A 115,343-nucleotide genomic window follows, 5' to 3' on the forward strand; every position below is an offset into this window, starting at 1 on the left:
ATACGCTTTGAAGTCACCAAAATACTTGGTGATAGCAGCCGTCAACGTCGTCTTACCATGGTCAACGTGACCAATCGTGCCGATGTTTACGTGGGGTTTTGAGCGATCAAACTTTTCCTTAGCCATATCTGAGGCGCCTTGTCTGTTAGGGGGCACTTCGGCCCGGTGATCTTCTGTGCGCGCACATATTGGGTTGTGTATGAAAAATCAAGCAATTCAGGACGTCATATCGCCCCGAACCACCAAATTTTCTATCCTTGGTCAAATGAGACTCTCAGGTAGGCGCTTCTCTAACTTTCAACGGCCTCAATTGGCGCGACTTCCGCAGCATTTGCACCCGAACCATCCAGTGGCTCCAATGGGGTAACCTCGATCTCGCTCCCCTCGAGTGCGTTCCCTTCGGTGGGCTGCTCGACCAAAGTCGCCGCCCCCGCCTCTGGCCCGCCGAACCATTCATTTTCAAAGTTCTGCTGCGCCAGCCAAACCTCAAGCAGCTTGGCTCCATTGCGACTAAGGTTTTCCATCTGCTCTTCTGCGCTTTGAGTCAGGCCAGAACCGAACAGCACCTTCTCATCATGAGTTTCCAGAACCGTAATCTGGTGCGGCGTATCATTCAGCTTCTTCTTGGCCTCATCATCCCAGACCGTCACCTTGAAGATCAGAACAGATTTGGGCGAGGCTACAATCGGCACGCCGGGCACGGCCAGTACGTAGCCTTCGATGCTGATGCCAAGGTGGTAAAGCTTGCTGCCGTCGTAGCGTCGGAAACGTTCGTCAACCGCGCCCTTGAACGAGGCGATCCATTCGTCGGTGTCGGCCTCTCGAGATCCCGGGCCCTTGGTGATATTTGGTGCAACCACAACATTATGTCCCAGATGGAAGTTGCCCAAGTTACCCGGCTTGTCGTCCAGATCGTTGGGATTGGTACAGGCAACCACAAGCGAAGTGGCAAAAAACAGGCACAATAGTCGTAGCATGGACATGGGCATCAGATCTCCTTGCACCAGCGATAGCGCAGGATGGAATCAGGTGCAATCATTTGCCCCACGACCGGTTGGCTTCTATATCTGGTCAAAGCAACTGCAAGGCGATGTATGAGCAGCAATCAAAATCCAGTATCTGTCCCGCTTGTATCCGAGCCAATGGGCATTTTGGCCAGTCTGGCAGCGGCGCGGCGCAATATTTTATCAATAATTCCCAATATTGCTGTGACCCAACCCATGGTATCCGGACGCACGGGCAAACGTTGGCACATGGTGATGGATCCGGCGTCAATCCGCCGGATGCTGCTAGAAAATCTCGAGAACTATCCTAAGTCGCTTGTCACGAAAAACCTTCTCAAACCTGCTATCGGGGATTCACTCTTTATTGCCGAGGGTGCTCATTGGCGGTGGCAGCGGCGCGCGGCAGCCCCAGCATTTACCCATCGAAACATGCTCAATCTGGCACCATTCATGACCGCAGCAGCTGAGCGCAGTTCAGAACGGATTGCCCAAGCCCACCCGCAACCCGTGGACGTGGCGCAGGATATGGTACGCGCCACCTTTGATGTCATCTCGGATGTGACCTTCTCCGGGGATGGGTCGTTTGACGGTGATGCGGTGCATCGCGGGATTGATGCCTATATTGCGGAAGCTGGCAAAATCTCATTGTTCGACATTCTGGGTTTTCCTGACTGGATGCCGCGTCCGGGGCGTATGTTTTCTGGTCAATCGTTGAAGCAGATGAAACATATTGCGGATGATGCTGTGGACGCGCGGCGCAATCGTGGGCCCAAAGACGTGCCTGACCTGCTGGATTTGCTGCTGGAAGGAGAAGATTCTGAAACCAAGCGTCGGATGAACACCGCTGAGTTAAGGGACAATTTGCTGACTTTTATCGTCGCGGGACATGAAACCACGGCGCTGACACTCGCGTGGTCGCTTTATTTGTGTGGCTTTGATCAAGACGTGCAGGATCGCGCCCGGGCCGAGGCTCAAAGCGTGTTGCAGGGCCGTGCCGCCGAAGGCGCGGATGTGGAGAACCTGCCGTTTATCCGGATGATCGCCGACGAAGCTTTGCGGCTCTATCCGCCTGCAGGGATGATTTCGCGCACCGCGATGGCCGCTGACACGTTATGTGGACGCGAGGTGCGCAAGGGTGACACCGTGATCATCCCGATCTATGCGCTGCACCGTAATCAGGTGCTATGGGAGGATGCGGATGCCTTTCGCCCGGACCGCTTTGCCGACCGCAGGGCGATTGAGCGCTATGCCTATCTGCCGTTTGGCGGCGGGCCGCGGATTTGCATCGGGGCGAGTTTTGCCTTGCAAGAGGCCGTGATCATTCTGGCCACTCTGCTGTCGCGCTTTCGGTTTACATCCGTGCCCGGTGCCGAACCCAAGCCGGTGATGATCCTTACCCTGCGGCCCGAAGGGGGCGTGTGGCTGAAGGCCGAGCCGGTTTAAGGGGGAATGATCTGCTCATGGTGCCGTAACCATTATCAAATTTGAGATTTGTGCTATGACTACCTCCTGTCAGCATTGGGATACAGATCATGGAGCATTTTAACCTTGGCCCCTATACACGGGATGTCACGACCACTTCGGCAGAGGCCCAGCAATGGTTTAACCGGGGTTTGATCTGGACATACGGGTATAATCATGAGCTGGCTATTGAGTGTTTTCAAAAGGCACTGGAGCAGGATCCCGACTGCGCGATGGCGCATTGGGGGGTCGCCTATGCCTCTGGCCCAAATTACAATTTCGAATGGTGGATGATGGACCGGGGCACCAAGGCCAAGGCACTTGGCCGGGCCTATGACCATACGCATGCGGCTTTGGCTTTGGTGGGAAATGTCACCGCACCTGAGCGTGCCCTGATAGAGGCGCTGCAAGCGCGGTATCCGCAGCGGGAGCCAATCAAGAACCAATCGCCTTGGAATGATGATTTTGCGACGGTGATGAAGCAGGTTTACGAGGCCTTTCCAGACGATATTGAGGTGGCCACGATCTATGCCGAAAGCATCCTAAACCAGACTCCATGGAAAATGTGGGACATTCACAAGAATGCCGCCGCCGAAGGCGCGAACCCGCTGGCGGCGCAGGCCGTTTTGGAGAAGTATCTGGACACACCACAGGGGCAATCACACCCCGGCATTCTGCACCTTTATATTCATCTGATGGAAATGTCGCCGACACCGGAAAAGGCACTGATGGCTTGCGATCATCTGCGGGAGCTGGTGCCGGATGCAGGGCACCTGATTCACATGCCAACGCATATCGATGTGCAATGTGGGCATTACCGCGACGTTGTGCATTGGAACCAGAAGGGGATTGAGGCCGACCTGCGGGTGGTCGAACATCAGGGGCGGTTTAATTTCTACACCGGATACCGGGCGCATAACTATCGATTTGCCGTCTATGGCGCGATGTTTCTGGGCCAGTATGAGCCAGCGATAACAGCAGCCGAAGAGATCATCCGCGAGACGCCTGAAGAGCTGTTGCGGCAGGAAAGCCCGCCGATGGCAGATTTCATGGAAAGCAATATTTCGATGAAGACCCATGTGCAGATCCGCTTTGGCCGTTGGCGTGAACTGATAGCTGAACCGCTGCCTGAGGATCAGGCGCTATATTGCTACACAACGGCGATCCTGCTCTATGCCAAAGGCGTAGCACATTCCGCATTGGGAGAGGTTGCCGAGGCCGAAGCTGCACGAGAGCGTTTCATGGAAGCGCGTGCCAAAGTGCCCGACAGCCGACATCAGCACAATAACCGTTGTATCGACTTGTTAGAGGTGGCGGAGCTGATGCTGGATGGCGAGCTGGAGTATCGCAAAGAAAACTACGACGTGGCCTTTGCCCATCTGCGCAATGCGATCGCTTTGGAAGACTCCCTGCCCTATGACGAGCCTTGGGGCTGGATGCAGCCGGTACGCCATGCGCTTGGGGCGTTGTCACTTGAACAGGGGCGAATTGAAGAGGCAGAACAAGCCTATCGCGAGGACCTTGGCCTTGCTGGCGACCTGCCCCGCGCCTGTATCCACCCGGATAATATCTGGAGCCTGAAGGGGCTGGATGAATGCCTGAAACGGCGCGGTGCGGGTGACACGGCGGAGGGAAAGCTGATCAGTCAGCGGCTTAAGTTAGCGGCAGCGCGCTCCGACCTGCCCGTGGGTGCATCGTGCCATTGCGCGCAGGCGGCCATGCAAGCAACGGCTGCAGAGTAGAGGTCGTAATGCAGTGCCATCGCTCGCACATGTTGAAGCTTTTCAACACTACAAGGATTTGGTGCCCAGACTCGATCCGGCAAACTTCTCACTATGCGCAACGACAATCGGGGATATAAAATCGATGAATGCGCGCAGTCTCGGGGATTGTTTTTTATCGGGATGATACAAGAGCCATAGTCCAAGATCCTGATGAGACACGGGTGTCGGATAAATGCGTTTTAATGCAGGATCACAGTCCGCCCAATAGCATGGCAAAACGGCCATGCCCATACCGGTGCGAACCAACGCATTCATCGACAAGAAACTATCCGTGTAATGTTTCACGGGCCGTGACTTCAAATGTTTGGGAATATTTGCATTAAACCAGCGCCCGTCGGGCCAATCAATCCAGTCCAATACGTCTGCGTCGCCACGGTCCGCCGCACCATAAATGCCAAGTCCAAAATCGCAAAGTCGGCGACCCACAAGGTTTTCATCTGGGCCCTGACTGACTCTCAAGGCGACATCAGCCTTGCCGCGCATCAGATCAACGGTCTCTAATCCGGCTAAAACCGATAGGTTCAAATTCGGATTCTCAGCCTGGAATTCGGCAAGGTGTGGCGCCAGAAACCGATCAATCAACATATCAACACAGGCGATCACAAGCGGCCCGGATAGTGTAAGTTCTGTTTCTGCTATTTCCCTAAGCAAGAACTGCAGTTCGGATTCTGTGCTCTCTGCCAACGCGCAAAGCTTCAAACCCGCTTCTGATAGAATGGCCCCTTCGGGCCGTCGTTCCAAAAGTTTGACGTTCAGCTGCTTTTCTCTCTTCACAATGCGGCGTGATACGGTGGACTGATTGATGCCAAGCGTATTAGCCGCGTGAGAGAGTGATCCTGCACGCTTGATCGCGAGGAGATATCGAAGATCATCCCAATGCATGCTATGCATTTAGACATATGCGCCATGCCAAATTCAATATTTATATGCATCAACGCATTTCATAGACTGAAATGACTTCGCATTTTTGAGGAGCGCACAGATGCCAGCTTATGTGATCGCCCAAATTGATATTCATGACCCGGAAGAATACCAAATATACCTACAAGGCTTCATGCCTATTTTTGAGCGCTACGATGGCAAGCTGCTTGTCACTTCCGCGAAAGAGCCAATACTGCTGGAGGGCAATTGGGATTTGCAACGCGTCGTGGTCATGGAATTCCCCGATACTAATCGCGCGCAAAAATGGTTGAACGACCCCGACTATACGAAACTTGCCCGACACCGGCACCGCTCCGCCAATACCAATCTTATACTGGTGGAAGGCATCAATTGAACAGCACACAAAGGCCTGCCGGATTAGGCACGTTAAAGCAGTAAGCCGGGCTTAAGCCCGGCTTTTGAATTGATCTCAGGTGAACCGATTGTTTCTGGGAAATCCACGAGGGGCCATGCGACCGGCGCTGGCGCGTTTGCCCTGCCATTCGGCCAGATTGGTTTCCGTGCGGGTGCGCCCAGCCGGATCAAGCCAACTGAGGCCCTGTTCTAGCGCGAAGGTGGTGGCATCTGAGAGGCCGCCATCTTTGTACTTTTGCAAACGCACGCCCTTGCCCCGGCCCATTTCGGGCAATTCATCCAACGGGAAGACCAACACCTTGCGGTTTTCACCGACGCAGGCGACGTGATCGCCATTCACCGGTTGGCAAACCTTGGCGCGCACATCATCCTTGACGTTCAGGACCTGCTTACCGGTGCGGGTCTGGGCAATGATGTCATCTTCGGCCACAACAAAACCATCACCGGCGCTAGAGGCGACCAGGAGTTTGCGTTCGGGTTGGTGGATGAAGAGATCGACAATTTCGGCTTCATTCGGCAGGTCGACCATAAGGCGCAGGGGTTCACCCATGCCGCGCCCACCCGGTAGGTTCGCGGCGGACATCGTATAAAAGCGCCCGTTCGTACCGAAGACCAACAATCTGTCGGTTGTTTCAGCGTGGAACATGAAGCGCGGGCCGTCGCCATCTTTGAACTTGAGCTCGCGGGTTAGATCAATGTGCCCGGTCATCGCGCGGACCCAGCCCATTTCCGAGCAGACCACGGTGATCGGCTCTTTGTCGATCATCGCTTCAAGCGGCACTTCCTCGATTTCGGTTGCTTCCGAGAAATGCGTCAGGCGTGCGCCACGCTCGTAGTCTTTGCCAAAGGTTTTCTTGACCTCTTTGAGTTGGTCCGAGATGGCTGCCCATTGCAGGTCATCGCTTTCCAGCAGGTCCTCCAGCCCAGCGCGTTCTTCCATCAGCGCGTCACGTTCCTTGGTCAATTCGATCTCTTCCAGACGGCGCAAAGACCGCAGGCGCATGTTGAGGATCGCTTCAGCCTGCACATCGGTCAGGCCATCCTCGCCATCGGCGCGGGGTGGCACATAATCCGCCTCGGAGGTCGCCCGGACAAAATCCTGCCCCCAGTCCTCGCGCATCAGCGCATCTTTGGGCACGTCGTCATAGCGGATGATGTCGATCACGCGATCAAGGTTGAGGAAGGCCACGATCAGACCTTCGAGCACCTCAAGTCGGTGGTCGATCTTTTCCATCCGGTGTTTGGAGCGGCGGATCAGGACCTCTTGCCGGAAATCGAGGAAGGCACGCAGTACCTCCTTGAGCGAGCAGACCTTGGGTGTGACGCCATCGATCAGCACGTTCATGTTCAGGCTGAACCGCACCTCGAGATCCGAGTTGCGATAGAGCATGTTCATCAGCACCTCGGGGTCGACGTTCTTGGAACGCGGTTCCAAAATCAGGCGCACGTCTTCGGCGCTTTCGTCTCGCACATCACCCAGGATCGGGATTTTCTTGGTTTGGATCGCCTCGGCGATCTTTTCGATCAGTTTGGATTTCTGAACCTGATAGGGGATTTCAGTGACAACGATCTGCCATTGGCCACGGCCCAGATCCTCAACCTCGTATTTGCAACGCAAGCGGAAGGAGCCGCGTCCGGTACGATAAGCCTGCGCAATGTTTTCGCGCGGTTCGACAATCACGCCGCCGGTCGGGAAATCCGGGCCGGGGATGTAGTTGAGCAAAGTGTCATCCCGCGCATCCGGCACCTTGATCAGATGCAGACAGGCATCAACCGTTTCCACAATATTGTGCGGCGGAATGTTGGTGGCCATACCGACCGCGATCCCAGAGGAGCCATTGGCCAGTAGATTCGGAAAGGACGCGGGCAGCACGACCGGTTCGGTCAGGGTTCCATCATAATTGTCCCGAAAATCAACCGCGTTTTCATTGAGCCCTTCAAGCAACGCCTCGGCGACGCTAGTCATGCGCGCCTCAGTATATCGACTGGCCGCCGGGTTATCACCGTCGATGTTGCCGAAGTTTCCCTGCCCGTCCACAAGCGGATAGCGCACGGCAAAGTCCTGCGCGAGGCGCGCCATGGCGTCATAAATCGCGGCATCACCATGCGGGTGATAGTTGCCCATCACGTCGCCGCTGATCTTGGCGGATTTGCGGAACCCCCCGTTTGAGGCCAGCTTCAGCTCGCGCATGGCGTAAAGGATTCGCCGGTGAACCGGCTTCAGCCCATCGCGCGCATCCGGCAGAGCCCGGTGCATGATCGTGCTGAGCGCATAGGTTAGGTATCGCTCGCCAATGGCGCGGCGCAGCGGTTCAGCAACAAATTCAGAGCCCATATTGGGGTCATCAAGTAAGTCAGTCATAGATGATGTGTATCCCCCCAAAAGAGCCGGGTAAAGCTGGTGGGGGAAAGATTTATCGAATTCCCCTGCACCGACCCCATAGAATCATGCGACTTTGGTGTGTGACGTAATTTGTGCTATCGTATAGGTATTGGAGGTCCACGCTATGTGGCGTTTTATTTTAGTATCATTCGCTTTTCTCGGATGGCTTTTTTACGAACTCAGCGGTGGCGCAAATTACGAACCGCGCACTCAGTCGATTCAAGCCCGTGAAAAATTCGCAGATGTTCGCCCGGTCAGGCGGCCGGTGCAGGTCAAAATTGTACGTGTGTCCGCGCAGGATGACGTAGAGCACGAGCCCGTGACCCGTTCATTAACCTCACTGGCAAGTCTCGCGATCAACGAAGGTGACAGGTTTGAAATCACGCTGGCCAGCGCTAGCGGCGGCTCAGACCTTGTGGCACAGCAAGCCGCAGTTGCCGGGGTTGAGATCGTTCAGGTCCCGACCGTTGCGGTCGACCTTTCAAAAATCAGTACTGTTGCTGAACCTGTCACCGAAGAACCCGTCATCGAAGACCTTGCAGATGTCCGCAAAGTCACAGGGTCCGTCGTGAATATGCGTAGCGGTCCAGGCACAAGATATAATCGGATCGGCAATTTGACCAAAGGTTCCGAAGTCACGGTTCTGCGTTCACACGATAACGGTTGGGTCAAGTTACGCGCTCATGACACAGGCCGGGTTGGTTGGATGTCCGCGCGTTTGCTAACAACAGCAAGCAACTGAGCCAGAAGAAGCGACGGATTGGGGGGAATCCCCCAAATCCCTCATGGTATTTCGGGAACTATAAAGGTTTGCCAATTGCATTGTGATCTGTTGCGGGTCATAGCTTTGGCATGACTCTGAAATCCATTCTTATCACTGGCTGTTCTTCAGGAATTGGTTATGACGCGGCACATGGATTGCGCGCGCGCGGTTGGCGCGTTTTTGCTTCTTGCCGAAAAGCAGCTGACTGCGAACGCCTGAGAAGTGAGGGATTTGAAAGCCCCTTGATTGATTATCAGGATGAAGCAACCATCACCTCGGGACTGAAGGAGGTTTTAGAGTCGACCGGTGGGACTTTGGATGCGTTGTTCAACAACGGAGCCTTTGGCAACCCAGGCGCGGTAGAAGACCTACCAACAGAAGCCTTGCGCCAAATTTTTCAGGCGAATTTCTTTGGGTGGCACGAGCTGTCCAGACAGGTCATCCCGGTGATGCGCGGGCAGGGACATGGACGCATCGTGCAGTGTTCCTCAATCTTGGGTTTTGTCACCATTCGCTGGCGCGGGGCGTACAATGCCACCAAGTTTGCGCTGGAAGGGTTGACAGACACATTGCGGATCGAGATGCGAGACACCAACATAAAGGTTGCCCTGATTGAACCCGGGCCGGTGACGTCGAATATCCGGAAAAATTCGATTCCACATTTCGAGCGTTGGATTGATTGGGAAAATTCACCTCGTAGGCTCCAATATGAGACCCAATTGCGCAATCGGCTGTATGGCCCAGACAGCAAAGATACGTTTGAATTGCCTGCCTCCGCCGTAACGAAGAAGCTGGTTCACGCCATTGAATCGCCTCGCCCTCGTGCACGGTACTACGTAACGACACCCACCTACATCATGGGTACTTTGCGTCGGTTCTTGCCAACGCGCGCTTTGGATTGGGTCTTGTCCAAAAGCTAAGTGATAAAATATCGGGTGGCCATTGAGAAGAGTTCGGCCTGCGATGATATCCCAAGCTTCGCATAGGCATGGTGACGGTGCACCTTAACCGTACCCTCAGAAATTCCAAGATAGGCTGCGGCAGATGGGGTCGAGTGACCCTGCAGTACGAGACGAATGATCTCGCCCTCACGCGGGCTGAGCAGATCTGCCCCGAAGGTTTCCAGCCGATCTTCGAGCTGACCCATTTCTTCGAAATCTCCTTCATCTTTTTCAATATGCCAATGCCTAAGGATGGCCGCTGACAAGATTGGAAAAATCAGCTGCAACCGACCGATTTCTCTTGCAGAAAAGCGGGCTTGCCTCGCAACACGCGCCAGTGAGACGATGATCCATTCATCGGCGGATGCCTCGATCAGCAATCCCGCCTCATCGCTGATTCGAATATTGCGATAAAAGGTGCGGTAGTATTCTGAGCGAAAGAAGGCTTCGGGCGCAAGATCGAGGGTCCGAAAGACACCCGGGCCTTTCCCCGACTTACAAGCCAGATAAAGCGGATCGAGCAGATAGGGACCGGTGGCGTAGAACCGCACAGAAATGGCTGCCTGAATGTCGTCAAGATCCTGGTAAAGCGACAGTGGCGGGGCGTTGATCGGGTAGCGGGTGATTATCATAGAATCGAAAGTCGCAAACAGGCCGATAAAATGCCTGAACGCTGCGGGGAAGCGGTCCTGTCCAACGGCTTGGAGCAAGCCAGCGATCGCATCAGCGCGTCCTGCGTCAAGATCTATCACCCCGAGGGCATTCGGATCGTCTACTACCATCTGAACTATCCTATATCTAAAGATATATATCTCTTAACAAATTTACCGGCATAGGGCCTTTCGTTCAATCTTTTTGGCATAGCGTTTCCCAAGGAGAGCAAGCGATGGCGAAAGATTCAAACGTTAACCCAAGCACCGGCGATCAGGCCTTTACCCGTAATACGGATCGCGGAACGGTGGCCGAGGCCACCTATGCCGGCGCCCTGAGTTTTATGCGCCGCCGCTATACTCGGGATCTCACTGGGGCGGACGTGGCGATCATGGGTGTACCGTTTGATCTGGCCGTCTCCAGCCGTTCTGGTACGCGTCATGGGCCGCGCGCGGTACGCGCCGCCTCGAGCCAGATTGCATGGTCGGCGCCCTGGCCATGGAAAGACGATCCGTTCGAGCAACTCTCGGTGATTGATTACGGCGATTGTCAGTTTGATTCCGGGTACCCGGCGAACGTACCCAATGAGATTGCAGATGAGGCGCGCGCCGTCTTGGCCTCAGATACCGCGCTGCTTTCGATTGGGGGCGATCACTTCATCACCTATCCGCTGCTGAAGGCCCATGCCGAAAAGCACGGCCCGCTGAGCCTGATCCAGTTCGATGCCCACACGGATACTTGGGCGGACGATGAAGGACGGATCGATCATGGCACCATGCTATGGCACGCGGCGCGCGAAGGCTTGGTTGATCCAAAGCGCTCGGTCCAGATCGGCATCCGTACCCACAACCCGGAACCGCTGGGGTTCAACATCATTGACGCCATCGAGGTGCATCAGACCGGACCGCAGGCGGTGGCAGAGAAGGTCAAACAGATCGTGGGCGACACAAAAACCTATCTGACGTTTGACATCGACGCATTGGAACCGGCCTCAGCCCCCGGCACGGGCACCCCGGTGATCGGAGGGTTGAGCCCCTATCAGGCGCAGGAAGCATTGCGCAATCTGGTGGGCATAAACGTGGTCGGTATGGATGTGGTCGAGGTCGCCCCGGCCTATGACGTGGGCGAAATCACCGCCCTCGCTGCCGCCACCATCGCAAATGATCTGCTGTGCCTGCATGCGGCAGCACGCGCACAACACGGTTAAAGCCAATCGGAAGGAGAAATGAATGTCTAATTTGATGACAAAATACACGTTGGCAGCCCTAGCCATCGGGACCGCAGGGGCGGGACCGGCTTTCGCCGGAGAGCTCGCAATCTACAATTGGGCGGACTATTTTGGCGAAACGTCAATTTCTGACTTCGAAGAGACAACAGGCACCAAAGTCACATTGGATTACTTTGATTCCAACGAGGTTTTGGAGACCAAAATGCTGACCGGTGGGTCAGGGTATGACGTGATCTTCCCTGCCGCATCGAACGCGGAACGCCAGTTTCAAGCTGGAGCGCTATTGCCCATCGATGCGACGCGTCTGGAGAATTATGGCAATCTGAACCCCGACATTCTGGGGGCGCTGGACAAAGTTTCCGGCGGGCGGGAGTTGGGTGTGCCATATACTTGGGGCACGATTGGCATTGCCTATAATCCAGCCTTGGTCGAGGAGCGTCTGGGAGATGTTGATGTTTCAACCTGGGACACACTGTTTGACCCAGCTATCGCAGGCAAGCTATCTGATTGTGGCATTGCAGTCCTGGATTCGCCGATCGAGATGGCCTCGGTCACGCTGAACTATCTTGGCAAAGATCCCTACTCCAACGACAAAGCTGATCTTGAAGAGACCAAGTCAGCGATGGAAATTGCGTCCGAATCCATTCGCTATTTCAGCAATCAAAAAGCCACCAACGATCTGGCCAAGGGCGATATCTGCGTGGCGGTGATGTACAGCGGAGACGCCGGCATCGCGCAGGCCCGCGCCATGGAAGCCGACAACGGCACCGAGATCTTCTATACCATCCCCAAAGAAGGCACTCTGATGTGGATCGACCTGATGGCCATTCCTGCAGATGCAGAAAATGTAGATGAGGCCTATGCCTTCATTGATCATATGTTGCAGCCAGAAGTAATTGCCGAAGTGTCAAACACCGTATATTTCGCCAATGCCAACAGCGCGGCAGATGCACATGTCGACCCGATAATCCTGTCTGATCCAAGCCTCTATCCAAATGCGGAAACACTGGACCGCCTCTTCCCGGACAAAAGCGTCGGAGCCAAGACAATGCGCAACAGAACGCGGCTTTGGACCGCTGTGAAATCTGGAATTTAGAATAATATATAAATGGATAAACCGGGCCACCTTGGCCCGGCCCGAACGCTCTTACAATTTTATTGAAACCAAAATTCAATTGACCTTTTGGGTTAAAGGTCGCTTGAGTCTTGCTTAAAAGTTAACGCAGGGCTTTTATCGCCAATCAAATTCTGGGAAACCTTTGGTTCGGAGCCGGTCTGTGGCGAAATGCATCGATAAGATTAAGTATCAACAAATACGCGACGCGGGGTTTACCGACAGAGAAATCGCCTTTTTCGATCTGGTGAGCAAATCCGAAGATGAGATTTGCACTTTCTTACCAAAACATTTTTTTAACACCTACTTTATCGAAGCCTTGAATGGTGCATAGGATAGCGCACAAAGAGAAATTATTATTGATAAATACTCAACACAGCTTTTCATAAACAAGATAGGTATTGATGGTCCGCAACTAATCGGTCTTTGGCACCCTGTAAACGGCGTGACAAATGATGGTCGTCCGATGACAACCGCTCAGCAGTTCGCGGCTGAATTGCAAGCTTTACTAAAACATACCAATCAAATTGACCTATTCTTCAAGCCACGTTCCGGAGGACGCGGTCAGGGCATTTTTTGCGTTACATTCATTAAGTCACCTACTGGAGAAGTTGCGGCCTTAATCGACGACAATCTTCAATCAGTTGAGGTGTTTCTCAAAAACTTGCCTGAAACCCCGCATTCCTATCTAGGCGAAACAAATGACGGCTGGGTTATTCAAGGTAAAGTGAACCAGCATCCAGAATTGGCGCGTCTAAATCCAAGTTCCCTGAACACCATTCGTCTTAACACTTACGTCACCCCCCAAAAAAGGATTGCATCGATGAACAACAGGTGATGCTAGACTTCGCGTTTTTTCGAGCTGGGCGCGCGGGTCTGGATACAGACAATTGGGCAACCGGAGGGGTGATGATAGAAATCGACCGCGAAACTGGCTGCCTAAATCATGGCCGCTTTTCAATGACACACGGTGGTGCATTTGCAACATAACACCCTGATTCAAAAGTAAAGTTCGTTGGCCTAAAGATGCCTTTTTGGACCGAAACAGTCGCGATGTGTTTACAAGCGGCTAAGTCCTTCCCAAACGTTAGATCAATTGCGTGGGACGTCGCCGTTACCGAAGAAGGCCCCCTTATTGTTGAGGGCAATACCCAGTGGGATGTGCACGTCCCCCAGATGCTTCTTAAGGGCTATTTCACACCTGAGCGACGTGCGTACTATGAATCTTTAGGAGATCCAACAACCGCAACCAAGTTACCTCCAATAAGATCGTTGCCGGGGCAGACAAGACTTTCTTGGGCGCTATACACTCTGCGCAAAAAATTGACCTTCCGTCTTTGAGCGCTGTCAAAGCTCTAATAACATCGGAATGCACCGCTTTTTTCGGATGTGATAAAATCTGCAGAAAGGCGGAGCGTAGCCCGGAAATTCGCTAAGGACTTGAATTCTTCGAAGTCATGAGTACTCACACGCATGCAAAATAGCGGTCTGGGATAGAGATCATGGATTCGATAGATGATGCGCTAAAGTATCAACAAATACGCGACTATGGCTTCAACGATCGGGAAATACCGTTTTACGGCCTCATGAGCAAATCTGAAGAAGAGATTTGCACCTATCTTCCTGCTCACGTCTATAAGCACCATGTCCGCAACACCGTCAACAGCCAACAAAGACAGATTCTGTCCGACAAAATTGCGGCGCAACATCTGCTGAATGCGCTTGGCGTCAGGACACCCATATTGATTGGCATCTGGGATTCTGTGTTTGGTATGACGGCGGACGGTCGCCCCATGACGACTGTGGCGCAGTTGAGTTATGAGATCGGGAACCTGCTGGAAAATACAGAAGCAATTGATCTAATTTTCAAACCACGAGATGGAGGCGGTGGCCAGTACATTTTTGTAGCCACTTTCAGCAAAGCATCAAATGGCGAAATCGCAGTGTTCATGGACGGTAAATAACAGCCACTCGCCAGTTTCATCAACGCATTGCCAGATGACGCTCGCTCAATCATTTCTGGCTCTCAGTCTCAGGGATGGATAATTCAAATCAGATTGAAACAACACCCCGAGATGGCGCGCCTGAATCCAAGCTCGATTAATACTATCCGCATGATCACATTTCTAACGCACCCACACAGCATTAAAACCGATGTAGAACCTGTACTGTTGGATTTTGCCGGCGTACGCGCTGGTCGTGCTGGATCATGTTCAGACAATTTGTCTAATGGCGGTTTTATGATCGAAGTCGATCACGAAGCCGGTTACTTGAAACGCGGGCGATATGCACCAGAACATGGTGGCGCTTTTGTAGATGAACATCCCGACAGCAAATTTCCATTTGTCGGCTTCCAAATCCCCTATTGGGAAGAAGCGATCGAGCTGTGTTTTCGAACTGCAATGGCTCTTCCTAGTGTCCGATCCGTAGGGTGGGATGTAGCGATTACTGATGACGGTCCACTTATCATCGAGGGCAACTGTCCATGGGCACCCCGCCTGCCCCAAGGGTATGGCACGGGCTTTCTAAACCCCGAGCGCCGAGCGCGACTCGAAGACGCGGGTGCCACTTTGCCAGCTCCACACTTACCCCCATAAGAGCATTGCCCGGACAATCCAAACCATCTTGGGTGCTTTATAAGTTGAGAAAAAAATTGGGCCTTTAGCTTTTCTCACGATCCAGCCGCCGTTGGATTGTGTTTCGGTTTCAATACGGCAAAAAACAGCGCGCGCTACCCAAACGTGCATTCGCTATTGACCATATTAAGGTTTTATTCGAAAACCTGACAATTCTCACCAAGCTAGCTGATTTGCCAAGGATAGAGTTTATGGATTCAATTGAGTATGCGCTTAAGCATCAGCAAATACGTGATGCTGGTTTCAACGACAAAGAAATATCCTTTCTGGATCTTATGAGCAAATCAGAAGACGAAATCTGTACTTACTTACCGGCTTATTTTTTCAGATGTAATTTCCGTGAGACGCTGAACAGCAACCAAAGGCAAGTTCTTTCGGATAAGATGGTGGCACACCACTTTCTTAATGCAACAGGTATAGCCACGCCAAAACTGATTGGTGTTTGGCATCCGATTTTTGGCCTGACTGCGGATGGTCGCCCCATGAAAACCGTGGCGCAACTCGTATCTGAACTTTCGACCTTGATTCAGACATCCGATCAGATTGACCTGATATTCAAGCCACGAGCTGGCGGTGGCGGGCGAGACGTGGTTGGGGCAACATTTATCAAAGCAGAAGACGGCAACATAGCAGTCTTCGTTGAGAACAAGCCTCAACCTGTCGACACGTTCCTTGCCAGTTTACCCGAAGATCCGTTTTCGATTCATGGCGTGGCATCACAGGGATGGGTTATTCAGGTCAGAGTAAAACAGCATCCGGATTTAGCATCCTTCAATTCAAGCTCTCTCAATACGGTCCGGATCGGGACATATATCACGCGCCCACAGAACGGCGACGTTGATGATCTTGATGTGATACTGGACTATGCTTGCTTACGAGTTGGACGCGCGGGATCGCGTACTGATAATGGTACAACCGGTGGATTGCTGGTTGATATCGATCTCGAAACGGGTCAGCTCAATCGCGGTCGCTATACGCTTGAATACAGCGGTGACTTTGCCGAAGAGCACCCTGACAGCAAACAGCGCTTCACAGGACACAAGGTCCCATATTGGGAAGAGGCAATCGCCCTGTGCCTGCGTGTTGCGAAAACCCTGCCAAGTGTCAGGTCTGTAGGGTGGGATGTTGCCATTTCCGAAAACGGACCTCTCATCATTGAAGGGAACAGTGAATGGGCAGTGCTCACCCCTCAGGCGCATGGTCAGGGTTACTTTACACCGGAACGACGCGCTAAACTTGATGCCTCAGGCGATCCGACGCCTCCGACCACCTTGCCGCAAAAACGCGCATTACCGGGGCAATCAAAACTGTCATGGGCGCTTTATCAGTTGCGCAATAAATGAGTTGCGCAATAAATGGGCCTTTAGATTGTGACTAAGAGTTGTATTACTCTGAGAACCCGGTAACCCCCGGTCAATTGCCACCCCTGCCGAGGATATACGTTATGGACTCGATTGAAGACGCGCTTAAGTATCAGCAAATTCGTGACTTTGGCTTCAACGAAAAAGAAATATCCTTTTTGGACCTTATGAGTAAACCTGAGGAAGAGATTTGCACCTTTCTCCCGATATTTTACCAACGCTCCAATCTTTTGGAAACGGTTAACAGCGCACAAAGGCACATCTTGTCTGACAAGATCGCCGCGCAACATTTCTTGGATGCAACAGGCATTACGACGCCAACGCTGATTGGTGTATGGCATCCTATATTTGGCCTGACTGCGGATGGCCGCCCGATGACGACAACTGAGCAGCTCATTGAAGAATTTTCAGCCCAACTCAAAAATGTGGATCACATTGACCTGATTTTCAAACCTCGTGCCGGTGGGTGCGGACGAGACATTGTTGCTGCGACAATTGCCAAAGCCCCCTCGGAGGATATCACAGCCATTATTGACGATAAGCCTGAAGCGATTGACGTTCTGATCGAGAGCCTGCCAGAAGATCCGTTTTCGTTTCATGGAGAGACATCACAGGGCTGGGTGATTCAACACCGGGTGAAGCAACACCCAGACTTGGCATATTTCAATTCTAGCTCGCTCAATTCAATCCGAATCGGGACATTTATTACACGCCCACAAGGCGGTGATACTGGAGAGCCCGAGGTATTGATGGACTATGCATGTTTACGCGTTGGGCGCGCAGGCTCCAGTACTGATAACGGTACTACAGGTGGATTGCTGGTCGATATAGATATTGAAACCGGAACTCTCAATCGTGGTCGCTATATTCTGGAATTTAGCGGTGCCTACGCAGACGAGCATCCGGACAGCAAATTACCCTTTGCAGGCCACAAAGTCCCCTATTGGGAAGAGGCCATTGAACTCTGTTTGCGTGCTGCGAAAACTCTGCCAAGCGTCAGATCAGTAGGGTGGGACGTGGCGATAGCCGAAGACGGCCCTCTCATTCTCGAAGGCAATAGTGGGTGGGCAACACTTACCCCCCAAGCTCATGATCAAGGGTATCTGACGCCAGAACGGCGCGCGATGTATGAGTCCTCTGGCGATCCGATGCCATCGACCCAATTGCCTCCGAGACGAGCGCTGCCGGGACAATCAAAGCAATCCTGGGCTCTCTACAAGCTTCGCAAAAAAATGGGCGTTTAGATTTTGAGTATACGTCAAATGTCGCAGAAAATTAGATCCGCCCTGCTTTAGTGATGAACCTACCAAGGATAGAATTTATGGATTCGATCGAAGACGCGTTAAAACATCAACAGATACGCGACGCTGGTTTCACCGACACGGAAATTGCCATGTTCGGGCTCATGGACAAATCAGAAGACGAAATTTGTTCCTATTTATCGACACACGTTCTCTTTCGGAAAATCATCCCCGTACAATGTAGCGAACTGAGACGCATTCTTGCAGATAAAATTGCGTCGCAACACTATTTGAATTCGGTTGGAGCCAAAACTCCGACATTGGTTGGCGTATGGGATCCAGTATTTGGCATGACCGGTGATGGTCGCCCCATGACAACCGTAAAGCAATTCAAATCCGAAATACAAAGCGTGCTGAGTGATGAAGATAAGATTGATCTAATTTTCAAGCCACGAGACGGAGGAAGCGGGCAATACATTGTCGCGGGATCATTTGTTAAAACATCAGATGGCGATATCGCTGCACTGATCGGCGGCCAACCCCAATCAGTAGACGCCTTTATTGCCAAACTCCCAGAGGATCCTCATTCAATTCTCTCGGGTGAGGCATCCCTAGGGTGGGTTGTGCAGGTCAAAGTCGAACAGCATCCAGAGATCGCCAAATTTAATGCCAGTTCTCTGAACACCCTTCGGATAGGCACTTTCATTACCAAACCGCAAGGCAAAGGCGTCGAGAAATCCGAGGTGATATTGGATTACGCCTGCTTCCGTGTCGGGCGTGAGGGGGCAAACTCAGACAACATGTCGACAGGCGGTTTATCAATTGACGTTGATCTTGAGACTGGATGCTTGAAACGCGGTCGTTTTGCGCTGGAGTATGGTGCGGCATATGCAGATGAGCACCCTGATAGCAAACTGCACTTTGTCGGCCTCAAACTCCCATTGTGGGAAGAAGCCGCCACACTTTGTTTACGCATTGCGAAGACACTTCCAAGCGTCAGGACAGTGGGTTGGGATGTAGCTATTACAGAAGGCGGCCCTTTGATCATTGAGGGCAACTGCCCTTGGGGAACACGCGCACCTCAGTCATATGACGTTGGTTATCTAACCCCTGCTCGGCGGGCAATGTATGAGGCTTCAGGTGACCCACTGCCAGCGACCACTTTACCGCCTACAAGAGCGCTACCTGGGATGTCAAAGCAATCTTGGGCGCTTTATAAACTGCGCAAGAAGATAGGTATTTAGGCTTCAAACAAGAACCAAATGTCATTTCATTCTCGCTCAAATTATATCTTTGATAAAGGGTAGATTTCATGGATTCGATCAAAGACGCGTTAAAGTATCAGCAAATACGTGACGCGGGATTCGATGATAAGGAAATCACCTTTTTCGATTTGATGGGTAAACCCGAAGACGAGATTTGCAGCTACCTTCCAAGTTTTTTCTATCATTCGAATATCTTGCATACGGTCAATGGCGCGCAGCGTGAAATTCTGTGCGACAAAATCGCAACCCATCATTTTTTGAATGCAATTGATGTGGCAACCCCCACGATGGTCGGGGTCTGGCATCCTATCTTTGGGGTGACCGGAGATGGTCGGCCGATGACGACCGTGGCACAGTTCACATCTGAATTGGAGAATCTGCTGTCGGGCAGAGCTCAATTGGATCTCATCTTCAAGCCACGTGATGGCGGGGGCGGGAATGACATTTTTGCTGCGACTTTTGTGAAAACATCGGGAGGAAAAGTCGCAGCGCTCATCGACAATCAGCCGCAATCGATGGACCAGTTTTTTGCAGGTTTGCCCAAGGAGCCATATTCGATTGCCGGCAAGCCCTCACAAGGTTGGGTTGTTCAGGTTAAAGTCGAACAGCATCCGGATATGGGCCGGTTTAATGAAAGTTCTCTCAATACATTAAGGATCGGCACTTATATTACCAAACCGCAAAACGGCACCGGTAACGCACCCGAGGTTTTACTGGACTATGCCTGCCTGCGCGTCGGCCGGGCCGGGGCGAATTCTGACAATTGGTCCACTGGCGGGGTCATGATCCGGATCGACCTAGAGACTGGACGTCTTGGACGAGGACGATTTGCACCAGAATACGGCGGCGCGTTTCTTGAGGAGCATCCAGATAATAATCTGCATTTTTCTGGCCTTGTCCTGCCCTATTGGGACGAAGCGAAGCAGCTTTGCCTGCGTCTCGCAAAGGCACTGCCAAGCGTCAGATCCGTGGGCTGGGATGTTGCGATAACCAAAGAAGGCCCTCTCATCATTGAGGGAAACTGCCCCTGGGGGATCTTTAATCCTCAGGCGAATGATGTGGGTTATTTCACCCCGGAACGTCGAGCACGATATGCTGCGTCGGGCGACCCGATGCCTGCCCGTCAATTACCTAAAAAAAGAGCGTTGCCGGGGCAGTCGAAACGATCTTGGACGATGTACAAGCTACGCAACAAGCTTGGCCTGTAAAGGCAATTCATTTGCTGCATTGTGGCGAACTGCGTTGCAACGAGCGCGACAATGGTTATTGACCTGCGATCAAATACCTTTGAATGATCAATGGCTCTTGATTTAGTATCGAAGATGAAAAAGGTGAGCTGATGAACTCGACGGAAGACGCGATAAGACGTCAACAGATACGTGATGCGGGTTTCGATGATTATGAAATCGACTTTTATGGATTGATAGACAAAACCGAAGGTGAGATTTTCTCATACTTGTCGAATTATTTTTGTTTCACTCAATTCATCGACAAGCTCAACGGTTCGCAAAAGGAGATCCTGAAGGACAAAGTTGCCGCGCAGTATTTTTTGAACGGATCTGGCATCAACACGCCCCAGTTGATCGGCGTATGGCATCCTGTCTTTGGAATGACGGGTGATGGTCGCTCCATGACAACCATAGCGCAATTTTCTTCCGAATTGCTGAACTTTCTAAAAGATTCTGATCCTCTGGAAGTCATTTTCAAGCCCCGCGCAGGTGACTGTGGTGAGGGCGTTGTCGGCGGCACATTTTTAAAATCAGCCACCAACGATGTGGTCGCGATGATAGCGGGTGAACCTTACTCCGTTGAAAAATTCTTCGCTGGGCTACCCGATATCTCAGGTGACGCATCGCAGGGTTGGGTAGTGCAAGTCAAAGTACAACAACACCCGGATATGGCGCGGCTCAACCCAAGCTCACTTAACACCGTCCGTGCCCTGACATTTGTTCCACTATTGCAGGATGGCAGCGCTGAGGGGACGTCTGTAAAACTAGACCATGTTCGTTTACGTGTTGGGCGCTCAGACTCGATCATAGACAATTGGTCAAAGGGCGGTTTGCTGATCGAGATTGACCGCGACAGTGGCACACTCAAACAAGGACGTTTCGCGCTGGAATTCGGGGGCGGACTTGTCGAGGAACACCCTGACAGCAAGTTGAATTTTGTTGGCCTTGAGGTTCCATTTTGGGATGAAGTTGTAGCACTGTGCGTCAAGGCAGCTAAAGCCTTCCCAAGTGTGCGGGCCATCGGATGGGACGTCGCAATCACAAAAGATGGCCCGATGATCATCGAGGGAAATCCCAATTGGGGCACGCGTACGATACAAGCCTTTGGCAAAGGTTATTTGACACCGGAATTTCGGGCACGGTTTGAAAGTGAAGGCATTCAAATGCCTGCCGCAATGCTACCCCCCAAGAGAAAATTGCCAAAATAGCAAGGGGCGAAGTCAAAGTCTCGAAAACAGTTAGATACCTAACGTCTCCATCGCCGGTATTGCCGCCATTGAGCGTGTTCAAAATACTCAAAAATGTTAGAAGGTGTCTCTCAAACTTTCAAAACAATCGCACCTTTGGTTTCGCTCCAGTTCGTGTGCATTGACATCAAGAAGAAAAACCCCAATAGATTGCATTCAGAAAACTAAATTCACCAGGAACCCAAACGTGTGCAACTTATCAGTTGTGTTCTTCCAATCATTTAAACAGGTAACATGCAAAATTATTTAAAGAAATTTCGGGCAGATGAACTTGGCGCTGTCACAGTTGATTGGGTCGTGTTGACTGCTATCGTTGTCAGCCTTGCCGCTGCAGCTTTTTCGGGAGTCGAAGGCGGTGTGGGGGCATTAACCCAGAAATTGCTGACTTATCTACAAAGCCTTACGGTTGGCACCTAAATGTGTGTGAAGACAATGTGCAATTTTTGATACCTGACGCCGCGCACTAACCGTTTCCGTTTCAAAAGCTCATTTGTCGTTTTATTTGCTCAATGTGCGCGTGTCTCTTAGCTTGCAGGCAATTCTAAGCTGCATTTGCGAAGGTATTCATGCCACATTCTTATGGACCTTTTGTTTTGATTCATGGTGCTTGTCATGGCGGCTGGTGCTGGGATCAAGTCGCAGCGCACCTTCGCACGGTGGGTTGCAGAGTTTACACTCCAACCCTGCGTGGTCTCGGTGACAGAGCCCACCTCCTTACGGGCCATACAGACATTGCGGAGATGGGAGAGGACATTGTCCAGTTGATTGACAACGAAGATTTGCAGGACGCCATCCTTGTGGGGCACAGTTTTGGCGGATCGGTCGTGACCTACATCGCTGATCAAATTGGCGCGCGTCTGAACCGACTGATCTATCTGGATGCACTATGGATCGAAAGCGGCCAATCCATCTATGACACGATGGCCCCGGATTTGGTGGCCGCCCGGCGCGACTATGTGAGTAATTACGGTGGAGGTATCGCCTATCCTCCGCCCCCGCCAGAAGCTTTTGGTATAACGGAACCCGATCAAGTGTCTGAACTGAAGCAAAAATTAACACCGCATCCAATTGCAAGCTACGAAAACAGGCTTCACCTGAAAAATCCCGTTATGAACGGGATCCCAGCGGATTATATCATGTGCACCAACCCCATGTACGAGCCGCTGTCATCGGCGCGCACGCGGGTTCGGGAACTTGGGATCCCAATACACAAATTAGCTGCCCCGCATGATGCGATGATCACACACCCCAAGCTAACCGCCGATCTGCTCCTGTCGCTTTCGGCCAACTGAATCCGTGAACACGTTCTTTCCGAGCGCGGCAATCTTTCCAGTTCGCTTTTTGCGCCATGCCCGCTAGATGAGGGGCAACCGTGCTGCGAAAGGAAACATCATGCGCGACGATCCTTTATTCTTTCTGGTCATTGTGGCCTGCGGAGCTGTGGCCTGCATCTTGTTGTTTGGCATTGGCACCTTTGGTAAGGGCGGCGAGTTTAACCGCAAATACGCCAATAAGATCATGCGCTGGAGAATCATTGCACAATTCATCGCAGTCCTGTTGATACTGGCCTTTGTATTTTTGCGCCGGCAGGGAGGATAACCGCATGGTCGTTCTGAATAAGATTTACACCAAGACCGGCGATGCCGGGGAAACCGCACTAGGCAACGGTAGCCGTGTTGCCAAGCATTCGGCCCGGGTGAATGCCTATGGCACGGTGGATGAGGTCAATTCGACTGTGGGTCTGTCTCGTCTGCAGGCCGAAGGCGATGTAGATACGTCGTTGGCGCGCATTCAAAACGACCTTTTTGATCTTGGCGCAGATCTGTGCCGCCCGGATATGGAAAAGGATGCCGACGCGGAATATGCACCCTTGCGAATTAACGACACTCAGGTCGCTCGATTGGAATCTGAGATTGACGCAATGAACGTAAATCTCGAACCTCTACGTAGTTTTATCCTACCTGGCGGATCAGCTTTGGCGGCGCATCTGCACTTGTGTCGGACTGTCTCTCGGCGTGCTGAACGATTGGCGGTGGAACTGTCCACCATTGAAAGCGTAAACCCAGCTGCGGTGAAGTATCTTAACCGTTTAAGCGACTGGTTCTTCGTGGCGGGCCGCATGGCCAACAACAACGGTACCGAGGACGTTTTGTGGGTGCCCGGCGCCAACCGCTGAGCCAATTCCCTGTCCCGTGACGCGTCGTTATCAACGTTTACGACGCCATGAAGCGTAAACGTGACGATTTTACACTGTTGTCCGGCAAAACGAATCTATATCAACACGCCAGAGAGCTTTGAGGGGGAGTCGCATTGCGGCTTCCAATGCATATGAGGAGACCATGCAAATGAAGGTGCTCGTGCCTGTCAAACGCGTGATTGACTATAACGTGAAAGTACGCGTGAAAGCGGACGGAAGCGGTGTTGATCTTGCGAACGTTAAAATGTCGATGAACCCATTCGACGAGATTGCCGTCGAACAGGCCATCCGCCTGAAAGAGGCTGGAAAAGCTGAAGAGGTCATCGCGGTCTCGATCGGCGTGAAGCAAAACCAAGAAACGCTGCGCACCGCGCTGGCGATGGGTGCGGACCGCGCAATTCTGGTTATCGCCGCAGACGATGTTCACACTGACATCGAGCCTTTGGCCGTTGCCAAGATCCTGGCGAAAGTTGTTGAAGAAGAGCAGCCCGGCATCGTTTTGGCCGGCAAGCAAGCCATCGACAATGACATGAACGCAACGGGTCAGATGCTGTCAGCCCTGCTGGGTTGGTCGCAAGGCACCTTTGCCTCTGGTCTGGATATTGACGGCGACAACGCAATCGTTACCCGCGAAGTTGACGGCGGCCTGCAGACCATCAAGGTTAGCATGCCAACCATCATCTCGGTTGACCTGCGCTTGAACGAACCTCGCTATGCGTCGCTGCCAAACATCATGAAAGCGAAGAAAAAGCCGCTGGACGAAAAAACTGCCGCCGATTACGTCGTCGACGTCACACCGCGTTTGGAAGTCGTCAAAACCGACGAGCCAGAAGCGCGTAAAGCAGGCGAAATCGTTGGCTCGGTTGACGAGCTGGTCGCGAAACTCAAAGAAGCGGGGGCTGTATAATGGCTGTTCTTCTTCTCGCAGAAGTCACCGATGGTGAACTGGCATTGGATGCAACTGCAAAAGCTGTGACCGCAGCCAAGCAATTGGGTGACATCACCGTACTGGCTGCTGGCGCAACTGCTGCTGCAGCAGGCGAAGCTGCTGCAAAAATCGACGGCGTTTCCAAAGTGCTGGTTGCCGAAGACGCATCTCTGGGTCACCGCCTTGCGGAACCAACTGCGGCGCTGATCGTATCTCTGGCTGGCGATTACGAGCACATCGTAGCCCCTGCCACCACAGACGCGAAAAACGTGCTGCCACGTGTTGCGGCCCTGTTGGATGTGATGGTCATCTCGGACGCGTCAGGCGTTGTCGATGCCAACACATTTGAGCGCCCAATCTACGCGGGCAATGCGATCCAAACTGTCAAATCCTCAGACGGAAAAAAAGTTGTGTCCTTCCGGACCGCAACCTTTGACGCCGCTGGCGAAGGCGGCTCGGCTGCTGTTGAAGCCATCTCGGCTGTTGCCAACCCTGGCCTGTCCGAATGGGTTGAAGACAAAGTTGCTGCATCTGATCGTCCAGAGCTGACGTCGGCTGGTGTTGTTGTTTCTGGTGGCCGTGGTGTTGGCTCCGAGGACGACTTCAAACTGATCGAAGGTCTGGCAGACAAGCTGGGCGCGGCTGTTGGCGCGTCTCGTGCGGCGGTTGACTCGGGCTATGCCCCGAACGACTGGCAGGTTGGTCAAACCGGTAAGGTTGTTGCGCCTGATCTGTACGTTGCAATCGGTATCTCCGGTGCGATCCAGCACTTGGCCGGTATGAAAGACTCCAAGGTCATCGTTGCAATCAACAAAGACGAAGAAGCTCCAATCTTCCAGGTTTCTGACTACGGTCTGGTCGCTGACCTGTTTGCTGCCGTTCCAGAGCTGACAGACAAGCTGTAATATGTTCGGTGGGGTGTAACCCCATCCTACACAGATAGTGAAAAGCCCGCCAATTTGGCGGGCTTTTTATTTAGACGGCGCTGAACCCATTGTGGATGATCTCCACCTTGTTTCCCTCAGGGTCTCGTAAGAAGGCGGTGAAGACAGGCATAGGATAGGCTTCACGCGGGCCGGGAGACCCTTCATCACTGCCACCTGCTGCCAGACCAGCTACATGGGCCTGTCGTACCAGTTCTTTGGAAGCGGCAGCAAAGGCCACATGTGTGCCGTTGCCACCAGTTGCAGCTTGCCCATCGAAGGGTGGCAGGATCAGAAACTCAACGCGATCCTTTCCGTAGGCTGCGAAGCCATCGCCTTCTGCAAGGGCAGATACGCCCAGGGTTCCCAAGACCGCATCATAAAATGTTCTGGCCTGTGCTATATCGCTGGCACCAAGGCTGAGGTGATCGACCACTGTCATTGTCTGTCTCCAAGAATAGGTGGCGTTCCGAAACAGGCAGTTGGGGGACAGACCTGCGTGTTTCGAAACGCCTGATATGTAACAACTACCAGAAGGGGTGTACGGCAGTTGCTACGTATATTTACCGATCAGTACACCTTAGTCAACCTCATGCGATCTCTACGGGCCTCACGATTATTTGATCAGGTCAACGATGGCCGGCGCAAGCAACTGCGCCACCTCGACGTGGGCTGTGGGGCCCATCAACTCGGCAGCGGCTGGCGCCTCGATCTGGGAAAACACCATCCCCGCCTGCCCCGCTTTGCGGGCCGTTTCGCTAGGCTGAAACTCAATCAAATCCGCCACCTCAGATCGCAGATCTTCGATCATGTCCCGGCTGACAAAGCCCGGATCATGCGTGATCCGCAGGCTTGTTTCATCCTCTTCTGGCCGGCGCAAAGAAAACCAAAGCAGCAATACCGGAGCGTCGATCTGGCTGAGTAGCAGACGCAAACGTGGCGGCCAGGCCTCGGACAGTTCTTCAATCACATCTTCAAACCGTTCGGATGAGAGTGCTTGCAGGTGCCGCAGCATATGTCGGACAAAGTGGAACTCTGTAAAATCGACTTCGGGGTACAACTTTCGCAGCTTTTTTGAAGCCCGCACAAAGCGGTCATTGCGGCGGGGGTGCACGCGATAAAACCGGTTCGACATGTTCTGCGCGCAAGGGAGTTGGAGCACAGTGAGTTGCGCGTTTGAGGCATGCTGCAACACACCCGGCTCCTTGAGGTAAACATCTGCCCCGGCATTCGGCCAGCCAAAGTTTACACATCGCAAACCCGTATCGCGCTCAATCAGGCCGGCAAAGGGCTGCGCAATGAACTTGCCATAGGTGTCTGTTCCACCAAGAAAGGCAATGTAGTCGCCTTCCAAACTGCGCCGTGGCCCGCGAAACAAAAGTTTGGCACCGGGATATCGGCATGGATCGTAATTCAGGGTCTCCAACCCCAGTTTTTCATAACTCATCTTCCCACCACAACTTGTTACCCGGTGAAGAGAATCAATCCATTGGGTTTCAAAACCGCTAATGCGACAATTTTAGACGAATGAGCCTGCTTGCAGCCGCTGCCCAACGGGGCCTATGGTGGCGGCAATTGAACAAGAGGTCAGGGTCATGGAAATTCGCACGGTCGGTGTTGTGGGCGCGGGTCAGATGGGCAACGGGATTGCCCATGTCATGGCGCTGGCGGGCTATGATGTCATGCTCAACGACATCAGTCAGGACATGCTGGAAAAGGGGTTGGCCAAGATCCACTCCAATCTGGAACGGCAGGTCAGCCGCGACAAGATCTCCGCTGATGACATGAAGGCGGCGATGGCGCGGATCAAGCCCACGGTGCAATTGCCGGATCTGGGGCAGGTCGATCTGGTGATTGAATCCGCGACCGAGCGCGAAGCCGTGAAACAATCAATCTTTGAACAGTTGGTTCCACATCTGGAACCGCATACGATTCTCACCTCCAACACCTCATCGATCTCGATCACCCGCCTGGCCAGCGGAACGGACCGGCCGGAAAAGTTCATGGGCTTTCACTTCATGAACCCGGTGCCGATCATGCAACTGGTCGAACTGATCCGGGGCATTGCCACCGATCAGGAGACCTTTCAGGCTTGCAGTGCCGTTGTCGAAAAACTGGGTAAAACCTCTGCCACATCCGAGGACTTTCCGGCTTTTATAGTTAACCGCATCCTGATGCCGATGATCAACGAGGCAGTTTATACGCTGTATGAAGGGGTTGGAAATGTGACCTCGATCGATGTGTCGATGAAACTGGGCACCAACCACCCTATGGGACCGCTGGAGCTGGCCGATTTCATCGGGCTGGACACCTGTCTGGCGATCATGAACGTGCTGCACGACGGGCTGGCGGATACCAAATACCGCCCCTGCCCTTTGCTGACCAAATATGTCGAAGCCGGCTGGTTGGGCCGCAAAACCGGGCGCGGATTCTATGACTATCGTGGAGAGACGCCGGTGCCGACGCGATAAGTGGCGGGGATGAGAGCTGATGGCTAATAGCTGCGATGCGGACGAATCTGCCGTTCGCGTCTATGCCTGCAGTGTCGGGTCTTGCCGTTCTCGTGATCTATGGCGCGAGCCACTTAAACGGTTCGGCTGGCACAAACTGATCCGATACATCGCCGGTAAGAATAGGATGATCGCGAAGTTCAAGCTTCAGAGGCGCGTCAATGGCTGAGAAATCAAGTGCGTTCAGGTCGACCCAATAGACATTCGGGCTGATTGCAGACTCGAAGTAGTACAGCTTGTTCTCGTGATCCATGACCGTCCGCCAGACGGTTGTTGCAATATTCGGCGCGTCCGGATCAGCAATGCCCAAGGGCACGGAAGCATTTCGGATGATAGAAAACGCAGCAGAAGTCGCCATTCGAACATCTTCAAATTCAGGTACTGCACCCAGATAAAACGAAGCACGAATAAACCGGTCCGCAGCTCGGTTTGTTCCGGGTAACATGGACAGCCCGCCGACTTGCTCCCAATACGCTGTAAGTGCCAGTTGTTCATCGAACGGAGGTGAGTTGGTCATTACTGTGAATTCAGGACCGTGATGAACAACAAGCTCTCCATCGAGATATTCGAAAATTGCGGAGTCACCCGTAGCGTCTGAAAGCGACAGATGCAGCCCAGCTGCATTTCCGTCAGGAAGAGGAGGCGCGATGAGCGCAAAAGGCTCAGACGACAGGCCCTCCACCGCTTCCGCCACAGTTGCATAGTTGTCGAGCGCAAACTGCGCCCAGGCACCAACAGAAAGAATGGCCTTGCCCTCGGCCTCTCCGTAGTCGGATTCAGAGAGGTAAAGCAGGTTTGCAACCAGCCCGACCTCATTCATGCCATCCACCGATCCGATGTCATAGCCCGACAGGATGACAGAGCCGTATTGTGATACCCACTCGATACTGCCGTCACCCAGACCGCCGTCGCGTTCCATCCCGCGGGGGAAAACCCAAAAATCTGAGTCGACGTCTTCAAACCAATCCAAACTGCGACCAGTAAAATATGTGTCTGACCCGCTCTTGTAGACAAATCTAGTGCAAGCCTGAGCTGAGGATACGATGGACAAGGCAGTGCAAACGCCGACCAAAAGCACAAACGGTTCAATCTTGGTCTTCATTGAAATTCCTTTCATCAAGCTGGGTACAAACTTGGCTTATTCAAATGTTTAGCGGCATTGAATCTTGCCACTATTTCTTCGTCAAACGGTATCATCAAACTAGAAGTTTAGAAAAGGTTACTCATGTTGGGTCGCGAAAAGCCGCCATTCGTTTAAAGCGCAGCATCAATCAATTTGCGCTCAAATCAGTCATTTGACCAAGTTTTCTAATTAAATAGTTGTTTAAGACGCGTTCTCTTCCCCAAGCGCCAGCGTGTGTTCACGTAGCCAGGCCATAAAGCCGCGGGGGTCGGTTTCCAGAAGCTTCATCTGTTCATCTGAAATCGGTGCGCCAACCACAGGCTTTTGTGGCTTATTGCAGCTCTTGACCACTTCGTGCAGCAAGAAGCTCTGGCGCAGGGTGGCCGAGATGCGGTTGGCCATCTGGTAGACGCGCGAATTCGAGCCGGGGAAATAGATCGGCACAACCTTGGCTTTGGAGCGGCGGATCATCTGCGCGGTGAAGACCGCCCATTCACGCTCAATCGCCGGGCCGAACAGCGTGTCGGACGAGGCCACGACACCCGACGGGAAGACGGTAACGACACCGCCCTCTTTCAGATGCGCCATCGCCTTGGCCCGCATCTCAACCGATTTGCGTTGCACATCAGGTTCATGCGGAAAGGGCACCGCAATCATGTAGGAAGTGGCAACCTCATCAATCCCAGTCAGCAAGGCGCGGGTCAGGATCTTGTAGTCGGTGCGGCGACGACCGATCAGATCAGCAAGAATCATACCATCGACCAACCCATGCGGATGGTTTGCCACCACCACAACCGGCCCGTCCAAAGGTATATTGTCGAGCTCATCTTCCGGTGTGAGCAGATCAATGCCCATGGTATCGAGAACTGCACGCCAAAACGCCTGCCCTGCCGGGGCACCGCGTTTCTCAAATTGCCGGATCATCCGGAAAATCGAAATTTTCCCGCTGAACCATTCAAGGGTGCGAATGACGAAGGCTGTCATCGGGCTATCGAAGGAATTCGCATAGGTCAGACTGCGGCGATTATATTGGGTAAAGGTCACATACTCAGCATCACCCGTCTGGGCACTGTCCAGCTGATCCTTTCCGTTTTCCGCCACTTGATCTGTCCCCAGCTTGTCGCGCCTGCGCGTCCCTACATCTCTTCGCCGAACCTGTCTGCGATCAGAGCCTGCACCGCATCCGCGAGCGGCCCCGCGTCCGGGCCCGAGATTTGCACGTCAATAGTCGTTCCTTTGGAGGCTGCCAACATCAAAAGCCCCATAATGCTGTCTCCGCCGGTGGATTGTCCATTCAAAGTCACAGTGGCGTAGGCATCAAACCCTTCGACCACTTCAACGAACTTGGCCGCCGCGCGGGCGTGCAGACCCTTTTCATTTACTATATCCATTTGTCGAGAAATCATTTCAGTTATCAAGGTCTAAACTTTCTGTCTTATTCGGCTGAAACATTATAGCTATTCATATACTTGCGTCCTGCTTCCAGCGCAGCGTTAACCGCCTCGGGCAGGGTCTTGTGGCGGGACTTTGCCAGTTTAATCAGCAAGGGCAGGCTGACGCCATAAACGACGCAGCGGTTCTTGGCCTGGCAGGCTGACAGTGACAGATTAGAGGGGGAGCCACCAAATATGTCGGTAGCGACCACGACACCATCCCCGGTATCAACTGAATCTGCCGCCTGACTAATTTCAGTCTGTTTGGCGGCTCGGTCGTGATCTTTCTCAATTGTGATGGCCTGAATACCGGGTTGTTGCCCAACCACATGCTCAATCGCGCGCAGATATTCGCCTGCCAACCCACCATGTGCAACGATCACGATTCCGATCACTGTTCTTTTGCTCCCAGAGTCCAATTCATTGGATCAGGTGGCCCTCTTCAGGTCATCCCATGACGTTCCAACTCGCGATGCCTAATTGACACCTGCCACCCCTCTTCTGCAAGGGTTTGCGCCAAAGTTTCTGCCATTGTGACACTCCGGTGTTGCCCTCCGGTACATCCAAAGCCAATCGAAAGGTAGGCTTTGCCTTCGGCCTCGTACGCTGGAAGCAGAAATTTGGCCATTTCCGAGACTCGAGTGCTGAAACTGTCAAAGCGTTCATCTTGCCCGATGTAGGTTTGAACATCCGGATCACAGCCATTTTTTTTGCGAAGCTGCGCATCCCAATAAGGATTTCGCAGAAACCTACAATCATACATCATATCGAGTCCACGCGGCAGGCCACGCTTGTAGGAAAACGAATGAATGGACACAGCTAGGCGGCGCCCTTCTGACCGGGGAGCAAACCACAAATCAAGCTCTGCCCGCAGCTCATGCGGGGACAGCTCGGACGTCTCGAGCAGCAGATCCGCCCGCGCCCGGATCGGGCCGAGCAGATCAAACTCCTTGGCGATCCCGGCTTCGGGGCGTTCTGCTGGGGCCAAAGGGTGACGACGACGGGTTTCAGAAAACCGGCGCAATAGAACCTCAGCCGTACAATCGAGATACAAAACCTGCATCGCCGCATTCGCCATGCGTCCGACGTGATCAATGGCCTCGATTATTGCACTGGTGGAAAAGTCGCGATTGCGGGTATCAATGCCCAGAACGATTGGCCGATCTGGTGCCGGGCCATCCAAAAGTCGCGGCAGCAAGGACAGCGGCACATTATCGATCGCTTCATACCCCATATCTTCGAGCGCACGAATAGCGGTGGAGCGACCAGCACCTGAAGGCCCGGTCACAAGCACCAGACGTGCCTTGGCCAGGCCCTCACCAGCTTGTGAAGCATCCGTCATGTCATAGCGCCCTCAGTCGACTCGCCCATGCTTAAGATAGAGCAAGATCGCAGAAGGAAAATGTATAAAATCAGCGCGATGTAAAAGTGGGAGCCGAATACCATGTAGATTATCATATCGTGTCTGAGGCAAACGCTTTGTTTCGGATTGATCTAGATCCACGATAAGGAATACCCGCGTCGGACCACGGTTAGGAGCAGCCAAAATCCCGACCCCGCGCGCTTCGATCTGGCCCCGAATGGTCTCCGGCACATCTGACATCAATGTGCTATCCTGTGCCCAAATTCTGGTACGGTCATCCGCAACCAATTCGGCACCGAGTGCCAAAAGCTGCAACGCCAGACCGGATTTGCCAGACCCGGAGCGCCCCCGGATCATTACCGCACGTCCCAGATGGGCCACCGTTGTGGCATGTATAATCTCTTCAGGGCTGGTATTCATTGTCTCGACCATTGAGTAACCCGTTGCACTCGGCAGGGCTCTCGTCAAGTTGGCAAGCCGACCACAAAACGTGCTCCCAAAGGATCAGATGTAACATCCGCATCTGTCGGGCGAATGTTCTCTGCCCATATCACGCCATCATGGGCCTCTACAATCTGTTTGGAAATCGACAGGCCAAGCCCAGAATTATTGCCAAAGTCATTCTCATTTCGTTGCGAATAGAAACGTTGGAAAATCTTCGTCAAAGCCTGTTCCGGGATACCAGGGCCAGTGTCTTCGACCACAACCACCACACGGTTTTCACGCTGACGCACCCAAAGACGAATAGCATCGCCGTCCTCGCAAAAACTGATCGCATTGGTGATTAGATTGACGAACACCTGCGCCAGCCGCCCCTCTAGCCCAGTCAGCTTGACGGGGTGTTGCGGGAAGTCGGTGATAAACTCGATCCCTTTTTGTCCGGCTTGCTCCCCGAGATAACTGCCCAAATTGGTTAACATCGCGACCAGGTCAAATTCTTCTTGTGTTTCCTTGACCAACTCACTGTCCAACCGCGAAGCATCAGAAATGTCACTGACTAAACGGTCGAGGCGGCGTACATCGTGTTCGATCACCTGCAGCAGCTTTTCGCGCTGGTCGTCGCGCTTTGCCACCCGCATTGTCCCCACAGCAGAGCGCAGGGATGCCAAGGGATTTTTGATTTCATGCGAAACATCAGCCGCAAACTGTTCATTTGCATCGATGCGATGGTAAAGTGCTGCGACCATACCACGCAATGCGCCGCTCAAACGTCCAATCTCATCCGGTCTGGCAGTGAGGTCCGGAATCCGGATTCGACCGCCTGATCTTTGGTTGCGATCACGTGCACCACCCAATTCCGCGGCAGAGGCCAGATCAGCCAGCGGATTCGCAATGGTTGAGGCCAGCAGCAGACTCAAACCAATGGAGACGATCGTGGCGACCAAAAACATCTGTAGAACCCGCTCGCGCTCAACCCGCACCAACCGGTCAATTTCTCCACTGGCGCTGGCCAGAGCAACAACCGCAATTGGTGCGCCATTGTGCATAATAGGCGTCGAAACTGAAAACACACCGATCTGCGAGGTTTGACCTGTCGAAATCTGCACGCCTTCAGCCACGGTCGAAGCAACCATCTTGCGCAGATGTTCCTCTACACTCACGTCAATATCTTTGTCTTCCTGCGCTGAGAACGGTGCAGATAGCGTATCCCAAACGTTGGTCAACATATCCGTAATCCAGGTCGGACTTCGGTTATCTGGTTTTGACAGGCCGGTCGTGGCCCCCGCCATTTGGCCTATCAGTTGCCCTTTGGTATCGAAGACATAAACTTCGATCCCTTCTTGGATGTCTAGACCGCTTAGAGTGGCGTGAACATTGATGCCATCGCCACTGGCAAGACTAACAGGAACACCAGCAGGCAGCTGTGCTTCGAACACATCTGCAATCAGTTCGACATCTCCGACCAAACCATTGGCACGCTGTAACGCCAGCCCATCACGCGAGGCGTTGAGGTATAAGATACCCGCAACAAGCACGTTCAATGCGATCAAATTGAAGGTGACAATTTTCCGCGTCAGCGGGGAGTTACGTAAAGATACGAAACCGCGCCGGGCGCGGTTCATGCGCAGTTCATCTTCCACCAAGTTGTCTGGAGCAACGAATTCATCGCCCAAAACGACATTATCGCTTTTCGATGTGTGGTTCTGCGAAGTCATTGGTTCGGCCAGCGCCATTATTCCTCGTTATACCGGTAACCGATCCCATAAAGCGTTTCGATTGCTGAAAAATCACCATCAACCATGCGCAGTTTCTTGCGGAGGCGTTTGATATGGCTATCGATGGTACGGTCATCAACATAAACCTGATCATCATAAGCGACATCCATCAACTGATCGCGGCTTTTAACAAAACCGGGACGTTGCGCAAGCGCCTGCAATAGCAGGAATTCGGTTACCGTCAAAGAGACATCTTTGTTCTTCCAAGTGACAGCATGACGGAGCGGGTCCATACGCAACTCGCCACGTTCAATCACCTTGGTCTCTTCGGTATCACCTACTAGATTGCCCTCAACCGCCTCTTGGCGGCGCAGCAGGGCGCGGATGCGTTCAACCAACAAGCGTTGCGAGAAGGGTTTTTTGACATAGTCGTCAGCCCCCATGCGCAAGCCGAGAACCTCGTCAATTTCGTCATCTTTGGATGTTAGGAAAATGACCGGCATCGATGATTTTTGCCTTAACCGTTGCAGAAGATCCATGCCATCCATACGTGGCATCTTGATATCCAGAACCGCCATATCCGGCAGTTTTTTGTTAAATGCATCAAAGGCCTGCTGGCCATCATTATAAGTTTCGACTTCGAAGCCCTCAGCCTCAAGGGTCATCGATACGGACGTCAGAATATTCCGGTCATCGTCCACCAGGGCGATTCTCGACATTGCAAAATCCCTTCCACTACTCTGCCTTATTTTTTTGCCTAGTATGCGCATCTTAGCCCACCGCAATCAACGGAAATTTGCGAATCGGTCAAGATCACGACCCATTTTTGACATAAATGTCTAAGAAATCTCCAAATGCGCCTGACCCAACACCTGCCCATACGTCAACCTTACTCCTTGTCGCGTTTGATTGCGCTAACTTGCACTTGGTTGCGCTAACGCCTCAAAAGCGTCCTGTTCTTTCACAGAAGCGTCATGTTATGAGCGCTCAACAACTGAATCTGCTTCGATCAATCGCGCCAGTTTTCGGGTGCCGCGATCGGGCAACCGCCGCAGATCGCGGCGATCGCGAACAGGAGCGCGCATATCATGGCATTCGGACGGGTCAACCCGCAGTTCCAGCTTGAAGATCAAGGAATCACAGGTCTGGGCAATGTCTACTATAACCTGATCGAACCAGCACTGGTCGAACAGGCTCTCAAAAACGGTGAAGGGACACTTGGGTTGGGCGGAGCATTCCTTGTCTCGACCGGCAAATTTACAGGCCGCTCCCCCAAGGACAAACATGTCGTTAGAACCGCAGATGTGGCCGACAATATCTGGTGGGAAAACAACGCAGAAATGTCGTCAGAAGGCTTTGACGCCCTTCACAACGACATGCTCGAACACATGAAGGGTCGTGACTACTATGTTCAGGACCTGACTGGGGGCGCCGACCCGGCCCATGCGATCAATGTCCGAATGGTCACCGAACTGGCCTGGCACGGCTTGTTCATTCGCCACATGCTGCGCCGTCCCGACCGGGCCGCGCTAGATAGCTTTTTCTCTGACTTCACGGTCATCAACTGCCCCAGCTTCAAGGCTTCACCAGAAAAGCATAGCTGCCGTTCGGAAACCGTCATTGCCACGAATTTCGAACGCAAGATGATCTTGATTGCCGGAACCGAATATGCCGGTGAAAACAAGAAATCCGTCTTCAGCTTGCTGAACTACCTGCTGCCTGAAAAGGGCATCATGCCGATGCACTGCTCGGCCAACCACGCAGATGGCAACCCGGTCGATACAGCTGTGTTCTTTGGGCTGTCTGGCACGGGCAAGACCACGCTGTCTGCCGATCCTGCACGCACACTGATCGGCGATGACGAACACGGCTGGTCAGATCAGGGCACCTTCAATTTTGAGGGCGGCTGCTATGCCAAGACCATCAATCTGAACCCTGAGGCTGAGCCAGAGATCTACGCGACCACCTCGAAGTTCGGCACTGTGGTCGAAAACATGGTGTTTGATGAGGAAACGCTGGAACTGGATTTCAACGACGACAGCCTGACAGCCAACATGCGTTGCGCCTATCCGCTGGAATACATCTCGAACGCATCTTCGACCGCCGTGGGTAGCCATCCGAAAAATGTGATCATGTTAACCTGCGATGCGTTTGGCATTTTACCCCCCATTGCGCGGCTGACCCCCGCGCAGGCGATGTATCACTTCTTGTCTGGGTTCACCTCCAAGGTGGCCGGAACCGAGCGCGGCGTGACCGAGCCCGAGCCAACTTTCTCTACCTGCTTTGGCGCACCCTTCATGCCCCGCCGCCCCGAGGCTTACGGCGACCTGCTGCGCGAGAAGATCGCCAAACACGGTGCAACCTGCTGGCTGGTCAACACCGGCTGGACCGGCGGTGGATATGGCACCGGATCACGCATGCCAATCAAAGCCACCCGCGCCCTGCTGACTGCCGCACTGGATGGCTCTCTGAACGAAGCCACCTTCCGCAAGGATGCCAACTTCGGCTTTGACGTTCCTGTCACTGTGCGTGGCGTGGATGCCGAATTGCTCGACCCACGCTCAACTTGGGAAGATCCGGCTGCATACGATGCGCAGGCCGCCAAACTGGTCAAAATGTTCGCCGACAATTTCGAGCAATACCTGCCCCACATCAACGAAGACGTCAAAGCAGTCACGCTTGGCTAGACATGCACCGAACGCAAGAAGAGCTCTGGTATTCCTTCGATACCAGAGCTCTTCCTCTTAGAGCATAGCATTCAAAGTCAACATTGCGGACTAAGCCGCCTGATGCATCCGCAGTGTATCCCGTCCCGCTGACGTTCAAGTGGGCCCATTTTTAGCTACCCTGGTGCAACGCTCCAGAAAACAACCACAAAGCTACCGTTCAGCGAAGCAAACCGTGACGGGCCATCTGCTGCGCCAAATATCAATAAGCCAGATACAGACCGAGCTGTAGATACCTCCCAACAGCGCGATCAACAAAGACCCGGGTGCCATGATTTGAACTTGGGCGCGCCTTAGTTCAACCAACAACGCAAAGCAATTTGAACAATGGTTTTCGTGCGCTTGACGCGTCCTAATTCATATCAAAGGGTGTCTTCGCTATGTCCGATGCATCGTGTTCTGGCTCTTTCGCTCGTATCCGCGATGGTCGAGGTCTTGTTGTTCTCTTTACGTTGACGATTTTTCTTTCGGCTTCACTCTTATTCTTTGTCCAGCCACTCTTTGCCAAACTTGTTCTTCCAGTGATCGGAGGCGCTCCAGCAGTTTGGACGACAGCGATGTTGTTTTTCCAAACTGTCCTGATTTGCGGTTATCTCTATGCTCACATTCTGGTCCGGTTCTGTCCGACTCGTTGGCAACTTGGCATTCACCTGGGGTTCTGGGCCGTAGCGCTGTTGTTTCTTCCCCTCGCTATTCCCGAGGGTTGGGCGTTCAATGCCAACGGCTCTGTCACTTTTCAAACGCTTGGGCTTTTTGCCTTAGGTGTCGGTGTGCCATTCGCTGTGCTGTCTGCCAACGCACCGTTGGTTCAGGCTTGGTACCGGAGTTCGGGCGCCCCATCCGGTGACGACCCCTACTTCCTGTATGGCGCTTCAAACCTCGGGTCGATGTTGGCACTGCTGGCATTTCCTCTGATCGCAGAACCGATTTTCGGCGCGACCGCGATCGGAAATGGATGGACAATCGGGTTCATTGCATTCGGCGTGTGTTTGATGACCGTTGCCTGGACTATTTTCACACGGCCTGCGGTCAAACCTAGCGAAAAGGCGGTACCGCAAGACAATGTATTGCCCCAGGCACGCATTGGCGCAGATCAGATTGCCATCTGGCTCTTGCTGGCCTTTGTGCCGTCATCTCTGATGCTTGCGGTGACATCCAAAATTTCAACCGACATGGGCACAATTCCAATGATTTGGATTCTGCCACTCGCGTTATTTCTCGCCACCTTTGTACTGACGTTCCGCAAGCGAGCGATCATGCCAGACAATTGGTTGAAGGTACTCCACAGCTCCAGTGTTGTCTTCCTAATCTATGCGTTCAGCACAAGCCCTCTCGCGAAAGGCCAATTGTCTATGATGGCTTGCCTGCTATTGGCGTTCTTTGCTGTGGCTCTGTATGTGCACCGGCAGCTGTATCATGCGCGGCCAGATGCAGGCAGTCTCACGACGTTCTATCTGGTGATGTCTATCGGTGGCGCTCTTGGGGGTTTATTCAACTCAATCGTGGCACCCATGGTTTTCGATGCAATGCGAGAGGGCCCCGCAACCATTGCTATGGCTGCGATCATTCCGCTCTTTCTTAATCGACCAACATTCAGCCGGGCGATTTTCCACAAGGTTGGAGCTCTGGGAGGCTTACTTGCGCTGACGTTTGTAGCATGTGCGGTTCTATCTTCAAACCCCAACTATCTGATCATCGTCGCCGGAATAGCATTGATCTTGGCATTGCTTTTTGCCCGCCCGCTTGTGACGTTCGGTGTCGCGATGGTGACAGTGACCGTCTCTGGCGCGTTTCTCCAATACGAAGAAGCACATTTCATGGATCGTAGCTTTTTCGGCGCACACATGGTGAGGGACAATCATGTGAGAGGGCTAAGATTCTACTCGAACGGAACAACCATCCACGGGATTCAACGAATTGATGATTTTGATGTCGAGCGCCCTGTGCCGTTGTCTTACTACCACCCTGAGTTACCTATGGCACAAGTTCTCCAAAGTGACTTGGCGCGAAGCGCATCCAACATCGGGATCATCGGACTCGGCATCGGCTCTTTGGCATGCTATCGCCTGCCTGGTCAGACCTATCACTACTACGAAATAGACAGTGTGGTTGATCAGGTTGCGCGCGATCCGTCGCTTTTCACTTACATGTCATCATGCGCAGGAGATCAACCTACTTACCTTGGCGACGCACGCGTTGTTTTGGAAGAGCAGAACGATCTGAAGATGTCGGTCATGGTGATCGATGCATATAGCTCCGATGCCGTACCGATACACCTTACGACCACACAGGCTATGCAGTTGTATCTCGACAGGACGACCGACAATGGCGTGGTGATTTATCATGTTTCAAACCGCTTCTATGACATCGCGGTTCCCCTGTCGCGCTCTGCCGAGGCGCTTGGCTTAAATATTTGGCTGCACGACGAACCCCTTACCGAAAGTCAATATGCAGATGGCGCTTCCGAAAGTAGAGTTGTCATGGTTGCGCGTGATGGAGCGAACGTTAAGCATATCTTGGATGGCGGAAACTGGGGTAAGATGAAAAGTGACGGCGGACGACTATGGACCGATGATTACGCTAATCCACTCAGTATCCTGAGCGCGCTACGCTGACCTTGCTACAAAGGCTTGGAAAAGCTTGATCAGCCCATACTGCATGCTTTATCTCTAACTCAGCATGGAGAACGAAGTGCAAAGAACTTTAGAAATTGAACGCAGTTTGCGAATTCCAATACAGCCTCGCGTTCATCAATAATTGCATGAATCTAAGAGACGTTCTTCGCTAAATCGAGACCAACTGATGTAACTTGCGTTGACCGAGCCCGAGCCAACCTTCTCAACCTGTTTTGGTGCGCCTTTTATGCCGCGCCGCCCCGAGGCCTACGGCGACCTGCTGCGCGAGAAGATCGCCAAGCACGGCGCAACCTGCTGGCTGATCAACACCGGCTGGATCGGCGATGGATATGGCACCGGATCACGCATGCCAATCAAAGCCACCCGCGCCCTGCTGACCGCCGCACTGGATGGCTCATTGAACGAGGCAACCTTCCGCAAAGACGCCAACTTCGGCTTTGACGTGCCCGTCACCGTGCGCGGCGTTGATGCCGAACTGCTGGACCCGCGCTCAACATGGGACGACCCGGCAGCTTACGATGCACAAGCCGCCAAACTGGTTAAAATGTTCGCCGACAATTTTGAGCAATACCTGCCCCACATCAACGAAGACGTCAAAGCCGTCACGCTGGGTTGAGGTATTCTTGAGTAACTGAATAAAAGCCCCTGATATCAGATCGATATCAGGGACTATCTCGTTCTAAAGCGCTACACCCATAGCTCACAGCTTTATTGAACATATCATAGGAGTGCGGGAAGTGATGGTCCGTCAGTTTTCAAGGCCTTCAAACCAGTCAAGTGCCTGCGAACTCCACCCCTCTGGATAACCGTGCCCTCCGTTGTGTAGGAGGATTTCGAGACTGCCGACTTTGCAAATCCAGCTTTTGCGCCATAGGCCATCGGTTATTTTGTGGTCTGCTGCATTGGGTGGGCAATCGTTTTCACGTCGCCACACCGCAAGGCCTTGCCAGATGTCCGCCTGAGTAATGGTAATGTCATACTCATCGCTGTGTATTGCGCGACCTTCAAGCGGAACAACCTTGTCGACAAATCCATGGGTATGAAGCAAGTTTACCGGCGCCTGGCAATCTTCTGTGGCGGGGAGCCAGAACCCCCCGGAAGCTGGAGCGTAGCCAAGAGCTAAGTCAGGTGCAAGGCAGGCAACTTCCCAAACCATCGACCCGCCTCTTGAAAACCCTGTCAGAAGCACCCGGCTGGCATCCACATTTGCCCGAAGAACAACATCGGCTAGTACCTCACGCAGAAATATGACATCCGAGCGGGGATAGGTGTTCCAACCGTCTCGAACAGACCAATCGGCGGGCTTATCTTCTAACCAAGGCAATGCGGTCGGTGCTATAAAAGCGTATCCACGCGCGGTGAATGCTTCGACAAACGCCTTATTCCCGATGACCTTAGCACCAGTTCCGCCATAGCCATGCAGATGCACCACAGCAGGTCCACCCTCCCAGTTTTCGGGAAGAACAATGTGGTATTCTCCGGTTTCAATCTTGCACGAGTTAGCTTCATTACCGCAACCGAACGCGGTTACCGGCCCTGCAATTAGGAGTGTGGCTAAAACGAGCGTTACCTCTTTGAGCATAGTTTCCCCCAAAAGTCCGATACTAGCACAAAATGCGTCTCGGGATTAAACCACATTGGTTTGTCAACCTAGGACCCCATCGGGACTTGAGGTACAATTTCAGCCCTTACTCACCCCCTCAACCTGCCGGTCAATCGCATCCAGATGCGCCTGTTTCTCCCCATCGCTCAGGAAGGACGCCGCAAAGGAGTTTTTGGCCAGCGTCACGACATCCTGTTCGGTGACATCCAGATGCTCCACCACGGCGCGGTAGTTGTCGTTCAGATATCCGCCAAAATAGGATGGATCGTCCGAATTCACCGTCACCAGCAACCCGGCATCCAGCGCCTTTTTTACCGGACTGGCCGACAGCGACGGGATGCCTTTCAGCCGCCAGTTTGAAATTGGGCACATGGTCAGCGGGGTTTGCTGATCGGCCAGACGTTTGGTCAGGGCCGCATCGTCCAGCGCATGGTTGCCGTGATCCACCCGCTCGATCTTGAGCAGGTCCAGCGCGTCACGCACGTTTTCGGCCGTCCCCTCTTCGCCGACATGGGCCACGGGGGTGAACCCTTCTTTGCGGGCGGCCTCAAAAACGCGGGCGAACTTCTCGGGCGGGTGGCCTTGCTCGCTGCTGTCCAGACCGACGCCAAAAATATGATCCTTGTGCTTGCACGCGCATTCCAGCGCTTCAAAGGCTTCTTCCTCGGGCAGGTGACGCAAGAAACACATAATCAGTTTTGAGGTGATGCCAAATTCCTTCTTTGCATCCTCCAGCGCTTGCGTGATCCCTGCCAGAACCGTTTCAAAAGCCACGCCGCGGTCTGTATGCGCTTGCGGATCAAAGAACAGCTCAACATGGGTCAAACGATCCGCATGAACCCGCACCAGATAGGCCCAGGTCAGGTCATAGAAATCCCGCTCCGTCAGCAGGACGGACATGCCTTGATAATAAAGGTCAAGGAAATCCTGCAAGCAGTCGAATTCATAGGCTTTGGCGACCTCTTCCACCGAGGCATAAGGCAGTTCAACACCATTGCGCTTGGCCAGCTCCAGCATCATCGCAGGCTCCAGTGTACCCTCGATATGCAGGTGCAGCTCGGCTTTGGGCAAGTGATCAATCAAGGCTTGGGACAGGTTTGACATTGGCGTCCTCTTTTGCAAATTATCTTCCTGGAAAGTTATATCATATATTTTACCTTTCTGGAAAGATAAATATTCCAACCCGGGAGCGCCCTGAAATGTCAGATAAAACCCCCATCCATGACCTGCTGGGGCGCATCAAAGAGCATTGGCCTACGGCAGACACCGCCGAGACGGATATTGTCTTCATGATCCTCAGGCTTCAGGACCTGATCCGGATCAATACTGAATCAGTGCTGGACGACTTTGATCTTTCGCACGCATCTTTCGAAGTGCTTGTCGCCCTTCGCGCCCGACCCGAGCCCCGGCAGCTTACGCCGACGGAACTGTATCGCTCGGCCCTTTTGTCGTCCGGTGGCACGACAAAAATCCTCATCCAGTTGGAGAGCCGCGGCCTGATCGAACGCATCGCCAACCCGTCTGACGGGCGCAGCAAAATTGTGAGACTAACGGATGCGGGTGCCGCACTTGTAGAAACGGCAATGACCGATGTAATGGCCTGTGATCGCAGCTTTTTTACAAACATCGAGGACCCCTCTGGCCTCAGTAACCTACGGGCAACGCTTTTCGATGCCCTGCACGACTTAGAGCGGTAGGGCCTGCAGTGTGATAGCGCAAAATGAAGACAGGCCACCCTTATTGGGTGGCCTGAGTATTGTTGCGCTACGCGCCTGGCATCGCCATCTTGCGGTTCCACTGCCCAGATGGCTGATGATACTCGTCCTCGACAAATTCAAAGCCGTAACGCTCATAGAACTTACGACCCACCGCATTATCGCGGAACACTTCGACTTTCAGCGGACCCTTCAGGGCCACCGCATGATCAACCAAAGCGCGGCCATAGCCTTTGCTGTGCTTTGAGGGATAAAGAAACAGCCCCCCGATGTCATTGCCGATCAGCGTAATGAAGCCAACGACGCCTTCGGGCTCTGACAAAACATAGGTTTCTGCCTTTGGAACGTAGATGTTGCGAATGGCATCTTCGACCTGCGCGACAAAGTCATCACTTAGAAACGGATGCGCCAGCGCATTGGCCTTGCGCCATGCGCTCATCACCGCCTCGATGTCATCCTCGCGATACGCGCGTAGTGTTGTTTGAGTGTCTTTCATTGTTTTAGCCTTGTTATCTTTGATTAAGCTGCGCACGCACGGAGGTGATACCCAATCGTGACACACGATAGGGCTTGCTGTTGTGCGAGCGGATAAAACGCCGCTTTTTCAGGCGCTGGAAAACATCCAACGTGCAGTCGGACAGAACATGCCCTTCACGCGTGAAACAGGTGATGTTGCGGATTTTGCCATTCTCACCGCGTTCATAGTGGATCGCCCCACCAAGCGCGAGTTCATGCAAAACACGCTGTTCGTGCTTTGAGATATTCAACGGATTGTCTCGATTTTAAAAGAGTACAGGAGCAGGCCCGCTCAGCGTGTCGCGTGAGGGGCCGTTTTCGGTATCATCGTTCCTGCTGCCGTATCGGCTAATCAGAAACGGGCGCTTGCCCGGGTCTCTAACATAAAATCTCCATCACCTGAGGGCATCAGCCCCAGGATTGTAGATGAGTTATTCTCTCTCATTGATGCAAACAAGGCCGAGCCTCGTAACCGCCGAGTGACGTGTCAGAAATATCACGGGTGAGGAGCACGGACAAATTTACGCGTAAGCCGTTCGGCAACGCCTCGGACTAGGGCACGCTCCCTGCCCCCCAAAACCAACCAAATGCCATAACTGCCATAACGATACCGGCGGAATACACTGCTAACTTCCAAACTGAATATGTGCGCTCTCCAAAGGTTCGCCCATCAATGCCAGAGACAACAATCTTCTTGTCCTCGTCATTATACGAATAGTGCAAGATCCAGACCGGCAGCAGAATACGTCGATAGTGAATACCTGAGGTATCCGTTCGATATCCGCCGATCTTGGCAGCTTTTTGATGGATCCTTTGTTTGATCTTGTTGCGAATCAACAAGGCCTTATCGTCTTCATTGGCGCGCAGGCCCTCATCTATGGTCATATGATGGCGTTCAGCGGCAAAGCCAGCCAGATAGTTTGGCTGGTATGGGCGCAAACGGTCCGGCTTAAAGTCGTGAAGTATACCGTCACGGATCAACGGCGTTACGTGGGGCGATGCGGGAACAAGCAAATCGTCAAAGTGCGTATTGAACCGACACGAAAAACTATCCATACGCAGCGTATTTCCCGAACCCCTCGTATATGTCGCCCAATATTCGATCGCTTCTTTTGAATCGAAGGTCCAGAATGGCACATAAATCCCGACAAGGCGCCCTTTGGCCGCTTGTGTGCGCAAGTCATTTGGGGCTGCGATCCGCCGCCGAAGCCATTTCGCAGCACAGGTCACCGCGTTTTTTTCGTCGACCTGAAACGGCACCAGCGCCATGGTACGATAGGCGCTCCCTTCAACCCCCAAAACCACCGGCCCGTTACAGTAAGGACAGTTTTCCGAGAGTGTCGGCCCGGTAAAAAGCATCTCCCCGCCACAGGTTTCGCAGTGATGGACACGCTCGTTTCGAAAGGCGGGCGCTTCTTCCTGCGGCATGTCCGGATCATATGGGAATTCGCGCTTGGCGGCATGACCCCAAGGCGAATGGATTGGCCAATGTGTCCCACAGCTTTGGCACAAGAGATCTTGCTGACCGGGGTCGTAAGCACATTGCCCACCGCAGTTTTTGCACAACAGCCCGGTTTGATATGTCGCCAGTTCGTCCATCAGTCGGAATGAGCCAGCGCCATTGCAATTTCCAGAACAACCCGCAACCTGAGCACCGAACGCTCGCCAGCCCCACTCAGATCACCACTGCTGTGCCAGTCTCCGATTATCGAGGTCAAAAACCATGTTGCGAGAATCCAAAAGCCGATAACCGACCAGCCTGAGATTGAACTGATCCAGCCAGCAGAACCTTGCTTCAATTCGTGCTTGGCCTCGTAAAGCTTGATAATCTTCACAACGCTGGTCATGCCTATGAATGTCGATAGTCCAAAAAGCGCAAGCCCGCAGATGATCGGCATTAGATTCAATTCAAAGACCTTTTAGATCCACCCAAAAGAGAGTCTTCAACTCTTATCTGTTCTTTAGAAAAGAGAAAGCAGAAATTGAAAATTACCAACCTATCTGACGGCAGCTCTAATAGGACATTTCGGGTCGGAACTCGCTAGGAATAGCATCCACCCCATCCAACACCAATTCCGCCATCACCTGCCCCACCTTCGGGGCCATGCCAAAGCCGATCTTGAAGCCACCGTTGGCGATGAATTCATCGGGGCGGAGCGGGTGATTGCCCAGCATTGGCGCACGGGAACGGGTCCGGGGGCGAACGCCAGCCCAGCGCTTGAGGACAAGGGCATCTTTCAAAGCAGGCACGAGTTGACGTGCGCGGGTGATAATTTCATCCAACTGGGTATCAGTACTGGTTGGGTCGTCGTAATCGCGTTCGCTTGTCGAACCTATCGCAGTGGTCCCATCTTCGTGCGGGATGAAATGCAGGGCATCGACAAAAAGCTGCGGTTGGTTGGCGGCATTGAAGTCCAGCACTGCGCCTTGTCCTTTGACACCATTGCCCACGATGCGCGTATGCGCTTCGGTCAATTCCTTCAGTCCCGCAACACCGGTGCACCAGATCACTTGACCACATGGCTCCCCCTCTGTAGCGATCACACCACCCCTGGCCCGAATGGCCGCCGCCAAAGCGGCACTGGCCTGACGCGGGTGCAGCCGTGCGCTCAGGGTATCATGCGCCAACAGGCCCGTTGCCGATGGCGGTGCCCAATCAAGCGTATCGGCGGCAACCACCTCCCAAACCGCTTTACTCTGCCACAAGGTTTGCGCATTCACTGCACGCTCTTGCGCCAGCGCCACCGCGCGGTCATCCGCCAAAGGCTGCAACCGGCCCAGCCGGGCATAGCCAGGGGACTGACCCGCAGCCTCAGCCACTTCAGCCCAGAACGCCTCGGCCATGATCAGACTGTCGAATTGAAACGCCTTTTTCTCATTCCAGTTTTCCGGCACATGCGGGGCCAATGCGCCGACCACACCGCCCGAGGATCCGCCCCCCACACCGTGCGGATCAATCACCATGACATGTGCATCTTTTTGCAAGCACGACCAAGCCACCGACAGGCCGAAAACTCCCGCCCCCATGATCGTCACATCTGCCATTGCCAAAGCCTACGCCTCTCTCCATTGTCGCCTAGCTGATGACATGGCTTGGAACGGAATGGAAGATGCAGGGCGAAAGCGCAGATCTGGAGTGGCGGGACGGGGATATTCCTATCTCAACCCGGTTTGACGACCCGTATTTCAGCCTTGAAAGCGGGTTGGATGAGACACGCCATGTGTTTCTGGCCGGGAATGATCTACCGGCGCGGTTCCGCGATGGGTTCCGGATTGCCGAATTGGGCTTTGGCACCGGGCTGAACTTTCTGACGACATTACTGGCTTGGCAACAAAGCGGATGCGAAGGCAATTTCTCTTTCACAAGTTTTGAAGCCTTCCCCATGTTTGCCGATGAAATGCAACGTGCGCTCTCAGCGTTTCCAGAGCTAGACGCACTTGCTTCTGAACTGGTGCAGCACTGGGCGACCGGAGCGCGCCAGATCACCATCGGCGCCGCAACACTGAACGTGATTGAAGGCGATGCACGCCAATGCCTTCGAAGGTGGCAAGACAAGGCTGAAGCATGGTATCTGGATGGGTTTTCGCCCGCCAAGAATCCTGAGCTGTGGCAAGAGGATCTGATGGCTGAGGTGGCGCGGCACACCGCACCTGAAGGCACCGCCGCCACCTATACCGCCGCTGGGTTCGTCCGACGGGGACTTGAAACAGCAGGCTTCGACGTGACCCGTACCCCCGGTTACGGCCGTAAACGTCATATGACACGCTGTACTCTGAGGGCTGAGTAATGGAACTGAACACCCGCTTTGGCATCTGGTTGATGATCCTGACCACCTTCATTTTTGCCATTCAGGACGGCATCTCGCGCCATCTGGCTGGGGAATATAACGTCTTTATGGTGGTCATGATCCGCTATTGGTTCTTTGCCGCCTTTGTCACCGCGATTGCCAAACACCAGTCCGGCAGCATCAAACAGGCCGCCGCAACGACCCAACCTTGGCTGCAAGCCTTCCGGGCGGTTCTACTCGTCGCGGAAATCTGCGTGATGATATACAGCTTTACCCTCCTTGGTCTGGTCGAGGCGCATTCGGTCTTCATTTGTTACCCGCTGCTGGTTGCCGCCCTCTCTGGCCCGATCCTGGGCGAAAAAGTGGGCTGGCGACGTTGGGCCGCGATTGGTGCAGGTTTTGTTGGTGTTCTGATCATCCTGCAACCCGGCTCTGGCGTGTTCCAACCCGCAGCACTAATATCACTGACCGCCGCATTGATGTTTGCACTTTATGGTCTACTGACGCGCTATGCCGCGCGCCGCGATTCAGCCGCGACCAGCTTCTTTTGGACAGGCACTGTCGGATCCGTCGCGATGACCTGGGTTGGCATCTGGTTCTGGGAACCGATGGCCGCATCAGATTGGCTCTGGATGGGCTTGCTGTGCATCACCGGGGCGGCGGGGCATTACACGCTGATCAAGTGCTATGAGGTCGCCGAAGCCTCGGCTGTGCAGCCCTTTGCCTATTTCCAGCTCGCCTTTGCCGGGGCTATTGGCATCATAGTGTTTGGTGAAACAGTTCGCACGAATGTTGCCGTCGGCGCTGCGATCATCCTCGCTGCAGGCCTGTTTACCCTTTGGCGAGAACGGCGGGCTAAGTAATCTGGCAACTCCTACTGCCACGCGTCAATTTGCCCGGCGACATCGCAAGTAAATCTAGTTGCAACGCAAACGGTAACGTGATTGTGAGCAGAAATTAACCATTTCGTCTGGGCCATGTTCAAAACACGCCAAATATCAAAGTGCTTTAGTCAACGTGGCCTGATGGCCATGCTTCTGGCCTTTGTGCTGGCACTGCGAGTGATCGCCGCGCCGGTTGTCATGGCCGCGCCGGAACCGGGTCTGATTGCGCTCTGCTCGGGCGGCAAGATCGTCTATGTTTCGCTGGAAACAGGTGCCCCTGTTCCCGCGTCCGAGACGGACACGCCACACGGTGATCCCTGTCCATTCTTTGGCATCACCGCCGCGCTTGATAGTGATCGCTCAGACATTCCCGCAGTGCTGCAACTGGCCATGCCTCTGCCGCTTGCAATTGACATCCAAAAGGCCGAAAGCCTTGAGCGAAAAGCGCCCTATCACTCACGTGCACCCCCTCTTTTTTCCTGATTCCAGTTTCCACTTACCTTAACTGCAATCCGGGCAGCCATCCGTGCTGTCTGAACGAAATGATAAGACCCATGAAAAAGACAGTGATAGCCGCGCTAGCATTTAGCGCAACCATGTTTGCAACCTCTACCCACGCCGACGGCGACCACAGCCAAGGCAGCAATGCACCGATCAACGCCAATGGCCACGCGCCCATCGGGGTGATGGGTGACCACCTGCACAAGCAGGGTGAGTTCATGTTCTCCTACCGCTTCATGCGGATGGACATGCAGGGCAACCGTCAAGGTACCAATAGCATCTCGGACGAGGCGATCGTGACCGGCGTACCAAACCGATTTGCGGGAATGCCCGGCCAGCCACCCACGCTGCGCATCGTGCCGCAAGAGATGACCATGGACATGCATATGTTCGGAGCCATGTATGCGCCCAGTGATCGCGTCACCCTTATGGCGATGCTGCCTTACCTCAAGAAAGACATGACCCTGACCACCTTTATGGGCGGCATGGGCACCACTCGCTTGGGAAACTTCGACACCAGCTCCGAAGGCATCGGTGATATCAAGGCGGGCGCCTTGGTGGGCTTGATGGATACCGGCGCGCATAAGGTACACCTAAATCTGGGGCTCAGCCTGCCAACCGGTTCGATCACCGAACGTGGTAACGTGCTTACCCCGATGGGGGCCACCATGAACGTGCGCCTACCCTATTCGATGCAACTTGGATCGGGCACCTACGATCTTCTGCCCGGCGTGACTTATTATGGCACCAGCGGCCTGTTCAACTGGGGCGGCCAGCTGCGTGGCACCATTCGCATTGACGAAAATGACGAAGGCTATGCCTTGGGTGATGAGGCCGCCGTCACCGCATGGGCCAGCGTTCAGCCCCAGCCATGGGTCAGCCTGTCAGGCCGGGTCGAGGCCAAAAAACTTGGCCGCATAGAAGGCATGGACACCAGCATCATGGGCCCGGTTCAAACCGCGGACCCCGACAACTACGGCGGCGAAACTGTTAACATGTTCGTTGGTGCGAACTTTGCCGCCCAACGCGGCGCATTGCGCGGCCATCGTCTTGCAGTCGAGGCTGGTTATCCTATTTATCAGAACCTGAATGGAGTTCAGATGGAAACCGACTGGACTCTGAACATCGGTTGGCAGAAAGCCTTCTGAGGCAAACACACAATAATCCAATTGCGCCCTTAAATAGGGCGCAGCTTACCACTCTGATTTCACAGGACCACACCATGAAACACTTCATTGCCGCCGCTGTTCTTGCCATGGCCCCACTCGCCACCTCGGGAACCGCACATGAGTTCGAGCTCGGATCGCTGAGCATCGACCACCCGATGGCCTTCGAAACCGCGCCCAGCGCCCGCGCCGGCGCTGGATACCTGACCGTTACCAACAACGGTGAAGAAGTAGACCGCCTGATCGAAGTCCGCGCCGATTTTCCCAAGGTCGGGATCCACGGCATGAAGGACGAAGACGGCGTCATGAAAATGTATCCGCTTGAAAACGGCGTCGAAATCCCGGCCGGTGAAACCGTAGAGCTAACCCCTGGCGGCATGCATGTCATGTTCATGGGCATCACCGATGGCCCACTAGAAGAAGGTGAAAAAATCCCGGCCACGCTGGTGTTTGAAAAGGCTGGCGAGATTGAAGTTGAATTCAACATCGAAAAACGCCCCGAACACGGCGAAACCCACGAGCATTAAGCCCAAATTCTTGCGCCCCGGCGGCCACAAGCCGGGGCGAAAAACCGGTGGCCATTTCCGCATTATGTGATGTAGGTCTTGGCCATGGCCCTCACTCCTGTCCTCATCGCAATTGCGCCGATCTTTTTGCTGATCATTCTTGGCTACCTGCTGCGCAGGAATGGCATCCCGAATGTCGAGTTCTGGAACCTGAACGACAAGCTGGTCTATTGGGTCCTGATGCCCGCGCTGCTGTTTCAAAAAACATCGACGATCGAACTGACGCCGGGACTGGTTGGATCGTATTCCGTTGTGATCATCGGAGGGTTTCTAGCCGCATTGGCTTTCGGTCTGGGTACGGCCCGGCTAGCGGGATTGCCAAACGACAAAGCCAGTTCGGTCATGCAGGGTACGGCACGGCACAATGCCTTTATCGCGCTGTCGATTGCTGGCGGGTTATTTGGTGCCGAAGGACTGTCATTGGGGGCTTTGGCCATGGCTCTGCTAATCCCGGTGACCAATCTGGCCATCGTCCCAATGATGGTAATCCTGAACCAACGGGATGCACGCCAGAACATATTTGCCAAGGTGCTGCACGATCTGGCGCGCAATCCGCTGCTTCTATCGGTTCTGATTGGGGTGGGATTCAATATCTCAGGTATAGGAGAGGTCCCGGTTCTGCACGATACTACCAGGCTGATCGGCAACGCAGCATTACCTATTGTCTTGATGTGTGTCGGGGCCAATCTGCGACTGCGCGCGATGCAGGCCTCAGCCCTTCCGCTGGCGCTGTCCATAGTGGGCAAGTTTCTGATCTTCCCACTGATCACCGTAGCGCTGGCACTAGCCTTGAACTTAAGCGAACTTGAAACTGTCATCGCGCTTTTGTTCACGGCCTCTCCGACCGCTTCGGCATCTTATACCCTAGCCCGGCAAATGGGTGGCGATGCCCCCTTGATGGCGGCAATTACCACAACTCAGACGGCGCTGGCGTTTTTAACACTGCCGATATCTTTATTGCTCGTTGAAATGTTGTACTAACTCCGGCGCATTCCCCAGCTCAGACACTTTTTCGTTTTTTCCCGCACGGTTACCGATTACTCTAATGCAGAGCCGCCGTGCCAAGGGACCTGTTGTTGATGAAAAATGTTTCGCTATCCAACTTCGCGCTCGCGCTGTTTGTTGCATTGGCCCTGGGGTGGCTGTTCTATATCGGACGTCCAATCCTCTTGCCAATCGTCGCGGCGTTGATTTCAGTCTACATCATGCTTTCGGTCTCAAATGCATTGCATCGACAGCCACTCTTAAGCAAAGTCCCCTTGCGATTGCTAAGACTTACGCTTTTGACGGCATTTGCTGCGGTCATCATTGTGCTCGCCATTGTCACCGCCGCCACGATACGCGAGATTATCTCGGTGGCTCCGACCTATGAAGCTAATATTGACACGATGGTCGAGAATGTTGCGGTTCGATACGAGCTTGACCATCAGGAGCTTTGGGATGAGCTGTATGCCGTCACAATCGGCGCCTTTGATCTGAGGCAATTGTTTCTGACGATCCTTGGCAGCTTTAGAAACGTGGGCGTCACGGTGTTTTTGATCGTGGTCTATGCCACGTTCCTGATGAGCGAACGTGCCAGCTTTGAAAAGAAGCTTTCCGCCGTATTCCCGACACCAGAGCAAGCCAGCAAAGTCATGGATATTCTGGGGGAAATCAACGCCAGAATCAGCGACTATCTGGTCATGAAAACGATGATCAACGTATTGCTGGGCGTGATATCCTACGTGATCTTATATGCCCACGGGACGGATTTTGCGCTGTTTTGGGCGATCATGATCGCCCTGCTGAATTACATTCCATATGTCGGCTCATATATTGCCGTCTTTTTCCCGGTTGTGTTGTCCTTGGCGCAATTTGCTTCGTTACCCATGACAATCTCACTTCTGCTGTTTCTGACCCTTGCACAGATCACCATAAGCTACGGTGTCGAGCCCAGATTGATTGGAAAACAGGTCAATCTTAGCCCGCTTGTGGTCTTGATTGCTTTGTCAGTCTGGACAACACTCTGGGGATTTTCAGGCGCAATCCTCGCCGTTCCGATGACATCAGTTCTTGCCATCATTTTTTACAGCTTCGAGAGCACACGTTTCATCGCCGTTTTACTGGCCAATCAGTTCGAAGAAGATGCAAGTAGCGTGATGTCGTAGTTTGCAGTTTAATAGGCTGCGTACGATGATTCATCAGCGCGCAATTTCAATTCTCCTGTTGGTCGCAAGCTATTCAATTTTAGCATGCGGCGTGCGTTGGCCGAGATTAAGTTCTCCTACGAAAAACGGTTTCCAAGCCCTTCATTTTCCTATATGGCGCAGCCATCTGAGACGTGATGCCTTTGACCTCGGGCACATGAGAAAGATTGAGGTCGGTGGCAATGGGGCCACCATTGAAACGGAAGACCCGGAGGGCCGGGAGCGCTTCCAACTAGGAAACGAAGATGTTTAACGAAGTTAAAAAATCAGTTCAGTGGGGCGAAGAAACGCTGACACTGGAAACCGGTAAGGTTGCCCGCCAGGCAGACGGCACCGTCATCGCCACTTTGGGCGAGACGTCCGTTATGGCCGCGGTTACATTTGCCAAATCGCAACGTGAAGGCCAGGATTTCTTTCCTCTGACCGTTCATTACCAAGAGAAATACTATGCAGCCGGCAAAGTGCCCGGCGGCTTTTTCAAGCGCGAAGCGCGCCCAACCGAAAAAGAAACCCTGACAGCCCGCCTGATCGACCGTCCGATCCGCCCGCTGTTTGTTGACGGTTTTAAAAACGAAGTTCTGGTCATGTGCACCGTGCTGAGCCACGATCTGGTCAACGATCCAGACATCGTTGCGATGATCGCCGCCTCTGCTGCGCTGACCATTTCAGGCGCACCGTTCCGAGGTCCAATCGCCGGTGCCCGCGTTGGTTTTGAAGATGGCGAATACGTTCTGAACCCAACCGTTGATGACATGCAGGACCTGCGCATGAATCCCGATCAGCGTCTTGATCTGGTTGTTGCAGGCACCAAAAATGCCGTGATGATGGTTGAATCGGAAGCCTACGAGCTGACTGAAGACGAGATGCTGGGTGCGGTGACATTTGCCCACGAGCAGATCCAACCGGTCATCGACCTGATCATCGATCTGGCCGAAGAAAGCGCGAAAGAGCCATTCGACTTCCAGCCTGCGGAATATTCCGAGCTGTACGACGCGGTTAAAGCGGTGGGCGAGGACAAGATCCGTGCTGCTTATGCAATCACCGACAAGCAAGAGCGCACCGGTGCCGTTGCAGACGCCAAGGCCGCCATCAAAGAGGCTCTGTCTGAAGAGCAACTGGCCGATGCCAACCTTGGTCCCGCGCTGAAGAAGCTCGAAGCCAGCGTTCTGCGTGGTGACGTTGTCAAAACCGGCAAGCGTATCGACGGCCGTGACACCACAACTGTCCGTCCTATCGTATCAGAGACTGGCCTGCTGCCACGGACACACGGTTCTGCCCTGTTCACACGCGGTGAAACCCAAGGTCTGGTTGTCACCACTCTTGGCACCGGCGACGATGAGCAAATCATCGACGCGCTGCACGGCAACTTCCGCTCGAACTTCCTGCTGCACTATAACTTCCCACCCTACTCAGTAGGTGAAGCGGGTCGCGTGGGCCCTCCAGGCCGCCGCGAAGTTGGTCACGGTAAACTGGCATGGCGCGCCCTTCAGGCGGTTCTGCCTGCGCCAACTGATTTCCCGTACACTGTGCGTGTTGTTTCCGAGATCACTGAATCAAACGGCTCATCTTCGATGGCGTCTGTTTGCGGCGGCTCCTTGTCGATGATGGACGCAGGCGTTCCACTGAAAGCACCGGTTGCCGGTGTGGCCATGGGCCTGATCCTTGAGGACGATGGTTCTTATGCGATCCTGACGGACATTCTGGGTGACGAAGACCACCTTGGCGACATGGACTTCAAAGTGGCTGGTACTGAAAAAGGTATCACCTCGCTGCAGATGGACATCAAGGTTGCAGGCATTACGCCTGACATCATGAAACAAGCGCTGGCACAAGCCAAAGACGGCCGGGTACACATCTTGAACGAGATGTCCAAAGCCCTGACAGAAGCGTCCGAGTTCAGCGTTCACGCGCCACGCATCGAGACCATGAACATCCCAACCGACAAGATCCGCGAAGTGATCGGTTCTGGTGGTAAAGTGATCCGTGAGATCGTCGAGGTTTCCGGCGCCAAGGTCGATATCAACGATGACGGTGTGATCAAGATCGCCTCGCCAAACGGTGAATCGATCCAGAAGGCATACGACATGATCCATTCGATCGTGGCAGAGCCAGAAGAAGGCCACATCTACAAAGGTACAGTTGTCAAAATCGTCGACTTCGGTGCGTTCGTGAACTTCTTCGGCAAACGTGATGGTCTGGTGCACGTCAGCCAGATCGAAAATCGCCGTCTGAACCACCCATCCGACGTTCTGAAAGAAGGTCAGGAAGTTTGGGTCAAACTGCTGGGCTTTGACGACCGCGGCAAGGTGCGCCTGTCGATGAAAATCGTCAATCAGGAAACCGGCGAAGAAGCCGCACCTGAGAAGAAAGAAAAAGACGACGCCTGATTCCTCAGATGATCGATCAGAAAAGCCCCGGATTTTGCCCGGGGCTTTTTTTGTGACGTAACGTCAAATTCAACAAAATTGGCTCGCAAATGACCAAAGGTAAGGTTTTCCTTACGCGACAGCGTTAAAACAACTCCTATATGAAGAGACATCGACGATACACTCGTTATGGTCGATTTTGGAAAAGGTTATTGTTTTAGTATTTTTTGGCCTTTTCCGGCACGCCTCACTCACGGATCTGCGTGCCTGGCCCCGACATTCCCCCATGCCGGGGCCTTTCGCATGCTCCGATCTCAACCTTCGATCGTAAGTTGATCAGTCCACAGGTAATGCCGTGGTGTTAAAAACTGTCCGAAGTGTAAAACTGCTTTGCATCTTAGCTACACCCGGCAGTCGCGTCAGATACTGGCGGTGAATCCGGGCAAAATCTTCGGTACTGTCCGCAACAACTTTTAAAATATAGTCCGCAGCCCCAGCTGTTAGATGGCATTCCAATACGTCAGGAATGCGCTTTACGGCCATTTCAAAGGCTTCCAGAACCTCATCTGCTTGTGTGGAAAGCGTGATCTCGACAAAGATCGTAGCGGAAAGCCCAAGCTTTGCTTCATCTAACAAAGCCACGTAGTCGCGTATATAACCATCCGTTTCAAGCCGCTGCACACGGCGATGGCAGGCACTGGCGGACAAATTAACAGCTTCGGCAAGTTCTGCGTTTGAGATTCGGCCACGCCTTTGCAGCACATTCAGCAAACGACGATCCATCGCATCAAGTGACATCTGCGCAAGTTCCTTCGAATAACTAAATTCAACTTCGAATATTCTTCTCATTTTTGTGAAAATTTCAACTCAAATATCAACCCGATTTCTTGCCAGATGCGACATTCTGTCAGAAAGTCACACATGAGGTTCACCATGAAAATCGGATGCCCCACAGAAATTAAACCACAGGAATTCCGGGTCGGCATGACCCCGAATGCGGCGCAAGAAGCTGTTGCCCGTGGCCACGAAGTTATCATTCAAGCCGGTGCCGGCAAGGGCGCTGGGTTTGAAGATGCGGATTATGTTGCTGCCGGCGCAGCGATCATCGACACCGCTGAAGAGATCTTTGCCACTGCCGACATGATCGTGAAGGTGAAAGAACCTCAAGCGGTTGAACGCAAGATGCTGCGCGAAGGTCAACTGCTGTTCACCTACCTGCACCTGGCACCCGATCCAGATCAAACACATGATCTGCTGGAAAGCGGCTGCACCGCCATTGCCTATGAGACAGTCACTGATGACCGTGGCGGTCTGCCACTTCTGGCCCCAATGTCCGAAGTTGCCGGTCGTCTGGCACCGCAAGTGGGTGCCTATACCCTGCAAAAAGCCAACGGTGGCCGCGGCGTTCTGATGGGCGGCGTTCCTGGTGTTGGCCCGGCCAAAGTCATCGTCATCGGTGGTGGTGTTGTCGGGACACACGCCGCGAAAATCGCTGCTGGCATGGGTGCAGACGTCACCATTCTGGATCGCTCGATCCCTCGTCTTCGTTATCTTGATGACGTCTTCGGCGGCACCTTCAAGAACCAATACTCCACAGCCGGTGCGACGGCCGAGCTGGTACGCGATGCCGACATGGTCATCGGTGCGGTTCTGATCCCAGGTGCGGCGGCACCGAAATTGGTTTCACGTGCTCAGCTGTCGGAAATGAAACCCGGTGCAGTTCTGGTTGACGTTGCCATCGACCAAGGCGGCTGCTTTGAAACCTCCAAAGCTACCACTCACGCCGATCCGATCTACGAAGTAGACGGCGTCATGCACTACTGCGTCGCCAACATGCCAGGTGCAGTTGCACGTACCTCAACCATCGCTCTGGGCAACGCGACCATGCCCTTCATGCTGTCGCTAGCCAACAAAGGCTGGAAACAGGCCTGTGCCGATGACAAGCACCTGCTAAATGGTCTGAACGTCCACGCTGGCAAACTGACATACGCAGCCGTGGGTGAAGCACTGGGTCTGGATCACGTTGATCCAACATCCTTGCTCTGATCCCAACACTACCGAATTGAAAAGGCCCCGGAACTTCCGGGGTCTTTTGTGTTAAAAGGTAAGCACTCGTTACAATCGCCAATCAAGGCATCGTACTGCACGCTGCTCAAAGGCATCCGTTTCGCAACGCTGGAAGCGATTTGCGAACTCTTGGGCGGCCAACTCGGTGACATACTTCAATACCGCCCCGAATCGGATTCTGGCATGAGATAAAAGGCAATCATCTGGGCAACTAATCTGCCCTTTATATTTAACTTCAATAAGTTAGAATCAACTTAGCGGGAATCCCCGATTACACCTTATCCGTGCTACAATACCCCTCTATCGCAATAAATTTTTTACAAATTTGAATGGGGGGCCATGCAATGCCAACGTATATGACGCAGTTCAGCTATTCGACCAAATCGATCCAAAGCCTGGTTGAAAGCCCACAAGATCGTCGCTCACCGGCGCAACGTGTCTTCGCCGCCGCCGGCGGTGAAATTCTTTCAATGTACTATTGTTTCGGGGATTATGATGGCGTTGTCATCTCTGAATTCCCATCAGACGTTGCCGCAGCGTCGGCCATACTGGCAGTCGGCTCTTCCGGTGCGTTTTCCAAGGTCAAAACAACCGTTCTGCTAACAACGCACAGCGGCGTGACCGCAATGGAAGGCGCGAAAGAGATTGTCGGGGAATATCGTCCGCCCTCTGCCTGACAAGTGTCTATTACCCCCGCGTGTCTGCCCGGGGTTTTCCTTACACTTCGATATCCGCACCGCCCTCGGCGATGCGGCGAGTGATGTAGTCGTCAATTTCGTCCAGACGGCTCGCCTCCAAAGCAGGCGCTTCAAAATTTTGTAGCGTCTCTTTGAAAATCTTGCTGGCACGAGTCGTGGCATCCGCAGATCCGCGATCCGTCCAGTTTTCAAAATTGTCCCAATCCGACAGAAGCGGTGAATAGAAGGCTGTTTCGAATCGGTCCAGCGTGTGCTGCGTGCCAAAGAAATGGCCACCATGCCCAACATCGGCAATCGCCTCCAGCCCCAGCGTGGCCTCATTGACCTCCAACGGTTTGAAAATCTCGGCAAACATCTGCAGCACTTCAACATCGATGATGAACTTCTCGGCAGAAATGGTCAGCCCCCCCTCTAGCCATCCCGCACCATGAAGAACCAGATTAGCCCCGCCCATCAACGCGCCCCACAACGACATCTGCGACTCGTACGCCGCCTGCGCATCCGGCGCGTTCGAGGCGGTTGGACCAGAGGACCGCAACGGCAAACCGTACCGGCGTGCCAACTGCCCCGACGCAAAAGCGGCCTTGACGTACTCGGGCGTCCCAAAGGCCGGAGCGCCAGATTTCATGTCAACGTTCGAGGTAAAACTACCATAACAGACCTTAGCCCCTGGTTTTACGATCTGCGACAGACACAATCCCGCCAATGCCTCCGCATTCTGCATCACCAGCGCCCCCGGAATGGTAACTGGTGCCATGGCACCCGCCAGCGTAAAGGGCGTCAGGATCATCATCTGTCCGGCGTTGGCCGCGTCAATAATGCCTTTGCACATCAAATCATCCAGTTGCAGGGGTGAGTTGGAGTTGGCCACCGAATAGCACACTGGCGTTTCCAACAATTGATCAGGCGTCAAACCATTGGCAATCCGCAAAATCTCATAGGAATCTGCCACTGCCTGCCGTCCACGGAAATAGACAAACGGTACCTTCTCGGTCAGCGTCGCAATTGCCCGTGCCATTTTGAGATGGCGAATGTTCATCTGAATATCCTGCGGCTCTACCACGGGACCAAACAGATGGATCACATCAAACGATTGCGCCACACGGCAGAAATCCTCAAAGTCCTGCAAGGTGCCCGGGCGACGACCCCGCTGAATATCTGAACAATTTGGCGACCCAGCCGAGGTTGAAATTCCAACCTTGTTACTGCCAATCATCACGTCGCGGCCCTCGCCACGCCCCATCATGGTAAACTCTGACGGGGCCTTGGCGATCAGTTCCATCACCAGATCGGGATCGAAATAAATCACACCTTCTTCGCCCGCACGCATGCCAGCGCGCACATAATGTTCACGCGCCTCATCGCTCAGAACCTTGATCCCGATGTCGCGCAGGACTTTCAACGTTGCCTCGTGAATCGCCTCAATCTCATCCGCGCTAAACTGCTCGATCGGCGGATAAGGGTTGCGCCACTGCCGCCAAGCCAGATCAAACTGCTTTTTCGCGTTACTTTGACGTTTTGCACTGCGCCCCCTGCGCCCTCCAGACCGTTGGCTATTCATCGCTAATGCCTTTCAGAAATTTTGCGGTATGCGCAGCCCCCAGTGCCGGGTCCATGTCGCGCCCGGTGAAGCATTTGAAATACTCGTTCAGGTATCCAAGCCGTTCTTGGAAATCTTCATCGTCTTCGACCTTAAGCGCATAGAAGCTGATCTGGGTAAAATAGATCACCCGCGCCCGGATAAAGGCCTCGGCTTCTGGGAAACCATGCCGCTCATAAAAACCCGCTATCGCCGAAACACGCGCATTGTCTTCGATCTTCAGGATCTCACGCAGCTTATCGGAATGCCGCGCCCAATCCCGAATGGCCTGATCCAACTTCGGGTCAAACCGCGTGTGATCCACCCAAACGGAAAACAGCGAAAATATCCCATCTTCCAGACAGCTGGTTTCGCGGATCGCCTCAAGCATCACCCCTGTATTGCGCGCGCGCCATTCCTCTAACAACGCATCCAGCAGGTTCTCGCGGCTCTCAAAATGCCAATAAAAGCTGCCGCGCGTCACATCCAACTGACGCGCCAGGGCCGTGATCTGAACCGCTTCGATTCCGTTCCCGATTAATACATGCAGTGCAGCCTCAACCCAATCTGCACCGGTCAAACGCGGCTGGCGGGCTGTGTTTTGCGAGGTTGAGAGCAGAGGCATTTGTCACCTTCCATACAGGGTTGAATGTTTCAATACAGACATGTATGTTTTGCGTCAATCCATCATTGCAGTTTCATGAAAGACCCGCCCGATGACCAAAGCCCCGGCCCAAACCATTTGCTTTGAAGACCTGAGCTTCAGACCACGTTTCGAATACGGGGACATGGCACAGGTGAATGTGGTTTCCGGCACCGAGATGGGCACCAAGCTGGGCACAGGCTTTGCGCGCTTTACCAAGGCCGCCATTCCGTGGACGGTCCAATATGACGAGGTGGTCTTGGTCCTCAGTGGCCAACTCACAGCCCGAACCAAAGACAGCGTTCTGACCGCTGGGCCCCAAGACAGTATCTGGTTGCCCAAAGGCACCGAGCTGACCTACGAATCCGAAGACGCACTTGTCTTTTATGCGATCGAACCCGCGAACTGGGCAGAGGCTGCAACATGAAAATCAACCGTCTGCCCAAAGATGACAAAACCAACGGCTGGAGCGCGATCCTGCCGGGTCGGACACCACACGACGCCCTCAAGGGCGACATCAACGCCGATTGGGTGGTGCTGGGCGCCGGGTATGCCGGGTTGGCCGCAGCACGGCGTTTGGCCGAAAACTGCCCCGATCAGAATATCGTTGTCATCGAGGCGGGGCAGACCGGTGAAAACGCCTCAGGCCGCAACTCGGGCTTTGCTATTGATCTACCGCATAACGTTGGCTCATCGCTGGAAGAACTCGAAGGCTCGCATCGCTTCATGCGGTTGGCACGCTCCGCCATCGACCATCTTGAGGGTATCGTCACATCCCATAACATTTCCTGCGACTGGGCGCGCGCGGGCAAATATCACACCGCCGTCTCCTCCCGTGGTCGCCGCGATGTTCTCGAACCCTTCGCCAAGGAAATGGAGGCCCTGAACGAACCCTATGAGTGGATCGAAGGCGACGCCTTAGAAAAACGCCTCGGCTCCCCACATTTCACCGCTGCCGTCTACACCCCCGGCTGCGCCCTGATGAACCCTGCGGCCTTGGTCCGGGGCCTGGCCGACACCCTGCCGGAAAACGTGACGCTTTATGAAAACTCCCCCGTGATCGAGGCCAATTTTCAAAACGGAGTACAACTGACCACCACCCAAGGATCCATCCGCGCACCCAAAATGATTATGGGCGCAAACGGGTTTTCCGATCAGTTCGGGTTTTACAATCGCCGATTCCTGCATCTGGTCGCCCACGCCAGCCTGACCCGTCCTTTGACCGAAAAAGAGCAGGCCGAATTCGGCGTTCATCAACAATGGGGCCTGACCCCGGCCAACGCCTTTGCCGGGATCACCATGCGCTACACCGCCGATCACCGTATTCTAATCCGCCAGGGCCTCAGCTACTGCCCATCACAACGGGTCAGCGCGGCCGAGCAAGAGGCCGTGCGCCGCAGGCACATTGCCCTCTTCAAGGATCGCTTTCCTTCCATCGCAGATGTCGACATGGATCACACCTGGAGCGGCTTTGTCTGCCTCTCACGCAATGGCGCCCCGGGTTTTGGTCAATTGGCACCCAACATCTGGTCCGCGGTCTGCCAGAACGCCGTGGGAGTCACCAAGGGCACCTTTGGCGGCATCCTTGCAGCAGACATGGCCACCGGGCGCGACAACCCTCTCATCGCCGATATGCAGACCTTGGGCGAGCCGGACATGCTCCCCCCACGCCCTTTCTTGGACGTCGGCGTAAGGGCACGTTTCGGCTGGGAGCTTTGGTCCAACCGGCACGAGGCTTAACCTAGCAACACAGGAAACTCATCACCTGCTAACCGATCCCCATGCTTCAGCGCCACTTGGGGAAAAGGGGGCGAGGTCACGATGCCCTCGCGGCGTACAAATCGCGCATCGTCCCCCAAAAGACGCAAGGAAAACGCACGGCGCTGTCGCGAAGCACTGTTGTTTGCCGGGGCGCCATGAATCGTCCGATAATCAAAGGCAATCGCATCACCGGGGCTGACGGCCCACCCCACCACTTCGTATTGATCACGGTCACCATTGATATCGGGGATGTCTTCCAAGCCATCGTCTTCGTTCAAGGCCGAGCCATCAAATCTCTGTGGTCGGTAAGACTTGCCCCATTTGTGCGAGCCGCTGACAAATTCCAACGTTGTTTCGCGCGGCACTTCATCCAGAGGAATCCATAGGCTCACCGTTTTGGGGCCGCTCACACAGTAATAAGGCGCATCCTGATGCCACGGCGTTGGGACACCGGTCGCCGCCTCTTTCACCAATACATGTTCATGAAACAACTGCACTTGGCGGCTTTCCATCAGTTCAGCTCCGATTTTGGCAGCCGGTGAATTGAATATAAAATCTTTATAGTCGTCGAAGCGCGCCCAATTACAGTAGTCGACAAAAAACCTGCCTCCGCCGTTGTCCCCTTTGTAAATGCGCGCATTTGGATCAGGATCAGCCATATTCGAGTCGATCCCAGATCGAAGCGTTTCAACCCAATCCGTAAACACGCCACGCAGCACCGTAACGCCCTTGTCCCGAAATTCCGTGATTGTCTGATCTTCAAGAATTTGTGGCATAAACCTCTCCAAATGCTGAATGACTCGGATCATACGTTACAAATCCCTACCAGCTCAAAGCAATCACAATCGCGACACTGCGATGGGTCTTTAATCTTCTCGCATAACGCAGCGTCCGGCGTGACATCCGGCCCGACACACGGCATCTTGCCGCAACAACAGTCTGAGGCCAACCATGTCAGCATACCCGCATCTTCTCGCCCCTCTTGATCTGGGGCATGTCACGCTCAAGAACCGCGTGCTTATGGGGTCCATGCACACCGGGTTGGAAGAAACCAAAGACTGGAATCGTGTTGCCGAGTTTTACGCCACACGGGCACGCGGCGGCGTTGGCCTGATGGTCACCGGCGGCATGGCCCCAAACCGCGAAGGTGGGGTGTTTCCGGGTGCTGCAGGTTTGTTTTCGGACGAAGACATCGCCAACCACAAGATTGTCACTGACCGGGTGCATGACGCAGGCGGGCGCATTGCCATGCAGATCCTGCATGCAGGTCGTTATACCTACAGCCCTGATTGCGTTGGCCCCTCCCCAATTAAATCGCCGATCTCGCCCTTCCCACCGAAAGAGCTGGATGAAGAGGGCATCGAAAAACAAATAAGCGACATCGTCACCGCCGCAAGCCGTGCGCGCGAGGCTGGCTATGACGGGGTCGAGATCATGGGCTCGGAAGGGTACTTCATCAACCAGTTCCTTGTCGCCCACACCAACAAACGTACCGACCGCTGGGGTGGTTCCTACGAGAATCGTATGCGACTAGCGACCGAAGTCGTGCGCCGCGCGCGTGAGGCCGTGGGACAGGACTTCATCATCATCTACCGTCTGTCGATGATCGATCTGGTGCCCGATGGATCGACCTTTGAAGAGGTCATCACCCTCGCCAAGGCGATTGAGGACGCCGGTGCCTCGATAATCAACACCGGCATCGGCTGGCACGAGGCGCGTATCCCGACCATCGCCACTTCCGTGCCACGCGCCGCGTTCTCATGGGTGACAAAGAAACTGATGGGCCACGTCAACATCCCCATCATCACCTCAAACCGGATCAACATGCCGGACGTCGCCGAAGATGTGCTGCAACAAGGCTGCGCCGACATGGTCTCGATGGCGCGCCCGTTTCTGGCCGACCCGGATTTTGTCGCCAAGGCCGAGGCCGGGCAATCCAACACCATCGCGCCCTGCATCGCGTGCAATCAGGCCTGTCTCGATCACACCTTCAGTGGCAAGATGTCGACCTGTCTGGTCAACCCCCGCGCTTGTTACGAGACCGAATTGGTGATTGAACCGGCAAAAACCCCTAAAACCATCGCCGTCGTCGGCGCAGGTCCGGCAGGTCTTTCCAGCGCCCTTACTGCCGCTCAACGCGGGCACAAGGTCACCCTGATCGATCGCGCAGATCGCATCGGAGGCCAGCTCAATATGGCGCGACAAGTCCCCGGCAAGGAAGAGTTCCACGGTCTGGTCGACTGGTACGAAAAGATGGTGGCCGACAGTGGCATCACCATAAAACTGGGCAAGACCGCCACACTCGACGATCTGGCGGGTTATGACGAGGTGATCATCGCGACAGGTGTCAGCCCACGCGATCCCGAAATCCCCGGTCAAGACGGCACTAACGTGCTCAGCTACATCGACGTGCTGCGCCACAAGGCTCCGGTTGGCAAACGTGTCGCCGTGATTGGCGCAGGTGGCATTGGTTTTGACGTCTCGGAATATCTGGTTGCGGATGACGAAAGCCTGACTGAGAACCTGCCCGAATGGATGCGTGAGTGGGGCATCACAGACCCGGGTGAACATCGCGGCGGGCTCGCACCCGAAGGCCCCCAACCCGAAGCGGCAGAACGCGAAGTGACGTTGCTCCAACGCAAGGCCGAGAGCCCAGGCAAACGACTAGGAAAAACCACCGGCTGGATTCACCGCATGGCCCTGCGCATGAAAAACGTGCAAATGATTGGCGGCGTGAACTATGAACAAATCACCGATGAAGGCCTGCATATCTCCTTTGGCGAAGCCCGCGAACGCCCGACGTTGATCGAGGCGGATACCATCGTGCTCTGTGCCGGTCAGCTCCCCGAACGGACACTGGCGGATCAACTAATTGCGGCGGGCGCTTCTGTTCATGTCATCGGTGGTGCCGATGTGGCGGCAGAACTGGACGCCAAACGCGCCATCAATCAAGGCACACGACTGGCGGCATCGCTCTAGGGTCAGCCCCAAATAAAATGGCGGGGACAAAGCCCCGCCAGACACCATTTAACTGCACTAATGTCTTAGTCATAAAGCGACTTGGTAAATTTTCATTCAACGTTGATCGTAATGACTTCTGTTGTCACCGGCGGATCATGCGGCACGTGGTTCTGATCCCCCATCACTAGCTGAAGCGTGTGTTTCCCCGGCTCCAGATCCAGCGTCACCTCGGTCTGGCCACCACCAAAGTGGATGTGATTTTCATCTGCTGGCAGGCCATATTCCAATTCATCAGCCCCATCTTCCCCTTCCCCAAGCGGGGGACGATCCAGCAAAATGTGATGGTGGCCGGTGTTTTCTTTTTCAGTCCCTGACGGGGCCACGCCCATGCCGCTCAAACCAAATACAATGGTCACGGGGGATGATACTGTCGACCCATCTTCCAAATTCACAAAATAAACTCTGGCCCCCTCAGGCGCAGGTGTGTCACCGGCAATCGCGGGCGAACACAGTGTCGTGAGGACAGCCAGTGCTGCAATAGTATTCTTCATAGTCACCTCCTATGCTGTTGTCAGCAAGCGCAGAAAGCCTGCGTACTAAGAGAACACACGAGGTTTCAGAATTATTCGGTTCCTGAACAGCAACACGTCAGATCGCGAAATTCGCGCGGGACTGCCCGAGTGCTTTCCCCGCCTGTGGCGGTTTTGCGCGGCGCTGACCGGACAACGGGACCTTGCGGATGATCTGGCGCAGATGACCTGCCTCAGGGCGATCGAAAAGGCTGAACACTTCACCCCTGGCACGCATCTTGATCGCTGGTTGTTTGTGATGGCACGTCGGTTATGGCTCAATGAAATCCGAAAAAACTCGATCCGCCAGTCTGCCGGTTTTGTTCCCACGGAAGAGGTGGATGTTGAAGATAAAAAACCCTCGACCGAGACGAATATTCTCGCGCGCGAAGTGTTTAACAAAATACAATCCCTGCCCGAAGCCCAGCGTGTCACCGCACTGCTGGTCTTTGTCGAGGGTTACAAATATGCCGAAGCGGCCGAAATATTGGACGTTCCGGCCGGTACGATTATGAGCCGCATTTCAGCGGCACGCAAAACACTTGCCGCTCAGATGGAAGCGGCAACAGGAACAGACGGATGACGGCAACGCGACCCCTCTCTGACGAAGATCTCTGCCTCTATCTCGATCAAGAGGCGGATGAAGATCTTGTTGCGCGTGTGGAACAGTCTTTGGAAACAGATTCAGCCCTGCAAGCACGTGTTGCGGAGTTGAAAGATGCCGACAAAGTGTTGATCGGCACCTTTGACACACTTCTAGGCGCGGCCCCTGAAATGCCGGAACTCCCCAAACGCAGTATATCCCGCCAAACCGTCTGGCAGGTCTGTGGCGGCAGCATGGTGGCAGGCGCACTTGTCGGCGTTGGGCTGATGTGGGGCATGCACCATCAAAGCCAAAGCGCGCCCGGTTGGAAAGCCGTGGTCGCGAATTACCAATCGCTTTATGTCACCGAAACGCTTGCCGGTGCCCGCAGCGATACAGAAACCACGCAGGCCAAGCTGGCACAACTATCAGACACACTGGGATTGGACCTCACCAACTTGCCGCAGGTCGATGGCCTGTCCTACGTGCGCGCACAGCAGTTGGGGTTCCACGGCAAACCGCTGGCGCAACTCACCTTCCTGACTGCCGATGGGGGCCCTGTGGCGCTGTGTATCGTCAGAACCGGCAAGCCTGACAGCCCGAACATTATTCCCGAGGTGCTAGAAGGCATGAGCGCCTATAGCTGGAATGAAGATGGGTACGGCGTGCTTTTGATTGGCCCACAGGGAGAAAACAGTTTAGAAAAGGCTGCAGAGCGCTTTCGCGCAGGGCTTTTTGCCACTTAGAACAGGGACAATTTCGCACTGAATTCAGGCATCTGATCGTTCACGTGCCTTCAACGATCCCTTACAAAACCTAGATATTGTCGGGCATACGCCCCAGTTGTGCCCGATTTAAGCGCATTATCAAACCTCAAGCCCAGACGCAGAGGTATGTAGTATATGGATCGCCTTACCGAAATGGAGGCTTTTGCCACAGTAGTTGATCAGGGCGGCTTCACTGATGCCGCTCGTAAGATGGGGATTTCTAAGTCCGCTGTCTCAAAGCACGTGTCGTCGCTTGAAGCGCGTCTGGGTGCGCGCCTTTTAAACCGCACAACACGTCGTGTCAGCCCAACCGAGATCGGTCTGGCCTATTACGACCGCGCATTGCGAGTTCTCAATGATGCTGGTGAGGCTGATGCCTTGGTCAGCTCAATGCAATCTGACCCTTCGGGCCTTTTGCGCATCTCAGTCGCCACCGATTTCGGGGTGAACCACCTCAGCCCGGTTTTGGGGCAGTTTCTCGACGAATTCCCCGATATCACCGTCAACATGGTGCTCAACAACCGCTATGTTGAGTTGATTTCGGAAGGCTTTGACATGGCCATCCGCATTGGTGAGTTGGAAGACAGCACCCTGCGCGCGCGCAAGCTGACGGAAACCACCAAGCGTATGATCGCAAGCCCCGCATATATCGAAAGATATGGCCGACCGACCAAGATTGATGACCTGAACGAGCATAAACTACTGCACTATTCCAGCCAGGCCAACGGCTCGGTCTGGAAACTGACTGCTCCGTCGGGTGAAAAACGTCAGGTCCGTACCGCTGGCGGGCTCTCGGTGAACGATGGGCAATCTTTGCTGAACGCCGCCATCTCTGGCCTTGGGATCGCCTACCTGCCCAGCTTCCTCTATTCCAAAGCGATGGAGGACGGGCAGATTGTGGATGTGATTCCGGATCTGCCGGTAGAAATTCAGGGCATCTATGCGGTCTACCCACCCGGCAGATTCACCCAACCTAAAGTCCGCGCCTTCATTGACTTCTTGGTCAATGCTTTTGCCGAAAAGGGCCCAACTGACTGGTAAAGAAGAATTTCTTATGATCTGCTCAATGGCCGCACATACCCTGTGCGGCCATATCTGTTGAAGCGCAGGCATTTTTCCCTTCATTTAGAGCCAAGCCAAATGAAAGGAATTTCTAATGTCCAACCCGACCCTTCTGACGATCTCGGGCTCCCTACGTAAAGGGTCCTATAATCGTATGCTGCTCACCCATGCCGCCGCTGCATTTGGTGAGGCAACCGTTGTCGATGCCGATCTGAACCTTCCTCTCTATGACGGGGATGTAGAAGCCAACGAAGGTATTCCCGCTGCAGTGCAAACGCTTGTCGACCAGATCACACAGGCAGACGCGATTGTCATCGCCGCACCTGAGTACAACAAAAGCATCAGTGGCGTTCTGAAAAATGCCATCGACTGGGTCAGCCGCGTTCCTGACGGCGTTCTTGCCCAAAAGCCGGTTGTGGTGCTCTCAGCCGCCGCGGGTCGCACTGGCGGCGAAACAGCCCAGTTCGTCACCATGCAAGTCCTGCTGCAACTGCAGGCCCACATCATCCCTGGTCCTGCCGTTTTGGTCGCCGCTGCAATGAATGAATTTGATGCTGAAGGTAACCTGCCGAACGAGCACTATCAGAAAGCCATCGCTGGCAAGATGCAGGCACTTCGGGCGGCCATCGAATAGAAACCCGTTCTGCCCGAGAACATAAGTCCAGTGCGGCGATATTTGTACAAAACCCACGTACAATTTGTACAAGTTGCACAAGAAAAGGCAGCGTCACACGCTGCCTTTTCTTTGATCTGGTTAGGCGAAAATGATCACGCTTTCGCACGTTCCCCTTTAGGGTCGTACATTGGTTTCAAGCTGGCTTCGGCTTTCACCTTTACGCCGCAAACGTCGATCTCGTACGTCGAGGCCAGAACATCAGCGGCCTTTTCCCCTTCACAAGGCACATACCCCAAACCAACAGCTGCTCCGAGCGTGTGACCGTAGTTGCCAGAACTCAGGTATCCAACGTATTCACCATCACGAATAATCGGTTCGTTGTGGAACAGCAGTGGCTCTGAATCAGTCAGTTTAAACTGTACCATGCGGTTTTTAGGGCCACTTTCCTTGCGCTCAATCACCGCTTCACGGCCAATGAAATCGCACCCTTTATCGACCTTAACCGCAAAACCAAGACCGGCATCAACAACGTGATCTTCGCAGGTGATGTCATGGCCAAAGTGCCGGAAGCCTTTTTCGATCCGGCAGCTGTCCATCATGTGCATCCCGCAAAGTTTCAGGTCCATATCCTGACCCGCGGCATGCAACGTCTCAAACGCATGACCAGCCATATCGGATGAGACGTAGATCTCCCAACCCAGCTCGCCGACATAAGTCACACGGTGAGCGCGCGCGAGTCCCATGCCCAGCTCGATTTCTTGCGCGGTGCCAAACGGGTTATTTACATTCGAAAAGTCCGCAGGCGACACTTTCTCCAGTAGCTTGCGCGCATTTGGCCCCATGATGGCCAATACGCCTTCGCCAGAAGTGACATCGGTGATCACCACGTTGAAGTTGCCTTTATGGCGCATCATCCAGGTTTGATCTGCCAGACGTGTCGCTGCTGGTGTCACCACCAGATACGATGTTTCGGTTAGACGTGTAACGGTTACGTCCGCTTCGATTCCACCAGTGCGGTTCAGGAATTGAGTGTAGACAATCTTACCATTTTCTACCGAATAGTCGCCGCCGCCGATGTAGTTCATGAATGCTTCGGCATCAGGGCCTTCGACCCGGATTTTGCCAAAAGACGACATGTCGTACATACCAACGTTTTCGCGAATCGCGCGGTGTTCGGCAGCAGAGTTTTCAAACCAGTTTTGGCGCTTCCAGCTGTATTGGTATTCGCGCTCCTGTCCTTCGTTGGCAAACCAGTTAGCGCGTTCCCAACCGGCGATCTCTCCCATCACCGCACCTTGCTCCAGCAAGTGATGGTGGAACGGTGTCCGGCGCACGCCGCGTGCGGTGGCCTTTTGCCGATAGGGGAAGTGATCAGCATAAAGCAAGCCCAGTGTTTCTTTTGAGCGCTCATAAAGGTATTGCTTGTTTCCCTGGAAGGGCTGCATCCGGCTGACGTCTACATCGCCCAGATCGAAAGGTTTTTCACCCGTATCCATCCATTCCGCCAGCGCCATACCAGCGCCGCCCGCGGATTGAATGCCGATCGAATTGAAGCCCGCTGCGACCCAGACGTTGTCCATCTCAGGCGCAAGGCCCAGATGATACGCGTCATCCGGTGTGAAGGATTCGGGACCGTTAAAGAAAGTATGAATCCCCGCCTCAGCCAGCAGTGGCACGCGGTTACAAGCGTGTTCCAAAATCGGCTCGAAATGGTCGAAATCTTCCTGCAGTTGGTCAAATTCGAATGTGTCCGGAATACCATCCATTGCCCAAGGTTTCGCGTTTGGCTCAAACGCACCTAATAGGATCTTACCCGCGTCTTCCTTGTAATAAGCACACTCATCTGGCACCCGCAGAACGGGCAATTGAGTCATGCCTTCGATATTCTCAGTCACGATGTAGAAGTGCTCGCAAGCATGCAGCGGCACGTTTACACCCGCCATCCGGCCAACCTCGTGACCCCACATGCCCGCGCAGTTAACGACCATGTCACATTCGATGTGGCCACTGGAGCTGCCGTCGTCGGCAACCCAGTCCACACCGGTCACGTTGCGGCCCTCTTTGGCAATGCCGGTCACCTTGATACGTTCTTTGACCAACGCACCATTTTGACGCGCGCCCTTGGCCAGCGCCAATGCAATGTTGGCCGGGTCCCCCTGCCCATCCAGCGGCAAATGAACCGCGCCCTTGACATCTTCAACGTTCAGATGAGGATAGAGTTCTACAACACGCTCGTTGGAAATCTCTTCGACCTCCACTCCAAAAGCGCGTGCCATCGCTGACTGACGATAGATCTCTTCCTTGCGCTCTTCGGTCAGCGCCACGGTGATTGATCCGTTGCGCTTAAACCCGGTGGCCACGCCGGTCTCTTCCTCCAGCGACCAGTAAAGCTCCTGACTGTATTTCGCCAGCTTGGTCATGTTCGCGGTCGCACGCAGCTGCGCGATCAGACCCGCAGCGTGCCAAGTTGTGCCACTGGTCAGTTGTTTGCGCTCCAGCAACACAACATCTTTCCAGCCTTTCTTAGCCAAGTGGTACGCGACCGAGCAGCCAATCACGCCGCCGCCAATGATCACAACACGTGCTTTCTGAGGAAGACTCATTTCATTCTCTCCTTGATCCCGACTTAGCCTGCCACCCTGAAAAAGGTCGGACTGATGGCCGTGAATTTTCCTTACGTTGTCACAATCTATCCCCCGGCATACGGCTTGAATCGTCATTTGCACCGAAGATTTCGCCAAACCCGAGACAAGTTTCCACCCGTGAGCAACAGGTGAAATGGTCTGTGACCGGACGTCTCAACCCGTCAAACTTGGCCAGGCTGCCTTCCACATGGAGACTGAAACACGAGGCTACCTCCAATGCGCGCTGAATGCATTGATCAATTGGGTTCTGAACCGCGCTGAGGAAGGTGGTGAACTTGGCCACTTAGTCGATGCAGGGAAGCCATTGCCGTTGGGGTCATCCGGCAAAGACCCAGCAATAGATTGGTCGTTCAGACCGTCTCGAGCAAAACCGCCTGCAGTGATCTAGTAGCAAAACATCAACGCCTCACAGACTCGCTTGATAGAACTACCCACCTTGGAAAAGCACAAGGCAGAGATGAAGATCTTCGCTAATCTTCAAATGCGGTTCGCTAAGGAAGTGGAAGCGTTTCAACAATACCGTTAACGCAGACTTGGCTTTCTCAATCGCACATGTTTGCCCGTAAGATTCGTAACCTCGAAAGGATCTCGACGCTTCAATCCAGAACGCGCGGGCTCGCTTGCGGGTTCCTTGATATTTGTCGCCAGCCCAATCATCTGGAGCGCCTTAATAAACACAAAACCCAGATCGGTTTGCCCAACCTCCACCCCAAGCTTGGCAGAATGTGGAAAAGCATGATGATTGCCGTGCCAACTTTCTCCGAAGGTCAAGACCCCCAGCCGTGGTAGGTTATATCCTTGGACGAGCAGCCCCTGAATCTCCCATCCCTGATGGCCTCGTTTGTGCGCCACATGTCCAACCGCCCAATGGCCGACCAATGATACAGAAACGCGCAAACATACCCCCCACAGCACCCAGCCGATGCCGCCAAAGGCAAACAAGATCACTGCAATAGGAAGCTGTTGAGCCATCCAGGTAGATACAAGGAAGCGATAGGACCGGTCATTCGCAACGTGGTCTTCGATCCGAAATTCGGGCGGGTACTCTTGCATCATGTACCTGCCTCCAATCTGCATTAGCGACATTGTTAATGCCCGTTTCGATTAATTTTCACCCAGTTTAGTCAAAAATTTGACGGCGAATTCGTATAAATAGGATGCTTTCTTCAGCATTTTCGAGTGATGACGCGCTGCGTACAGCACTCCGCTTGGAGATGGCGCAACGGACTGGTCAGGGATTTTCAGCCATCTTTCGCTGACGCCGCACCGCCTGAGGGGTGACGTTGAACAAAGCGCGATAGTGGCGGGTAAAACCGCTGGGAAATCCGCAGGCCAAGGCGATTTCGCTGATTGGCATGGTTGTATTCAAAAGCAGGTTATTTGCCTGATTAAGGCGCAAAGCACGGTAGTATTCTGTTGGGCGCGTGCTCAGCTTGTCGCGAAAGCGTCGCTCAAGTGAACGGCTTGAAACCCCGATCAACCGAACCAGTTCGGCAATCGGCAAAGGTTCTTCGATATTGGCTTGCATCAGTTCGATACATTCATCCAACTCCTTGTCACCGGTCAACACAATGCGTTTACCACCATAAGGCTGCAATGTGCCCAGATCGCGAATCCGGTCATGCAAAAGAATGTCTGCCACCGTGGAAACCGTTGCTGACGGAATGTGTCGCGCCATAATCGTCAGGGTCACATCAACGGTCGATCCCATTCCAGCGCTGGTGATAATCTGGCCGCGCTCAGTAGCCAGCACCTGCGTGCCATCGCCAAGTCCAATTTGCTCTTGCAGCAGTGCGCGGTTTTCCCAATGGGTGGTCAGATCCGGATCACCGCGCTCCTCGATGAAACGGCTTGCAGCTTCGGCCAGCAAGATCACCTTGCTGTTACGTGCCACATAGACATCAATCACCCGCCCCATCGAAAGCCCTGAGCAGCCCGGATCGGAATTGCCCAGAACAAAAACATAATTCGCATCCGGACGGCTCTCAAACGGTACAGTTTCGACCACCGCGTCCGACAAACAGCGGATCGGTCCACCCTCACGTGACAATGATCGCCATTTGAACACCGGACGCAAAGACACGCGATTGGCCAACCGCAATTGATCGACCACCGCAGTGTATTCAGTTAACACAAAGCCATCGACTAACAGCAGATCAACGGTCACCAAGGGGGGGGTATGATCAGCAGCCGGATTCACTTACACGCCTCGCTCCGAGTTTGCGCCAAACCGGCGCGCCAATTCGGCAATATGGGCAGGGCCCACTTCACAGCACCCGCCAACCATCGTCGCCCCTGCGTCACACCAGTTTTGTGCAAACTCTGCATAGCGATCAGGCCCCAGGTCGGTACGGGTCTGCAGAATATCCACCGTGGCCCCGATTGAATCAAAATCGGCGGCAATTCCGGTAAAGCCGTTGGCATAGGCACCGACAGGTGCGCCAAGCTTGACCAGTTCAGGGATCGCCATGGTCACTGCCTCAGGCACCGAGCAGTTGACCAACAACGTCGCTGGCTTGAACTCATTGACCAGAGGCGCCAGATCGCTCAGGGCTTCGCCAGAGCGCAACTTTCCACCATCGTTGTCATCCACAGACACAGAAAGCCAGACAGGCTTGCCTGTGACGCTCGCTCCCATCAAACCACCACGCGCCTGATCGACCGAGGACATTGTTTCCAGAACATGCACATCCACATAATCCGCATGAATGCGAGCCAGCGGCGCATAGCCCTCAGCCGCCTGATCTGAAGGAGGGGCCTTGTCCGGCTGATAGGAAAACCCCATCGGTCCCAAAGATCCGGCCACCAAGCCACGTCCGGCCGCGTCACGCGCCTCGCATGCCAACCTACAAGACAGATGCGCCAGTTCTTCGAGACGTTCCAGAATGCCATGCGTTTCCAGACGATCCGGCAGCACTGAATAGCTATTGGTCGTGGCTACATCTGCACCGGCTGCAAAAAAATCGTCGTGCACCGCACGCACCAGCTCTGGATTATCCAGCAGGGCTTGGACAGACCAAAGCGAGGTCGCCTTGCCAGCCCGGGCAATCAGCTCTTGGCCCATGCCGCCATCCAGAATCGATATAGCGCTCACTTGTGGCACTCCTGTTGTCTTGACCCGATGCTTTTACGCGTCCTTGGTATCCCAAGGCAATAACACCAGCTTGCCTGGAAGGCGTTTGGCTGCAAATTCTTCTTGTGCGTCCGCAATTTGTTGCAATGGGTAGGTTTTTGACACCAAGGGGCGCAAGGCTCCCTTATTGATCAGATCCACCAGTTTCCCGAACACCTCACGTGACTGATAGGTCGAACCAAAGATGGTCAGGTCGTTCAGATAGATTGTCCTCAGGTCTGCTTCAACAATCGGGCCGGCAATTGCGCCTGACGTGGCATAACGCCCACCGGGGCGCAGTGCATCGATCAGCTTGCCCCAATCAGGCCCGCCAACCAGATCAATCACAACCTGCACCGATTGTTCACCCGGGGTGTCCCCGCGCCCCAGAATGTCAATGGCACCAGCCTCTCGCACCATCTCTGCTTTCGACGGGCTAGTTTGGGCCAAAACATGCGCTCCGCGCAGGGCCGCCAGTTGCACCGCTGCCATGCCCACGCCGCCGGATGCCCCGGTGATCAGAACGGTCTCACCCTCTTTCAGACCTGCACGTTCCAATAGCCCCATCGCGGTGCCAAAGGCGCAAGGCATGGCCCCGATCTCGATGTCGCTGAGCGGCGATGAGCTGACATCGTAAAGCTGATCTGCGGCCACGCAGCAATACTGGGCAAAGGCCCCATCATATTCGGATCCCAGCGCCTGAAATCCAAAAGGGTTTTCATCCGTTGGGTGCGGTTGATTGATTGGGCAGGTGACACGTTGGCCAATCGAAAATGCACTAGCATCCGCCCCCAAGGCCACAACCTCACCACACAGATCTCCACCTTGAATGCGCGGGAACTGCAACGCTCCGCCCCAGCCACCCGACTCGACCTCTTCGTCAACGGAATCTGTCGCACCAGTCACTTCCTTGGCGTACCAGCCGATACGTGTGTTGATGTCGGTGTTGTTCACGCCAGCGGCCAACACCTTGACCAACACCTCGCCGGCATCCGGCTGAGGCACGGGTATATCTTCACGCCACTCCAAAACCTCGGGGCCTCCGTGGCCTGTCAGATAGACGCCGCTCATTGTGGTGGGAAGTGTCATGCTCGACCTCTTTACTTCACATCGTCTGGATGTGGTGGAACTGGTCCCATTGGAACAATGTCATATTTTCCGTTCAGCGCGGCCATCTTCGCATCGTCCGCAAAGTCCGCATCATCCATCGTTCCAAGCTCGGCCAGGAAACCATCAAAGCCAGCTGGTTGAAAGATCATCAGCATTTTAGCGGGCTTTCCCCCTGCCACCTTGCACGCATGCGGCACCTTGGGCGGCACATGCATCGTTGTGCCCGGCCCACATCGGTGCCAATCGCCATCAACATAGAAATCCACTTCGCCTTCGAGAAAGTAAAATGTCTCGGCATGGCTGTCGTGGCGGTGCAAACCAAGCGCAAAGCTGGTCTTGAGGTTATCCTCCATCAGCGTATAGGCTCCGCCGGTGTCTTCGGCCGAGACCTTCACGAAGGTGTGGTCATTTTCCCAATCATAATTTGGCCCCTCGCCCGGGCCCAATGTCGCATAACGCTTACTCATGATTGTGCTCCGGTCAATTCTGCTGAGATATATCTGGCCACTCAAGTTGGCAGCTTGGCACTTCTACTTGATGATTGCCACAACAAGTTCCTAACAATGGTTGACGGAACTTCGGGATTACGGACAATTTAAATTAGTGGTTTGACTATTGCCGGCTCAGCGCAACCTTGAGCCCAAGGAGGACCAGAATGCTACCACCCAAGCGTTGCGAGATACGATTACCCGACCCAGACTTTTTGAAAAATGCAGTCACCTTCTCGGCCAGAACGACACACATGACATCCGCGCTTGAGAACATTATATTAACGACCGTTCCCAAGACCAGCAACTGCGCCCAGATGGCCATCGTTGCGGTTGGATCGGTGAACTGCGGCAGGAAGGCGACGTAGAAAATCGCTGTCTTGGGGTTGAGCACCTCTACCGTTACGCTTTCCCAAAAGGCCCGGCGCGGGCTTTTGGCATCAACCTTGAAATTGGCCCCGGGCAGCGCCGCCTTGGTTGTGATCATCTTGTAACCCAACCAGATCAAATAGGCCGCACCCCCAAATTTCAGCACCGCATAGAGCACCGGAACCGCCTTGAAGAGCACCGCCAGGCCAAGAGCTGCGGCAAAGACATGCACGTACCCGCCCAGGTGAATACCCAGCGCCGCATACCACCCCGCCCTCTGCCCCCGCGCAATGGTCTGCGCGGCCGCATAAAGCATCGACGGCCCCGGCATGTAGGCGAATACGCTTGTGGCAATGACGAAGGCAATCAGGAGGTCGACGGATGGCATGTCTGGTAGCCTTTCAAAAGTAATACATCCGATGATTAACGACCAAAGACTGTAAGATCAAACACCCAGTATTGCTGCGAATGTCTACTCACATTACACTATCGATAATCAACGCCACATTGAGTCGAAAAAACGTTATGACTGCCAACCAAATTGCTATGATTGTTTTTCCAATCGGAATTTTGCTTTTCGTGGGTTACTTAATCACCGTGATGAAACGGGCAAACAAACAAGCCCCGCGCCAAACTCACACCCCACACGCTCCACCCACCGGGGTTGATGTTTACGAAATGACACGCAGCAAATTGCAAAGCCATGCAGGGAATGATCGGTAAGGTCCTACTTTACAACAATTTCTAGGCTGCATTGCGGCCATTCCTTTAGAACACTGTATGCTAAAATCCAAAACAAAAGACCTCGGCAGTTGCCGGGGCCTTCTGTCATTCAAGCTTGCATCAAGTTCAGGCGCGCAGGCGTTCGTTGGCCGGATCCCACATCGGTTGATCCTCCTGCACAACCGCCTTGCATTTTACGCCATAGATCTCGACCTCCAGCTCGGTACCCGGCACAGCCAGATCGGTGCGTACCATGCCCAGCGCGATGCTGGAGTTCACGCGGTAGCCCCAGGCACCCGAAGTGGTTTCGCCGACGATCTCATCACCATGTGAAATGCATGACATGTAAGGCGCGTCCGCATTACCAGCGTCAACCTTTAGCGTGACAAAGGCTTTCTTGCGGCCTTGCTGCTTTTCAGACTGAATCGCTGCTTTGCCGGTAAAGTCCTGCGGCTTATCGAGCTTGACGAAGCGCTCCAGACCACCTTCGAGCATCGAATAATCAGTGCTCAGGTCGCCCTTCCATGCGCGGTAACCTTTTTCGATCCGCAAGGAGTTCAACGCGTACATGCCGAACGGCTTGGCGCCTGCACCAAAGATCGCCTCGTAGATGGCTGGCATGTCTTCGTTGGCGGCGTGAACCTCCCAACCCAACTCGCCGGTGAAGCTCACTCGGATCAGGAAAGCATCCTTGCCTGCAACCTTGGCCCACTGATGTGTCAGCCAGCCTTGGCTCAGATCGGCATCGGTCAAACCGGCCAGAACATCACGAGAGGTCGGGCCCGCCACCAGAAGCGCATCACGATCATTGGTGGTTTCCGTAACGGTCACGCCAGCAGGCACCGAATTGCGCACCATGTCACCATCGTGCCACTGCGCTGTTGCCGCCGTGATCAGGACAAAGCTGTCTTCCTCCAGGCGGATGCAGGAGAATTCGGTCACGATCCGGCCACGGCTGTCGGCCACGTAAACCAGATTGATCCGACCCACTTTAGGCAGACCACCGGTTACGAAACCGCGTAGCCACTCGTCAGCGCCTTCGCCCTTGACCCACAGGCGGGTAAAGCCCGGCAGGTCCAGAACGCCACAGGCATCGCGCACCGCTTCGCACTCTTCCTTGATGCGTTGCTCCCACGGGCCGGAGCGGCCCCATGTGTGTGTCGAGGCCTCAGAGGTGTCGTCACCCGGCTGCGCAAACCAGTTGGCACGTTCCCAACCGTTATAAGCGCCCATGACGCCGCCCAGTTTTTTGACCCTGGCGTGGTTTGGCGACAGCTTCTTGTCGCGCGCTGCTGGCCATTCATGCTGAGGGAAATGCATGGCGTATTCGTTACCGTAAACTTCCATGCCTTTCTGGTTGCAGTAGTCCTGATCGGTATAGTCGGTGTAACGGCGCGGATCGACAGCCCACATATCCCACTCGGTATGACCATCAACGATCCATTCCGCCAGAACTTTACCTGCGCCACCGCCTTGCGCGATCCCGAAAGTAAAGACGCAAGCCTCAAAGGCATTTTTTACACCTGGCATTGGGCCGATCAGCGGCAGGCCATCCGGCGCATAAGGGATCGGTCCGTTGATCACGCTGCTGACACCCGAGGACGCCATCAGCGGCACCCGCTCCATCGCGTCGGTCACGATGTCTTCAATCCGGTCTAGATCGTCCTGCCAAAGCTGGAAGCTGAAGTCGTCCGGCATCTGATCGTCTTCGGTCATCCAGTGACCTTTGCAGTTCGGCTCGTATGGACCGAGGTTGTAACCGTTCTTTTCCTGACGCAGGTAGTAAGACACATCTACGTCACGGATCAGCGGCAGCTTGCCGCCATGCTCTTTTGACCAGGCTTCGACCTCTGGGATCTGCTCGGTCAGCAGGTACTGGTGGCTCATCACCATCATCGGCACGGTACGACCGCCATAAGGCTTGAACCATTCACCAACGCGTTGTGCATAGTAACCAGCCGCGTTGACGACATAGTCACACTCGATGTCGCCCTTTTCGGTGTGCACAACCCATGTGCCATCATCGTTCTGCGTGACACCAGTGGCTGGGCAGAAACGGATGATTTTCTGGCCCATGTCGCGGGCACCTTTGGCCAATGCTTGAGTCACCTGTGCCGGGTCGATGTCACCATCGCTTGGATCCCAAAGAACACCTTCCAGATCGTGGGTTTCCAGGAACGGATAGCGCGCTTTCGCCTCTTCCGGCGTCCACATTTCCATCTCGATGCCCTGATAGCGGCCCATCGACAAGGCGCGCTCAAATTCCTGCATCCGCTCTTTGGTGTGCGCCAGACGGATCGAGCCCGACTGGTGATAGTTCATCGGATAATCAACCTCTTCGGCCAAACCGCTGTACAGTTCGGTCGAATAGCGCTGCATGTTCATAATCGACCAGCTGGTCGAAAAGGTCGGCACGTTGCCCGCCGCGTGCCATGTGGAACCAGCCGTCAGCTCGTTCTTTTCCAGCAGCACACAGTCCGTCCAGCCCTTTTTGGCCAGATGGTACAAAGACGAACAGCCAACGACGCCGCCCCCAATGATTACAACCTTTGCTTTGGTTGGTATGTCAGCCATGAGTCAATTCCTTATTCATAGGTGTCATATTGTGGTGCGGAACAAGAGATGTCGTAATGGTCCCCCTTGTCCGCCAAAAAGATGTGTTTTCCAGTTTTCAATCCGGTGGGTTGGGTCAAAGTCCCGGCCCCGATTGCGATGCGGCCTTTACCCAAGCGTTCAAAGAACAGACTTGATCCGCACTCTGTGCAAAATCCGCGACGTGCGATGTCAGAGGAAGCATACCATTTCAGGCTGTCTTGCCCCTTGATAGTAACCGCATGCAAAGGTACGGAAACTGACGCCCAAGCATGCCCACTTGTCCGCTGGCATTGCCCGCAATGGCAAATAGTCACGTCTGGGAACTCCGCCTCGACTTCATAAGTCACAGCGCCGCATTCGCATGTTCCGTTGCTTTTCATCGGCCTATTCCCAAACCAACCGGGCCGCCAGCCCGGTAAACATGATCGCCGACAGCCTGTTTAACAGACGGCTTTTCGCCCGCAGGACATGTGCGAACACCCCAGCAGCGGCTCCAAGCGACAGCGAAAACGCCATGCCGAATGCCAGAAAAATTGCCCCCAGAACTACGATCTGCATCCACATCGGCCCAATCGTAGGATCGGTAAACTGGGGGATAAAGGCAAAGATAAAGAGTGCAGTCTTGGGGTTCAGCACATTGGTGACAAAACCACGTCGGATCGCGCGGCCAACGCTGACCGCAGCCCGGCCCTCGCCCAGATCTCCGCTCGCGCGCCACGCCTGCACCGCCAGAAATACGAGATACGCCGCCCCGGCATATCGGATCGCATCATACGCCAAGGGCCACGCCAGCAGCAGCGCGGACAGGCCTGCCGCGGCCATCACAACATGCAGAGCGACACCCAGATTGACGCCCAGCGCCGCAGCCATGCCAATACGGGATCCACTGCTGATTCCACTGGCAGAGACAAAGATAAAATCTGCCCCCGGTGTCAGGTTCAGCAAAATCCCGGCGCCGATGAAGGTCAGCAAAACCGCGGGGTCAAACCCTGTCAGAACGTCCCACATCACGATTCTCCCACAATCGGTAGACCATCAGCGATATCGTAGTAATCACCCTTGCTGGCCACGAAGATGTGCTTTTGCAGCTTGATTTCGCTATCGTCGTTCAACGATCCAAGCGAGAAACTGATGGTGTCCTCATCATGCGCTTGCCAGAACAGGGACGATCCACATTTTGGGCAAAATCCGCGGCGCGCCTCTTCGCTGGCTTCAAACCAGCGCACCGGGCCTTTGATGGTGATCAAGTCTTCAAGCACATAAGCCGAGGCCCACAGGTGGCCGGATTGCCTGCGACATTGGCTACAATGGCAGACCGACGCACCCTGCGGCTTACCTTCGACCTCATAGGAAACCGCTCCGCACAAACATTGTCCCTGCATCATTGGCCCTCTCCTTTAACCTGCGGCAATGTATCCGCGATCTTGTAGTAATCGCCGTTGTTCTCGACGTGGATGCGCCGATCCAGATACAGATTTCCTGTGCCTTCCAGCGCGCCCAGAGCGATGCGAATGTGGTCGCTTTCATCTTCGCGCCAGATCAGCCCTTCATCTGTCGTAAATCGAACCGACGTATCTTTGGCCCGGACCGCTGCAAAATAGTGCCCGGTTTGACGGCAACATTGCTTGCAATGGCACGCACGGGGGTCCGCCTGCCTGCCAGACACCTCAAAGGTGACTGCGCCACAGAGACACATTCCATCACGCATCTTCGGCCCCGCTGAACTGTTGGTGTTGCGGAAGTCCGTCTTCGATCTGGTAATACGCGCCCTTATCCTCGACAAAGACATGGCTTTCCACTCGCAAGCCGCTTGGTTCCTCCAAGACACCCATGGCAATGGCGGTCCGGTCCTGCCCTTCGGGTTTCCAAAAAAGAGACGATCCGCATTGATCGCAAAAGCCTCGTTTTGCCGTGTCGCTTGATTGATACCAGCGCAGACCGTCGTCGCATGTGAATGTGATTTCATCATCAGGTGCGGATGTTGCGGCCCAGAAATGGCCTGACGTGATCCGGCATTGTCTGCAGTGACAGGCAATCGCGGGCCGCAACGGGCCCGTGATTTCAAAGGCCACAGCGCCGCACAGACAGCTTCCTCTTTGCATCAGGCTCTCCCTGGTGTTGCCGCGGCGCCCAGGAGCACGCCGTAAATGATGAAACAAATTGCCAAACCGCGACGCAGCCAAACATTGAACACTGCCCCAAGTGCTGCACGCCCCAGCCCTGCTCCCAGCGCAGTGTAGGTCAGATAACTGAGTGCCGTCAGGCTCAGCGCGGTAGGAAAAATCACCCACATCTGCGCACCAATCGGCACTCCGGGCTGCACAAATTGACTGAACGCCGCCAGATATCCTGCCACGCTTTTAGGATTGATCACGGCAATTGCAAAAGCCCGCCAGTAGATTGAACCACCGGTTTGCGCGTTTGCCTGCACCGGACGGCGGGCCGTTATCCAGCTGCGCACACCAAGATAAATCAGGAACCCAGCGCCGATGATTTTCAACGCCTGAAAGGCCAAGGGAGAAGCCGCGATCAGGGCTGTGACCCCAACCGCTGACAGACTGAGAAACAGCGCCGCCTGCGTCAGGATAGCAGCCACCCCCGGCAGGCTGCGGCGAAAGCCGAGCGTCATGCCATTGGTGATGCAATTTACCGCATTGGGCCCCGGCGTGACCACAAAGACCAGCCAGAACAGCGCGAATATGATCCAGGCGTCAATACTCATATCACACCCTCAATACACCGGCGGTGCGATGACCCAGATCGCAACAGCAGGTTCGTCATAAGGGTTGATCCATTCATGCAGTTCTCCGCGGATGCGGAAACTGTCACCGGGGTTGATGGTAAATCGTTTGCCGTCGATCAGCAGATCCAGTTTGCCCGACAGAACGTAACCTACCTCCTGCGTCGGGCGTTGCACGGGGGCCGCGATCCGGCTGTGCGGCTTAAAGGTGGAATGCACCATTTCAAAATCGTCAGTCAGATCCGGTGACAAAAGTTCCTCCACTAGTCCGGCTTCACCCGAGCCGATCTGCCGGCGCGCGCTTTCGCGCACCACAAATCCGGCTTCATCAGCAGGTGCCGTGGGTTGGCCAAAAAGCATCGACAGCGGCACATTCAATGCAATGCCGATCTGGCGTAGGTCTTCAATGGAGGGCTCTGACTTGTCGCGCTCAACCTGGCTCAGCCACCCGACCGAGCGTCCCAACTTTTCCGCCAACGCACTGAGCGTCACGCCACGCGACTTCCGCAATGTGCGCAGATCAGCCCCGAGTGTCTGTGTACGGCTGATATCGCGTTGGTGCATGACGGCTGCTTTCATGAAAATAGTCTCTCGAATTTCACGATGCGCTGCTTTCGTGAAATTTTCAAACACTTTTTCACGCAGCGGTGCAGCAACCCTTTGTAGACGAGTAAAATAATTCTTTCGGGGTTCGAACCAGGCCTGGATCACGCATTAACATGTCTCTGAAAAGGCTCCAGACCAAGCGAATCATCAATGCAACACGCCGAACACTGTATCTAAAACAACCGTCAATCCATCCGCATCCGCTTGAGTGAAGGCATTCGGTTGATCGCTGTCGATATCGAGAACCCCTAGAAGTTTGCCTGCGCCAGTGTAGACCGGCAAAACCACCTCGGACCGCGTCGAGGTCGAACAGGCGATATGCCCCGCAAATTCTTCGACATCATCGACCAGCTGCACCTCACCCGTCCGCGCCGCTGCACCACAGACACCACGCGCAAACGGAATCACCAGACAGCCATGTCCGCCCTGATACGGCCCGATCTTCATAAGCTCTGGCTCTGTCACGCGATAGAACCCTGTCCAGTCAAACCGGTCATCCGCATGGTGCAGTTCACACACCACTGTCGCCATCAGTGCCACTTCGTCGGTCTCGCCGTCACACAGCGCAGTAATGACCTTTTGCACTTCATCGTAATCAATTCGCATGGCTTTAACCTTCTCTTGCCATCAAGGCATCCACATGCGCCGCCGCACTCGCCGCCAACGCCTGCAGATCGTATCCACCCTCAAGGCTGGATACGACTCGCCCCTGACAACTTTCACCCGCCAGATCGCAGATCGCGCTGGTCACCCACGCAAAATCCGCCTCGGTCAGGCGCAGGCTGGCCAGCGGATCAGCGGCATGGGCATCGAACCCGGCAGACACCAAGATGAACTCGGGCTCAAACGCTGCCACAGCGGGTAAAATTTCCTGCCCCCAGACCTGCCGAAATTCGGTACTGCCCATGCCATCACGCAAAGGCACATTCAAAACATTGCCGTGTTTGCCGGTCTCATGCGCTCCACCCGTACCCGGAAACAGCGGCATCTGATGGGAAGAGGCAAAAAACACCCGCGCCTCATCTTGCAGCAAATCTTGTGTGCCATTGCCGTGATGCACATCGAAATCCACCACGGCCACGCGGCTCAATCCATGCCGTTCCAGCGCATGCTTGGCCGCAATCGCCACGGTCCCGAACAGACAAAACCCCATTGGAATTTCATATTCAGCATGGTGCCCCGGAGGGCGACAGGCGACAAAAGCATTTAGCACATCACCCGCCATCACCATATCCACCGCCTTCACCGCGCCACCCGCGGCGCGCAGCGCCGCATTCAAGGATTCCGGCGACATCCAGGTATCGCCATCGATGGGCTTAATGCCTGTCTCAGGTAGTTCTTGTTCAATTACATCGATATGAGACTGCGGATGCGCCAGTAGTATGTCCTCTGATTTCGCCAATGGCGCATCGATGCGTTGTAAATTTTTGCCCTCAAGCGCCGCCAAAATCGCGTCTAACCGATCGATACATTCCGGGTGCCCGGGCGGCGTGACATGTTTCAGGCAATCGGCATGGGTGAGTAGCGCTGTGGTCATTTTTTGCCTCTTGGTAATTGTCGACACCCTAAGCGACGCTCGCTGGCTTGTCTTGCGGAATTTCCCGGCATTGCATTGCTGAGCAACAAGATCAAATCCATCCAGCTATCGCCCGCGCACCCAACCACTTTGTTTCGATTTAAACCGCACCAAAACCCATACCCAGCCAAACACCACGAAACCAACGGGATCAACCAGAAGTAACTTCAACATATCGATTGAACCAAGCTTGATCTTGTCGTCATTTTTCATCAGATCAGGGTAAAGATGGGCAACTTCCTCGACGCCAACATCCTGCCTCCGCCTGACTCTCACAAGTTTTTTTAGCCCCTCGATCATTGGCCAATGATATCGTGCAGGCACTTCAACCCGCTCATCAGGAGCAAAGTTCAAACGGACAAAAGTGTCATCTGACATGATGTCTGGAAAGGCTGCCCAACGCGCGCGCCCCATGCGATTGAGAGCAAAGAGACCTGCTCCAACACCACCAGATTTAACAAAGGGGAGGCGCTGCCAAAAACGAGCGTATTGTTTGGTAACCCAGGACTTCGCGGGCATTACCTGAAGAGTCCCCGTTGCATAACGCGGCATGTCTACCGAAAGCGCCTGAAACAACTGCCCCAACAACTCTGGATCACAACGAACGTCTGCATCGAGATAGACAAGGCATGTTCCTTTTGCTTCCGCCTCACCTGCATTCAAGGCGTTCGTTTTCCCCGGCTTGGAAACATCCAGAACAGCAAGAGACCAACCGAGCGTGTCAAATGCTGATGCATATGAGCGCGCAACCTCAATTGTACGATCTGTACAGGCGTTGGCGGCAACAATAACTTCGACACAGGCGTCCGTTTCCACCTGTGCAAGCAACGACTTCAGGCACCCGCCAATATAGGACTCTTCATCCCGGGCCGCGATGATCACGCTGATCCCAGTGCGTTCGATTTTCTTGTCTCGGGTTTCGCTCATTCGGCTGACTTTGTTGCGGGCCATTTCAGGCCAGTGTTACGTGATGTTTCAATGAATGGAAACTCAGCAGCACTAAGTGGTCAATCTCAATACGTTTTGTGTATGGATCAGTAATCGCCCTAACGGTTGATCGTTTGGGTGATCTGGGCACATAGTGAGCGCCAAGCAGTATTAATTTGAGTGAAAGAGAGCAAAATGCGAATTGGCTACATGATGAATATCTACCCTGTGCCAAGCGCGACTTTCATCAGACGTGAAATAAGGGCGCTGGAAGCGCAGGAGATTCATGTTTCCAGATTTGCCACCCGAAAATCAAAAGACCCTTTGGTAGATACCGGCGATCAAAACGAACAATACAAGACACAATATCTTCTGTCGGGAAATGTGCCGGGCCTTTTGAAAAGTGTTTTTGCTGAACTGATCCGAAATCCTTTGGGGCTGTTTCGGGCTATGTCTGTGACGGCCAAGCTTGCCTACAATGCCGGGGGCGGTGTCATCAGGCATGTCGCCTATTTGCTCGAAGCAGTTGCGCTCAAGCAAAATGCAGAGACTGATCAACTTGAGCACATCCACGCGCATTTTTCGACGAACACGGCGGTCGTCGCATTGCTGTCCCATCGCATGGGTGGTCCCGGCTACAGCTTCACGGCGCATGGCCCCGACGAGTTTGTCGATAGAAGCGCGTCTTCTCTCGCTCTGAAAATTAATGAGGCCCGTTTTGTCGTGGCCATCTCTCATTTTTGTAAAACCATTCTTGCCAGTACAGCGGGGATGGAGGCGTGGGATAAAATTCATATCGTGCGGTGTGGTCTGGATTTCGCCGATTTTCCCGTGAGCGAAGCATCGTTCGAAGACACCAGCCCGTTCGTATGTGTGGGCCGCCTGTGTCCGCAGAAGGCCCAGGTTCTGATCGTCGCCGCGATCTCGCAGATCGTACAAGAGTACCCTAATATTCGCGTGCAAATGATCGGCGACGGGGAATCTCGTACAGACGTTGAAACAGTCATTGAGCGCCACAATCTGCAATCAAATGTCGAATTACTTGGCTGGAAAGACAATGAAGAAGTTCGAGCCCTGCTGGGCCAATCGCGGGCTCTGCTATTGCCCAGCTTCGCCGAAGGTTTACCCGTCGCAATTATGGAAGCCTTTGCACTCGGGCGACCCGCGATCTCGACCTATATCGCCGGAATACCCGAGCTTGTCGATGAACAATGCGGATGGATCATACCCGCAGGGTCGGAAGGTCATATTGCCGATGCAATACGATCCGCGCTGAGTGCTTCACCAGATGAATTGATTGAGCTTGGTCTTGAAGGGCGTGATCGAGTGATCGAATCGCATGACATCAAAGTGAATGCAGAGAAACTCGCGGGCCACTTTCGAGAAGCCATCGCATCAAAGCAATAATCTGGGGTCGCTCCAAGGCACCAACAATCCGCGATACAGGCTTGATTATTTCTTGAATGTTGCTGATTTGCGCCGGTCGTTATTGATACGGCGACTCACATTGAAACTACCCTTTAGAATTGCTACCATATTGCCATGGTCCGGTATATTTCTCCGGATTGATGTGCAACTCAGGAGGACAATGTCCTGTCTAATACGACTGATGCGGCCGGCACCGCAGATCATGAAGCCTCGGACACAGGGGCCAGCATGAGCGCAGACAGCGAAACGCAACTCTCGCATATCCTTTCCTCACTTGACGATGATAAGGCCGAAGATATCGTGCAGATTGATCTGCGCGGAAAATCTCCTATGGGTGATTACATGATCATCTGTTCGGGCCGGTCTTCACGTCAGGTCGCGGCCATCGCCGACAAATTGACCATGCGCCTGAAGCGCGATCTGAATGTCCTGACCAAGGTTGAAGGCAAAGATGCCGGTGACTGGGTACTAATCGACACAGGCGACATCATCGTCCATGTCTTCCGCCCCGAAGTGCGCGAGTTTTATCAGCTTGAAAAAATGTGGCTGCCAAATGCGCAGGCCGCAAGCACAACCAGCTGAATGCGGGCCCATATCTGTGCTGTTGGGCGTATGCGCCCCGGCCCCGAGCGGGATCTACTCGACGATTATCTGAAACGCTTTGACCGAACCGGCCGCGCCCTAGGGCTCGGCCCGGCGTCAATGACTGAGGTCGAAGACAAAAAGGGCGGCGGTATGAGTGCCGAAGCCCCTTTGTTAGACCGCGCTATTCCCAAAGGCGCCTATGTCGTGGCTATGGATGAACGCGGCAAATTACTAACGTCCCCACAATTTGCCGATCTGATTGCGCGCCAACGGGATGCCGGGCGCTCGGACATGGCTTTTGTCATCGGCGGGGCGGACGGCATTGCACCGGATTTGCGTGCAAAGGCCGATTTCAAACTGTCATTTGGCTCGATGGTGTGGCCCCACATGCTGGCACGGGTGATGCTATCTGAGCAGCTCTACCGCGCCGCCTCGATTCTCGCTGGCGCGCCGTATCACCGGGTTTGACACACACGGCCGAGTTGGCCTGTGTGTTGACAGAGCCACCGGGCAGATGTTGCCTTTTCTCAGCATCCTCTTGCGCCAAAGTAATCCAGTCAGCTACCTCAAACCCAGCCGGATGAGCCAGAAAATACAGCTTTTTGAGAAAAAACACACTGAAGTAAAAACTGTTAACGCAAACGCAGTTTCCCCCATCCAAGCAAGCCGTTAGAAGGACCCCGTAACACCCGGAGGTCCTATGAGCATACCCAAACCAGTTGTCCTATGCATTCTTGATGGTTGGGGTCTGTCCGATACGGTCGAAGGGAATGCGCCTGCGCTTGCGAACACCCCCAATTTCGACCATTTGATGCAAACCTGCCCAAACAACACCTTGCTCACCCATGGGCATGACGTAGGCCTGCCCGAAGGCCAGATGGGCAATTCAGAAGTGGGGCACATGAACATCGGCGCAGGCCGGATCGTGGAAATGGACCTTCGCCGGATTGACCATGCGATTGAAACCGGCACTTTTGCGGATCTCCCCGGGTTGAATCGTTTCTCTGAAGCCGTTCTGGCAACAGGCGGTACCGCGCATCTACTGGGCGTTTTGTCTGATGGCGGTGTGCACTCGCACATCGAACATATGATTGAAACCGCCCGCGTATTGGTGGCCAATGGCCTGCGCGTGGCGATTCACGCCTTTACAGACGGACGCGATGTAGCGCCGGTTTCGGCCAAACACTACCTCGAAGATCTACGCGATGAACTACCTGAAGGAGCCTATATCGCTACGGTTTCCGGCCGCTACTATGCAATGGACCGTGACAACCGCTGGGAACGGGTTGAACTGGCCTATCAGGCACTGGTCATGGCTGAGGGTTACACCGCTGAAAACGCCAGCGCCGCTATCGACAATGCCTATGGCAAGGGACGCACGGATGAATTCATAAAGCCTCGTGTTCTTGGCGACTATCAAGGCATGCAAGACGGTGACGGCATCTTGTGCCTGAACTTCCGCGCCGACCGCGCGCGTGAAATTCTGGCGGCCTTTGCAGCTCCAAACTTTGATGCCTTTGATACTGGAAAACGTCCAAAGTTCGCAATTGTCAGCGGTTTCACCGAGTATTCGCGCAATCATAGCGCCTATATGGACTGCATTTTTCCGGACGAAGTACCGCAAAATACTTTGGCAGAATGGGTCGCACAGCACGGTCGGACCCAGTTTCACACCGCCGAAACCGAAAAGTATCCACATGTAACCTTCTTCCTAAACGGCGGTCGCGAATCCCCGGTTGCGGGTGAGGAACGCTATATGGCCGCCTCTCCCAAGGTTGCCACCTACGATCTGCAACCCGAGATGTCTGCGGCGGATGTAACCATGCATCTCGTTGAGGCTATTGAGAACCGCTTTGATCTGATCATTGTGAACTATGCCAATCCAGATATGGTGGGCCACACCGGGGACATCGACGCAGCCATCGTCGCTTGCGAAGCCGTCGATCAGGGGTTGGGCCAAGTTCTGTCAGCGCTGGAACAGGTCAAGGGCGCCATGATCGTCACCGCAGACCATGGCAATTGCGAAATGATGATCGATCCCAAGTCTGGAGGGCCGCACACCGCGCATACACTCAACCCAGTGCCAGTCATCCTGACCGGTGGGCCTGAGGGAACCGATTTGCGTAGCGGACGTCTGGCGGATCTGGCTCCAACCGTGTTAGATCTGATGGGATTACCCCTCCCGCCAGAGATGACCGGTCAAACCTTGATGACATGAAACGCCTGATTCCTCTTTGCACGCTGATCTTTGCCAGTCTCGCGCAGGCTCAGGATGGGCCCGCCCAGGTGCGCCCGCAGGCGCGTTCAACCCCAGCAGATGACGCTCGGGCAGCTTCGGTGAAGCTGGAACGCGCGACCGAAATGCTCGATAGCGCCAAGAGCGCGCGCAATCGTGTCAAAGCGCTGACCGCTACAATCCATGCCTACGAAGACGGACTTCAAGCCATGCGCGAGGGCTTGCGTCGAGCCGCCATCCGCGAATCCACGCTGATCGCCGAGCTGAACAGTCGCGAAGCCGAGCTTGCAAAGCTTCTGGGCGTTTTGCAAAGCGTTGAGCGAACCCCTGCCCCAGCCTTGCTTATTCACCCCGCCGGTCCGATGGGCACCGCCCGGTCCGGCATGATCCTGGCTGATGTAACGCCGGGCCTGAACCAAAAGACTGATCAGCTTCGCCGGACCCTGCAAGAAGTCAGCATTTTGCGTAGCCTGCAACAAACCGCAGCCGACACCTTGTCCGAGGGTCTCGGCAATGCGCAGGCAGCCCGCTCCGAACTCAGCCAGGCGATTTCCAACCGCACCAATCTGCCCCGCCGCTTTACCGAAGATCCGATACAAACCGCACTACTGATCGCCTCAACTGAAACGTTGGAAAACTTTGCCAGTGGCCTCAGCACCATCGCGGTGAACGAAGTCCCCGGCAGCCTGCCTGACATAACTGATCGGAAGGGTGAGTTGCCTTTGCCGGTACAAGGCCAAATTCTACGCCGCCCGAATGAGGCGGATGCCGCCGGTGTGCAACGCCCAGGGCTGATCATGGCCACCCGCCCCCACGCCCTTGTGATTACTCCGGCCGCTGCCACTATTCGTTTCCACGGTCCATTGCTGGACTATGGCAATGTGGTGATTCTCGAACCTCAGTCTGGGATCCTGCTGATCCTCGCTGGGCTCGATATTGTCTACGGCAATGTCGGAGAAGTCCTTCCCGGTGGCAGCCCCGTGGGGCTGATGGGTGGGGATCACGCGCAATCCGACGCTCTTTTGATCGAAAATGATCAAGGGGGTGGTACTGCCCAGTCAGAAACGCTTTATATAGAGCTGAGACACGATAATGTTCCGGTGGACCCAACCCTATGGTTCAGCACCGACAAGCAAGGATGACCAAAAGATGAAAAAATTCCTGATGGCTGCCGCCGCCGGCACTTTGACCGGGGCAATCGTCACCACGCAGGTCGCCGCCCCATTGCTGGCACAGGAAGCTGAAAAATCCGCGAATGTTTACGAACAGTTGGATTTGTTCGGAAACATATTTGAACGCATCCGCGTACAATATGTCGAAGAAGTCGATGAGGGCGACCTGATCGAGGCCGCGATCAACGGCATGCTCACCTCGCTTGATCCGCACTCGAGTTATTTGTCGCCTGATGATGCCGCCGACATGAGGGTTCAAACCCGTGGCGAGTTTGGCGGTCTTGGCATCGAAGTCACGCAAGAAGATGGATTCGTTAAAGTGGTGTCACCGATCGATGACACCCCCGCCGATGAGGCAGGCGTCGAGGCGGGCGATTTCATCACCCACGTTGATGGTGAGAGCGTTCTTGGCCTCACCCTCGATGAAGCGGTCGATATGATGCGCGGCCCTGTTGGTTCCGAGATTATCATCACCATCGCCCGTGAAGGCGAAACGGAGCCTTTTGACCTGACAATTACGCGCGATACCATCAAGCTGACAGCAGTCCGTGTCCGCAAGGAACAAGACAGCGTTGTCTTGCGTGTCACGACGTTCAATGATCAAACCTTCAAAAACCTTGAAAACGGTTTAGCTGAACAAATCGAAGAATCCGGTGGCGTCGACAATGTCAATGGCGTCATTCTGGATCTGCGCAACAACCCAGGCGGATTGTTGACACAAGCCATCAAAGTCTCTGACGCTTTTCTCGACAAGGGTGAGATTGTATCAACCCGAGGACGCGATCCACAAGATGGCGAGCGTTTCAACGCAACAGAAGGCGACCTGATTGCGGGCAAGCCCATGGTCGTTCTGATTAATGGCGGCTCGGCCAGCGCATCTGAAATTGTCGCTGGCGCTCTGCAGGACCACCGCCGTGCCATCGTGGTCGGGACCAAAAGCTTTGGGAAAGGCTCGGTGCAGACCGTCATGCCACTGCCTAGTGACGGAGCGATGCGCCTGACCACTGCGCGATACTACACCCCATCAGGCCGCTCCATTCAGGCTTTGGGTGTTTCCCCTGACATCATTGTGGAACAACCGCGCCCGAAACCGGAAGCCGAGGAAGAGGAAGATACTCCAACCTTTGGTGCCCGTTCCGAGGCAGACCTGCGCGGCAGCCTGAACAATGACAGTCTTTCTGAGGATGAAATCCGCCAGATTGAAGAAGACCGCGCCCGCGCCGAAGAGGCCGCCCAGCTGCGCGAAGACGATTATCAGCTGGCCTACGCCATCGACATCCTCAAAGGCTTGTCAGCGCTCAAGACTGAGGAATAAGCCAGACACATCGAACAAAAAAACGGGCCTCCATTTCTGGAGGCCCGTTTTTTGAGTCTTTTTATATCTAAAACACTACGCTGCTTTTTTGCGCCGCAGGCCGAACAGCCCGCCAAGGCCCGCAAGCAAAAGCCAACCAGCCGCTGGTAATGGGATAACCGCTGGCGTGCCATCAATCGCTGCGATCAAGAACTCGGGCGTATTGTAGCCATTGCGTTGCGATGATGCGCTAAAATCCAATTTGATCCAGTAATCATCATTGGCAATTAGACTGCCCAGCCCCACCGAGGTGATCAACTGTGTCCCTGTATCTCCGGAAACCCCTGAGTTAGTGACGTCATCAAAGGTCGCCACCTCGACACCACTGGTATCGTGAACCACCACTTGCTCAAAGAAGTTTTGCGGGTCATTGCTACCTGCCAAATCCAGATCTTCAAAAAACAGATTTAGCGTGGAGTTCCCGCCTTCAACATTAGTGAACTTGAGCCACATGCTTAAGATCAAACCGCCGAAACCCGCGTCTGCGTTCAAGCCACAACCGCTGCTGCCAAATGTGCAGTTACTTCCTCCAAGTGGGATGAAATAGCCAATAATGTCAGCCGCCAGCGCGCTGGTTCCCGCAGCATCCGCAAGGAGCGCCGCTTGCTCACTTCCACTTGGCGTTGGTTGACCAACTACCGTTGTATTTGAGCCGTTGCCCAAAACAGCCGATCCAATCGTGGCGGCTTGTACGCCACATGCAATGCCACAGACCATTGCACTCGCAACAATCGGTGACTTCAAACTAATTCCCATCTGGAAAGTCCTCCTAAAAACTTCACTCGTTAGAAACCGCACCACAAAATCTAATATTGATGAGGAAAATCAATCAATTAGATTTAGACACCATCCAAACATTGGCCACACATACACGGCCGATTTTTGAAATAACTTAAATTTGAGACGAAGGCAAATTATGTCCGCTTGCGGACCCAATTATGACGAAAATTTGACCAATCCAACCTGAACCACGCTTTTTGTTCCTTGGTAAAGTTAATCGGGATTAACCTTGAACTTCAAAATGATCTTCGCGCAGTAGCGCATTACCATCTTCCTGCAGAACCCAAAGTTCCTTGGTGATGATGCCGTGGGCATTGTTCATCGACCAAGACGCTGAAATAACCACTGACTTTTCGTCGACCACTTCAACTTTCACATCGGTATAGCTGACCTCTGAAAATCCTTTGCCAATCAGGTCTTGCCAAAACGCCTCGATAGCCTCTCGCCCTTTAAATTCTCCAAAGGGTGTCACAACCATCAATGCATCCTGCTCGTAACACGACGCACATCCGGCAGCATCTCCTCCATTAAAGGCCGCTTTCCATTGGTTCAATTTGCTTTGCGCTGCAGCTTCAATTGTTCCCGTCATCTCAGTCTCCTGTCAGGCTTCAATTGCCACCCATCTGACCATAGACTCGCGATCAATCAAGCTTGATTGTCTTTATATATAGTTTATCAATGCTAAACTATGAACTTGAACCCTAATGACCTTTTGATCTTTCTGGCTGTCACGGAAACCCAAAGCATGACGGCAGCAGCCGATCAGGCTGGGATTTCTAAGTCAGCAGTCAGTCAGGCCCTGAAGCGGCTCGAAGACACAATCGGTGCGAAATTACTGTTTCGGACAACCCGCTCAATGTCTTTGACCAACGCAGGGGCAAAACTCGTCCCCGCCTGTCAGGCCCTCAGGGCCGCGCAGCAGGATATTGACCACATCTGCAAGGATGCAAATGCCGGACATGGCCAGAGCCTGACAATCACCGCGCCGCACGCCCTTTGCCAATCCGTTCTCATTCCTCTGTTATCTGATTTAGCCCGAATGCAGAGTTTAAAATTCCGCCTCATTGCCGAAGATAGCCCTGTTGATCTGGTTGCGCACCAGATTGATCTGGCCATTCGCGTCGGTGCGACTGCACCGCAATCCGCACGGATTTCTCGTATTGGCACCCTTCGTGAAAGTATCTACTGCACTGCGACATACCTTGAGCAAGTGGGAGGTGCTCCGAAGTCCTTGTCTGGCCTGTCGGATTGGTCCCATATCGCTAATGACTGGCAGGGTGATCCGATCCGTTACCAAGCAATCACCGGAGAGACTTTGCAAGTCTCCCCAATCGTCCGATGCAATACAGTACTTGGTGTTACATCCTTTGTTGAACAGCACGTCGGAGTTGCTTTGCTTCCCGAACTTCTAGCCGCAAAATTACCCACCTTTGTGTCTGTATACCCCATTTCAGAAACCCCGATTTATGCTCTACACCAGCACGGGAAAACGCCCCCACCCGAGGTGAGGGCGCTGATCGGGAAGCTCAGACAAGCCTTGCGATAGGCATATTCAACCCGTTTCACGAATCCCGGTCATAACGATTATGAAGCGATCAGAGTGATCACAAAGAAGATCAGGGCTGATAACGTCGCTGCGGCAGGCACTGTGATGACCCAAGCTGCGATGATCGTCATAAAATGTGACCGGCGCACCAGCTTGCGGCGACGCCGTTCTTCTTGAGGCCGCGCATTTGCAGAAGGCATCGCGATGCGCGCCTTCTTCATGCGGCGCTCGGCATCCCATTCCCGGAAGAACCCAACTCCGAACACACCACCAACGGCAATGTGGGTTGAACTCACTGGCAAGCCCAACCAACTGGCCACAATCACGGTGATCGCCGCAGATAGCGCAACGCAGTAGGCCCGCATCGGGTTCAGCTTGGTGATTTGGCTACCCACCATGCGGATCAACTTGGGGCCAAACAGGAACAGACCAAATGAAATCCCCAAAGCGCCAATGACCATCACCCAGAGTGGAATGGAAACCGCGGCCGTGAAATCCCCTGACTGCGAGGCCTGAACAATGGCCGCCAAAGGCCCAACCGCATTGGCAACATCGTTGGCACCGTGCGCAAAGCTCAGCAACGCGGCAGAGACCACTAATGGAATTCCGAACAAAACCTTTAGCGACTTGTTGCGGTTCTCCAACCCAATCGACTGTTTCTTGATCACTGGAATCATCACCGCCCAGACCACGGCACCGACTGTTGCACCGATCATCAGCGCGGTCAGCAGGTCAATCTTGATGACTTTCTTCAGGCCCTTCAACGCAAGATACGTCGCAAAGGCACCCCCCATGATCCCCACAAGCACAGGCACCCATTTGCGTGCGGCAGCAATTTTATCATCCTGATAAATGATGCGCGCTTTGATGAACCACAAAAAGGCAGCGGCAATCGCCCCGCCTAACACAGGCGAAATCACCCAGCTTGCTGCAATTTTGCCCATCGTGGCCCAGTTCACAGCGGCGAACCCAGCAGCGGCAATGCCCGCCCCCATTACGCCGCCCACAACCGAGTGCGTCGTGGAAACAGGCGCGCCAACCCATGTTGCAAGATTCACCCAAAGTGCCGCAGACAACAGCGCCGCCAACATCGCCCAGATAAAGACCGACGCCGTTTGCATGCTTTCTGGTGCAATGATGCCTTTGGCAATGGTCGACACAACGTCCCCCCCAGCCAGCAAAGCCCCCGCACTTTCAAAGATCGCCGCAATCGCAATCGCGCCGCCCATGGTCAACGCATTCGCGCCCACGGCTGGCCCCATGTTGTTGGCCACATCATTTGCGCCGATGTTCAACGCCATATAGGCACCAAAGCCTGCAGCGATGATTACAATAAATGTGTTTGTGGATTCGCCAAAAAAGATCATCGCCAGCAGGCTGGCCAGCACGATAAAGATCAGCGAGATACCCGGTCCGACCATCGGGCGGGCCACGTAGGCTGTTGCCCTTTCAAGATTTGAAAGACGTTCCAGATCCCGGTCCAGCGTCTCTAGGTGGCGCGTCTCTAAATCATTGTTGGACATTTCCAATCTCTCCGCTGGCCCATGTTCAGCCGTGCGGGTAGCAGAAATATCAACACTGCTCAATCAGCAGTCGTCAAGGGTTCAAGATTTGTTAGTGGATATCGAGATATTCTCGTCAACCTAGTGCCCCATTTACCGCAGCAAATGGAACACAAATCGGTAATTTTCTAGAATCACTCCGACGCTGTTCAGCGCTTCTTCAGACTCTCCAAAACTTGTTTGCTTGCATAGCCATCTGCCTTCAGTCCAACAGATTTTTGATACGCGACAATGGCCTTGCGTGAGTTCGGCCCAATGATTCCATCGATTTTTTCGATTTTGTACCCTTTACGCTTGAGGCGTTTTTGCACCTCTTTGCGCCCTTCAAAGCTCAATGGTTCATAACCGCGCGGCCACTTGCCTTGGATCGGAGGTTTGCCCGCAAGACGATCACTCAGATGGCCAACCCCCATCACGTAAGCATCAGAGTTGTTATAGCGCGTAATGACCTTGAAGTTGTTGAAGGTCATGAAAGATGGCCCGGCCTTGCCCGCAGGCTGGTAGATTGACGCGCTGCCATAGTCGCGCACGGGGCGCCCCTGCATGTCGACCACGCCTTTTTGTGCCCAAGCCGAAGGCATCCTTTTAGTATCACGCGAAACACTGAATCCTTTGGGAACACGTACTTCGACGCCCCAAGGTTGGCCTTTCTTCCAGCCGAACCGTTTCAGGTAAGCCGCCGTTGAGGCCAGCGCGTCAGATGGGTCATCCGACCAGATATCACGACGGCCATCACCGGTGAAGTCAACGGCATAGGCCTGATATGATGTTGGGATGAACTGCGTATGGCCCATCGCCCCAGCCCATGACCCCTTCATGTTCTTTGGCGTGGTATCTCCGGATTGCAGAATTTTCAGAGCCGCGATCAACTGCTTTTCAAAAAACGCCCCACGGCGGCCATCATAGGCTAGCGTTGCAGTGGCCTCGACCACCGGAATGGTACCGCGACGTTCGCCATAGGTGCTTTCCATGCCCCAGACGGCAGCAACGACTTCTTTCTCAACGCCATAAGCCTTTTCGATCCTATCCAGCGAACGTTTGTGTTTCTTCAGGGCCTTCTTGCCATTCTCTACCCGAACGGGCGAAGTGGCGTTATCAAGGTAGTCCCAAATCTGGCTTTTGAATTCCGACTGATTGCGGTCTTTCTTGATGATGTCGGTATTGTAGCGCACATTTTTGAACGCGCGATCAAACACTTGTGGACTAATGCCCTGTGCCAATGCGCGGCCTCTGAATCCTCTGATCCATTGGTCAAACCCGGCATTCCCTGTACCTGTTTTGATCACCAGATCCGAAGAACCATCTTGCAAACGCTCTGGCCGCACAACCGGGCGCAACACTTTTTGCGGTGCGACGGATGCAACAGTAAATGTCTCTTCAAGGGTCAGTGAAGGCCGCTCTTTTGGCCGCAATGAGGTCTCAACCGGGGCTGCAATCGCCACCGTTGCAAAGCCTGAAATCGCCGAAAAAAGAATAAAACTACGCATTGCTCAGCCTCATAGCCATGTTTTCCTCAAACATAGCTCGGCCTTTGCAAAATCAAAAGCTTTCAATCACGACGAGTGCGAACTCTTGCTGGTTACTTACGGCTCCGCTTGACCTGGCGCTTGCCCTTATCGGTTTTACGCTTGGATTTTGAGAACTTATGCTTTGAACCACGTCCCCGGCCAGATCCACCTTCGCGTTTGATCACCTTTCCATCAAGGCTGATCAATTCCAGTGCAACGCCGCCTGTAACCGGGGCTGCCTCGCTTAGCTTGACCGTCACGCGCTGCCCCAGCCCGATGACAATTCCGGTGTCAGAGCCGGTCAAAGTCCCGGCATCGCGATCCAGATGATAATATTCGCGCCCCAAGGCACGCATCGGAATAAGGCCATCAGCCCCGGTTTCATCCAACCGCACAAAGGCCCCAAACTTGGCGATCCCGCTGATACGACCGGTGAATTCCTCGCCCAGACGCTCTGACAGGAAGGCCGCAAGGTAGCGATCATTGGTATCGCGTTCCGCAATCATCGAGCGGCGTTCAGTATCGGAAATATGCTGTGCCGTGCTTTCCAGCCGCTCAATATCGCGTGGTTGCAGGCCATCATCGCCCCAACCATGTGCCGACACCAACGACCGGTGCACGATCAGATCAGCATAACGCCGAATAGGAGAGGTAAAATGCGAATAAGAGCGAAGCGCCAAACCAAAATGCCCTATATGAACGGGGGCGTAATAGGCCTGCGTCATCGCCCGCAAGGTGGACATGTTGACGACCTCTGCATGATCTGTACCTGCGGCGGCATGGAGCAATTTGTTCAAATGCTCAGTTTTCAGCACCTGCCCTTTGGCCAAGACCAATCCCGCCGATTGCGCCACCTCACGCAGGGATTCCAGTTTCTCTGGCGCGGGTTCTTCGTGGACGCGGAACAGTTGTGGGGACTTCTTCGCAAGCAGCGTTTCAGCAGCCGCCACGTTGGCTAGCACCATGCATTCTTCGATCAGTTTGTGGGCATCATAGCGTTCGGCAAAGCTCACCGATGTGACCTTGCCTTCATCGCTTAGCACGACCTTGCGCTCGGGCAGGTCCAGATCCAGCGGCTGGCGTTGCTGCCGTGCAGCTTTGAGCGCGGCATAGGCAGCATAAAGTGGCTCGATTACTTCTTCCATCAGCGGCGCGCATTTGTCATTTGGCGCGCCATCAATCGCCTGCTGCACTTCAGCATAATTCAGAGACGCCAAAGATTTCATCAACCCACGCACAAAGCGTTGGTCAATTTTGTTGCCCTGCGCATCGATCTGCATCCGCACGGCCAGACAGGCCCGCGGCACGCCCTCGTGCAGAGAACACAGATCGCCAGACAAACGATCCGGCAGCATCGGCACCACCCGATCTGGGAAATAGCTGGAGTTGCCACGTTTGCGCGCCTCTGCATCCAGCGCAGAATTGGGGCGCACGTAATGTGCGACATCGGCGATGGCGACCCAAATGATATGACCGCCTTCGTTCTTTGGGTCATCATCCGCATGCGCCCAGACTGCATCATCGTGATCACGCGCATCGGGTGGGTCAATCGTCACCAATGGCAGATCGCGCAAGTCTTCACGGCCGCTCAATCCCGCGGGCTTCATGCCATCCGCCTCGGAAATCACCTCATCCGGAAACGCATCAGGGATGCCATGCTGATGTATGGCAATCAGAGACACTGCCTTGGGCGCAGTTGGATCGCCCAGCCGGTCGGTGACGCGCGCGCGTGGCAGGCCCATACGGCCCTTGGGTCCGGCCTGCTCAGCCTCAACCAGCTCGCCATCTTTGGCACCGCGCACGCCGTCCACCGCAACCAGCCACTCTTTGCTATCGCCCTTGTCGATAGGCACAATGCGCCCGCCCTCGGCCCCTTTGCGGAAGATCCCGAGTACCTTGCGCGGGTTGGTTCCGATCCGGCGGATCAGGCGCCCTTCGTATTGGTAATCTTCGCCCTGGACCTCTTGCAGGCGGGCCAAAATACGATCTCCTTGCCCCAAGGCCGGATCCCCCGCACGTGGGATCATCAACACCAGCGGCTCATCGCCCTCACCATGCCATTCCAAAGCCGAGGCAGTCAGATCGCCATCAACCGTCTGCCCCGAGACGCGCAAAACGCTGACCGGTGGCAATTTTTCTGGATCACGGTAGGTTTTCTTGGCCTTCGTCAGATGGCCCTCTGCCTCCAGCTCCTTGAGCATACGTTTCAGGTCAATCCGCGCGGCCCCTTTGATTCCAAACGCGCGGGCAATGTCGCGCTTAGCCGTTTTGGTCGGGTTGTCGGAGATCCACTCGAGAATTTCGGTTTTGCTTGGCATCTTGTTCATGGCGCCGCCGTAACACGTTCGGCAAGGCGGCGACAGAGGAATACATCTGCGCCTCCCAACAAGTCTTGCCGATTGACAAATATCCATCACCCGTCAGAGATGGAGCATGACCATTGAAACGCTTCTTTCACAATTTCCAAGAGCCCGCATGGGCCATTTGCCCACGCCACTTGAACCGATGCCCAATCTGGGGGCGGAACTTGGCCTTGATTTATGGGTCAAGCGAGACGATTGCACCGGCATCGGCATGGGCGGCAACAAAGTTCGACAGCTGGAGTTCTACCTCGGCAAAGCGCAAGAACAGCGTGCAACGCAGGTGCTGATCACCGGGGCGGTACAGTCCAATTTTGTCCGCACGACGGCGGCCATGGCGGCGCGCCTTGGCATGGGATGCCATATCCAGCTCGAGGAACGCGTGCCCAATCCATCAACGCTTTACCGCGAAAATGGCAATGTGTTGCTCAGTAAGCTAATGGGGGCCACGCTCTATAGCTATCCAGAAGGGGAAGACGAGGCCGGTGCGGACCGACGCTTGGGTGAGATCGCGCGGAAATTGGAACAGACCGGCGAAGTGCCCTTCATCGTGCCGCTCTCTGCCGACCAGCCGCCGACAGGCGCCCTGGGCTATGTTGATGCCGCACGAGAGCTGAGTGAACAGGCCAAGGATTTCGATGCGATCTTCATCGCGTCCGGCTCCGCCCTTACCCATTGCGGAACGCTCTTCGGTCTGCGTCTCATCGACGATCAAACCCCCGTCATAGGGATTTGCGTGCGCCGAGATGCCGAGCAACAAACCGTACGCGTCCGTCGGCGGCTTAACGATCTGGCGCAGTTGATAGGCTGCGAAAACCCCGTGCGGGATCAAGACATTGTTCTGGATGATCGCGCCCTTGCGCCGGGATATGGCAAGATGTCAGACGACACCCAAAAAGCCATAACGCTGGCAGCCAATACAGAAGGTCAGTTTCTGGACCCGACCTATACCGGCAAGGTGATGGCAGGGCTGATGAAGCATGCGCCAGTGCATCGTGGACAGAAGGTTCTTTTTTGGCACACCGGAGGGCAGCCCGCGATCTTTGCCTATGCAGATGCTTTTGGGTTTAGCCAAACATGATCATCGTCGCTGGCTTGCTCGTGGCCTTCATTCTGGTTGTTTTGTTCAGCAATCGGCGTACCCGCAATTGCCGCTGGCGTGAAAACCGGCGCGACAATCAACCCGGTCAATACAAATTTAAATGTATGACCTGTGGTGCAGAGGTCTTTACATCAAATGGAAAACCCCCTTTGGATTGCGCAAGGAATCCGTCAAACCGCAGAGGTACCCCATGACACAGCCCGCCGATGCCGCTGAACGCCGTGCCATCAAACCCGTGATCTGCTATCCGAACGAGACTTTGCCAGTGCCCGATCTGGAACTATATCGGTCTGCACGCGCCACAGCGATCAAAACAGGTGAGGTACTGATACAGCCACGTGAGGCAGATACCTTCCGTGTCCCAGCCGGGAATTTCTTCCGCATCTCTTCTGTTGAGGGGCCGCAGGTCGGCGATTTGAACCTGTGGAACGCTGATGACATTTCCGAACGGTTTTATCCCGGCAAGTCCCGCGCGCTGCACGGCACCCATCTGACGACGGGCGAACGGATGTGGACCTCTTTCCCTGGGTTGCGCCCCATGGCAACTATCATCGACGACTCGCTTGATTGGTATGGCATCGATGAATTCGGCGGCTCAGTGCATGACGTGATTGGCACACGGTGCGACCCCTACACCGGTAACCTACTTAGCGGCTCGCAGTATCACCATTGCTGCCACTCTAACCTGACCCGCGCCCTGGCGGATGAGCTTGGCGTCTCACTTCAAGAGGCGGAACCACATGTGCACGACGTGCTCAATGTTTTCATGTGCACCGGCTTCACCCGTGACACCGGGCAATATTTCATGAAGGCCAGTCCGGTGCGTCCGGGTGACTACATTGAATTCTTTGCCGAAATCAATCTATTGGGCGCAATGTCCGCCTGCCCGGGGGGCGATTGTTCTGCTGAGCACTCGAGTGACACCGCCGCCTGCTATCCCATGCTTGTTGAAATGTTTGCCCCGGCCGAAGGCGCACTTGGAAATTGGCAAAGCCCGCCGCTCAACGGTTATGACCGCAGCCACGGGCGATAAGTTCAGCGCGCGTACTTAATGAACGGCGTGAGATTCGCGATACGATCATACAGCTTCCGCGCCTCGGCGTTGAAATCCTGCGTCAGCCAATAAACCGACGGGCAGCCGTCAGTATCGGCACGCGCATAAACCGCCTCGATCAGTTTTCGACCTACACCCTGACCACGTACGTTGGGGTCGGCATAAAGATCCTGCAGATAGCACACCTTATCCAGCCGCCAGTTGTGCGCGTGATAGATGTAATGCACCAACCCCACCGGCGTATCGCCCATAACCGCCAGAAACCCGTTTTGATCAGGGTCGTTGTTTGAGAGCAGGCGCTCAAAGGTTGCGTCATATACAGCATCCGACACGCTGCTTTCGTAAAACTCTAGATAAGCTGTCCAAAGCGCGCGCCATGCCTCTTTGTCGCCGGGTTCAATTGGGCGAATAATCAGGGTCTCGGACATGGCATTTCCTTTCAGCGAGGTTTTGACAAGATATAGCCTGCCCCGCTAAAAGCACCAGAGAAGTTATTCCGCGGCAACCGCCTTTGGATCTGCCAATGCAACGACATCCATCATGATCGCGTTTAGCTCAAAATCTTTCGGCGTATAGACCCGGGCCACACCCATTGCACGCAGGCGTGTGGCGTCTTCGTCTGGAATGATACCGCCCACGATGACTGGCACATCGCCTACGCCCGCATCACGCATACGCTGCATTAACTCCTCGACCAGTGGAATGTGAGAACCGGACAGAATCGAAAGGCCAACAACATGCGCCTTGTCTTCCAGCGCTGCCTCAACGATTTCCTCGGGCGTCAGGCGGATGCCTTCATATCCGATGTCCATGCCGCAATCGCGCGCGCGGAAGGCGATTTGTTCAGCCCCATTTGAGTGGCCATCAAGACCAGGCTTGCCGATCAGGAACTTCAGGCGACGCCCCAAGTGGTCGCTCGCGGCATTCACGGCATCGCGAATATCATCCAGTCCTTCGGTCTTGTTGGAAGGGCTGCCAGACACGCCGGTTGGCCCACGATATTCGCCATGCACTGCACGCATTTGCGCGGCCCATTCACCGGTTGTAACCCCAGCCTTGGCTGCAGCAATCGAGGCGGGCATAACATTTGCCCCCTTTTGTGCCACCGCCCGCAAATCTGCCAGCGCCGACTTCACTGCCTCGGCGTCGCGTTCCGAGCGCCAGGCAGTCAGGCGATCGATTTGCTCCGCTTCAACTGCAGGATCGACCACCATGATGCCTCCATCACCAGTCATCAACGGGCTGGGTTCACCTTCGGTCCATTTATTCACGCCAACCACGACGGTTTCGTTCTTTTCAATCCGGTTCAGACGATCGGCATTGCTGTCGACCAGACGTGATTTCATATATTCGATTGAGCCGATCGCACCACCCATGCCCTCAAGATTGGCCAGTTCATGACGTGCCCCGTCTTTCAGCGCCTCAACCTTGCGATCAACGGCTGGGTTACCCTCAAACAGGTCATCAAATTCCAACAGGTCTGTCTCATAGGCCAGAATTTGCTGCATCCGCATTGACCATTGCTGATCCCACGGACGCGGAAGGCCCAGCGCCTCGTTCCACGCAGGCAGTTGAACGGCGCGGGCACGGGCCTTTTTGCTGAGCGTCACCGCCAGCATTTCGATCAGGATCCGGTAAACGTTGTTTTCCGGCTGCTGTTCGGTCAAGCCAAGCGAGTTCACCTGTACACCATAACGAAAGCGGCGGAATTTTGGGTTATCCACACCGTAGCGGCTTTCCAGAATCTCATCCCATAGATCGACGAAGGCGCGCATCTTGCACATCTCAGTAACAAAGCGGATGCCAGCATTCACAAAGAACGAAATCCGCCCTGCCAGCGCCGGAAAATCTTCGGCGGGCACACGCGGCTTGAGCTCATCAAGTACAGCAATCGCCGTGGCAAGCGCAAAGGCCAGTTCCTGCTCAGGCGTCGCACCCGCCTCCTGCAGGTGATAGGAACAAACGTTCATTGGGTTCCATTTGGGTACATTGGTGTAGCAGTATTCAGCCACATCGCCGATCATTTTCAGGCTCGGCTTCGGCGGGCAGATGTACGTGCCACGCGACAGGTATTCTTTGATCAGATCATTCTGTACCGTGCCCTGCAGTTTGGTCACGTCTGCGCCCTGCTCCTCGGCCGTGGCAATATAAAGTGCCAGCAACCAAGGCGCCGTCGCATTGATCGTCATTGATGTATTCATCTGCTCCAAAGGGATATCGGCAAACAGCGTTCGCATATCCCCCAGGTGGCAGACCGGTACACCAACCTTGCCAACCTCTCCCCGTGCCAGCACGTGATCGCTGTCATAACCCGTCTGTGTTGGCAGATCGAAAGCAACGGAGAGGCCAGTCTGCCCTTTTGCGAGGTTGGAACGATAGAGTGCGTTCGACGCCTTGGCCGTAGAATGTCCTGCATAGGTGCGGATCAGCCAAGGGCGGTCTTTTTGAATATCTTGCTGCGATTGCGACATTATGAGATCTCCAATCCGAATCTGATCCGAAACATTATTGCGTCACGGAACAGATATTAGAAATGATCGATCCCTGTCAATATGCTGCAATGCAGCAACACCAAAAACTAACAGCCGCCCAAAAGGCGGCTGACATTTTTGATACATGTTTGTTGATTAGGCTGCTTTACGACGGCGGCGTGACACGAGAGCAAAAGCCCCCAATCCTGCTAACATCAGCGGTAAAGCTGCGGGCAGTGGAACTACGCCAGTGGTACTGCCTTCCAATTTAAGACCTTTGCCCGGCTCAGGATCATCAACAAAAGCACCTACAAATGTTGAGCTGTCTGAGAAAAACGCAGTCACTTTAACACCAATCAAATCCAAAATCTGAACGCCGGTATCATTTACACCGCCAAAGTCTGGATCAATGTCCAAGATATCGAATGTAAATCCTGTGGCAAAAGCGCCAGGGGCAAACAAGAATGTCATCACAGGCGAGTTCAAGCCAAATGGATCTACGGGTGTTGGAGCATTTGGATTCGCATCGCCTGCAAGAGACGCAATACTGTCCCAGAATACAGTCACCCCACTATTTGGGCCTGTACCGTCACCTACGGCTGTCGTTCCATCGATTGTCAGGTTTAAAATGTCGAAACCGCTATCATTTTCAAAAAGAAAATTCACCGGATCAACGGCATCGTCTGGACCGTTAGTGATACCCAACAATGCAGCATTTGCCGCAACAGTTGATAAAATCATACTCGCGGCCGCTGCTAGTAGTGTTCTTTTCATCTCGTTAACTCCGCAACAATTACCAGTTTCGCCGCCCGAACACCTTCGGTTTCGCTATGGAATCGCTCCCTCAGACGGCATTAATCTAAACTCTCATGACACACTTTGGCGAAAAGGGCAATATTTCAACACATTTTCACCTCATTATATGAACGCATCGGCACCTAATAATACGCCAATCAGCCTCATTGTTTCCAAATTCGCCGCGATATCACCTTAAGGCATTGTATTATTTGTGTTTCCCACCGGTCAAATTCGCTTCGCATGGTGTTAGGAAGTTGTTCACAGCTCCATTGCTATCTTTGAACATTTTCTTGCTTACACCTGCCTTGCTTCACGTCACAGAACGGATCCTTCGGTGTTTGCATTATATTCGCGCTTTCCTGTTGGTGTCGAATTGCCTTACATATGCTTTTTGTGTGCAGAGCCTGGTTAATGTCTTCATTCAGTGCCGAAGCGTTACAGATAGTTTGACCAGATTAAAGGAAACACGAGTATGACACAGGTGGTAGAACTGCCCGTCTGGCTTTTCGTGTTAATCCTTCTTTTTGCGGTTGTCACTTTTGCATCGCATTTCTTGTTTCCATCAGTGCGCTGGTTCTTTCGTCGCCGAATGGAACGTGCCGTCGCCCGGTTGAATGAACGGCTGGAACGCCCGATTGAGCCGTTCAAGTTGGCGCGGCGCTACGACATGATCCAACGGCTCATATATGATCCCGAGGTTAGCTTGGCGATTGCGGAACATGCCAAGACAGAAGGCGTACCGGAAAACGTTGCCTTTGAAATGGCACGTCGTTATGCGCGCGAGATTGTCCCGTCTTTCAGTGCCACCGCCTACTTTGGATTTGCGATCAGATTGACCCGCTGGCTAAGCCAGTCTCTGTACAGGGTAAGGGTCGGCAATTTTGATGAAACCGCTCTAAGCAATGTCGATAAGGACGCGACAATTGTTTTTGTCATGAACCATCGTAGCAACATGGATTACGTCCTAGTCACGTGGTTGGCCGCGGACCGCTCAGCTCTCAGCTATGCTGTCGGAGAATGGGCTCGCGTTTGGCCCTTGTCGCGCCTGATCAGGGCGATGGGAGCTTACTTCATTCGCCGCAAATCACGGAATGCGCTCTACCGCAAAGTACTTGCGCGCTACGTGCGCATGGCGACAGAGGCCGGCGTTGCACAGGCCGTATTTCCCGAGGGCGGTTTGAGCCTGACCGGCGATCTGGCCCCACCCAAACTGGGAATTTTGAAATACATTGTCGATGACCGGACCGAAAGCTCAAAAGACGTGGTATTTGTCCCGGTTGCTTTGAACTATGACCGGGTGTTCGAGGATCGGGTTCTTGTTGCTGCAGGGCAAAAAGGAGAACGGCGTTTTCCGGCACGGATTAGCGTTGTGACCAGATTCATTTTCAAACAGATCTGGCTACGTTTGCGCGGAAAATATCACAGACATGGCTATGCCGCCGCAAGCTTTGGCGCCCCCGTATCGCTAAACCAGTTTGAGCTTGAGAATCCAGGCGCAACGGTTGATGCGCTTGGCGCGCTCTTGATGGAAAAAATTGGAAAAGAGGTTCCGGTTTTACCTGTACCGCTTGTGGCGCGGGCAATGATCCAATCGGGTGCCCCTATAAGCCGTAAAGATCTGGAAAATTCTGTGGGCGAGATGATCAGACACCTGCCTGATGCCCACGTCCACGTTCCAAGAAACGATCAGAGGTACGGTGTGACGGTTGGCGTCCGAAATCTGCTGAAACGAGAATTCATCCGAGAGTCTGATGGGATCTATGAAATTGTGGAGGAAGAACAAGAAGTTGTTCGTTTTTACGCCAATTCTATTTCTCATTTATTTCGCGACCGCAGCAAAAATGACTGAAATTTCTGCAGTCGCAAGGTTATAAAATTACAAATCCGGCATTCTCGGCATTGCATTATTGCGTGTGGGATTATATTTCAGGATCAGAAACGCGATTCTGCATCGCGGCGAAACTTTAACTGAGGAGGCCGCCCATGGCTCTGGACACCGAAACTGGCATTGCGCCCTACGATGCCCCTGAGAAAGATCTGTACGAGGTCGGCGAACTGCCGCCGTTGGGCTATGTTCCAAAGAAAATGTACGCATGGGCGATCCGTCGTGAACGCCACGGCGAGCCTGATCAAGCCATGCAGCTTGAAGTCGTCGACGTTCCAAAGCTCGACAGCCACGAAGTGCTGGTTCTGGTGATGGCCGCAGGCGTAAACTATAATGGTGTTTGGGCTGGCCTCGGTATCCCAATCAGCCCATTTGACGTTCACAAAGCTGAATTCCACATCGCAGGCTCCGATGCCTCGGGCGTAGTCTGGGCCGTTGGTGACAAAGTCACCCGCTGGAAAGTTGGCGACGAAGTGGTTATTCACTGCAATCAGGACGATGGTGAAGACGAGCACTGCAACGGTGGCGACCCGATGCATTCGAACAGCCAGCGGATTTGGGGATATGAAACGCCAGACGGATCGTTTGCACAGTTCACCAACGTTCAGTCGCAGCAATTGATGCCACGTCCCAAGCACCTGACTTGGGAAGAATCCGCCTGCTACACGCTGACACTTGCCACAGCCTATCGCATGCTGTTTGGTCACCATCCACACGAAATCAAACCCGGGCAAAACGTTCTGGTTTGGGGAGCGTCGGGTGGTCTGGGTTCTTACGCGATCCAGCTAGCCACAGCCGCCGGAGCCAATGCCATCGGTGTGATCAGCGACGAAGACAAGCGTGACTTTGTCATGGGACTGGGCGCCAAGGGCGTTCTGAACCGCAAGGACTTTAACTGCTGGGGTCAACTGCCGACCGTGAACACGCCAGAATACAACGACTGGTTCAAAGAAGTTCGCAAGTTCGGCAAGGCGATCTGGGACATCACAGGCAAGGGTGTAAACGTTGACATGGTGTTTGAGCACCCCGGTGAATCCACAATGCCGGTATCAACCTTTGTTGTGAAAAAAGGCGGCATGGTTGTGATCTGCGCCGGTACCACCGGATACAACCTGACCATGGACGCGCGGTACGTCTGGATGCACCAAAAACGCATCCAAGGCAGCCACTTCGCCCACCTCAAGCAAGCCTCGGCAGCAAACCAGTTGATGGTCGAAGGTCGCCTTGATCCGTGCATGTCCGAAGTGTTCCCATGGGATGAAATCCCTGCAGCCCACGTGAAAATGCGTAAGAACGAGCACAAGCCGGGCAACATGTCCGTGCTGGTTCAGGCGCCAACAACCGGTCTGCGCACCGTTGAGGAAGTACTTGCCGCAGGTAAGTAAGCTTCACACCAGAGAGTTTAACGCCCGCGACCAGATCTCTGATCGCGGGCGTCCATTTTTATAAATTCGCCATCTAAACGGCATTGATTTCAATGATCGTCTATCGGCAATTTCCGCACTGCATGACTTGTCTTGGAATATTGCGAAATTGGTTCTCATCAAGCCGAGTTGTGCTCTGAAGATCGTTGTCCGGCGCTAAGGGGTTGGCAGGGAGGAGAGCCATCCGTGAGTGGTTGCGCCGGACAATTCAGCGTTGGTTAACTTTCAAGCCACCAACGCTTGATGAAGAAACCTCCATCCATAAACCAGCCGCCGCCGATATCAGGGCCAATTCCGACAATGCTGGAGGTTACGACCAAATCCGTTCCGAATGCGGGCACAAGGCTGCCACCTTGTTGGGATATAAGCCGCTGCACCTCGCCGTACATATCGTTACGTTTGGCATCATCCAGCTCGCTGCGCGCTGCCTTGACCAATTCGTCAACACGATCGATGGAGATGTTCGTATCGTTCCACGAAGCTTCTGAAGTGTACGCCAATGAAAGGATCATATCCTCAACAGGTCGGCCGCCCCAAGAAACCAAGCAGAACGGTTTGGCTTGCCAAATCTCGGACCAATATCCATCGCGCGGGACACGGACGATATTCAGTTCTACGCCAATTTTAGCAAGACTTTCGCGGAACAATACCGCAGCATCTATGGCGCCATCATAAGCGGTATCCGAAGTATGGATATCGATCTTGGCATTTTCCATGCCTGCCGCTTTGATATGTGCTCTGGCGCGATCCAAATCGTACTTTATTTTAAGCTCTGGGTCATAGCTATTGAACAAAGGGCCCAGAGGCTGATCGTTCCCAACGACCCCATATCCAAATAGTATCTTTTCCACGAACTCTTCGCGCGGGAAGGCATGTTTAAGCGCCAACCGGAAGTCGTTGTTATCAAATGGTGCCTTATCGACATGCATTGGATTTGTGTAGGCGCTGTTGGATGGCGTTCCTCGAACATTGATGTTTGGCATTTCTGCTAGGCGACCAATTGTCTTAGGCGAAGGCGCGCTGATCACATCCATAGAGCCTGATAAGAGCGCGCTTTGCCGAGCTGTTTCATCCAGAACGGCGGTAAGCTCACAACTGTCTACAAATCCGAAATCTGATTGCCAGGCATTTGGATTGCGTTCAAAACTTGCCCGCACCCCAGGTTTGAAATCCTTCAGCAGATACGTTCCAGTGCCATGCACTGACAACACGTCGGCGACGCCATCCTTCGTCGGGACAATATTCATATGATAATCTGTCATCAAGTAAGGGAACTGGGCGTTTCCTTCAGAAAGCGTAACTTCGACAACATTGTTGCCATCCGCTTGAACATCAGAGATGCCCGCGAAGACGCCCGCCGCTGCAGAAGTCGAATCTTCACCACGGTGAAGGTTGATCGAATTGATGACGTCCTCGGGGGTTAGCGATTTACCATTCGAGAATTCGACACCTTTGCGTAGATTGAAACGCCAAACTTTTGCATCTGGCGAAGATTCCCAACTTTCAGCAAGGGCAGGTTTTGCCGTGTTGTCTTGCCCAAGTTCAACCAGACTATCGCGGCAAGCCCGACTAATGCTGATCATTGTCGTGCCATTGTATTTTCGCGAATCTAAGGTGTCATCGGTCGAGGCATCGCTCAAGCCAGCCCGTAAATGACCCCCACGTTTTGGAGTGGCGGCCTGTGCGTGGTTCCACATGCCCGACGCGGTTGAAAGTGCCAGACCCATTGCAGTCGCATTGACAAGAAACTCACGCCGAGTCGCACGTTTGTCACTCAGTATACGGTTCAGAAACTCCTTGTTCTCCATTTTCCTCTCCTTAGTTGGCATAGTTCTTCGTAGCGACATCGGTGCGCTTCGAACGTGTAGCGGAGTGCAAGATTCAGTTGATGGAATCGCGAACCAACGGGCTTGTCGAACAGTGAATTCCACCACCGTTCAGCTGAACACGTCCGTAATCGATTTCCAGAATTTCAACTCCAAGCTTTTCTAATTTTTGTCTCGTCGCTGTGGACATTCCTTTGGGCATAACGACTCTGCGCGGCGCAATCGCAAGACCGTTGATGATCCACGCATTGTCCTCTTCGGTAATTTCCACGGTCTGAATACCCATTGCCCTCAATTGCTCGAGAAACGTGAAGGGCAATCCGCCGGGCCAGACGAGAGCGAGGTCCGTATCAATCATCAAGAAATGCCCGTCAATGTGGATATCATAGCCACACAAATCGATGACAATCAGTTCGGCACCTTGCACCCGCAACACATCCGCGATCTGTTTGCAGGCTTCGTCATTAATACGGATGCCACGACCGATAACGGCCGTTTCAGGGTTGAGCCATGCAAAACTGCCACCTTCAGCCATTGCTGTACCGTGAAGCGTTCGCAATATGGGCATTCCGATGTCAGCGAGAGCACGTGTTACCGGTAATTCCTCCCCGTGCCGCATCCGCGGGGCGAGCCGAGTGACGATTGCACCGCCCTTAACCGCGATGCAACTGTCTCGGGTGTATATGGACTTGAAGCGACCGCTCTCAACACCTTGGAGAGAAATGACTTCGACGCCTTCGCGCTTTAAAAGATCGGACAGGGCATCGTGCTGATCCTGCAGTTCCGATAGATCGGGAATTTCATGACTTTGCCAATACCAACCCTTGTCAACATCACCAAAAGTTCCCGTTTCCTGGATAAATTTTGATGGGTCGATGACATCAAATTCAGATCCCGGACGATGCATTAGAACTGCGCGCAGCTTTCCAACGTCATTGTCGCAGCCCCAGTGACGCCCCCACAATCGTGTTTGACGATCAGGGTGTTCAAATGCGGGCTCTGACTCAGATCCAAAGTGCTTAATAGTCGCTGAGTATAGATCTCGTCTTTTGGGTTCAAAGGCGCCCATGATATATCCCCAGTCTTTGTTCGATTGCATCAACGCTAGCGTTGGTGAAGGTTGACATAAAGGGAGTAATTATCCCTATATAATTGAGATTAACTCAATATATGAAGTTGGAGAGCATATTGTGAGACGATTGCCACTTAATGCTTTGCGTGTTTTCGAGGCAGTTGGCCGCCTGAGATCAGCCGCCCGCGCTGCCGATGAACTGGGGGTGACACCCGGCGCTGTAAGCAAACAACTCAAACATCTAGAAGATCAATTGCAGTTGACGCTACTGGCCCGCAGTGGGACTGGATTGATATTGACGCAATCGGGTGCAGAGCTGCACGATCGAATTTCAATTTCACTCACAAGTTTGCTCTATGCCGTCGAGGATGTTCAGAGTGAAAAGGTCGAGGGGAAACTGCGCATTGATTGCATGCCCGCCTTTGCGTCCCAGTGGCTTATTCCTAGACTACGCAAGTTTACTGATCGCTTTCCAAAAGTGAGCATCCAGATTGTGCCTTCTCACCCGCCGCATACAGGGTTAGACCAGAGTGCAGACCTTGCCATCTTGTTTGGCCGCCCGAACTGGCCAGATGCGTCAATAACAACCTTGAAAGAAATAGAGTTTTTCCCAGTCTGCGCCCCTTCGATCTTGAATACCCGAAGATTGCGCACAGCAGATCTTGCTCAATTCCGTCTTTTCGATGGCCTTGACGTTTCCCATTGGCATGAATGGTTTGCCGCGCGTGGGGTGCCACTTCCACGCAGTGTAGAAAGCATCGAATTTGGGGATTTCAATCACAATTTGTCGGCAGCCCGTGCGGGACTTGGGTTTGCCATGGGTGACAATATTACCGCTGCCGAAGATTTGAAAACTGGCGCTCTTGTCCGCCCGTTCGACACCAGCCTGAAATCACCCGGGATTGGTTATTTCATCCTGACTCCAGAGCATCGTCAGATTTCCGAGCAAGCCCTGGCATTTCGAAATTGGATTCTTCGTGAAGCAGCTGGTTCCGATTGATAGATCGTTGCTCTCAAAATGTTGTAGATTTGGAAAATACCCAAACCGGTCACAAGCGCTACGCAGAATAGGCTTAATGAATACTTTCTGATGTTCGTGCGACTGAAGCGAGCGTCTGATTACACCGCTTAAGGAACCTCAACCACCAACGTATACGCCACTTCTTGGGCGGTAAAAAATCTTCTGATCGTGTAGGCGCCCCAACAGGTCTTGAATTCGGCGCACTGTGTCTTCGCGATCTGACCGGCCCTCATCAGTCTCCCCCAGTTGAGCATGTGACAAACTCGCCAACGTGCTGCGCAGCCCCGTCTCAATCAGCTCCATATCAGAAACGGTCAGTTCAAACATGTCGTTGTGCTGGGGCATTGGTACTTCCTTTATCAAAGCTTGCTTAGGCAACAGTAGCACAGGCCTTCGCGTCATCGCAGAGAAGATTTGAATTTATGGAAGAATGAGGACGGCTTTCTCTGGAACGCCCCCTGACATAGGTCTAGGGTCGCGTTATGACCCAAACCTCACTCACATTTTCCCATGATCAGGCCGAAGCGCATGATCGCATCACCGAGATGCTGCGCAGCACTGGCGTTGATCTAGATGAAAGTCTGCTGACCCCGCTGCAAGAGGACAAAAACCGGGTCATGGCCGTCACAGGAAAGGCCGGGTCAGGTAAAACCTTGTTACTGGCGGAGCTTGTAAATGCCCTGGCCGAGGCGGGCGTCGACATCGTTTCTGGCGACTGGGAGGGCAAGAAACGGCGTGATCGCCGAACATTGGCCATTCTCGCCCCGACAAACAAGGCGGCCAGTGTATTACGCATGCGCGGCGTGCCCGCGACGACCATTCACCGTATTCTTTATACGCCTGTTTATGATCCAGAATATGAGCGCATCGCCGAATGGTTGGCAGGCAACGGAGAACGCCCCGAGATCGAGGGGCTGACAGATGAGGCACTGGATCGAGCGCACGCGTTTTATCAGATCAACAAATCCATACCTGGTGCGATGGCCGCCGCTGGTTTACGCGGATCCGATTTCATCACCGGTTGGAAACGCCGGGAGGAACCGCTTGATATCGGCTTTGTTGATGAATCGTCGATGCTGGATGATCGACAATTCGACGACCTCAAGGAAATCTTTCCGACCTTGTTGCTGTTCGGCGACCCGGCTCAGCTAGCCCCGGTCAATCAATCGGGCAACATGGTGTTCGACAAACTGCCCGAGCCTGCGGTGATGAACCTGCATCGTGTTCACCGGCAAGATGCGGACAACCCGATTCTGGATCTGGCACATGCCTTGGCCGATCCAGAACTAACATTCCAAGCATTTGAGGACATGATCGAAGACATTTCCCGTCGCGATGACCGGGTGAACTGGGCCCAACGGGTTGAGGTGGACCTGATGGCGCGCTCGCCGGTTTTGGTCTGGCGCAATGTCACACGTATCAAGTTGATCAATGCCTTCCGCGCAGTGCACGGCGCGCCGGAAACCGAGTTGCTGGAAGGTGAACCACTGATTTGCGACGGGATAGAGCTACCACTTAAACACCGCAAGAAACGGCTCGATCTTGAAGCACGCGGCCTGATCAAAGGGGCGCAGGTGATCTATCTTGGACCCGGCCGCAAACCCGGCTTTTCGCGTCTGCACGTGATGGGGGCCGAGGATCCACAGGTGAGTGCTGCCAGCATCGTGAAGATTGAAAAACCCGACGAGGAAGAGCCTTTTATCCCTTATGCGGCCCGCATGGGGGCCACATTCCTGCACGGTGCAGCAGTAACCATTCACAAGGCGCAGGGCAGTCAGTGGCGTGATGTGCAAGTGTTTGCACCCGATCTGTTTGTCGCCGCCCGGATGAACCGGATCGAAGCCGGGCAGCCTTTGTGGAAACGCCTTGCTTATGTTGCTATCACGCGCGCCGAAGAGCGTCTGCATTGGGTCACACGCAATCGTCTCTCCAAACCACAACATCCGCTACGAGTGGATGACCTGCGCGTGGCACCCACCCCTCTCGAACTGGAGGCTCAGCTATGAAATCCATTCTAATCACGGGGGCCAGCTCGGGCATCGGCCTTGCTACCGCACAGGTATTTTTGGCGGACGGCTGGAAAGTGGGGTTGCTGGCACGTCGAGCTGAGAAGCTTTCAGAGGTCGCCACGCACCATTCCAATGCCATCGCGCTACCCGCAGATGTGACCAATCCGGCAGCCATGAAACAGGCGTTTGCGGATTTCATAGCAGAGGCCGGCCGACTGGATGTTCTCTTCAACAACGCAGGCATGTTCGGGCCAGCCGCCCCGATTGATGAGGTCCCACTAGAGCATTTTGATCAAGTTGTATCCGTGAACCTGCGTGGCATGTTTATCGCGGCGCAACTCGCTTTTGCTCAGATGCGCAAGCAATCTCCGCAAGGCGGGCGGATCATCAACAACGGGTCAATCTCAGCCTATGTGCCGCGTGAACATTCGATCTGCTATACTACGACCAAACACGCCATCACCGGGATCACCAAGACCCTGTCATTGGACGGACGCCCCTACGACATCGCCTGTGGTCAGATTGACATCGGCAACGCGGAAAGCGAGCTGGTCGCATCGCTCAAAGAGCGGCAACCCGGCATGCATACGATGCCCGTGGAGGATGCCGCACGCTCTGTTTTGCACATGGCAAACCTGCCGCCTGAAGCGAATGTTCAGTTCATGACAGTGATGGCAACGAAGATGCCCTATATCGGGCGCGGGTAATGCTCTGCTTTAACCCTGACGCAGCAAACGGAAAGCTGCAGAAGCACCCCAGCCAGCCGCAATGGCAATCGCCAGTGACATGATGCCATACATCATCGGGTTTTCGCGCGATAGATTGTACAACCAACGTTCTAGCCCAACCTTGCGAACGTCGATCACAGTTTCATAGGCCGAAACCACTTGCCCCCCCCGCGTCAGAAAGATCCGTGTTGGGTACTTCCCCTCGGTCAGATTGGCTGGCATATCGATTGATGTGCGGAACAAGGTCTGCTGGTCAACAACGACAGAGTTCTCAACGATCTTGTAAAGACCTTCATCTTCGCGAATGCGGATTACTGCATCAACGAACTCAGGTG

Annotated in this window: 114 protein-coding genes and 2 pseudogenes (1 of these 116 running past the window's edge); 59 read left to right on the forward strand and 57 right to left on the reverse strand. The window is 54.1% G+C overall.

What is annotated here, in order from left to right:
• Together ROA7450_RS12810 and ROA7450_RS12815 are read right to left on the reverse strand one after the other, a co-directional pair.
• On the reverse strand, positions 1-126 hold a 126-nt coding region (locus ROA7450_RS12810; protein ID WP_229861849.1), incomplete at its 3' end, for a GTP-binding protein.
• 164 nt (positions 127-290) lie between these two features.
• Positions 291-989: a hypothetical protein gene (locus ROA7450_RS12815; RefSeq protein ID WP_200812960.1), complete on the reverse strand. Its 699-nt coding sequence runs from the start codon at positions 987-989 to the stop codon at positions 291-293.
• A gap of 105 nt (positions 990-1,094) precedes the next feature.
• On the opposite strand from ROA7450_RS12815, the gene ROA7450_RS12820 reads away from it, so the two are divergent.
• Complete coding sequence (locus ROA7450_RS12820; protein WP_085806254.1) at positions 1,095-2,447, forward strand: cytochrome P450; 1,353 nt, start codon at positions 1,095-1,097, stop codon at positions 2,445-2,447.
• Between the two features lie 89 nt (positions 2,448-2,536).
• Positions 2,537-4,207 (forward strand): tetratricopeptide repeat protein, encoded by a 1,671-nt coding sequence (locus ROA7450_RS12825; RefSeq protein ID WP_085806255.1) that lies wholly within the window; start codon positions 2,537-2,539, stop codon positions 4,205-4,207.
• Between the two features lie 48 nt (positions 4,208-4,255).
• Here ROA7450_RS12825 and ROA7450_RS12830 read toward each other — a convergent pair whose 3' ends face one another.
• Positions 4,256-5,140, reverse strand: a complete 885-nt coding sequence (locus ROA7450_RS12830; RefSeq protein ID WP_085806256.1) for a LysR family transcriptional regulator — start codon at positions 5,138-5,140, stop codon at positions 4,256-4,258.
• A gap of 91 nt (positions 5,141-5,231) precedes the next feature.
• On the opposite strand from ROA7450_RS12830, the gene ROA7450_RS12835 reads away from it, so the two are divergent.
• Positions 5,232-5,525 (forward strand): DUF1330 domain-containing protein, encoded by a 294-nt coding sequence (locus ROA7450_RS12835; protein ID WP_085806257.1) that lies wholly within the window; start codon positions 5,232-5,234, stop codon positions 5,523-5,525.
• 75 nt (positions 5,526-5,600) lie between these two features.
• Here the strand turns inward: ROA7450_RS12835 and ROA7450_RS12840 are convergent, their stop codons facing one another.
• Positions 5,601-7,907, reverse strand: a complete 2,307-nt coding sequence (locus ROA7450_RS12840; protein WP_085806258.1) for a DNA topoisomerase IV subunit A — start codon at positions 7,905-7,907, stop codon at positions 5,601-5,603.
• 145 nt (positions 7,908-8,052) lie between these two features.
• Between ROA7450_RS12840 and ROA7450_RS12845 the strand changes: the two genes are divergently transcribed.
• Positions 8,053-8,670, forward strand: a complete 618-nt coding sequence (locus ROA7450_RS12845; RefSeq protein WP_085806259.1) for an SH3 domain-containing protein — start codon at positions 8,053-8,055, stop codon at positions 8,668-8,670.
• Positions 8,671-8,780: 110 nt separating this feature from the next.
• The gene (locus tag ROA7450_RS12850) at positions 8,781-9,611 is read left to right on the forward strand and encodes an SDR family oxidoreductase (RefSeq protein WP_085806260.1); all 831 of its coding nucleotides are present in this window, start codon (positions 8,781-8,783) and stop codon (positions 9,609-9,611) included.
• Here ROA7450_RS12850 and ROA7450_RS12855 read toward each other — a convergent pair.
• Complete coding sequence (locus ROA7450_RS12855; protein ID WP_085806261.1) at positions 9,608-10,414, reverse strand: helix-turn-helix transcriptional regulator; 807 nt, start codon at positions 10,412-10,414, stop codon at positions 9,608-9,610. The two genes, ROA7450_RS12850 and ROA7450_RS12855, sit on opposite strands and share 4 nt — an antisense overlap.
• A gap of 104 nt (positions 10,415-10,518) precedes the next feature.
• Between ROA7450_RS12855 and speB the strand changes: the two genes are divergently transcribed.
• The 17 genes and pseudogenes from speB to ROA7450_RS12940 all read left to right on the forward strand — a co-directional run bounded on the left by speB (position 10,519) and on the right by ROA7450_RS12940 (position 25,634).
• Positions 10,519-11,490, forward strand: a complete 972-nt coding sequence (speB, locus tag ROA7450_RS12860; RefSeq protein WP_085806262.1) for an agmatinase — start codon at positions 10,519-10,521, stop codon at positions 11,488-11,490.
• Between the two features lie 22 nt (positions 11,491-11,512).
• A complete protein-coding gene (locus ROA7450_RS12865; RefSeq protein WP_234999514.1) occupies positions 11,513-12,607 on the forward strand; it encodes an extracellular solute-binding protein in 1,095 nt (364 codons plus the stop codon).
• A 376-nt stretch (positions 12,608-12,983) separates the two neighbouring features.
• Positions 12,984-13,463: a sugar-transfer associated ATP-grasp domain-containing protein gene (locus ROA7450_RS12870; RefSeq protein ID WP_268808467.1), complete on the forward strand. Its 480-nt coding sequence runs from the start codon at positions 12,984-12,986 to the stop codon at positions 13,461-13,463.
• A gap of 164 nt (positions 13,464-13,627) precedes the next feature.
• Positions 13,628-13,966, forward strand: a pseudogene (locus ROA7450_RS21525) (sugar-transfer associated ATP-grasp domain-containing protein); the annotation flags it as partial.
• A gap of 161 nt (positions 13,967-14,127) precedes the next feature.
• Complete coding sequence (locus tag ROA7450_RS12880; RefSeq protein ID WP_085806265.1) at positions 14,128-14,589, forward strand: hypothetical protein; 462 nt, start codon at positions 14,128-14,130, stop codon at positions 14,587-14,589.
• Between the two features lie 27 nt (positions 14,590-14,616).
• Positions 14,617-15,222 (forward strand): sugar-transfer associated ATP-grasp domain-containing protein, encoded by a 606-nt coding sequence (locus ROA7450_RS12885; protein ID WP_268808464.1) that lies wholly within the window; start codon positions 14,617-14,619, stop codon positions 15,220-15,222.
• 230 nt (positions 15,223-15,452) lie between these two features.
• On the forward strand, positions 15,453-16,604 hold the full coding sequence (locus ROA7450_RS12890; RefSeq protein WP_085806267.1) for a sugar-transfer associated ATP-grasp domain-containing protein: 1,152 nt from the start codon (positions 15,453-15,455) through the stop codon (positions 16,602-16,604).
• Positions 16,605-16,705: 101 nt separating this feature from the next.
• A complete protein-coding gene (locus ROA7450_RS12895) occupies positions 16,706-17,866 on the forward strand; it encodes a sugar-transfer associated ATP-grasp domain-containing protein (protein WP_085806268.1) in 1,161 nt (386 codons plus the stop codon).
• Positions 17,867-17,943: 77 nt separating this feature from the next.
• Positions 17,944-19,107, forward strand: a complete 1,164-nt coding sequence (locus ROA7450_RS12900) for a sugar-transfer associated ATP-grasp domain-containing protein (protein ID WP_159454044.1) — start codon at positions 17,944-17,946, stop codon at positions 19,105-19,107.
• 68 nt (positions 19,108-19,175) lie between these two features.
• Complete coding sequence (locus tag ROA7450_RS12905; protein ID WP_085806270.1) at positions 19,176-20,336, forward strand: sugar-transfer associated ATP-grasp domain-containing protein; 1,161 nt, start codon at positions 19,176-19,178, stop codon at positions 20,334-20,336.
• A gap of 131 nt (positions 20,337-20,467) precedes the next feature.
• Positions 20,468-21,565, forward strand: a complete 1,098-nt coding sequence (locus tag ROA7450_RS12910) for a sugar-transfer associated ATP-grasp domain-containing protein (protein ID WP_085806271.1) — start codon at positions 20,468-20,470, stop codon at positions 21,563-21,565.
• Positions 21,566-21,838: 273 nt separating this feature from the next.
• Positions 21,839-22,021 carry a hypothetical protein gene (locus tag ROA7450_RS12915; RefSeq protein ID WP_085806272.1) on the forward strand — a complete coding sequence of 61 codons (183 nt, stop codon included), beginning with the start codon at positions 21,839-21,841 and terminating at the stop codon, positions 22,019-22,021.
• A 149-nt stretch (positions 22,022-22,170) separates the two neighbouring features.
• Positions 22,171-22,896: an alpha/beta hydrolase gene (locus ROA7450_RS12920; protein WP_085806273.1), complete on the forward strand. Its 726-nt coding sequence runs from the start codon at positions 22,171-22,173 to the stop codon at positions 22,894-22,896.
• 100 nt (positions 22,897-22,996) lie between these two features.
• Positions 22,997-23,203 (forward strand): twin transmembrane helix small protein, encoded by a 207-nt coding sequence (locus ROA7450_RS12925; RefSeq protein WP_085806274.1) that lies wholly within the window; start codon positions 22,997-22,999, stop codon positions 23,201-23,203.
• Positions 23,204-23,207: 4 nt separating this feature from the next.
• On the forward strand, positions 23,208-23,780 hold the full coding sequence (locus ROA7450_RS12930) for a cob(I)yrinic acid a,c-diamide adenosyltransferase (protein ID WP_085806275.1): 573 nt from the start codon (positions 23,208-23,210) through the stop codon (positions 23,778-23,780).
• Positions 23,781-23,949: 169 nt separating this feature from the next.
• Entirely contained in the window at positions 23,950-24,708 is a 759-nt protein-coding gene (locus ROA7450_RS12935) for an electron transfer flavoprotein subunit beta/FixA family protein (protein WP_085806427.1), read from the forward strand.
• On the forward strand, positions 24,708-25,634 hold the full coding sequence (locus tag ROA7450_RS12940; protein WP_085806276.1) for an electron transfer flavoprotein subunit alpha/FixB family protein: 927 nt from the start codon (positions 24,708-24,710) through the stop codon (positions 25,632-25,634). Before ROA7450_RS12935 ends, ROA7450_RS12940 begins: the two co-directional genes overlap by 1 nt.
• 70 nt (positions 25,635-25,704) lie before the next feature.
• Here ROA7450_RS12940 and ROA7450_RS12945 read toward each other — a convergent pair whose 3' ends face one another.
• Positions 25,705-26,094, reverse strand: coding sequence for a VOC family protein (locus tag ROA7450_RS12945; RefSeq protein ID WP_085806277.1), 390 nt, complete (start codon positions 26,092-26,094; stop codon positions 25,705-25,707).
• Between the two features lie 174 nt (positions 26,095-26,268).
• A complete protein-coding gene (locus ROA7450_RS12950) occupies positions 26,269-27,099 on the reverse strand; it encodes a DUF6473 family protein (protein ID WP_085806278.1) in 831 nt (276 codons plus the stop codon).
• Positions 27,100-27,247: 148 nt separating this feature from the next.
• On the opposite strand from ROA7450_RS12950, the gene ROA7450_RS12955 reads away from it, so the two are divergent.
• Entirely contained in the window at positions 27,248-28,123 is an 876-nt protein-coding gene (locus tag ROA7450_RS12955) for a 3-hydroxybutyryl-CoA dehydrogenase (protein WP_085806428.1), read from the forward strand.
• 97 nt (positions 28,124-28,220) lie between these two features.
• Here ROA7450_RS12955 and ROA7450_RS12960 read toward each other — a convergent pair whose 3' ends face one another.
• The 8 genes from ROA7450_RS12960 to ROA7450_RS12995 form a co-directional block, all read right to left on the reverse strand.
• Positions 28,221-29,264 carry a linear amide C-N hydrolase gene (locus ROA7450_RS12960; RefSeq protein WP_143534447.1) on the reverse strand — a complete coding sequence of 348 codons (1,044 nt, stop codon included), beginning with the start codon at positions 29,262-29,264 and terminating at the stop codon, positions 28,221-28,223.
• A 222-nt stretch (positions 29,265-29,486) separates the two neighbouring features.
• Complete coding sequence (locus ROA7450_RS12965) at positions 29,487-30,386, reverse strand: lysophospholipid acyltransferase family protein (protein ID WP_085806280.1); 900 nt, start codon at positions 30,384-30,386, stop codon at positions 29,487-29,489.
• 35 nt (positions 30,387-30,421) lie between these two features.
• On the reverse strand, positions 30,422-30,691 hold the full coding sequence (locus ROA7450_RS12970) for an HPr family phosphocarrier protein (RefSeq protein WP_085806281.1): 270 nt from the start codon (positions 30,689-30,691) through the stop codon (positions 30,422-30,424).
• A gap of 29 nt (positions 30,692-30,720) precedes the next feature.
• On the reverse strand, positions 30,721-31,113 hold the full coding sequence (locus ROA7450_RS12975; protein WP_085806282.1) for a PTS sugar transporter subunit IIA: 393 nt from the start codon (positions 31,111-31,113) through the stop codon (positions 30,721-30,723).
• Between the two features lie 47 nt (positions 31,114-31,160).
• Positions 31,161-32,060 (reverse strand): RNase adapter RapZ, encoded by a 900-nt coding sequence (gene rapZ, locus ROA7450_RS12980; protein WP_085806283.1) that lies wholly within the window; start codon positions 32,058-32,060, stop codon positions 31,161-31,163.
• Positions 32,061-32,072: 12 nt separating this feature from the next.
• Positions 32,073-32,513 carry an HPr kinase/phosphorylase gene (locus tag ROA7450_RS12985; protein ID WP_234999516.1) on the reverse strand — a complete coding sequence of 147 codons (441 nt, stop codon included), beginning with the start codon at positions 32,511-32,513 and terminating at the stop codon, positions 32,073-32,075.
• Between the two features lie 32 nt (positions 32,514-32,545).
• Entirely contained in the window at positions 32,546-34,255 is a 1,710-nt protein-coding gene (locus ROA7450_RS12990) for a sensor histidine kinase (RefSeq protein ID WP_085806284.1), read from the reverse strand.
• On the reverse strand, positions 34,255-34,956 hold the full coding sequence (locus ROA7450_RS12995; RefSeq protein ID WP_085806285.1) for a response regulator transcription factor: 702 nt from the start codon (positions 34,954-34,956) through the stop codon (positions 34,255-34,257). The genes ROA7450_RS12990 and ROA7450_RS12995 overlap by 1 nt, the downstream gene beginning before the upstream one ends.
• 369 nt (positions 34,957-35,325) lie before the next feature.
• Between ROA7450_RS12995 and ROA7450_RS13000 the strand changes: the two genes are divergently transcribed.
• From ROA7450_RS13000 to ROA7450_RS13010, 3 genes and pseudogenes are all read left to right on the forward strand, one after another.
• Positions 35,326-36,924, forward strand: a complete 1,599-nt coding sequence (locus ROA7450_RS13000) for a phosphoenolpyruvate carboxykinase (RefSeq protein ID WP_085806286.1) — start codon at positions 35,326-35,328, stop codon at positions 36,922-36,924.
• Positions 36,925-37,343: 419 nt separating this feature from the next.
• Positions 37,344-39,578 (forward strand): MFS transporter, encoded by a 2,235-nt coding sequence (locus ROA7450_RS13005; RefSeq protein ID WP_085806287.1) that lies wholly within the window; start codon positions 37,344-37,346, stop codon positions 39,576-39,578.
• Positions 39,579-39,777: 199 nt separating this feature from the next.
• Positions 39,778-40,215 (forward strand): annotated as a pseudogene (locus tag ROA7450_RS13010) (phosphoenolpyruvate carboxykinase (ATP)); the annotation flags it as partial.
• A 132-nt stretch (positions 40,216-40,347) separates the two neighbouring features.
• Here ROA7450_RS13010 and ROA7450_RS13015 read toward each other — a convergent pair.
• Together ROA7450_RS13015 and ROA7450_RS13020 are read right to left on the reverse strand one after the other, a co-directional pair.
• Positions 40,348-41,181 carry a CE1 family esterase gene (locus ROA7450_RS13015; protein ID WP_085806288.1) on the reverse strand — a complete coding sequence of 278 codons (834 nt, stop codon included), beginning with the start codon at positions 41,179-41,181 and terminating at the stop codon, positions 40,348-40,350.
• A gap of 99 nt (positions 41,182-41,280) precedes the next feature.
• On the reverse strand, positions 41,281-42,306 hold the full coding sequence (locus ROA7450_RS13020; protein WP_085806289.1) for an adenosine deaminase: 1,026 nt from the start codon (positions 42,304-42,306) through the stop codon (positions 41,281-41,283).
• A 95-nt stretch (positions 42,307-42,401) separates the two neighbouring features.
• Here ROA7450_RS13020 and ROA7450_RS13025 point away from each other — a divergent pair, with 95 nt between their 5' ends.
• Positions 42,402-42,899 (forward strand): MarR family winged helix-turn-helix transcriptional regulator, encoded by a 498-nt coding sequence (locus ROA7450_RS13025; RefSeq protein WP_085806290.1) that lies wholly within the window; start codon positions 42,402-42,404, stop codon positions 42,897-42,899.
• Positions 42,900-42,966: 67 nt separating this feature from the next.
• Here the strand turns inward: ROA7450_RS13025 and ROA7450_RS13030 are convergent, their stop codons facing one another.
• The 5 genes from ROA7450_RS13030 to ROA7450_RS13050 form a co-directional block, all read right to left on the reverse strand.
• A complete protein-coding gene (locus tag ROA7450_RS13030; RefSeq protein WP_085806291.1) occupies positions 42,967-43,413 on the reverse strand; it encodes a GNAT family N-acetyltransferase in 447 nt (148 codons plus the stop codon).
• 13 nt (positions 43,414-43,426) lie between these two features.
• Positions 43,427-43,684 carry a YjhX family toxin gene (locus tag ROA7450_RS13035; protein ID WP_085806292.1) on the reverse strand — a complete coding sequence of 86 codons (258 nt, stop codon included), beginning with the start codon at positions 43,682-43,684 and terminating at the stop codon, positions 43,427-43,429.
• 301 nt (positions 43,685-43,985) lie between these two features.
• On the reverse strand, positions 43,986-45,032 hold the full coding sequence (locus tag ROA7450_RS13040) for a hypothetical protein (protein WP_085806293.1): 1,047 nt from the start codon (positions 45,030-45,032) through the stop codon (positions 43,986-43,988).
• The gene (locus ROA7450_RS13045; RefSeq protein WP_143534448.1) at positions 45,032-45,280 is read right to left on the reverse strand and encodes a hypothetical protein; all 249 of its coding nucleotides are present in this window, start codon (positions 45,278-45,280) and stop codon (positions 45,032-45,034) included. The genes ROA7450_RS13040 and ROA7450_RS13045 overlap by 1 nt, the downstream gene beginning before the upstream one ends.
• A 166-nt stretch (positions 45,281-45,446) precedes the next feature.
• Positions 45,447-46,478, reverse strand: a complete 1,032-nt coding sequence (locus ROA7450_RS13050; RefSeq protein WP_085806295.1) for an NAD(P)/FAD-dependent oxidoreductase — start codon at positions 46,476-46,478, stop codon at positions 45,447-45,449.
• A 38-nt stretch (positions 46,479-46,516) separates the two neighbouring features.
• Here ROA7450_RS13050 and mnmC2 point away from each other — a divergent pair, with 38 nt between their 5' ends.
• The 8 genes from mnmC2 to pnp all read left to right on the forward strand — a co-directional run bounded on the left by mnmC2 (position 46,517) and on the right by pnp (position 54,911).
• Positions 46,517-47,221: a tRNA (5-methylaminomethyl-2-thiouridine)(34)-methyltransferase MnmC2 gene (gene mnmC2, locus ROA7450_RS13055; protein ID WP_234999517.1), complete on the forward strand. Its 705-nt coding sequence runs from the start codon at positions 46,517-46,519 to the stop codon at positions 47,219-47,221.
• Positions 47,221-48,084 (forward strand): DMT family transporter, encoded by an 864-nt coding sequence (locus tag ROA7450_RS13060; RefSeq protein WP_085806297.1) that lies wholly within the window; start codon positions 47,221-47,223, stop codon positions 48,082-48,084. Before mnmC2 ends, ROA7450_RS13060 begins: the two co-directional genes overlap by 1 nt.
• A gap of 162 nt (positions 48,085-48,246) precedes the next feature.
• Entirely contained in the window at positions 48,247-48,588 is a 342-nt protein-coding gene (locus tag ROA7450_RS13065; RefSeq protein ID WP_143534449.1) for a hypothetical protein, read from the forward strand.
• A gap of 71 nt (positions 48,589-48,659) precedes the next feature.
• On the forward strand, positions 48,660-49,754 hold the full coding sequence (locus tag ROA7450_RS13070) for a transporter family protein (protein ID WP_085806299.1): 1,095 nt from the start codon (positions 48,660-48,662) through the stop codon (positions 49,752-49,754).
• A 74-nt stretch (positions 49,755-49,828) separates the two neighbouring features.
• Positions 49,829-50,299 (forward strand): copper chaperone PCu(A)C, encoded by a 471-nt coding sequence (locus ROA7450_RS13075; RefSeq protein ID WP_085806300.1) that lies wholly within the window; start codon positions 49,829-49,831, stop codon positions 50,297-50,299.
• A gap of 84 nt (positions 50,300-50,383) precedes the next feature.
• The gene (locus tag ROA7450_RS13080) at positions 50,384-51,319 is read left to right on the forward strand and encodes an AEC family transporter (RefSeq protein WP_085806301.1); all 936 of its coding nucleotides are present in this window, start codon (positions 50,384-50,386) and stop codon (positions 51,317-51,319) included.
• A 98-nt stretch (positions 51,320-51,417) separates the two neighbouring features.
• A complete protein-coding gene (locus ROA7450_RS13085; RefSeq protein ID WP_085806302.1) occupies positions 51,418-52,485 on the forward strand; it encodes an AI-2E family transporter in 1,068 nt (355 codons plus the stop codon).
• 284 nt (positions 52,486-52,769) lie between these two features.
• Positions 52,770-54,911 carry a polyribonucleotide nucleotidyltransferase gene (gene pnp / locus ROA7450_RS13090; protein ID WP_085806303.1) on the forward strand — a complete coding sequence of 714 codons (2,142 nt, stop codon included), beginning with the start codon at positions 52,770-52,772 and terminating at the stop codon, positions 54,909-54,911.
• Positions 54,912-55,226: 315 nt separating this feature from the next.
• Here the strand turns inward: pnp and ROA7450_RS13095 are convergent, their stop codons facing one another.
• The gene (locus tag ROA7450_RS13095; protein WP_085806430.1) at positions 55,227-55,688 is read right to left on the reverse strand and encodes an Lrp/AsnC family transcriptional regulator; all 462 of its coding nucleotides are present in this window, start codon (positions 55,686-55,688) and stop codon (positions 55,227-55,229) included.
• A 135-nt stretch (positions 55,689-55,823) separates the two neighbouring features.
• Here ROA7450_RS13095 and ald point away from each other — a divergent pair, with 135 nt between their 5' ends.
• From ald to ROA7450_RS13105, 3 genes are all read left to right on the forward strand, one after another.
• Complete coding sequence (ald, locus tag ROA7450_RS13100; RefSeq protein ID WP_085806304.1) at positions 55,824-56,936, forward strand: alanine dehydrogenase; 1,113 nt, start codon at positions 55,824-55,826, stop codon at positions 56,934-56,936.
• A gap of 48 nt (positions 56,937-56,984) precedes the next feature.
• Positions 56,985-57,149: a helix-turn-helix domain-containing protein gene (locus ROA7450_RS21530; RefSeq protein ID WP_370738210.1), complete on the forward strand. Its 165-nt coding sequence runs from the start codon at positions 56,985-56,987 to the stop codon at positions 57,147-57,149.
• Between the two features lie 152 nt (positions 57,150-57,301).
• Positions 57,302-57,634: a GYD domain-containing protein gene (locus ROA7450_RS13105; RefSeq protein WP_159454046.1), complete on the forward strand. Its 333-nt coding sequence runs from the start codon at positions 57,302-57,304 to the stop codon at positions 57,632-57,634.
• A 40-nt stretch (positions 57,635-57,674) separates the two neighbouring features.
• On the opposite strand, the gene ROA7450_RS13110 is transcribed toward ROA7450_RS13105, so the two are convergent.
• Together ROA7450_RS13110 and ROA7450_RS13115 are read right to left on the reverse strand one after the other, a co-directional pair.
• Entirely contained in the window at positions 57,675-59,216 is a 1,542-nt protein-coding gene (locus tag ROA7450_RS13110; RefSeq protein ID WP_085806306.1) for a trimethylamine methyltransferase family protein, read from the reverse strand.
• Entirely contained in the window at positions 59,209-59,859 is a 651-nt protein-coding gene (locus ROA7450_RS13115) for a TetR/AcrR family transcriptional regulator (RefSeq protein WP_085806307.1), read from the reverse strand. Before ROA7450_RS13115 ends, ROA7450_RS13110 begins: the two co-directional genes overlap by 8 nt.
• A 91-nt stretch (positions 59,860-59,950) precedes the next feature.
• On the opposite strand from ROA7450_RS13115, the gene ROA7450_RS13120 reads away from it, so the two are divergent.
• Together ROA7450_RS13120 and ROA7450_RS13125 are read left to right on the forward strand one after the other, a co-directional pair.
• Positions 59,951-60,304, forward strand: a complete 354-nt coding sequence (locus ROA7450_RS13120) for a EutQ-related cupin domain-containing protein (protein ID WP_085806308.1) — start codon at positions 59,951-59,953, stop codon at positions 60,302-60,304.
• Positions 60,301-61,617: an NAD(P)/FAD-dependent oxidoreductase gene (locus tag ROA7450_RS13125; RefSeq protein ID WP_085806309.1), complete on the forward strand. Its 1,317-nt coding sequence runs from the start codon at positions 60,301-60,303 to the stop codon at positions 61,615-61,617. The genes ROA7450_RS13120 and ROA7450_RS13125 overlap by 4 nt, the downstream gene beginning before the upstream one ends.
• Here ROA7450_RS13125 and ROA7450_RS13130 read toward each other — a convergent pair.
• A complete protein-coding gene (locus ROA7450_RS13130; protein WP_085806310.1) occupies positions 61,614-62,414 on the reverse strand; it encodes a phytanoyl-CoA dioxygenase family protein in 801 nt (266 codons plus the stop codon). The two genes, ROA7450_RS13125 and ROA7450_RS13130, sit on opposite strands and share 4 nt — an antisense overlap.
• Positions 62,415-62,589: 175 nt before the next feature.
• Between ROA7450_RS13130 and ROA7450_RS13135 the strand changes: the two genes are divergently transcribed.
• Positions 62,590-64,617, forward strand: coding sequence for an NADPH-dependent 2,4-dienoyl-CoA reductase (locus ROA7450_RS13135; protein WP_085806311.1), 2,028 nt, complete (start codon positions 62,590-62,592; stop codon positions 64,615-64,617).
• Positions 64,618-64,709: 92 nt separating this feature from the next.
• Here the strand turns inward: ROA7450_RS13135 and ROA7450_RS13140 are convergent, their stop codons facing one another.
• Positions 64,710-65,150: a DUF4399 domain-containing protein gene (locus tag ROA7450_RS13140; RefSeq protein ID WP_085806312.1), complete on the reverse strand. Its 441-nt coding sequence runs from the start codon at positions 65,148-65,150 to the stop codon at positions 64,710-64,712.
• Positions 65,151-65,271: 121 nt separating this feature from the next.
• On the opposite strand from ROA7450_RS13140, the gene ROA7450_RS13145 reads away from it, so the two are divergent.
• The 4 genes from ROA7450_RS13145 to ROA7450_RS13160 all read left to right on the forward strand — a co-directional run bounded on the left by ROA7450_RS13145 (position 65,272) and on the right by ROA7450_RS13160 (position 68,214).
• Positions 65,272-65,751, forward strand: coding sequence for an RNA polymerase sigma factor (locus tag ROA7450_RS13145; RefSeq protein ID WP_085806313.1), 480 nt, complete (start codon positions 65,272-65,274; stop codon positions 65,749-65,751).
• Entirely contained in the window at positions 65,748-66,497 is a 750-nt protein-coding gene (locus ROA7450_RS13150) for an anti-sigma factor family protein (RefSeq protein ID WP_085806314.1), read from the forward strand. Before ROA7450_RS13145 ends, ROA7450_RS13150 begins: the two co-directional genes overlap by 4 nt.
• A 156-nt stretch (positions 66,498-66,653) precedes the next feature.
• Positions 66,654-67,559, forward strand: coding sequence for a LysR family transcriptional regulator (locus ROA7450_RS13155; protein ID WP_085806315.1), 906 nt, complete (start codon positions 66,654-66,656; stop codon positions 67,557-67,559).
• Positions 67,560-67,674: 115 nt separating this feature from the next.
• Positions 67,675-68,214: an NADPH-dependent FMN reductase gene (locus tag ROA7450_RS13160; protein ID WP_085806316.1), complete on the forward strand. Its 540-nt coding sequence runs from the start codon at positions 67,675-67,677 to the stop codon at positions 68,212-68,214.
• Between the two features lie 134 nt (positions 68,215-68,348).
• Here ROA7450_RS13160 and ROA7450_RS13165 read toward each other — a convergent pair whose 3' ends face one another.
• From ROA7450_RS13165 to ROA7450_RS13260, 18 genes are all read right to left on the reverse strand, one after another.
• Positions 68,349-70,799, reverse strand: coding sequence for a GcvT family protein (locus ROA7450_RS13165; RefSeq protein ID WP_085806317.1), 2,451 nt, complete (start codon positions 70,797-70,799; stop codon positions 68,349-68,351).
• A gap of 564 nt (positions 70,800-71,363) precedes the next feature.
• A complete protein-coding gene (locus tag ROA7450_RS13175) occupies positions 71,364-71,897 on the reverse strand; it encodes a hypothetical protein (protein ID WP_085806319.1) in 534 nt (177 codons plus the stop codon).
• Positions 71,898-72,072: 175 nt separating this feature from the next.
• Complete coding sequence (locus ROA7450_RS13180; protein ID WP_085806320.1) at positions 72,073-73,041, reverse strand: GlxA family transcriptional regulator; 969 nt, start codon at positions 73,039-73,041, stop codon at positions 72,073-72,075.
• Positions 73,042-73,935, reverse strand: a complete 894-nt coding sequence (locus ROA7450_RS13185; protein ID WP_234999518.1) for a homocysteine S-methyltransferase family protein — start codon at positions 73,933-73,935, stop codon at positions 73,042-73,044.
• Between the two features lie 33 nt (positions 73,936-73,968).
• Complete coding sequence (locus ROA7450_RS13190) at positions 73,969-75,042, reverse strand: alcohol dehydrogenase family protein (protein ID WP_085806322.1); 1,074 nt, start codon at positions 75,040-75,042, stop codon at positions 73,969-73,971.
• An 11-nt stretch (positions 75,043-75,053) separates the two neighbouring features.
• Entirely contained in the window at positions 75,054-75,530 is a 477-nt protein-coding gene (locus ROA7450_RS13195) for a cupin domain-containing protein (RefSeq protein ID WP_085806323.1), read from the reverse strand.
• Between the two features lie 145 nt (positions 75,531-75,675).
• A complete protein-coding gene (locus ROA7450_RS13200; protein WP_085806324.1) occupies positions 75,676-76,308 on the reverse strand; it encodes a LysE family translocator in 633 nt (210 codons plus the stop codon).
• A 461-nt stretch (positions 76,309-76,769) separates the two neighbouring features.
• A complete protein-coding gene (locus ROA7450_RS13210; RefSeq protein ID WP_085806326.1) occupies positions 76,770-79,217 on the reverse strand; it encodes a GcvT family protein in 2,448 nt (815 codons plus the stop codon).
• 11 nt (positions 79,218-79,228) lie between these two features.
• Positions 79,229-79,618 carry a GFA family protein gene (locus tag ROA7450_RS13215; RefSeq protein WP_085806327.1) on the reverse strand — a complete coding sequence of 130 codons (390 nt, stop codon included), beginning with the start codon at positions 79,616-79,618 and terminating at the stop codon, positions 79,229-79,231.
• A gap of 4 nt (positions 79,619-79,622) precedes the next feature.
• Positions 79,623-80,246 carry a LysE family translocator gene (locus tag ROA7450_RS13220; protein ID WP_085806328.1) on the reverse strand — a complete coding sequence of 208 codons (624 nt, stop codon included), beginning with the start codon at positions 80,244-80,246 and terminating at the stop codon, positions 79,623-79,625.
• Positions 80,246-80,623, reverse strand: a complete 378-nt coding sequence (locus ROA7450_RS13225) for a GFA family protein (protein WP_085806329.1) — start codon at positions 80,621-80,623, stop codon at positions 80,246-80,248. Before ROA7450_RS13225 ends, ROA7450_RS13220 begins: the two co-directional genes overlap by 1 nt.
• Positions 80,620-80,946, reverse strand: coding sequence for a GFA family protein (locus tag ROA7450_RS13230; protein WP_085806330.1), 327 nt, complete (start codon positions 80,944-80,946; stop codon positions 80,620-80,622). Before ROA7450_RS13230 ends, ROA7450_RS13225 begins: the two co-directional genes overlap by 4 nt.
• Positions 80,939-81,340, reverse strand: a complete 402-nt coding sequence (locus ROA7450_RS13235) for a GFA family protein (protein ID WP_085806331.1) — start codon at positions 81,338-81,340, stop codon at positions 80,939-80,941. The genes ROA7450_RS13230 and ROA7450_RS13235 overlap by 8 nt, the downstream gene beginning before the upstream one ends.
• Positions 81,340-81,960, reverse strand: a complete 621-nt coding sequence (locus ROA7450_RS13240) for a LysE family translocator (protein WP_085806332.1) — start codon at positions 81,958-81,960, stop codon at positions 81,340-81,342. The genes ROA7450_RS13235 and ROA7450_RS13240 overlap by 1 nt, the downstream gene beginning before the upstream one ends.
• Before the next feature lie 9 nt (positions 81,961-81,969).
• Positions 81,970-82,557 (reverse strand): helix-turn-helix domain-containing protein, encoded by a 588-nt coding sequence (locus tag ROA7450_RS13245; protein WP_370738211.1) that lies wholly within the window; start codon positions 82,555-82,557, stop codon positions 81,970-81,972.
• A gap of 174 nt (positions 82,558-82,731) precedes the next feature.
• Complete coding sequence (gene msrC, locus ROA7450_RS13250) at positions 82,732-83,190, reverse strand: free L-methionine (R)-S-oxide reductase MsrC (protein ID WP_085806333.1); 459 nt, start codon at positions 83,188-83,190, stop codon at positions 82,732-82,734.
• Positions 83,191-83,194: 4 nt separating this feature from the next.
• Positions 83,195-84,121: a histone deacetylase family protein gene (locus ROA7450_RS13255; protein WP_085806334.1), complete on the reverse strand. Its 927-nt coding sequence runs from the start codon at positions 84,119-84,121 to the stop codon at positions 83,195-83,197.
• Positions 84,122-84,226: 105 nt separating this feature from the next.
• Positions 84,227-85,111 (reverse strand): glycosyltransferase family 2 protein, encoded by an 885-nt coding sequence (locus ROA7450_RS13260; RefSeq protein ID WP_234999519.1) that lies wholly within the window; start codon positions 85,109-85,111, stop codon positions 84,227-84,229.
• A gap of 171 nt (positions 85,112-85,282) precedes the next feature.
• On the opposite strand from ROA7450_RS13260, the gene ROA7450_RS13265 reads away from it, so the two are divergent.
• From ROA7450_RS13265 to ROA7450_RS13290, 6 genes are all read left to right on the forward strand, one after another.
• Complete coding sequence (locus ROA7450_RS13265) at positions 85,283-86,494, forward strand: glycosyltransferase family 4 protein (RefSeq protein WP_085806335.1); 1,212 nt, start codon at positions 85,283-85,285, stop codon at positions 86,492-86,494.
• Positions 86,495-86,743: 249 nt separating this feature from the next.
• The gene (rsfS, locus tag ROA7450_RS13270; RefSeq protein WP_085806336.1) at positions 86,744-87,097 is read left to right on the forward strand and encodes a ribosome silencing factor; all 354 of its coding nucleotides are present in this window, start codon (positions 86,744-86,746) and stop codon (positions 87,095-87,097) included.
• Positions 87,098-87,568, forward strand: a complete 471-nt coding sequence (gene rlmH / locus ROA7450_RS13275; RefSeq protein WP_085806337.1) for a 23S rRNA (pseudouridine(1915)-N(3))-methyltransferase RlmH — start codon at positions 87,098-87,100, stop codon at positions 87,566-87,568.
• A gap of 232 nt (positions 87,569-87,800) precedes the next feature.
• Complete coding sequence (gpmI, locus tag ROA7450_RS13280; RefSeq protein WP_085806338.1) at positions 87,801-89,318, forward strand: 2,3-bisphosphoglycerate-independent phosphoglycerate mutase; 1,518 nt, start codon at positions 87,801-87,803, stop codon at positions 89,316-89,318.
• Entirely contained in the window at positions 89,315-90,478 is a 1,164-nt protein-coding gene (locus ROA7450_RS13285; protein WP_085806339.1) for a murein hydrolase activator EnvC family protein, read from the forward strand. The genes gpmI and ROA7450_RS13285 overlap by 4 nt, the downstream gene beginning before the upstream one ends.
• 7 nt (positions 90,479-90,485) lie before the next feature.
• Positions 90,486-91,823 carry a S41 family peptidase gene (locus ROA7450_RS13290; protein ID WP_085806433.1) on the forward strand — a complete coding sequence of 446 codons (1,338 nt, stop codon included), beginning with the start codon at positions 90,486-90,488 and terminating at the stop codon, positions 91,821-91,823.
• A gap of 75 nt (positions 91,824-91,898) precedes the next feature.
• On the opposite strand, the gene ROA7450_RS13295 is transcribed toward ROA7450_RS13290, so the two are convergent.
• Both ROA7450_RS13295 and ROA7450_RS13300 read right to left on the reverse strand, forming a co-directional pair.
• Positions 91,899-92,618, reverse strand: a complete 720-nt coding sequence (locus tag ROA7450_RS13295; protein ID WP_085806340.1) for a VPLPA-CTERM sorting domain-containing protein — start codon at positions 92,616-92,618, stop codon at positions 91,899-91,901.
• A gap of 247 nt (positions 92,619-92,865) precedes the next feature.
• Positions 92,866-93,231 (reverse strand): YybH family protein, encoded by a 366-nt coding sequence (locus ROA7450_RS13300; protein ID WP_085806341.1) that lies wholly within the window; start codon positions 93,229-93,231, stop codon positions 92,866-92,868.
• Between the two features lie 99 nt (positions 93,232-93,330).
• Here ROA7450_RS13300 and ROA7450_RS13305 point away from each other — a divergent pair, with 99 nt between their 5' ends.
• Positions 93,331-94,188, forward strand: a complete 858-nt coding sequence (locus ROA7450_RS13305; protein WP_085806342.1) for a LysR family transcriptional regulator — start codon at positions 93,331-93,333, stop codon at positions 94,186-94,188.
• Positions 94,189-94,226: 38 nt separating this feature from the next.
• Here the strand turns inward: ROA7450_RS13305 and ROA7450_RS13310 are convergent, their stop codons facing one another.
• The 3 genes from ROA7450_RS13310 to rnr all read right to left on the reverse strand — a co-directional run bounded on the left by ROA7450_RS13310 (position 94,227) and on the right by rnr (position 99,585).
• Positions 94,227-95,711, reverse strand: a complete 1,485-nt coding sequence (locus tag ROA7450_RS13310) for an inorganic phosphate transporter (protein WP_085806343.1) — start codon at positions 95,709-95,711, stop codon at positions 94,227-94,229.
• 188 nt (positions 95,712-95,899) lie between these two features.
• The gene (locus ROA7450_RS13315; protein ID WP_085806344.1) at positions 95,900-97,237 is read right to left on the reverse strand and encodes a lytic murein transglycosylase; all 1,338 of its coding nucleotides are present in this window, start codon (positions 97,235-97,237) and stop codon (positions 95,900-95,902) included.
• A gap of 92 nt (positions 97,238-97,329) precedes the next feature.
• Positions 97,330-99,585, reverse strand: a complete 2,256-nt coding sequence (gene rnr / locus ROA7450_RS13320; RefSeq protein WP_085806345.1) for a ribonuclease R — start codon at positions 99,583-99,585, stop codon at positions 97,330-97,332.
• 148 nt (positions 99,586-99,733) lie between these two features.
• On the opposite strand from rnr, the gene ROA7450_RS13325 reads away from it, so the two are divergent.
• Positions 99,734-100,699, forward strand: coding sequence for a D-cysteine desulfhydrase family protein (locus ROA7450_RS13325; protein ID WP_234999520.1), 966 nt, complete (start codon positions 99,734-99,736; stop codon positions 100,697-100,699).
• A 211-nt stretch (positions 100,700-100,910) separates the two neighbouring features.
• Positions 100,911-101,753, forward strand: coding sequence for an urea carboxylase-associated family protein (locus tag ROA7450_RS13335; RefSeq protein ID WP_085806348.1), 843 nt, complete (start codon positions 100,911-100,913; stop codon positions 101,751-101,753).
• A gap of 2 nt (positions 101,754-101,755) precedes the next feature.
• Here ROA7450_RS13335 and ROA7450_RS13340 read toward each other — a convergent pair whose 3' ends face one another.
• The 3 genes from ROA7450_RS13340 to ROA7450_RS13350 all read right to left on the reverse strand — a co-directional run bounded on the left by ROA7450_RS13340 (position 101,756) and on the right by ROA7450_RS13350 (position 105,019).
• Positions 101,756-102,202 (reverse strand): GNAT family N-acetyltransferase, encoded by a 447-nt coding sequence (locus tag ROA7450_RS13340; RefSeq protein WP_085806349.1) that lies wholly within the window; start codon positions 102,200-102,202, stop codon positions 101,756-101,758.
• A 63-nt stretch (positions 102,203-102,265) separates the two neighbouring features.
• A complete protein-coding gene (locus ROA7450_RS13345; protein ID WP_085806350.1) occupies positions 102,266-104,245 on the reverse strand; it encodes an ethylmalonyl-CoA mutase in 1,980 nt (659 codons plus the stop codon).
• Positions 104,246-104,401: 156 nt separating this feature from the next.
• Positions 104,402-105,019 carry a VPLPA-CTERM sorting domain-containing protein gene (locus tag ROA7450_RS13350; protein WP_085806351.1) on the reverse strand — a complete coding sequence of 206 codons (618 nt, stop codon included), beginning with the start codon at positions 105,017-105,019 and terminating at the stop codon, positions 104,402-104,404.
• A gap of 496 nt (positions 105,020-105,515) precedes the next feature.
• Here ROA7450_RS13350 and ROA7450_RS13355 point away from each other — a divergent pair, with 496 nt between their 5' ends.
• The gene (locus ROA7450_RS13355; protein ID WP_085806352.1) at positions 105,516-106,892 is read left to right on the forward strand and encodes a 1-acyl-sn-glycerol-3-phosphate acyltransferase; all 1,377 of its coding nucleotides are present in this window, start codon (positions 105,516-105,518) and stop codon (positions 106,890-106,892) included.
• 134 nt (positions 106,893-107,026) lie between these two features.
• Positions 107,027-108,313: a crotonyl-CoA carboxylase/reductase gene (gene ccrA / locus ROA7450_RS13360; RefSeq protein ID WP_085806353.1), complete on the forward strand. Its 1,287-nt coding sequence runs from the start codon at positions 107,027-107,029 to the stop codon at positions 108,311-108,313.
• Between the two features lie 257 nt (positions 108,314-108,570).
• Here the strand turns inward: ccrA and ROA7450_RS13365 are convergent, their stop codons facing one another.
• Both ROA7450_RS13365 and ROA7450_RS13370 read right to left on the reverse strand, forming a co-directional pair.
• Positions 108,571-110,160 carry an ABC transporter substrate-binding protein gene (locus ROA7450_RS13365; RefSeq protein ID WP_159454047.1) on the reverse strand — a complete coding sequence of 530 codons (1,590 nt, stop codon included), beginning with the start codon at positions 110,158-110,160 and terminating at the stop codon, positions 108,571-108,573.
• Between the two features lie 73 nt (positions 110,161-110,233).
• Positions 110,234-111,277 (reverse strand): dimethylarginine dimethylaminohydrolase family protein, encoded by a 1,044-nt coding sequence (locus ROA7450_RS13370; RefSeq protein ID WP_200812961.1) that lies wholly within the window; start codon positions 111,275-111,277, stop codon positions 110,234-110,236.
• A 91-nt stretch (positions 111,278-111,368) separates the two neighbouring features.
• Here ROA7450_RS13370 and ROA7450_RS13375 point away from each other — a divergent pair, with 91 nt between their 5' ends.
• Complete coding sequence (locus tag ROA7450_RS13375; RefSeq protein ID WP_085806355.1) at positions 111,369-112,250, forward strand: LysR substrate-binding domain-containing protein; 882 nt, start codon at positions 111,369-111,371, stop codon at positions 112,248-112,250.
• A gap of 138 nt (positions 112,251-112,388) precedes the next feature.
• Here the strand turns inward: ROA7450_RS13375 and ROA7450_RS13380 are convergent, their stop codons facing one another.
• Complete coding sequence (locus ROA7450_RS13380; protein ID WP_085806356.1) at positions 112,389-112,616, reverse strand: hypothetical protein; 228 nt, start codon at positions 112,614-112,616, stop codon at positions 112,389-112,391.
• A 137-nt stretch (positions 112,617-112,753) separates the two neighbouring features.
• On the opposite strand from ROA7450_RS13380, the gene ROA7450_RS13385 reads away from it, so the two are divergent.
• Together ROA7450_RS13385 and ROA7450_RS13390 are read left to right on the forward strand one after the other, a co-directional pair.
• The gene (locus ROA7450_RS13385) at positions 112,754-114,277 is read left to right on the forward strand and encodes an ATP-dependent DNA helicase (protein WP_085806357.1); all 1,524 of its coding nucleotides are present in this window, start codon (positions 112,754-112,756) and stop codon (positions 114,275-114,277) included.
• Entirely contained in the window at positions 114,274-114,987 is a 714-nt protein-coding gene (locus tag ROA7450_RS13390) for an SDR family oxidoreductase (RefSeq protein WP_085806358.1), read from the forward strand. The genes ROA7450_RS13385 and ROA7450_RS13390 overlap by 4 nt, the downstream gene beginning before the upstream one ends.
• Before the next feature lie 9 nt (positions 114,988-114,996).
• Here the strand turns inward: ROA7450_RS13390 and ROA7450_RS13395 are convergent, their stop codons facing one another.
• On the reverse strand, positions 114,997-115,343 hold the final stretch of the coding sequence (locus ROA7450_RS13395) for a TIGR02186 family protein (protein WP_085806359.1). It continues 427 nt past the right edge of the window; the window shows 347 of its 774 coding nt (coding positions 428-774); its start codon lies off the right edge, out of view — the gene reads right to left on this strand; it ends in the stop codon at positions 114,997-114,999.

This window comes from Roseovarius albus (assembly GCF_900172335.1).
Taxonomy (GTDB): Bacteria; Pseudomonadota; Alphaproteobacteria; order Rhodobacterales; family Rhodobacteraceae; genus Roseovarius; species Roseovarius albus.

Coding starts and splice junctions, on each gene's coding strand:
- ROA7450_RS12815 (WP_200812960.1), bottom strand. CDS start 989: ATGCCCATGTCCATGCTACGACTATTGTGCCTGTTTTTTGCCACTTCG.
- ROA7450_RS12820 (WP_085806254.1), top strand. CDS start 1,095: ATGAGCAGCAATCAAAATCCAGTATCTGTCCCGCTTGTATCCGAGCCA.
- ROA7450_RS12825 (WP_085806255.1), top strand. CDS start 2,537: ATGGAGCATTTTAACCTTGGCCCCTATACACGGGATGTCACGACCACT.
- ROA7450_RS12830 (WP_085806256.1), bottom strand. CDS start 5,140: ATGCATAGCATGCATTGGGATGATCTTCGATATCTCCTCGCGATCAAG.
- ROA7450_RS12835 (WP_085806257.1), top strand. CDS start 5,232: ATGCCAGCTTATGTGATCGCCCAAATTGATATTCATGACCCGGAAGAA.
- ROA7450_RS12840 (WP_085806258.1), bottom strand. CDS start 7,907: ATGACTGACTTACTTGATGACCCCAATATGGGCTCTGAATTTGTTGCT.
- ROA7450_RS12845 (WP_085806259.1), top strand. CDS start 8,053: ATGTGGCGTTTTATTTTAGTATCATTCGCTTTTCTCGGATGGCTTTTT.
- ROA7450_RS12850 (WP_085806260.1), top strand. CDS start 8,781: ATGACTCTGAAATCCATTCTTATCACTGGCTGTTCTTCAGGAATTGGT.
- ROA7450_RS12855 (WP_085806261.1), bottom strand. CDS start 10,414: ATGGTAGTAGACGATCCGAATGCCCTCGGGGTGATAGATCTTGACGCA.
- speB (WP_085806262.1), top strand. CDS start 10,519: ATGGCGAAAGATTCAAACGTTAACCCAAGCACCGGCGATCAGGCCTTT.
- ROA7450_RS12865 (WP_234999514.1), top strand. CDS start 11,513: ATGTCTAATTTGATGACAAAATACACGTTGGCAGCCCTAGCCATCGGG.
- ROA7450_RS12880 (WP_085806265.1), top strand. CDS start 14,128: ATGGATTCGATAGATGATGCGCTAAAGTATCAACAAATACGCGACTAT.
- ROA7450_RS12890 (WP_085806267.1), top strand. CDS start 15,453: ATGGATTCAATTGAGTATGCGCTTAAGCATCAGCAAATACGTGATGCT.
- ROA7450_RS12895 (WP_085806268.1), top strand. CDS start 16,706: ATGGACTCGATTGAAGACGCGCTTAAGTATCAGCAAATTCGTGACTTT.
- ROA7450_RS12900 (WP_159454044.1), top strand. CDS start 17,944: ATGGATTCGATCGAAGACGCGTTAAAACATCAACAGATACGCGACGCT.
- ROA7450_RS12905 (WP_085806270.1), top strand. CDS start 19,176: ATGGATTCGATCAAAGACGCGTTAAAGTATCAGCAAATACGTGACGCG.
- ROA7450_RS12910 (WP_085806271.1), top strand. CDS start 20,468: ATGAACTCGACGGAAGACGCGATAAGACGTCAACAGATACGTGATGCG.
- ROA7450_RS12915 (WP_085806272.1), top strand. CDS start 21,839: ATGCAAAATTATTTAAAGAAATTTCGGGCAGATGAACTTGGCGCTGTC.
- ROA7450_RS12920 (WP_085806273.1), top strand. CDS start 22,171: ATGCCACATTCTTATGGACCTTTTGTTTTGATTCATGGTGCTTGTCAT.
- ROA7450_RS12925 (WP_085806274.1), top strand. CDS start 22,997: ATGCGCGACGATCCTTTATTCTTTCTGGTCATTGTGGCCTGCGGAGCT.
- ROA7450_RS12930 (WP_085806275.1), top strand. CDS start 23,208: ATGGTCGTTCTGAATAAGATTTACACCAAGACCGGCGATGCCGGGGAA.
- ROA7450_RS12935 (WP_085806427.1), top strand. CDS start 23,950: ATGAAGGTGCTCGTGCCTGTCAAACGCGTGATTGACTATAACGTGAAA.
- ROA7450_RS12940 (WP_085806276.1), top strand. CDS start 24,708: ATGGCTGTTCTTCTTCTCGCAGAAGTCACCGATGGTGAACTGGCATTG.
- ROA7450_RS12945 (WP_085806277.1), bottom strand. CDS start 26,094: ATGACAGTGGTCGATCACCTCAGCCTTGGTGCCAGCGATATAGCACAG.
- ROA7450_RS12950 (WP_085806278.1), bottom strand. CDS start 27,099: ATGAGTTATGAAAAACTGGGGTTGGAGACCCTGAATTACGATCCATGC.
- ROA7450_RS12955 (WP_085806428.1), top strand. CDS start 27,248: ATGGAAATTCGCACGGTCGGTGTTGTGGGCGCGGGTCAGATGGGCAAC.
- ROA7450_RS12960 (WP_143534447.1), bottom strand. CDS start 29,264: ATGAAGACCAAGATTGAACCGTTTGTGCTTTTGGTCGGCGTTTGCACT.
- ROA7450_RS12970 (WP_085806281.1), bottom strand. CDS start 30,691: ATGATTTCTCGACAAATGGATATAGTAAATGAAAAGGGTCTGCACGCC.
- rapZ (WP_085806283.1), bottom strand. CDS start 32,060: ATGACGGATGCTTCACAAGCTGGTGAGGGCCTGGCCAAGGCACGTCTG.
- ROA7450_RS12985 (WP_234999516.1), bottom strand. CDS start 32,513: ATGGTCGAGACAATGAATACCAGCCCTGAAGAGATTATACATGCCACA.
- ROA7450_RS12990 (WP_085806284.1), bottom strand. CDS start 34,255: ATGGCGCTGGCCGAACCAATGACTTCGCAGAACCACACATCGAAAAGC.
- ROA7450_RS12995 (WP_085806285.1), bottom strand. CDS start 34,956: ATGTCGAGAATCGCCCTGGTGGACGATGACCGGAATATTCTGACGTCC.
- ROA7450_RS13000 (WP_085806286.1), top strand. CDS start 35,326: ATGGCATTCGGACGGGTCAACCCGCAGTTCCAGCTTGAAGATCAAGGA.
- ROA7450_RS13005 (WP_085806287.1), top strand. CDS start 37,344: ATGTCCGATGCATCGTGTTCTGGCTCTTTCGCTCGTATCCGCGATGGT.
- ROA7450_RS13015 (WP_085806288.1), bottom strand. CDS start 41,181: ATGCTCAAAGAGGTAACGCTCGTTTTAGCCACACTCCTAATTGCAGGG.
- ROA7450_RS13020 (WP_085806289.1), bottom strand. CDS start 42,306: ATGTCAAACCTGTCCCAAGCCTTGATTGATCACTTGCCCAAAGCCGAG.
- ROA7450_RS13025 (WP_085806290.1), top strand. CDS start 42,402: ATGTCAGATAAAACCCCCATCCATGACCTGCTGGGGCGCATCAAAGAG.
- ROA7450_RS13030 (WP_085806291.1), bottom strand. CDS start 43,413: ATGAAAGACACTCAAACAACACTACGCGCGTATCGCGAGGATGACATC.
- ROA7450_RS13040 (WP_085806293.1), bottom strand. CDS start 45,032: ATGGACGAACTGGCGACATATCAAACCGGGCTGTTGTGCAAAAACTGC.
- ROA7450_RS13045 (WP_143534448.1), bottom strand. CDS start 45,280: ATGACCAGCGTTGTGAAGATTATCAAGCTTTACGAGGCCAAGCACGAA.
- ROA7450_RS13050 (WP_085806295.1), bottom strand. CDS start 46,478: ATGGCAGATGTGACGATCATGGGGGCGGGAGTTTTCGGCCTGTCGGTG.
- mnmC2 (WP_234999517.1), top strand. CDS start 46,517: ATGACATGGCTTGGAACGGAATGGAAGATGCAGGGCGAAAGCGCAGAT.
- ROA7450_RS13060 (WP_085806297.1), top strand. CDS start 47,221: ATGGAACTGAACACCCGCTTTGGCATCTGGTTGATGATCCTGACCACC.
- ROA7450_RS13065 (WP_143534449.1), top strand. CDS start 48,247: ATGGCCATGCTTCTGGCCTTTGTGCTGGCACTGCGAGTGATCGCCGCG.
- ROA7450_RS13070 (WP_085806299.1), top strand. CDS start 48,660: ATGAAAAAGACAGTGATAGCCGCGCTAGCATTTAGCGCAACCATGTTT.
- ROA7450_RS13075 (WP_085806300.1), top strand. CDS start 49,829: ATGAAACACTTCATTGCCGCCGCTGTTCTTGCCATGGCCCCACTCGCC.
- ROA7450_RS13080 (WP_085806301.1), top strand. CDS start 50,384: ATGGCCCTCACTCCTGTCCTCATCGCAATTGCGCCGATCTTTTTGCTG.
- ROA7450_RS13085 (WP_085806302.1), top strand. CDS start 51,418: ATGAAAAATGTTTCGCTATCCAACTTCGCGCTCGCGCTGTTTGTTGCA.
- pnp (WP_085806303.1), top strand. CDS start 52,770: ATGTTTAACGAAGTTAAAAAATCAGTTCAGTGGGGCGAAGAAACGCTG.
- ROA7450_RS13095 (WP_085806430.1), bottom strand. CDS start 55,688: ATGTCACTTGATGCGATGGATCGTCGTTTGCTGAATGTGCTGCAAAGG.
- ald (WP_085806304.1), top strand. CDS start 55,824: ATGAAAATCGGATGCCCCACAGAAATTAAACCACAGGAATTCCGGGTC.
- ROA7450_RS13105 (WP_159454046.1), top strand. CDS start 57,302: ATGCCAACGTATATGACGCAGTTCAGCTATTCGACCAAATCGATCCAA.
- ROA7450_RS13110 (WP_085806306.1), bottom strand. CDS start 59,216: ATGAATAGCCAACGGTCTGGAGGGCGCAGGGGGCGCAGTGCAAAACGT.
- ROA7450_RS13115 (WP_085806307.1), bottom strand. CDS start 59,859: ATGCCTCTGCTCTCAACCTCGCAAAACACAGCCCGCCAGCCGCGTTTG.
- ROA7450_RS13120 (WP_085806308.1), top strand. CDS start 59,951: ATGACCAAAGCCCCGGCCCAAACCATTTGCTTTGAAGACCTGAGCTTC.
- ROA7450_RS13125 (WP_085806309.1), top strand. CDS start 60,301: ATGAAAATCAACCGTCTGCCCAAAGATGACAAAACCAACGGCTGGAGC.
- ROA7450_RS13130 (WP_085806310.1), bottom strand. CDS start 62,414: ATGCCACAAATTCTTGAAGATCAGACAATCACGGAATTTCGGGACAAG.
- ROA7450_RS13135 (WP_085806311.1), top strand. CDS start 62,590: ATGTCAGCATACCCGCATCTTCTCGCCCCTCTTGATCTGGGGCATGTC.
- ROA7450_RS13140 (WP_085806312.1), bottom strand. CDS start 65,150: ATGAAGAATACTATTGCAGCACTGGCTGTCCTCACGACACTGTGTTCG.
- ROA7450_RS13150 (WP_085806314.1), top strand. CDS start 65,748: ATGACGGCAACGCGACCCCTCTCTGACGAAGATCTCTGCCTCTATCTC.
- ROA7450_RS13155 (WP_085806315.1), top strand. CDS start 66,654: ATGGATCGCCTTACCGAAATGGAGGCTTTTGCCACAGTAGTTGATCAG.
- ROA7450_RS13160 (WP_085806316.1), top strand. CDS start 67,675: ATGTCCAACCCGACCCTTCTGACGATCTCGGGCTCCCTACGTAAAGGG.
- ROA7450_RS13165 (WP_085806317.1), bottom strand. CDS start 70,799: ATGAGTCTTCCTCAGAAAGCACGTGTTGTGATCATTGGCGGCGGCGTG.
- ROA7450_RS13175 (WP_085806319.1), bottom strand. CDS start 71,897: ATGATGCAAGAGTACCCGCCCGAATTTCGGATCGAAGACCACGTTGCG.
- ROA7450_RS13190 (WP_085806322.1), bottom strand. CDS start 75,042: ATGACACTTCCCACCACAATGAGCGGCGTCTATCTGACAGGCCACGGA.
- ROA7450_RS13195 (WP_085806323.1), bottom strand. CDS start 75,530: ATGAGTAAGCGTTATGCGACATTGGGCCCGGGCGAGGGGCCAAATTAT.
- ROA7450_RS13200 (WP_085806324.1), bottom strand. CDS start 76,308: ATGCCATCCGTCGACCTCCTGATTGCCTTCGTCATTGCCACAAGCGTA.
- ROA7450_RS13210 (WP_085806326.1), bottom strand. CDS start 79,217: ATGGCTGACATACCAACCAAAGCAAAGGTTGTAATCATTGGGGGCGGC.
- ROA7450_RS13215 (WP_085806327.1), bottom strand. CDS start 79,618: ATGAAAAGCAACGGAACATGCGAATGCGGCGCTGTGACTTATGAAGTC.
- ROA7450_RS13220 (WP_085806328.1), bottom strand. CDS start 80,246: ATGTGGGACGTTCTGACAGGGTTTGACCCCGCGGTTTTGCTGACCTTC.
- ROA7450_RS13225 (WP_085806329.1), bottom strand. CDS start 80,623: ATGATGCAGGGACAATGTTTGTGCGGAGCGGTTTCCTATGAGGTCGAA.
- ROA7450_RS13230 (WP_085806330.1), bottom strand. CDS start 80,946: ATGCGTGATGGAATGTGTCTCTGTGGCGCAGTCACCTTTGAGGTGTCT.
- ROA7450_RS13235 (WP_085806331.1), bottom strand. CDS start 81,340: ATGCAAAGAGGAAGCTGTCTGTGCGGCGCTGTGGCCTTTGAAATCACG.
- ROA7450_RS13240 (WP_085806332.1), bottom strand. CDS start 81,960: ATGAGTATTGACGCCTGGATCATATTCGCGCTGTTCTGGCTGGTCTTT.
- ROA7450_RS13245 (WP_370738211.1), bottom strand. CDS start 82,557: ATGAAAGCAGCCGTCATGCACCAACGCGATATCAGCCGTACACAGACA.
- msrC (WP_085806333.1), bottom strand. CDS start 83,190: ATGCGAATTGATTACGATGAAGTGCAAAAGGTCATTACTGCGCTGTGT.
- ROA7450_RS13255 (WP_085806334.1), bottom strand. CDS start 84,121: ATGACCACAGCGCTACTCACCCATGCCGATTGCCTGAAACATGTCACG.
- ROA7450_RS13260 (WP_234999519.1), bottom strand. CDS start 85,111: ATGGCCCGCAACAAAGTCAGCCGAATGAGCGAAACCCGAGACAAGAAA.
- ROA7450_RS13265 (WP_085806335.1), top strand. CDS start 85,283: ATGCGAATTGGCTACATGATGAATATCTACCCTGTGCCAAGCGCGACT.
- rsfS (WP_085806336.1), top strand. CDS start 86,744: ATGAGCGCAGACAGCGAAACGCAACTCTCGCATATCCTTTCCTCACTT.
- rlmH (WP_085806337.1), top strand. CDS start 87,098: ATGCGGGCCCATATCTGTGCTGTTGGGCGTATGCGCCCCGGCCCCGAG.
- gpmI (WP_085806338.1), top strand. CDS start 87,801: ATGAGCATACCCAAACCAGTTGTCCTATGCATTCTTGATGGTTGGGGT.
- ROA7450_RS13285 (WP_085806339.1), top strand. CDS start 89,315: ATGAAACGCCTGATTCCTCTTTGCACGCTGATCTTTGCCAGTCTCGCG.
- ROA7450_RS13290 (WP_085806433.1), top strand. CDS start 90,486: ATGAAAAAATTCCTGATGGCTGCCGCCGCCGGCACTTTGACCGGGGCA.
- ROA7450_RS13295 (WP_085806340.1), bottom strand. CDS start 92,618: ATGGGAATTAGTTTGAAGTCACCGATTGTTGCGAGTGCAATGGTCTGT.
- ROA7450_RS13300 (WP_085806341.1), bottom strand. CDS start 93,231: ATGACGGGAACAATTGAAGCTGCAGCGCAAAGCAAATTGAACCAATGG.
- ROA7450_RS13305 (WP_085806342.1), top strand. CDS start 93,331: ATGAACTTGAACCCTAATGACCTTTTGATCTTTCTGGCTGTCACGGAA.
- ROA7450_RS13310 (WP_085806343.1), bottom strand. CDS start 95,711: ATGTCCAACAATGATTTAGAGACGCGCCACCTAGAGACGCTGGACCGG.
- ROA7450_RS13315 (WP_085806344.1), bottom strand. CDS start 97,237: ATGCGTAGTTTTATTCTTTTTTCGGCGATTTCAGGCTTTGCAACGGTG.
- rnr (WP_085806345.1), bottom strand. CDS start 99,585: ATGAACAAGATGCCAAGCAAAACCGAAATTCTCGAGTGGATCTCCGAC.
- ROA7450_RS13325 (WP_234999520.1), top strand. CDS start 99,734: ATGGGCCATTTGCCCACGCCACTTGAACCGATGCCCAATCTGGGGGCG.
- ROA7450_RS13335 (WP_085806348.1), top strand. CDS start 100,911: ATGACACAGCCCGCCGATGCCGCTGAACGCCGTGCCATCAAACCCGTG.
- ROA7450_RS13340 (WP_085806349.1), bottom strand. CDS start 102,202: ATGTCCGAGACCCTGATTATTCGCCCAATTGAACCCGGCGACAAAGAG.
- ROA7450_RS13345 (WP_085806350.1), bottom strand. CDS start 104,245: ATGTCGCAATCGCAGCAAGATATTCAAAAAGACCGCCCTTGGCTGATC.
- ROA7450_RS13350 (WP_085806351.1), bottom strand. CDS start 105,019: ATGAAAAGAACACTACTAGCAGCGGCCGCGAGTATGATTTTATCAACT.
- ROA7450_RS13355 (WP_085806352.1), top strand. CDS start 105,516: ATGACACAGGTGGTAGAACTGCCCGTCTGGCTTTTCGTGTTAATCCTT.
- ccrA (WP_085806353.1), top strand. CDS start 107,027: ATGGCTCTGGACACCGAAACTGGCATTGCGCCCTACGATGCCCCTGAG.
- ROA7450_RS13365 (WP_159454047.1), bottom strand. CDS start 110,160: ATGGAGAACAAGGAGTTTCTGAACCGTATACTGAGTGACAAACGTGCG.
- ROA7450_RS13370 (WP_200812961.1), bottom strand. CDS start 111,277: ATGCAATCGAACAAAGACTGGGGATATATCATGGGCGCCTTTGAACCC.
- ROA7450_RS13380 (WP_085806356.1), bottom strand. CDS start 112,616: ATGCCCCAGCACAACGACATGTTTGAACTGACCGTTTCTGATATGGAG.
- ROA7450_RS13385 (WP_085806357.1), top strand. CDS start 112,754: ATGACCCAAACCTCACTCACATTTTCCCATGATCAGGCCGAAGCGCAT.
- ROA7450_RS13390 (WP_085806358.1), top strand. CDS start 114,274: ATGAAATCCATTCTAATCACGGGGGCCAGCTCGGGCATCGGCCTTGCT.